The sequence below is a fragment of the Bradyrhizobium sp. UFLA03-84 genome (genome assembly GCF_002289535.1).
GTDB lineage: Bacteria > Pseudomonadota > Alphaproteobacteria > Rhizobiales > Xanthobacteraceae > Bradyrhizobium > Bradyrhizobium viridifuturi.
Map to the genome: position 1 here is coordinate 1 of NZ_NSJY01000009.1, position 115343 is coordinate 115343.

Consider the following 115343-nt stretch of genomic DNA (forward strand, 5'->3'; position numbering starts at 1 on the left):
CGTCCGGGGTGGGCTGGGAGAGGCTGCGGCTCGGGCGGGAGGTGTTGCCTTGATTGAGGGTGGAGAGGCCCTGCTGCAGCAGGTTCCCGATGGTGTCGCCGAGCTGCCCGCCGAGCGGGCTGGTCTGGCCGGCGCCGCCGCCCGGTGGCTGACCGGTGCCGGGCTGTGTACCGGTTCCACCGCCCTGCACGCCGTTGAGCAGGTTGGTGAGCCCGTTGAGGCCCTGGCTCAGCCCCTGGCCGTTCGCCCCGAACAGGCCCTTGCCCATCTCCTTCAGCTTGGCATAGGCGGCCTGGGGATTGTCGAGGATGCCCTGCATCTCCGGATAGATCCGCGGGCTGACCCAGGGCCCCTCGACCATCACGGGAATGCCGAGGCCGACCGGATTGCCGGTGCGGCCCTGGCCCTCGGTGGTCATCACCAGCTGCGGCTCGACGCGGAACCCGATCTGGCGGGTGTTGAGATCGATGGTGCCGACCCCGCTCATCTTCACCAGCGGACCGATCAGGTTGAGATCGGTGGTGACGGCCTGGCCCTTGTCGAGCTTGAACGAGGCCGAGAGCTGGCTGAGATCGGTCGACAGCGCCTCACCCTGCTGCCAGCCGGACAAGGTGCCGGTGGTGAGGTTGCGGATCATCTGCGCGACGTTGAGGCCGAGGATCTTGCCGTCCTGGAACACGACGAAGGTGATGCCGCCGAGATTGCCGACGATGGCGCGCTCGCTATTGCCCTGCGAGGTCAGCGCGAGCTTCGCCTGCATCCTGCCGTCGAGCTTGTCGAACTCGGCGAGGCTGTTCAGCACCGGCAGCGCCCGCACGCCGGCAAGGTCGAGCCGCAACGCGTAGGTCGGTGTCGCGCTTCTCGCGTCGATGGTGACGTCGCCATTGGCGGTGCCCTCATAGGCGCCGAGATTGGTGAGCTTGCCCTTCAGCACGCCGCTGTCGACCGACGCCTCGATCGCAGCCTGCGCGAAGCGGCCGTCGCCGATCACGAGCTCCGCCGCCGAGATGCGCGCCTGCGCGTCGACATAGTTGAGCCCGGCAAGATCGATCGACGCGTTGCTCCAGCTGTTGGTGCCCAGTGGCTGCGTGGTTCCGGACTGGTCCGGCGGCATCGCAATCGAGATGCGCTGGAAGTCGAGATCGAGCTTCACCAGCGGCTTGTTGCTGGCGAAATCGACCGAAGCCCAGCCGGTGAAGCCGCCGTCGCCGAGCGTGCCGGATACGCCGTTGAACATCACAACCGTGCCGTTCAACCGCGCTTCCGCATTGGCCTTGATCGCCGCCGGCAACAGGCCGGGTGCATCGATGGTGATTTCGGCCGGCACGTTCTGGCGCTCGAGCGGCGCCTGCGGCGCGGTCGCGCGGATCTCGAACTTCAGCGGCTTGTCGCCCGTGCGCGCGTCACCGGTGACGACGATCTTGCGGTCGTCGCCGATGGTCGCGTCCAGCTTCAGCGCCTCGACCCGGTTCTCGACCCGGTCGCGCACATTGGAGAACACGATGGTGCCGCCGGTGATGCCGACATGCCGGATCGTGATGCCGCCTTGATCGGACGTGGAGGACTTCGCCGGCGGATTGTGGTCGCGGGTGCGCTCGCGCTGCAACGGCAGATTGACCACCGGCTTCTCGATCACGAGGTCGGTGATGTCGGGCCGGCCCGACCACAGGCTCGCCAGCGTCATCTCGGCTGCGACGCGGCTCGCTGCGAACCGGCTGCCGGCCTCGCGCACCCGCGGGTCCTGCAACACGACGTCGCTGAGCGTCAGATTGACCGTCGGCCAGAGGCTAACCTTGGCGCCGCCATTGATGCTGAGCTTGAAGCCGGTCTCGCGCTCGACCCGCTCGGTAATGGCAGACGTCAGGAAGGAGGACGGGATCCCGACCGCGGCCACCAGGGCGACGATCACGATCACGGCAGCAATGGCGGCCCCGGCGAATTTCAGTGCTCTCATCTCGATATTCCAGGCCGGGCGGACAGGGTTCCACCGCGCAAAGGCACGGCCGGTCGCACGAGATTACCCCGCAAACGAGGCCTCGCTGCAATGACCGCAAAAATAATCCGTTACCAGCATGAACTTATGTGACCTCTCACACACTCTTATGAGGGTGATTTTTGCTAACCGGGCGTCAGGGGACCGCTCGGATGGATTTGGAAGGCAATACAATGAGCAAACAGGCCGAATTTGCGGTCATTCTGAAAATGAACCCGATGTTCGCCGATCTCGGTGCGGACGAGTTGCAGCGGCTTTCGGGCCTCTGCCACACCCAGCAGCTCGCCACCGGCGAGGTGCTGTTCCAGAAAGGCGATCCCGGCGACGCCCTGTTCGGGGTCCGCCGCGGCCAGATGCGCATCGAGACTGGGGCCTCCGACGGCAGCCGGCTCACACTGAACTTCATGGGATCCGGCGATCTGTTCGGCGAAGTCGCCGTCCTCGACGGCCAGGATCGCACCGCGGATGCGACCGCGGGCGAGCCCACCGAGTTGTTCGTCTTGCGGCGGGAGGATTTCCTCGGCTTCCTCGAGCGTGAGCCGAAGGTCGCGGTCAGGCTGATCGCATTGCTGTGCCAGCGCATCCGCTGGCAGAGCGAGCGGATGGAAGAATCCGTGCTGCAGCCATTGCCGGTCCGACTTGCACGCCGGCTCTGTGCGCTGGCCGAGGATTTCGGTTCCGAGGTGCACATCTCGCAGGAACAGCTCGGCATATTCGTCGGCGCCGCGCGCGAGAGCGTCAACCGGCAACTGCAGACCTGGCGCAAGGACGGCATCGTCGACCTGCAGCGCGGCCGGATCATGCTGCACAACATGACCAAGCTGACGGCGGTCGCGCGCAACGATTAGAGCGTTTTCGACCGAAGTAGCCGCCGGCTCGCGTCAAGAAAACGCGTCGACCAAGAAATGATCGCATGCAACGCGCGCGCGAGGATTTGATCCTCTCGCGCGCGTCGCTTGCGAATGCTGACGCACTCCTGCCTAAAAGACGTGCTTGCATGACGAGGCCGGTATCGCTTTCATCGGCCCGCCGGTCCTTGGGGTGACACCCAGCTTTGCTGGCCTCACGCCATCCACCTGCAAACCCCTGCGGTCTCTTTCCCGTTGACCGCAGGGGTTTTGCGTTCCGGGTGTTGCGTTTTTTGGCGCAGCCGAGATCGCCGAGCACATCTTCGTCCCTCAAACGCATCGACAAAGACACCTGCGGCGGAGTCCCTCACGACGCCGCGCTCTCTGCGGGCGCGGCAAATGCGCACCGTGCGGGAGGCATCAATTCAGGGATCGACGTGCTATAGACTGACCAAAAAGGGAGATTCGGCATGGATCAGCAGGGCGCGGGCGGCAAGCCACCGGTCAAGTCGCAGGAGGATCTCCGCGGCCATTTCGGGCAGGTGAGCCCGCTCGCCGAGAAGAAGGTCCTCCACCATCTCGACAAGTTCTGCCGCGACTTCATCGCGCTCTCGCCGTTCCTCGTCATCGCGTCGAGCGATGGCAACGGCCATGCCGATGCCAGTCCGCGCGGCGACGCGCCCGGCTTCGTCTCGGTGATCGACGACAAGACGCTGCTGATCCCGGACCGCCGCGGCAACAACCGGGTCGATACGTTCGGCAATATCATCGCGTCGCCCGGGGTCGGGTTGATCTTCATGGTGCCGGGCATCAACGAGACCCTGCGCATCAACGGGCGGGCGGAGATTTCGCAGGAGCCGGATCTCTTGACCCCGCTGACGGTGCAGAACGTGACGCCGATCATCGGCCTCAAGGTGTATGTCGATGAAGTCTACTTCCATTGCGGCAAGGCGCTGATGCGCTCGAAGCTGTGGAGCCCCGCTGCGCAGGTCGAACGCAACAGCTTCCCGACGCTCGGCCGGATCATCGCCGAGCAGACCGCCGCCATCGAGGTCGAGGTCGCCGAGAAGGCGATGGAAGAGGCCTATCGCACGAGGCTCTACTGACCCGACCGCTAGGGTGACGTGATTTGCCTCAGGAGCGCCGTATCGCCGAACTCGACGAGTTCGGCGATCTTGCCGTTCTCGATCCTAAAGAGGTCGACGACCTCCGTCGTGACGGTGATGTCCTTCGGAATGAAGCGGACCGTGATGGTCGAGTGCACGGCGACGCGGTCACCATCGATGAGGAAGCTCGTGACCTTGCGATCCACGAACTGGAACGCCGTGATGAAATCCGACAGCGCCTGCCGGACATTCGCGTGCCCTTCGACGGCGCCGGTTAGATGAAGAGCCTCTTTGTCACCGACCAGTTCGAAACTCGCGCCGGGGCCAAATGCTTTCATCAGCTCATCGATGTCGTCCTTGTTGCGCGCGGCATATGCCTCAGTGATCAAGCGATGGATTGCTTCGCGGTCTGTCATCGGGAGCCCTCCTCTCCGGTCTGAAGACCGCTACTCTACCACACCGAGAGTGCAGCTGGCTCGCAACTTCTGGAATGCGGACCCTGATTTACTCTGCGGCGGGCGAGATCATGCTCGACGGGCCGCCCTGCCGCTTGGTCTCGTCGGGCTTCGGCTCGCTCGGGGTCAGCTCGTGGTCGGCATGCGAGACCACGAGCCGCTTGCCGAAGCGCCAGATCAGGCCGCCGATGTCGTCCATCACCATGAACATCGCCGGCACGAACACCAGCGACAGCACGGTCGAGAAGATCAGGCCGCCGATCACCGCGAGCGCCATCGGCGAGCGGAATTCGCCGCCGGCGCCGAACGCCAGCGCTGACGGCATCATGCCGGCGGCCATCGCGATCGTGGTCATCACGATCGGCCGGGCGCGCTTCATGCCGGCGTCGATCATGGCCTCTTCGCGCGCCTTGCCGTCGCGGATCGCCTCCACCGCGAACTCCACCAGCATGATGGCGTTCTTGGTGACGATGCCCATCAGCATCAGGATGCCGATCCACACGGGCGTGGTGAGCTGCTTGCCGGTCAGAAGCAGCGCGCCGATCGCGCCGCCGATCGAGAGCGGCAGCGAGAACAGGATGGTGATTGGCTGCAGAAAGGTGCCGAACAGCAGCACCAGCACGGCATAGACCATCATCAGGCCGGCGGTGATCGCGGTGGCGAAGCCGTCGGACAGCTCGGCGAGGCTCTCGGCGTCGCCGGACGGGCTGACCTTGACGCCCTTCGGCAGGCTTTTCATGACCGGCAGGTCGTAGATCAGCTTGGTGGCATCGCCGAGTGCGGCATTGCCGACCAGGTCGGCAGCGACGGTCGCCTGCCGCTCGCGGTCGTAGCGGTTGATGCTGGTCGGGCCCTGGTCGAGCTGGATGTCGGCGACGACGGAGAGCGGCACGCCGCCGCGCTCGCCGCGCTGGCCGAGCGGCACGCGCAGCTGCTCCAGCATCTGCAAATCGCTGCGCGCATTGTCTTCGAGCTGGACGCGGATCGGCACCTGGCGGTCGCCGGCGTCGAACTTGGCGAGCGCCGGGCCGACGTCGCCGATGGTGGCGACGCGGATGGTCTGCGACAGGCTCTCGGTCGAGACGCCGAGCCGCGCCGCGAGCTCGGCGCGCGGACGGATGCGCAGCTCGGGCCGATCGAGCGCGGTCTCCGAGATCACATTGGCGATGATCGGGATCCGCTTCATCTGCGTCGCCAGCTCGCTGGCGACGTTGTTGACGATATTGCTGTCGGTGCCGGTGACGACCAGCGAGATGGCGCGCAGGCCGTTCTCGTCGAGGAACCAGAACCGGATGTCGGGAACGTTATCGAGCTCCTTGCCGATCGACAGTTCCAGCTCGCGCTGGGTGATCTTGCGGTCCGCCTTCGGCGTGTAGTTGATGATCAATGCGGCGCGGCGCACCTCCTGGATGCCTGGCGGCACCCGGCCGCCGTCGACGAACACGCTGCGCACCTCGGGCCGCTTGCGCAGCCGCGCCACGATCTCCTCGGTAACCTTCTCGGTGTAGGCAAGCTGCGAGCCGGGCGGCAGCTCCATCGCGAGCAACGAGCGCGCGGTGTCCTGCGCCGGCAGGAAGCCCTGCGGCAGCAGCGTGATGCTCCAGATCGACGCGGCGAACACCGCAAAGCCGAGCAGCACGGTGATGTAGTGGTGCTTCACCGACCAGGTGACGAGGCTGTGATAGGTGCGCAGGATGCGGCCGGGCGGCGGATCGTCGTGGTCGTGATGCTTGAGGAAGTAGGCCGCCAGCATCGGCGTCACGAAGCGCGCCGCGAGCAGCGAGAAGAACACCTGCACTGACACGGTGATGCCGAACTGCTTGAAGAACTGCCCGGCGATCCCCGACATGAAGCTCGCGGGTGCAAAGATCGCGATGATGGTGAGCGAGATCGCGATCACCGCAAGGCCGATCTCGTCGGCGGCTTCGAGCGCGGCGCGATAAGGCGTCTTGCCCATCCGCATGTGGCGGACGATGTTCTCGATCTCGACGATGGCGTCGTCGACCAGGATGCCGGTCGATAGCGTGATGGCGAGAAACGAGACCAGGTTGAGCGAGAAACCGAGCAGGTCCATCGCCCAGAACGCCGGGAAGATCGACAGCGGCAGCGAGACCGCGGCGATGATGGTGGCCCTGATGTCGCGTAGGAACAGCAGCACGATGATGACGGCGAGGATCGCGCCCTCGAACAGGGTCGAGATCGCGGCCTCGTAATTGCCCTTGGTGAACTCGACCGAGGTGTCGATCAGCTTGAGGTCGACGTCGGGATAGGCCACCTTCAGCGCGTCGATCCGCTTCTGCACCGCGGCCGCGACGACAACGTCGCTGGCGCCCTTGGAGCGCTTGATGCCGAGCGCCACCACGGGCTCGCCATTGAAGCGGGCGAAGGTGCGGCGGTCGGCGATGGTGTCGGTGACGGTGCCGAGATCGTCGAGCCGGATCTCGCCGCCGCCGAACAGCGGGATCATGGTGCCGGCGAGCTCATTCAACGTCTTGGCGCCGGCCAGCGTGCGGATCGCCTGGTCGTTCTTGCCGATCTCGGCACGGCCGCCGGCGACGTCGACATTGGTACCGCGCAGGATCTGGCTGACATTGACCGCGGTGAGGCCCACGGCCTGCAATTTGTCGGGATCGAGCGAGACCAGGATCTCGCGCTCGACACCGCCGATGCGCTCGACCTGGGCGACGCCGCGCACGCCCTGCAGCGCGCGCTTGACCACGTCGTCGACGAAATAAGACAGCTGCTCCGGCGTCTTACCGGGCGAGATCGCGGCATAGGTCACGATCGGCAGGCCGATCACGTCGACGCGCTGGATCAGCGGCTCGGTGACGTTCTGCGGCAGGTTGGCGCGCACGCGGGTTACCGCGTCCTTGACGTCGTTGAGCGCGCGGTCGGTGTTGGTCTCCAGCGCGAACTGGATCGTGGTCACCGACAGGCCGTCGGTGATCGACGATGAGATATGGCGCACGCCCTCGACGCCGGAGACGCCGTCTTCGATCGTCTTGGTGACCTGCGACTCGAGTTCCGAGGGCGCGGCGCCGAACTGCGAGACCGCGACCGAGATCACCGGAATGTCGGCGCTCGGCAGCCGCGTCACCGCAAGCTTGGTGAAGGAGACCCAGCCCAGCACCAGCAGGATGATCGAGAAGACGATCGAGGGAAGCGGGTTCCGGATTGACCATGCCGAGATGTTCAAAGCCATTAGCGTGTCCGAATTAGCGTGATCGCGTGCGATCGAGTTCGTCGGCGAACATGGTCTTGATCTGGTCGCCGTCATGCAGCGAGGTGCCAGCATCGGCCACGACGATTTCGCCGACGTCGAGGCCTTCAAGGATTTCAGTCGAGGTGTCCGAGGTCAGTCCGACGCGCACCCTGCGGGTCTCGACGGTGTTGCCCTTCACCACCTGCAGGGTCAGGCGGTCGATCGCGGTGCGCGGCACCGCGACGCCGCAGGAGCGCTTGGCGTCGATATTGGCGCGCGCGAACATGCCGACCTTCAGCGTCGGATTGCTGTTGATGGTGATGCGGACGTGACCGAGCTGGGTGGCGCGGTCGATCTGCGGCGAGATCTGGCGGACCTTGCCGACGATGTCGGGTGCGTCGTCGCGGCTGATCCGCACATTGGCGCCGGGATTGAGCTTCAGGAGCTGGAAGCCCGGCACCTCGGCGTCGAGCTCGATCTCATTGTTGACCGAGATCTTGAACATCGGCGGAGCCTGCGGCGAGGCCGGCGCGCCGGGCGCGGTGCGCACCTCAGTGATGAGCCCGGCTGCCGGTGCCCGCAGCACGACCGGCTTGGCGTTACCCTGGGCGGCTTGTTGCGGCGGCGGGGTCAATCGCGCCAGTTCCTGGTTCTCGGTCACGGTGTCGCCCTCGCGGACCAGCACGTCGGTGACCTTGGAGCCGTCCTGGTCGACATTCACCTGCGCCTCGCGGCGCGGCACGATGAAGCCGGTGACGCGGACCATGTCGGAGAAGCAGGCATTGGTCGATTTCGTTACCACAACCAGCGCCTGGCCAGGCGTCTCTTTCTCCTCCGGATGGGAGCGGTGCTCGAATGCGTAATAGGCGACAGCCAGCGCGAGGAAAACCACCGTGCCGAGCGCAGGCTTGAGGTACTGGGAAAAATTCATCGCCTGATCAATCCAGAACTTGGCGCGTATCGACAGGGATTGTCTTGGGCGCTCGTCGAAGTCTCATCACGCTCGCCATCGTATTCCTTGAGCCTGCGGAAGGCCGGTGTCCATTGTTCCGGATCAGGCCCTGACGTCGTGTGAGGCGGGTCACCTGTGGGCTGCTCCGGGCTTCTGCCCTCAAGCAAATGCGCCCCGCCGGGGTGCGGGACGCATTGTAACCTCAAAAAGCGGCCACGCCACCGCCGATCGGCTCTGGATCACTTGAACCAGATCACTTGGGCCAGATCACTTGGACGCCGTGTCCTTGTTTTCGACGTTGACGACCTGGACGCGCCGGTTGACCTCCGCCATCGGGTGGCTCGGGTCCTTGAGCTTGCTCTTGCCATAGCCGACGGTGACCAGATCGGTGCCATTGATGCCGTATTTGTCGACCAGATAGCGCTTGATGGCGTCGGCGCGGCGCTCCGAGAGGCCCTGATTGTATTCCTCGCCGCCGGCGGCGTCGGTGTGGCCGGCGACCACGAAGGTCGAGCCCTTCAGGTCCTGGTTGGTCAGGGCGCGGCCGAGCGCCTGCACCGAGGGCAGCGACTTCGCGCTGATGTCGGCGGAGTTGTAGTCGAAGTTGATCTCGAGATCGATCTTCGGCTTGTCCTGGACGATGGTCGCGATTTCATCGCGTTCGGTCGAGGACAGCGAGCGGGTGGCGCGGCCGCGGACGCTCTGCATGAACTTGGCCTGGTCGGCGTTCAATCCCGGCGCGGTGGTCTGCGGGCCGACCGAGAGGCCGCGGGTCAGCGGCTTCTTCTCGGGCGTCAGCGCCTTGATGATCTGGTCTTCGGTGACATCGTCACCGGCGCGGGCGGCCGCCATGCCGAACGACAGCATGGCGCCGGCGGTCACGATTGAAAGGATCGCGGCCTTTGCCGACGGCTTGAACATTTCAGTCCCTCCTGCGCAGGCTGGCGCGGTTCCATGCAACGCTTCAGATCGATTGGCCGGCATTGCTGCCCGGCACGCACCCTCTGATTAGTCGCGTAATTTCATCAGCGGTTCGAGTCGCGGGCCGGCTGCGTTTGATTTGTCATTGCACGCCGTAGTCGGCGAATTCCTTGACGATGTTGGGGTCCATCGCCTTGGCGTTGGCGATGTCGAGATCGCCTTCCGCGACCGCGCCGTTGCGCTTCTTGGCAAGGCCGCGCCCGTACAGCGACGAGGTCAGCCGCGGGTTGATCTTCAGCGCGGCGTCGAAATCGGCGATGGCGTTCTTGTTCTGCCCGCCCTTCAGGTTCATCAGGCCGCGGCTGTCGAGCGCATCGACGAAGTTCGGACGCAGCCGCAGCGCCTCGTTGCAGTCCTTCAGGGCCGCCTGCAGGTCGCCCATCACGGTGCGGACCCAGCAGCGGTTGTTGTAGGCCTCGACGTCCTTCGGGTTCAGCCGCAGCGAATTGGTGAAGTCCTTCACCGCGAGGTCATAGGCACCCTTGCTGGCATAGACCTGGCCGCGGCGATACAGCGCAGCCGCATCATCAGGGTTCTTGTCCAGCTTCTCGCTCAGGCTCTTGATCGTCGGATCGTCGGCGAGCACGGGCGAATTGCTTGGCGCCGGCGTGGGCTGGATCACCACCGGCGGCGGAGGTGCGGGCGGCGGCAGCGCAATCTCCGGCGCCTTCGGCGCGGGCGGCGGAGCCGTCGGTGCTGTCGCGACGGCGGGCTTCGGCGGGGCGGGCGGCGGCGTCGGTGCCGTTGCGGCTGGAGGCGCCGGTGCTGGTGTCGGCGTTGCCGCGGGCGGTGCCGGCGGGGGCGCGACCGGCGGTGCCGTCGCGACCTCGGTTGACGGCGATGCGCTCGGCGCTGGCGCGGCATTCGGCGATCCCGGCGTGCCGCTTTGAGGGGCTGCTCCGCCTGGAATGAACGAGAAATCTTCTGCCAGCGAGGACGAGATCCACGGCACCTGTTCCTGCCGCGAGGCACGGGTGACGCCGACGCGGGTGCGGTTCAGCGTTTCCTCCGCCATCAGGTCCGGGGTGCGGATCTCCTTCAGGAGTTCCCGCACGAACAGGCTGCGGTCGCTGCCATTGTCGGAGACGACCGACGACAGCGCGGCCGAATACATCACCAGCGTGCCGTTGGGGGCGATGACCGGGGCGAGCCCGGCCGAGAAGCTGCGGAAGCGGCGCTCAAACGGGTTGCGCCTGGAGGCGTCGATCAGGGCGATCTTCACCCCGGCGCCGCGGCTGTTGATCTCGCCGAGCACGGTCTCGAGGCTGAAGCCGTCGCGGCGGACGTCGGCCTCGGCCCAGATCTGGGCGTCGACCGGGATCATGTAGCTCTGCCGGTTGGACTGGATGCCGTAACCCGAGAAGAAGATCAGCGCGACCGAGCCCGGCTTGATCTTGCCATAGAGTCGGTCGAAGGCGCGGCGCATGCCGTCACCGGTCAGGTTCTCGCCGACCTCGACGGTGAAGCCGTCGCGTTTGAGCTCGTCGGCGACGTCACGGGCGTCGTTGACCGGCTCCTTCAGCGGCGCGTCGGCGTCGGGATATTTGGCGTTGCCGATGACCAGCGCGAAGCGGTCGCCGGCGGCGAAGGAAGGGAGAGGCGACGCGATTGAAAAAATCAGCGTGGCGAGCAAGGCAAGGCGGATTTTCATAATCGCGGCAAATCCAGATCGCGGCATTCCAATGAAATGGCGCCGCTTCCAGCCTGCGCCTCGGGAACCTTACTCTAGCGAATACCTATTATCAAACCACCGCCAAACCTCCGTCAACGGCTTGCAGCGCCGTCGTTTATTGCGATGACGATCATAAGGCCGCAGTGCAACAGCATGCGGTCATGGCGGCCATCGCCGTCCCGGCATGGTGCTGGTTCCGGCGAGCCGATAATGTGATTGCATTCACAGAGGCTGCGGCCGCCCTGTCATGCACTCGTCGTACCCCGCGCGGTTTGACCTTTGCGCGAGGCGATGGCTTTGTGTCCGGGACGGCAAGCCATTCAAAAAAGATCTGCAAACAAGACCGCAAACAAGAGCGAAACCGATGGGAAACGCCTACGAGATCTACGCCCTGCGCTATGCGACGATGTCGCCGCGCACGCCTCACCTCAACTTCCTGGTCCCCGATCCGCACGACACCACGGCGCAGGATCTCGACTACTTCGTCTGGCTGATCCGCGGCCACGGCCGCGACATCCTGGTCGATACCGGCTTCAACGCCGAGGAAGCCAAGGCGCGGGCCCGCAAGCTGACGCTCAACCCGGTGGATGCGCTGGCCGGCTTCGGCGTCAGCGCCGACGCCATCCGTGACGTCATCGTCACCCATCTGCATTATGACCACGCCGGCAATCTGGATCGCTTCCCGAACGCCAAATTCCATCTGCAGGAACGCGAGATGACCTACGCGACCGGCCGCTGCATGTGCAACGGCATGCTGCGCCATCCGTTCTCCATCGAACATGTCACGCAGATGGTCCGCCACGTCTATGGCGAGCGCGTCACCTTCCATTCCGGCGATGGCGAGATCGCGCCCGGCGTCACCGTGCATCGCGTCGGCGGCCATTCCGACGGCCTGCAGGTGGTGCGGGTCGAGACCGCGCGCGGTCCGGTGGTGTTGGCGTCGGACGCCGCGCACTACTATGCGAACCTGCACAAGAAGAGCCCGTTCCCGATCGTCTACAATGTCGGCGACATGGCGCAGGGCTGGGAGACTGTCGAGCGGCTCGCCGGTCATCCCGATCGCTTCATCCCCGGACACGATCCGATCGTCAGCGAGATCTATCCGCGCGCCAGCGACAAGGTCGATGCGTTCGCGCTGCACCTGGCGCCGTCGCGATCGTTCGCGAAATAGCCTGGTCGCTCGGGCGGCGCATCTCCAACATTCAAGAAACGTCAAGAAGAAGCAGCGATATGACTCAATACGGGACTCTCGGGTTCATCGGCCTCGGCGTGATGGGTGAGCCGATTTGCCGCAACCTCGTCAAGAAGAGCGGCAAGCGCGTCGTAGTGTTCGACCTTGCGGCCGAACCGTTGCAACGGCTCCGCGCCGACGGCGCCGAGGTGGCTGAAACGGTCGCCGACGTCATCAAGCATAGCGACGTGCTGTTCCTCTGCCTGCCGAGCGCCAAGCATGTGCGCGCGGTGTTCGAGGGCGACGGCATTCTGAAGAATGTGCGGAGTGGCCAAATCGTGGTCGATCTCGGCACCTCCTCGGTGAGCCAGACCCGCGACTTTGCCGCGCAGCTCAAGGCCAAGGGGGCAGCCTGGGCCGATGCGCCGATTGCGCGCACGCGGCAGGCGGCGCAGGACGGCACGCTCAGCGTGATGGTCGGCGCGGTGCCCGCGCTCTACGCCGCGATCGAGCCCTTGATCCGCTGTTTCGCCACCGACGTCACCAATTGCGGCGATGTCGGCGCCGGGCAGGTGACAAAAATCCTCAACAACATGGTGCTGTTCGAGACCGTGAATGCGCTGGCTGAGGCGGTCGCGGTGGCCAAGCACAATGGCGTCGATCCGAAGCTGTTGCTCGAAACCTTGTCGAAGGGCTCGGCCGACAGCTTCGCGCTGCGCAATCACGGCATGAAGGCGATCGTGCCCGGCGTGTTTCCCGAGCGCGCCTTCTCGACCGAATATGCGCTGAAGGATCTGTCCTATGCGCTGGAGCTTGCCGCCGACGCCGGCATCACAATCCGCGGTGCCGAGCTGATCGGCGCGGTGCTGCAGGAGGCGATCGACAAGGGATCGAAGGATAATTATTTCCCCGTGATCGCGAAGCATATCGACCGGGCGTAGTCCTCTCCATCGTCATTCCGGCTCGCGCAGCACACGCCCGGAATGAGGGGAGATAGGGCGGGGCGCCCGCCAACCACCAGCGTCGTCCTGGCGAAGGCCAGGACCCATAACCACAAATGTTCGTTGTTGGGCTTCGCTGCAACGACGAGTCCCGTTCACAACTCCGGCTGCGGAGTATGGGTCCTGGCTTTCGCCAGGACGACAGCGGAGACTGAGGCTTTAATACACGTCCTTCGCGTCGGCCTCTTCGCTGGTCTGCACCAGCTCGAGGCTGCTCTCGACCTTGCCGAGCAGGCGGCCGAGGTCGCGGCGCTCCTGCGCCGAGAGGCAGGACAGGATCTCCTGCTCCTTGCGCAACAGGCGCGGGATCAGCTCCTCGTACAGCGCCTGGCCCTTCCTGGTCAGCCGCAGGCGGAATTCGCGGCGGTCGTCGGCGTTCTCGACGCGCTCGACGATCTCGCGCTCCATCAGCGCCGACACCGCGCGGCTGATGGTGGACTTATGCGTGCGGGTGCAATGCGCGATGTATTGCGCGCTGCAGGGATCGCTGCGGAAGCCGAGCGTGGCGAGCACGCGCCACTCGGGAATGTCGAGGCCGTAGCGTGCCTGATACTCGCTCGACAGCGTCGAGGACACTTCGGCCGCCACCCGGTTGAGGCGGAACGGCATGAAATGAAACAGGTCGAGGCGCTTCTTCGCCGGCGCGGCATCGTCGCGCGCGTCCGCTTCCACGGCGCTGCGCGGCCGGGTTGGAGGCTGGCTTGCAGAGGTCCTGGCCAAAAATTCCTCCAATATGAGTTGACGGCGGGCCCGACTGGGAGTTTAAGATAGTTGCAAGTGAGACTAATTTAGCAAGGTCGCGGCCGGCTCGCAAGGTCTTGGTCGTAATCCAGTCACACAAGACGCAGCCAGAAGCCGGCAGCATCAGAGCGTTTTCGAGCGAAGTGGATACCGGTTCGCGTGAAGAAAACGCGTCAAAACAAGAAGCGAGAGCCCCGTTCCGATTAAATCGGAACGGACAAGGCTCAAGGGAACATCCAGGGTCACGCAAGTAGGGTCAAGAAATGGCATCAGCCAGTTCGGCACAGGCCAAAACCCAGTTCGGCTATCGTCGTCACCCCGACCAGGACCGGTCGGGTGCCAATGTGGCGGAGTATCCGGTCGTCGTGGTCGGCGCCGGGCCGGTCGGACTGTCGCTCGCGATCGATCTCGCGCAGCGCGGCCAGCGCGTGGTGCTGCTCGACGACGCCGACCGGATCGGCGAGGGTTCGCGCGCGATCTGCTTCTCGAAGCGCTCGCTGGAGTTCTGGGATCGGCTCGGCGTCGGCGACCGCATGGTCGAGAAGGGCGTGGTGTGGAGCGTCGGCAAGATTTTTCACGGCGCCTCGCAGCTCTATCAGTTCAATTTGCTTCCCGAAGAGGGCCACAAGCGGCCCGCCTTCATCAACCTGCAGCAGTTCTATGCCGAGGCCTACCTGGTCGACCGCGTCGAGCAACTGCCTGAGATCGATCTGCGCTGGCGCAACAAGGTGATCGCGCTGGAGAGCCGCAATGATGGCGTCGCGCTGACCATCGCGACGCCTGAAGGCTCCTACCAGGTGCATGCGTCGTTTGTCGTCGCCTGCGACGGCGCCCGTTCCTCGCTGCGGCAGATGGTCGGCGCCGAGTTCGCGGGCCAGGTGTTCGAGGACCAGTTCCTGATCGCCGACGTCAAGATGACGGCGGCGTTCCCGACCGAGCGTTGGTTCTGGTTCGATCCGCCGTTCCATGCCGGGCGCTCGGCGCTGCTGCACAAGCAGCCGGACGACATCTGGCGCATCGACCTGCAGCTCAATCCGGATGCCGATCCCATCGCCGAGAAGCAGCCGGAGAATGTCCGGCCGCGGATCGAGCGCATGCTGGGGCATGACAAGTTCGAGTTCGAGTGGATCTCGCTGTATAAGTTCCAGTGCCGCCGGATGGCCAGGTTCATCCACGGCCGGGTGATCTTCGCCGGCGATTCCGCGCATCAGGTGTCGCCGTTCGGCGCGCGCGGCGCCAATTCCGGGCTCGAGGACGCGGAGAATTTGGCGTGGAAGCTCGACCGCGTGCTGCGCCGGCTGTCGCCGGAAGGCCTGCTGGAGACGTATCACATCGAGCGCAGCGCGGCGGCGGACGAGAACATCCGCGAGTCCACCCGCTCGACCGATTTCATGGCGCCGGTGACGAAGCAGGAGGCGCGGCTGCGCCAGGCGGTGCTCTCGCTCGCGGAGGATACCGAGTTCGGCAAGCGCATGGTCAATGGCGGGCGGCTGTCGGTGCCGTCGGTCTACGACACGCCGCTGTCGAGCGGCGATCGCGACAATTGGCGCGGCGGCCCGCGGCCGGGCGCCTCGATGCCGGATGCACCGGTGACGGAGCAGGGCGGCGGTTCCAGCTATCTGACCGAGGTTTTCATCAAGCAGGGAACGCGCTTCACGCTGCTGGAGTTTGGCAGTGGCGCGGGTGCTGATGTGCCCGACGGCGTGGGTCGCATCCGGGTCGGCGGCGAGGGTGGGCTGGTCGACACGCAGGGTCTTGCCGGTAAGCGTTACGATGCCGAGCCCGGTACCGCCTATCTGCTGCGGCCGGATGGTTATGTCGCGGCGCGCTTTCGGAATGCAGCGCGGCCTGCGCTCGATGCGGCGCTGGCGCGCGCATCCGGCCTGAATTGAGGTGTAGCTGATGGCGCTGTCGACCAGTTCGAACTTCGCAAAGCCCGATGACGCCTTCCGCGCCATCGTTGAGGCGCATCGCGGCCTCACCGACGCGCAGAGCGCCGATCTCGATGCCGCGTTGGTTCTGGTGCTCGCCAACCATATCGGCGATCTCGACGTGCTGCGCGAGGCGATCGCACTGGCGAAGCGGCGGATGCCGGACGCGAGCCAGCAGCAGCAACAGCAACAACAATAGCACCGATCAAACGAACAGGATTGAACTGATGGCCAAAGGTTTCGCATCGACCACGGATCTCGGGGAGAAGAAGGTCACCTTCTCCGAGATCGGCACTGATCTCTATGCCTTTACCGCCGAAGGCGATCCCAACACCGCGGTGATCGTCGGCGACGATGGCTGCCTGGTGTTCGACGCGCAGGCAACGCCGGCGATGGCCAACAAGGTGATCGAGCGGGTCAAGACCGTCACCGACAAGCCGATCAAATATGTCGTGCTGTCGCATTATCACGCGGTGCGCGTGCTCGGCGCCTCGGCCTATCACGCGCAGGGCATCGTGGCCTCGCAGGAGACCTATCGCCTGATCCAGGAGCGCGGCCAGCAGGACTGGGATTCCGAATACGGACGCTTCCCGCGCCTGTTTCAGGATGCGGCGAGCATTCCCGGCCTGACCTGGCCGACGCTGACCTTCGAGGGCGAGATGTCGATCTATCTCGGCAAGCGCGAGGTGCGGCTGATGCAGCTCGGCGCCGGCCATACCTCGGGCGACATCGTCGCCTGGGTGCCGGATGCCGAGGTGATGTTCTCGGGTGATCTGATCGAATATCACTCGGCCTGCTATTGCGGCGACGCGCATCTGCGCGAATGGCCGATGACCTTGAACGAGATCCGCGCCTTCAATCCGAAGGCGATCGCGCCGGGCCGCGGCGATGCGCTGAAGGGCCTCGAGACCGGCCGCGATGCGATCGCGATGACCCGCGATTTCGTCACCACGCTCTATGGCGCCGCCGAATCGTCGGTCGCCAAGGGCCGCAGCCTGAAAGAATCGATGGCGGCGACGCGCGAGGTGATGGATCCGAAGTTCTCGAGCTTCGCGATCTACGAGCACTGTCTGCCGTTCAACGTTTCGCGTGCCTATGACGAGGCATCCGGAATCGACGATCCCGTGATCTGGACCGACAAGCGCGACCAGGAAATGTGGGCCGCCCTGCAAGGAGGAGGATAGACATGAACATCAATACCTCGCCTGATCAGATCGTGCGCAGCTCGGGGCAAGTCACCCCAGGCTACATGTCCGGCTTCGGCAACAGTTTCGAGACCGAGGCACTGCCCGGCGCGCTGCCGATGGGGCGCAACTCGCCGCAGCGCTGCGCCTATGGGCTCTATGCCGAGCAATTGTCCGGCTCGCCGTTCACGGCGCCGCGCGGTACCAATGAGCGCTCCTGGCTGTATCGCATCCGTCCGTCGGTGCGGCACTCCGGCCGCTTCGCCAAGGCCGATGCCGGGTTGTGGCGCACCGCGCCATGCCACGAATACGACATGCCGATCGCGCAGCTGCGCTGGGATCCGGCGCCGATCCCGAAGGAAGACATGACTTTCCTGCAGGGCGTGCAGACCATGACCACGGCGGGCGATGCGAACACCCAGGCCGGCATGGCGGCGCACGTCTATCTCATCACCAAATCGATGGTCGACCAGCATTTCTACAATGCCGACGGCGAGATGATGTTCGTGCTGCAGCAGGGCAACCTGCGGCTGGTCACCGAGTTCGGCCGCATCGATGCCGAGCCCGGCGAGATCGTGGTGATCCCGCGCGGCGTCAAGTTCCGCGTCGAGATTCCGAATGGTCCGGCGCGCGGCTATCTCTGCGAAAACTACGGCGGCGCCTTCACGCTGCCGGAGCGCGGCCCGATCGGCGCCAATTGCCTGGCCAATTCGCGCGACTTCCTGACGCCGGTCGCCGCCTACGAGGACAAGGACACGCCGACCGAGCTCTTCGTGAAATGGGGCGGCTCGCTGTTCAAGACCACGCTTCCGCATTCGCCGATCGACGTGGTCGCCTGGCACGGCAATTACGCGCCCTATAAATATGATCTGCGTACCTTCTCGCCGGTCGGTGCGATCGCCTTCGATCATCCCGATCCGTCGATCTTCACGGTGCTGACCTCGCCGTCGGAGACCGCCGGCACCGCGAATATCGACTTCGTGATCTTCCCGGAGCGCTGGATGGTGGCCGACAACACCTTCCGCCCGCCGTGGTACCACATGAACATCATGTCCGAGTTCATGGGCCTGATCTACGGCGTCTACGACGCCAAGCCGCAGGGCTTCGTGCCCGGCGGCATCTCGCTGCACAACATGATGCTGCCGCACGGCCCCGATCGCGAAGCCTTCGAGCATGCCAGCAACGGCGAGCTGAAGCCGGTCAAGCTGACTGGCACGATGGCCTTCATGTTCGAGACCCGTTTCCCGCAGCGCGTGACCGAGCACGCGGCGAAGTCGTCGACGCTGCAGGATGATTACTCGGATTGCTGGAAGGGACTTGAGAAGAAGTTCGACCCGACCAAGCCGTAGCCCTTCACCCTCCCCCGCTGGGGGAGGGGCGACGCGAATGAAATGAGCGGCGGGGTGAGGTGACAGTCTCTCCCTTGAGGCGGTCCCCGAGTGGAGGGATCACCTCACCCCGTCTCGCATTTCGCTTCGCTCCATGCGAGCCGACCCTCCCCCTCCAGGGGAGGGTGGCGAAAATGGCATCACCATTACTGCATTGAGAAAATCATGCCGCACCCCAACGACCCCAAGCTCCGCTCCTTTGTCGACGTCGCCCCGACTTCCGACTTCCCGATCCAGAACCTGCCCTACGGCGTGTTCTCCGCGAATGGACTGGCGCCGCGCGTCGGTGTCGCGATCGGCGACTACGTGCTCGACCTCTGGGAGCTCGAGCAGGACTCGCGGCTCGATGTCGGGCCGCTCGGCGTGTTCTCGCAGCCGTCGCTCAACGCATTCATGGCGCTCGGGCCAAAAGTGTGGTCGGCGACGCGGGCGCGGATCAGCGAGCTGTTGCGCTCGGATCATCCGGAGCTGCGCGACAACAAGGAGTTGCGCGCGCGGGCGCTGGTGCCGATGGCCGACGTCAGGCTGCACATGCCGTTCACGGTCTCGGGCTACACCGATTTCTATTCGTCGAAGGAGCACGCCACCAATGTCGGCGTCATGTTCCGCGGCAAGGACAATGCGTTGCAACCGAATTGGCTGCACATGCCGATCGGCTATAACGGTCGCGCCTCGACGGTTGTGGTGAGCGGCACCAAGGTGAAGCGGCCGCGCGGCCAGCTCAAGCCGCCGACGGCCGAGGTGCCGAGCTTCGGCCCCTGCAAGCGGCTCGACTTCGAGCTCGAGATGGGCGTGGTGGTTGGGCAGGCGTCAGCGATGGGCGAGATGCTGACGGAGAAGCAGGCCGAGGAGATGATCTTCGGCTTCGTCATCCTCAACGACTGGAGCGCGCGCGACATCCAGCAGTGGGAATACGTGCCGCTCGGCCCGTTCCAGGCCAAGGCGTTCGCGACCTCGATCAGCCCGTGGGTGGTGACGCGCGAGGCGCTGGAGCCGTTCCGGATGCAGGGCCCGAAGCAAGAGCCGGAACCGCTGGCCTATCTGAAGCAGGCGAGGCCGAACAACTATGATCTCGCGCTCGACGTGAGCTTGCGTGCCGGTGCGATGAACGAGGCGAAGACCATCTGCAGCACCAACTTCAAGTACATGTACTGGTCGTCGGTGCAGCAGCTCGTGCACCACGCCTCCAGCGGCTGCGCGATGAATGTCGGCGATCTGCTCGGCAGCGGCACGATCTCCGGCCCCGAGAAGCACCAGCGTGGCAGTCTCCTGGAGATCAGCTGGAACGGCACCGAGCCGGTCGAGCTTGCCGGCGGCGTCAAGCGTTCATTCCTCGAAGACGGCGATTCGCTTGTCATGCGCGGCTGGTGCCAGGGCGACGGCTATCGCGTCGGGTTCGGTGAAGTCGAGGGCACGATCGTCGCGGCGGAGTAGCTACGTCGTCATGCCGGGGCGATGCGGAGCATCGAACCCGGAATCTCGAGATTCCGGGTCTGGTCGTTCGGACCATCCCGGAATGACGGGCTAACCGAATTACCGATCTTCCGGCCTGATATCCCGTAAGCGCGCGGTATGTGCCGCGCAGTCCTCGCGGCTGTATTTCAGGTGTACGCGCTTGTCCGACGGCGGCTGATTCACGGTGCAGACACCCGCCCGCCACGGCTTGGCCGGGCGGATCGGACGTGGCGCAAAACCGCCACCGCAGTTCGGGCAGACATTGCCGAGCTTGGTCTCGACGCAATCCGCACAGAACGTGCATTCATAGGAGCAGATCCGCGCGTCGAGCGCGCTCGGTGGCAGGTCCTTGTCGCAATATTCGCAGTTCGGTCGCAGCTGCAGCGCCATGGTCGTCTCTCTAACTGGATGTTGGCGGAATGATCGCAGGTCGTGCCGCCGAAGCGAATGACGGAATTCCCTCGATTTGAGCCATCACGCCTGCAGCGATTTCAGCGGCAGCCTGGCGCTTTCCTTCAGGCGGTCGAGCACGATCGATGAGCGCACATGCGCCACGCTCTGGTGCGGCATCAGCACGTTGTTGACGATGTCGGACAGGCTCTTCAGGTCGCGCAGCATCACCTTGAGCACGTAGTCGGCGTCGCCGGTCAGCGCGTAGGCCTCCTGGATGTCGTCGACTCGGTTGACCAGCTCGCGAAACCGCTTGGCGTTGTCGGGCGAATGGGTCGCCAGCGTGATGTGGATGAAGGCGATCAGGCCGAAGCCGAGCGCCTCGCCGGCGAGGTCGGCATGGTAGCCCGCGATCACCTTCTCCTCCTCCAGCCGCATCCGCCGCCGCGAGCATTGCGAGGCTGAGAGACCGACGAGGTCGGCCAGCTGCTGGTTGGTCAGCCGGCCGTCATCCTGCAGCGCGGCGAGCATTTTGAGGTCGAAGGCGTCGACTTCAGGCATGCGTAAAGTATCAAGTTCATGCACGGATCATGCGCGATATTAGCAAATCGAGCCCTATTTTGCACGCACGTTGCGCAATAGATGACGGAAATTGATCTCCAGACAAATCAGGGAGTTACCGCCATGGGTCCGTTTCCGCACGATGCGCCGCCGGCCGAAATCAGCACCGACAATCCGATGGGCACCGACGGCTTCGAGTTCGTCGAATATGCCCATCCCAATCCGGCTGAGCTGCACGCTTTGTTCAAGCTGATGGGGTTTGTCGCGGTCGCCCGGCACAAGACCAAGGCGATCACGGTCTATCGCCAGGGCGACGTCAACTATCTCGTCAACGAGCAGCCTGGCACCCACGGCTTCAACTTCGTCGCCGCGCACGGCCCCTGCGCGCCGTCGATGGCGTTCCGCGTGGTCGATGCCAAGCACGCTTATGAGCGCGCAATCGCGCTCGGCGCGGAGCCGGCGGATGTGTCGTCCGCCGCGAAGACGCTCGATGTGCCCGCGATCAAGGGCATCGGCGGCAGCCTGCTCTATTTCGTCGACCGCTACGGCGCCAAGGGTTCGGCCTATGATGCCGAGTTCGAGTGGTTGGGCGCCGCCAACCCGCGTCCGGCGGGCTCGGGCCTTTATTACATCGATCATCTCACCCACAACGTGCATCGCGGCCGCATGGATGTCTGGACTGGCTTCTACGAAAAACTGTTCAACTTCCGCCAGATCCGCTTCTTCGACATCGAGGGCCGCGCATCTGGCCTGTTCTCCCGCGCGCTGACCAGTCCGGACGGGAAGATCCGGATTCCGATCAACGAGGATGCCGGCGATTCCGGGCAGATCGAGGAATATCTCAACGTCTATCACGGCGAGGGCATCCAGCACATCGCCTGCGGCGCGCGCGATATCCACGCGACGGTCGAGAGGCTGCGCGCGGACGGCCTGCCGTTCATGCCGTCGCCGCCCGACACCTATTTCGAGCGGATCGATGCCCGCCTGCCGAAGCACGGTGAAGACGTTGCGCGGCTTCAGACGAATGGCATTCTGATCGACGGCGAGGGCGTCGTCGACGGCGGCCAGACCAAGGTGCTGCTGCAGATCTTCTCGGCGAACGCGATCGGCCCGATCTTCTTCGAATTCATCCAGCGCAAGGGCGACGACGGCTTCGGCGAAGGCAACTTCAAGGCGCTGTTCGAGTCGATCGAGGAAGACCAGATCCGCCGCGGCGTGCTCAAGGTCGACCACGCCGCGTAAGCGTATCGTAGAGCCAGGCCAGCGCAAAGCAAGGTGTCGTCCCGGCTTTCGCCGGGACGACAGCGCGATCTATTTCGTCGCTTTCCACTCGGCCGTCACGTCGCCGATGCTGGCCAATTCCGGCTCACGGATGGCGGACGGCGTGCGCGAGAAGCGCGGTGCGGGCGCGGGTTGGGTGACGCCGTGGCGTTCGACGAACACCTGGCGGGCCGCCATGTGCGGATGCTTGGGCGCTTCCTCCATGGTGAGGATCGGTGCGAAGCAGATGTCGGTGCCTTCCATGATCTTGCACCAGTCGGCGCGCGACTTGCTCTTGAACACCTTTTCCAGCTTCGCTTTCAGTGCCGGCCAGGCCTTGCGGTCCATCTGGGCGTCGAAGTCGGCATCGGTCAGGTCGGCATGCTTGCGCAGCAGCGCATAGAACTGCGGCTCGATCGAGCCGATCGAGATGAAGTTGCCGCAAGAGCATTCGTAGACGCCGTAGAAATGCGCGCCGCCGTCGAGGAAATTCTGGTCGCGGCCGCCGCTCCAGCGGCCCTGCGCGGCCATGTCGTAGAACATCGACATCAGCGAAGCGGCGCCGTCGCACATCGCGGTATCGACCACCTGGCCCTTGCCGGACTTCTGCGCTTCCAGCAGCGCCGCGAGCACGCCGACCACGAGGTAGAGCGCGCCGCCGCCGAAATCGCCGACCAGATTGAGCGGCGGCACCGGCTTCTCCTTGGTGCCGATCGCAGCGAGTGCGCCGGTGATCGAGATATAGTTGATGTCGTGGCCGGCGGCATTCGCCAGCGGACCTTCCTGGCCCCAGCCGGTCATGCGGCCATAGACCAGCTTCGGATTGCGCGCGAGCACGACATCGGGGCCGAGGCCGAGGCGCTCCATCACGCCAGGACGAAAGCCTTCGATCAGTGCATCGGCATGGCTGAGCAGGTCGAGTACTTCGGCAATGGCCGCCTTGTTCTTGAGATCGAGCTCGATGACCTTGCGGCCGCGGGTTGCCACTGCCTTCAAATTCTTGCCCGCGCCGACCCGGTCCAGCGTGATGACCTCGGCGCCCATGTCGGCGAGCAGCATGCAGGCGAACGGACCGGGACCGATGCCGGCGAATTCGACGATGCGGAAGCCTGTGAGCGGGCCCGAGGTGCGAGCGGCGGTTTGGGAGGCGGGCTTGTCGAGCACGTGATGGTTCCGTTGTTGCTGTGAAGGGGTAGTCGAAGGGTCTTGTCCGCAGAGAGCCGGTGCGTCCGGCGTCAGGCGGGCGCGCTGCCGCCAAGGGTGCGGTCAGGCGATTGGGTGCCGTGGCGATTGGTGCTGCCGAACGTCATGAGTCCACTCCCCGCGACCGTCCGTCTGACGGTATTTTTAATTAGCTGATTAGCTAAATTCTCTCGCCTTATGGGGGATGTGGCAAGCCTTTTCGGCTGGAATGCCAGCAAAACGCGAACGGCGCGCATCGCTGCGCGCCGTCTGCATAGGTTCAGGAGGGATAGCGGCTAGCCGGCGGCGGTCACCGCCCGCTGTCCCATCACCTTCACGAGGTTGGCGCGGTAATCCGCCGAGCCGTGGATGTCGGCGAGCAGGCCGCTCGCCGGGATCGTGACGCTGTCGAGCGCCGACGCGGCCCAGTTCGCCTTGAGCGCCTGTTCGATCGGCGCCACCCGCATCACGCCGCTCTGCGAGGCGCCGGTGGCGGCGACGCGGACGTCGCCCGCCTTGGTCTTGGCGACGAACACGCCGGTCAGCGCGAAACGCGAGGCCGGGTGCCGCATCTTGGCATAGCCTGCCTTGGCGGGGACCGGGAACGACACGGCGGTGATCATCTCGCCATCCTCGAGTACCGTCGTGAACAGGCCCTTGAAGAAGTCTTCCGCCGGGATCGACCGCTTGTTGGTCTTGACCACGGCGCCGAGCGCCAGCACCGCCGCCGGATAGTCCGCCGCCGGGTCGTTGTTGGCGAGCGAGCCGCCGATCGTGCCGCGATGACGCACAGCGGGATCGCCGATCATCGACGCCAGATTGGCGAGCGCCGGGATCGCCTTCTGCACGGCCTCGCTTTGCGCGACGTCGTAATGCGTCGTCGCGGCCTTGATGGTGACGGTGTCGCCGGACACGTCGATGCCGATCATGTCCTTGATCTTGGCGACGTCGATCACGTCGGATGGTGCAGCAAGCCGCTGCTTCATCACGGGGAGCAAGGTCTGTCCGCCGGACAGGAACTTGGAGTCCGTGCCCTTGGCGAACTGCGCCACGGCATCGTCGATCGAGGATGCGCGGTGATAAGTCGTCTCGTACATCGTATCCTCCCTCAACCGTGAATGGCGTGCCAGACGCGATCGGGCGTCGCCGGCATTTCCAGCTTGTTGTTGCCGATGGCGTCCGTGATCGCGTTGATCACGGCAGCAGAGGCGCCGATCGCGCCGGCTTCGCCGCAGCCCTTGACGCCGAGCGGATTGCCCGGACACAGCGTCGTGGTGTGGGAGAGCTGGAACGACGGCAGGTCGTCGGCGCGCGGCATGGTGTAATCCATGAACGACGCGGTCACGAGCTGGCCGGTGTCGTCATAGACGGCACCTTCGAGCAGCGCCTGGCCGATGCCCTGGGCAAGGCCGCCATGGACCTGGCCTTCGACGATCATCGGGTTGATCAGCCGGCCGAAATCGTCCGCCGCCACGAAGTTGACGAAGGAAGTCTTGCCGGTGCCGGGATCGACCTCGAGCTCGCAGATATAGGCGCCGGCCGGGAAGGTGAAGTTGGTCGGGTCGTAGAACGCCGTCTCCTTCAGACCCGGCTCCATGCCGTCGGGCAGGTTGTGCGCGGTGTAGGCGGCGAGCGCGACCATCGGCAGCGCGATCGACTTATCGGTGCCGGTGACCTTGAACTCGCCGTTCTCGATCACGATGTCGCTCTCGGATGCCTCGAGCGCATGTGCCGCGATCTTCTTGGCCTTGGCCTCGACCTTCTCCATCGCCTTCACGATCGCCGTACCGCCAACCGCAAGCGAGCGCGAGCCGTAGGTGCCCATGCCGAACTGCACCTTGTCGGTATCGCCATGGACGATCGAGACCTGGCTGATCGGCACGCCGAGCCGTTCTGCGATGATCTGGCAGAACGTCGTCTCGTGGCCCTGGCCGTGGCTGTGCGAGCCGGTGAGCACCTCGATGGTACCGACCGGGTTGACGCGGATCTCAGCCGATTCCCACAGGCCGACGCCGGCGCCGAGACTGCCGACCGCCTTCGACGGCGCGATGCCGCAGGCCTCGATGTAGCAGGAGACGCCGATGCCGCGCAGCTTGCCACTGGCTTTCGCCTTGGCCTTGCGCGCCGGGAAGCCGGCATAGTCGATCGCCTTCATCGCGGCGTCGATCGAGGCGTGGAAGTCGCCGATGTCATACGCCATGATGACCGGCGTCTGATAGGGGAACGCGGTGATGAAGTTCTTCTTGCGCAGCTCGGCCGGATCGACCTTCAACTGCCGCGCCGCCGTCTCCATCATGCGCTCGATCAGATAGCTCGCCTCGGGGCGGCCGGCGCCGCGATAGGCGTCGACCGGCGTCGTGTTGGTGTAGACGCCGATCACCTCGGCGTAGATCGCCGGGATCACGTACTGGCCCGACAGCAGCGTCGCGTAGAGATAGGTCGGCACCGCCGAGGAGAACAGCGACATATAGGCGCCGAAATTGGCGTGGGTCTTCACCCGCAGACCAAGGATCTTGTTGTCCTTGTCGAACGCCATCTCCGCCTTCGAGACATGGTCACGGCCATGTGCGTCGGTGAGGAAGGCCTCCGAACGGTCACCGGTCCACTTCACCGGGCGGCCCACCTTCTTGGAGGCCCACAGCGCCACCATCTCTTCCGGATAGATGTAGATCTTGGAGCCGAAGCCGCCGCCGACGTCGGGCGCGATCACGCGCAGCTTGTGCTCGGGCGCGATGTTGTAGAACGCCGACAGCACGAGGCGGGCGACGTGCGGATTCTGCGAGGTCGTGTAGAGCGTGTAGTGCTCCTCGGCCTGGTCGTAATGCGCAACCGCTGCGCGCGGCTCCATCGCATTCGGCACCAGGCGGTTGTTGGTGAGGTCGAGCGTCACCACATTGGCGGCCTTGCTGAACGCATCCTTGACCGCGGCTTCGTCGCCGAGATGCCAATCATAGACGATGTTGCCGGGGGCCTCGGGGTGCAGCTGCGGCGCGCCGGGCTTGATCGCGGCCTTGATGTCGGCCGCCGCGGGAAGCTCCTCGTAGTCAACGACCACGGCTTCCGCCGCGTCCTTGGCCTGATTCTTGGTCTCGGCGATCACCACCGCAACCGCCTGTCCGACGAAGCGCACGGTCTCCGGCGCCATCGCCGGCCACGCGCCCATCTTCATCGGCGAACCATCCTTCGAGGTGATTGCCCAGCCGCAGATCAGATTGCCGACCTTGTCGTCGACGATCTGCTGACCGGTCAGCACCGCGATCACGCCGGGCATCTTCATGGCCTCGGCCGAATTGATGCCCTTGACCTTGGCATGGGCATGCGGGCTGCGGATGAAGTGAGCGTAACTCATGCCGACCATTTTGACGTCGTCGACGTAACGTCCTTGTCCGGTGATGAACCGGCGATCTTCCTTGCGCACGACGCGTGCGCCAATTCCTTCAACACCCATGGTCTAGTCCTCCCGACCGGAGATTCGATTTGCCGCCGCTTCCATCGAGACCGGCGGTGATGAGCTTGATCGCGTGCGGAGCGGGGCGCGCTATTCGGCGGCCTGCGCCACCTTCATGCGGCCGGCAGCGTCGAGCACCGCCTTGACGATGTTGTGGTAGCCGGTGCAGCGGCAGATGTTGCCTTCGAGCTCGTGGCGAACCGTTTCCTCGTCGAGCTTGCCGCCATGGCGATGCACGATATCGACCGCGGACATGATCATGCCGGGGGTGCAATAGCCGCACTGCAGGCCATGATTGTCGCGGAACGCCGCCTGCATCGGGTGCAGCTCGTCGCCCTTGGCAAGGCCTTCGATCGTGGTGACGTTGGAGCCCGCCGCCTGGCCGGCCAGCATGGTGCAGGATTTGACCGCCCGTCCATCGACATGGACGACGCAGGCGCCGCACTGGCTGGTATCGCAGCCGACATGGGTGCCGGTGAGGTTCAGGTTTTCGCGCAACAGGTGCACGAGGAGGGTTCGGTCCTCGACGTCGACCGAGACCGCCTTGCCGTTTACCGTCAGTTTGACTGTAGACACGCGTTTCTCCCAATAGCTTCGTTATGGGCCCAGTAGACCACGCTTCTTATGGGTCGTAACCGCGATCAAAGTCGTAGTTACGGCCCTGTCATGAAGGCTCCGGGCTGTGCCCGTAATCCTAGCAGGCGGCCGTTCAATGGGCAATTTGCAAGCGGCCGGCGGCGCCCTCCGGCGTGACGAAAATGCGCTGCGGCGCAAGCGATTTTCGGCAGATGGATGCTGCTTGCGGCACGTCAAAATCGCGGCCGCGATTGCTACTACCTTCCGCCTATAACGACGCGGAGGCGTTGCTGGCATTTTCATCGTCGATGTAGCGACACAAGATCGCTGATCCATGCATTTGGGTAGAGAGACGCGCGCGCGATGCATCCATCGCGGCAACGAAACCATATTGGAGGAAGCCAATGAAGCTGAGGAGCGGGATTTTCTTTGCCGGCGTGTCGCTGGTCGCCATGGTGATGGCGGGTATTACTGCGTCGAAAGCGAATGACTCCGTCACAAAGGCGGCATCTGATCCGAACGGATGGGCGATCGCCGGCCACGACTACGGCAACACGCGCTTCAGCCCGCTGAAGCAGATCAATTCAGAGAACGCCGGCAAGCTGCAGCTCGTCTACTCGATGTCGCTGGCTTCGCTGCGCTCCAACGAGGCTTCGCCGGTCGTGATCGGCAAGAACCTCTATGTGTCGACCTCGTGGGGGCCGAAATACGTCTATGCGATCGACGCCGCGACCGGCGCGCGCAAATGGACCTGGCAGCCCGACATTCCGGATGACGTGCTTCAATACGCCTGCTGCGACGTCAACAGCCGCGGCGTGTCCTATGCCGACGGCAAGATCTTCGTCGGCCGGCTCGACGGCAAGCTCACCGCGCTCGATGCCGAGACCGGCAAGGAGCTCTGGACCTCGACCGTCGTCGACTACAAGCAGGGCTCGGTCATCACCTCGCCGCCGCTCGTCGTCCGCGACAAGGTCATCACCGGCTTCGGCGGCGGCGAATACGGCGTCCGCGGCTCGCTGCAGGCGTTCTCGCTCAAGGACGGCAAGCTGCTCTGGCAGACCTTCACGGTGCCGGCGCCGGGCGAGCCCGGCAGCGATACCTGGAAGGGCGATACCGGGCTGCATGGCGGCGGCGCCGCCTGGCTGGTCGGCTCCTATGACGCCAAGTCCGACACCGTCTACTGGGGCACCAGCAATCCGGGACCGTGGAATACCGCGGTGCGCTCCACCGGCGACGGCAATTTCGGCAAGCTGACCAACCTCTACACCGCCTCGACGCTGGCGATCGATCCGAACACCGGCAAGATCAAGTGGCACATCCAGGGCACGCCGGCCGACGCCTGGGATTATGACGGTGTCAACGAGCTGCTGCTCGCCGACCTGAAGATCAAGGGCGCCGAGACGCCGGTCCTGATGAAGGCGGACCGCAATGGCTTCTTCTTCGTGGCCAACCGCGAGACCGGCAAGGTGATCTCGGCCGAGAAATACGTCTTCGCCAACTGGGCCAAGAAGTGGGACATCAACACGATGCGGGCGGAAGAGGATCCGGACAAGCGTCCCGGCCCGGGCCATCCCGCCAAGGACATCTGCCCGAACCTGATCGGCGGCAAGAACTGGCAGCCGATGTCGTTCAACCCCGGGACCGGCCTGGTCTACATCCCGAGCAACAATGTCTGCATGGACTGGTCGGTCTCCGACGTCAACTACAAGCGCGGCGTGTTCTATCTCGGCGCCGAATTCCCGACCAAGCCCGGCCCCGGCGGCTTCCTCGGCGAACTCGTGGCCTGGGATCCCGTGGCCAACAAGAAGGTGTGGAGCATCAAGGAAGACCTGCCCTTCAACGGCGGCACGCTGACGACCGGCGGCAACCTGGTGTTCTCAGGCAATCTGCACGGTGACTTCCGCGCCATCGATGCCAAGAACGGCAAGGTGCTGTGGAGCAAGAACCTCGGCAGCGGCATCGGTGCCGGTCCGGTGACCTATTCGGTCGACGGCAAGCAGTATGTCGCGATCGTGGTCGGACGTACCGCGGCGCTGCCGGCCTTCCTCGGTGACATCGGCAAGAAGATGGTCGCCGCGGCGCCGGAAGGCGGCTCGCTGTTCGTGTTCGCCCTGCAGTAACCGTCGCGTCATGGAGGCAGCATTGTCCGTGTCCATCAAGTGCAATGAAGTACCCAACCCGGCGCGCAGCGTGCAGTTGGGTAAGGCGATCCGGACCGTGCTGCTGTCAGCCACACTGCTCGCGCCGGCCTTCGCGGCCGGCGCGGACGAAGCAAAACCGCCGCTGCGGCTCTGCGCCGATCCGACCAACCTGCCGTTCTCGAGCGATGAGCCGGGCAAGCCCGGTCTCTATCTCGAGATCGGCCAGGCAGTCGCGCAAAAGCTCGGCCGCACGGTGAGCTATAATTGGTACAAGTCCTATTTCGGCAAGCGCACCGTGCGGGAGACGCTGCTCAGCAAGCAGTGCGACGCCATGGTCGGGCTGCCCTTGATCGACGATTTCATGGGCCCGGCGGTGATCTTCTCGAAGCCGATCGCCCATGAAGGCTACGCGCTGGTCGGCGCCAGGGATCGCAAGCTTGGCGGCATCGATGACCTCAGGGGATTGCGGGTTGCGGTGCAGTATCAGTCGACGCCGCAGAACGTGCTGGCGCTGCGCGACGATATCCAGAAGATCACCGTGCTCAGCCCCGAGGAGGGCATGACAGCTCTCGATCAGGGCAAGGTCGATGTCGCCTTCATCTGGGCGCCGGTGGCCGGTTGGCTCAACAAGACCAGCTATGGTGACAAGTACCAGATCGTCTCGACCGAGGGCGACGGCCTGCTCTGGGCGACTGCGATCGGTTTCGCCAAGACGTCGGGCGCCTTGCGCGATGAAGTCGACGGTGTCCTGCCCTCGCTGCAGGGGGATATTTCCGCGCTGTTCGCCAAATATGGGGTGCCGAACGGCGCCGCGGTGAAGTTCGGCCGGGCAGACCAGGCAACCACGTCGTCCGTCGGCGCGACCGAGCCGGTCACGGTCGGGCAGACGGCCGCAGCCGACAAGCCGGTTCAGACCGCCGCGACTTCAGGGGACGCCAAAGGGGACGCCACGGCAGATGCCAAAGCGGGGCGGGAGGTGTTCAATGGTACCTGCGCCCATTGCCACGGTCCGGACGCGGTGCAGGCCGAACGAAAGATCGACCTCAGGCTGCTCAAGAAGCGCTATGCTGACGACATGGAATCGACATTCTGGAAGACGGTCCATGACGGGCGGCCGGCCAAGGGCATGCCGGCCTGGAAGGACGTCTTCAGCGACGACGAGCTCAGAAACGTATATGCCTATCTGCAGAGCGTGCAGGATACCGGCGGGTCGAACTAGACGAACAGCAGTGCGAGGGTCCTCATGATGGGGTTCCTGATCATCGACGATCACCCCCTGTTCGGGGAGGCGCTTGGCAATGCCATCCGCATCTCGCATCCCGATGCCCGAATCTATGAGGCGACTTCGATCAAAGGGGCGCTCGGCATCCTCGCGAGCGAGCCGAACATCGATCTGGCGCTGCTCGATCTGTTGCTGCCCGACGTCGTGGGCTTCTCCGGCTTCCAGAAGCTCAGGGATCGCTATCCGCGGCTGCCGATCGCCATCGTCTCCAGTGAAGAAGACAAGCACACCATCCGCGAGGCGCTGGAAATGGGCGCGGTCGGCTATCTGCCGAAATCGACCTCGCTCGGCGAACTCTCGCAGGCGATCGCGCGCGTGCTGAGCGGATCGGTCTCGGCGCCGCGCGATTTCGTCGCGGTCGGCGCGCTGGACCAGTCCGAGACGGCGCGAACGCTGCGCGAGCGCATCCAGAAGCTGACGCCGCAGCAGATCCGCGTGCTGCACTTGATCATCCGCGGCCTGCAGAACCGCGAGATCGCCTCCGAACTCAAGCTAGCGGAATCCACCGTCAAGGCGCATGTCACCGAGATCCTGCGCAAGCTGAAGCTGTTCAGCCGCAACAAGGCGATCATCGAACTCGGCAAGATTCCGCTTCCGGTGCTTGAAACCAGCTCGGGCACGAAAGCAGAGAAGGCGCCCTAGACTTGCTGCACTGCGAGGCGGCCGCATTGGATATCCTGCCTATAGGCTGCCGGTCAGCTTTGAGATAACGTCGCGCACATATGGCTTTCATCAGCGACCCGAGGGAGGACGGCGCAGCATTGACCACGACCGCGCCTCTGGCGGACGAGCCGCCGCTCGATAGCGCGGGTGCGCCTCGACTGCTGATCGTCGAGGATCACCCGCTGTTCCGCGCCGCCTTGATCGGCGTGATCGGGGCCGAGTTTCCCGATGCCGAGGTATTGCAGGCAACTTCTATCGATGGCGCGCTTGATGTGATCGCCGCCCGCGACGGTCTCGACTTGATCCTGCTCGATCTGTCGATGCCCGGAACGACGGGCCTGCTCGGCGCCTACCGGGTGCGGGCCGCGTCGCCGCGCAGCGCGCTGGTGATCGTATCCGCGCATGACGATTCCCGGATCATCGGCGGCGCGATCTCGCTCGGCATTTCCGGGTTCATTCCGAAGTCGACGCCGAAGGTCGAGCTGGCGCGCCTGTTGCGCGGCATTCTCGAAGGCGAGGTGTGCCTGCCGACGCGCTTCCGCGATGCCGCCGCTGCGCGCAAGGCGCAGGCCGAAACCAGGGAGCTGGTGCAGCAGCTCGGCCAGTTCACCGCCCAGCAGCTTCGCGTGCTCGACATGATCTGCCGCGGATTGCAGAACAAGCACATCGCCTATGAGCTCGATATCTCGGTCACCACCGTGAAGGTGCATGTCTCGGAAATCCTGCGCAAGCTCGGCGTGCGCAGCCGGACCGAGGCCATCATCGCGCTGTCCAAACTGGATTTCGGCAAGCACGACCATGCCCGGTGACGGCCGCGCCGTCGTCGCGCCTCGTCAGAGCCGCGCGCCCGACTGCTCCGCCGCCAGCAGGAACGACAGCAGCGAGCGCATCTCGGCGGGCTTGATCGGCTTCTTCAGGAGTTCGTGGCCGAAGGCCGAGACGTCGGAGGCAGCCTTGGCCGAGTAGTCGGCGGTGACGATGATCGCCGGGACCTTGGCGTTGATCTCGCCGCGGATCACGTCGACCGCCTGGATTCCGGTCTCGCCATTGTCGAGATGCAGGTCGGCGATGATGGCGTCGGGAACGCCGTCGAGCGCGTGGATGCGCTCGAGCGCCTCGGCCTTCGAGATCGTCACCGCGACGTCGCAACCCCATTTTTCCAGCAGATGGGCGAGGCCCTCGGCGCTGGAGAGGTCGTTCTCGATCAGCAGGATTTTCGCGCCTTCCATGCCGCCATAGCGATAGTCGACGCTGGCCTGCTCGCGCACCGGGATCGCAACCGGATCGAGGGTGCGAGGCACCGTGACCGAGAACACCGAGCCCTTGCCGGCGCGCGAGCTCAGCCTGATGTTGTGGCCGAGCAGGTCCGCGAACCGGCGCACGATCGAAAGGCCGAGCCCGATGCCCGCCTTGTCGGCGGCGCCGGCGTCACCGCGCTGAAACTCGACGAAGATCGCCTCGCGCTGGGCCTCCGGGATGCCCGGCCCGGTGTCGTGCACCTCGATGCAGATATCGTCGCCCCTGGCGCGGCATCCCATCAGCACGGTGCCGCGCTGGGTGTAGCGTAGCGCGTTGGCCAAAAGGTTCTGCAGGATCCGGCGCAGCATCAGCGGGTCGGAGCGGACCACCGCCGACGACGGCATGATGCGAAAGTCGAGATTGCGCTTGGCGGCGGTCGCCACGAATTCCTGCTGCAGCGGCTCGAACAGCGAGGCGATCGCGACCGGACCGAACTCGGGCCTGAGCACGCCGGCATCGAGCTTCGAGATGTCGAGCAGCGTCCGCAGCATGTCCTCGAGCGTCGCGAGCGAACGGTCGATCTGGTCGGTCAGCGCGACACTCTTGGGCTCGGTCGCCGTTTCGGTCAGCGCGGACAGCGTCAGCCGCGCCGCATTCAGCGGCTGCAACAGATCGTGCGTCACCGAAACCAGCACCGACGACTTCAGCGAGCTTGCCGCCTCGGCCTGCTGCTTGGCCTGCAGCAGGCGTCCATTGGTCTTCTCCAGCGATTGCAGGGCCTGCTTGAGCTGCTGGGTGCGGTCACGCACCTGCTGATCGAGCGCAATGGCGGTCTCGAACAGCGAAAAGGCGTTGAGCTGCTGGTCGGTCGAACGTTCGACGCGCGACATCAGCGCTGCGTTGATCTTGCGCAGCTTCTCGGCTTCGCGTTCGAGGGCCGAAATGCGCGTGGTCTTCGTATCAGTCATTGCGGCGCGTTGGTCCGCTTGCCGATGGCGACGCCGGTCAGCGTTTGGTTGACATGCATGGAGCGATACTGCTCGCCATAGGTCTGAAAGCCAATTACTCTGTTGCGGCGATAGAGCTCCGACATCTCGCGCGACTGCTGGCGCTGCTCGACGTCGAGCCGGCGCAGCACGCATTCGAAGCCGATGAACATCGAGACCTCGCCGAGATCCTCGGTCAGCTCCTCGAGCAGGCGGCTCGTCACGTCGATCGGGTCGCGCTCGCGCGCCACCGTCAGCACCATGCCCTCGTCGATGGCGCAGAAGAATTGCAGCGACCCGTCGGGATTGGTGCGCTGGATCGATCGCGCGTAATAGGCACCGCCGACGCGGACCAGCACCGGATGCGCCGCGAACGAGAACAGCTCGAGCTTGTTGTCGCTGAGGCCGACGGCGCGGGAATATTCCAGCGCGGCGGGCTCGGCGTTCAGCTCCTTGACGATGCGGTGCTTGATGTCGGCCTCGGTCACCACCATCTTGGTCGAGGTCGGCTCGAAATGGTCGCACTTGAACAGGCGGAACGGCAGCCGGGTCCGGATCAGGATCAGGACGGCGGCGTCGGTATGGGCCGCGCCGCCGTGGAAGACCCAGGACTTCTCGAAGCGCAGGCCATCGCCGGCTGAGCCGCCGACCACCGGGATGTCGCCGAGCGATGCGTAGATCGCCGACATGATGGTTTCCTCACGCTGGCACATGCCGTCGATGAACAGCAGCCCGAAGGAATCGTCGGTGTGATCGCAATGCTCGGTGCGCTGCGCGAACTCGCTCTGCAACTCGGTGCAGATCGAGCGGCCATGGTCGACCCGAAACGTCGAGAGGTCGAACAGCGGCCGGGCCGCGATGACGAAATCGGCCGCGTCGAAGCCCATCGCGACCACGCTGTCCTCCTCCCAGCCGCCGGGCGATAGTTCGCCCGCCGTGGTGCAACCGAAGATCGGAACGTCGGGCATCCGGCCGGACAGTTCGGCAATGAATTGCTGCGGGTCATAGAACGGCGACACGAACACCACGAGCATGGCGAGATCAACCGCCGCCAGTTGGCGCGCGATCTCGTCGGCGGCCTCCCGCGGCCCGTTGGTCTTTGCCTGCACCACGACAATGCTGTCGGTGGCGCTGCCGTTCTGCTTCGCCAAAGGCGTTCTCCCTAACCAGAATTTCTTGTTTTTCTTGGCGCGGCCGGTGGTCCCCGCGCGGGGTCTCAAGGGCATCCGGGCCATGCCGCGATGGTTCGCGATCCGGCCAGCCTTTATATCCTAGGTCGTGAGGGGGAATGTCATTGGCCGGGCCAATTCGCCGGCAGCTACGCTCGCCGCAAGCGCCAACGGCGCCGCTCGACGCGATGACATGGGACACCTCCCGATGTGTTCTCCTGGCCCGGGCAGGGACAGGTTTGATCGGTTCTAACGTATCGGGCCGGACCCGCGCGTCAATCACCTTGCCCGCCCCCCCGGGCCGACCAAGGTAGTACCGGACCCGGACGGGCGGCGGCTGCTCATTTACCGGGCCTTATTGATTCTGCCTTAGTTTTGCCCTCCGGGGACTGGGGCGGGTTGCCGCCGGACCCCGCGTGGTTTTCAGAATGAAGACGGGGGTTGGAATGCCGGGACTGAAGCGATCGTCGTCGATCAGGCTCCCAACCCTCAGATTCCGCGCCAAGATCATGCTCGGCTTTGCCGTCACCCTGGCGCTTTCGGCAGCCACCATGGGCTTCGCCTATATGGGCTTCGAGCGGGTCTCCGCCGGCGTCGGCTCCTATCGCCAGAGCGTCGCGGAAGCCGATCTCGCCCGCAACATCGATCGCGAACTGATCTCCTATCGTTCGCTGGCGCGCTACTACGTCGCGACCGGCAAGGAGGATGACGCCAAGGCCGCGCTCGCCGCCGAGGCCAGCCTGAAGGACGCCATCGTGGCGTCGATGAAGGGCACCACCAATCCGGCCCGGCTCGAGCAGGTCGCCAAGCTGGAACGCGAATTCCGCGCCTTCACCAAGATCTTTGCCGAAATCGTCCGCATCAAGGACGACAGCGCGCAAGTTGCGCAGAACAAGCTGACCCGCAGCGCGACCTCGATGCGCTACAAGCTCGACGATCTGCCGAGCAATGCCGATGATTCCGAGCTGCAATCGATTCAGTTCGGCGCCAAGAAGGTCGCCGACCAGCTGCAGTCGATCACCGGCGCCGTCAACACCTTCGTCGTCAATGGCGACAAGACCGTCGCCTCCAGCGCGCTCGCCCGGCTGAAATTCGCCGACAATCTGGTGAAGGGCATCACCTCGAAGGACGAGCGGATCACCCAGAGCGTGAAGGACATCACTGCGCTGCTCGAGGAATACCGCGAGGCGCTCGCCAAGCTGATCGCGAATGCCAAGTCGATCGACGAGCTGACCGTCGAAATGACGGAATCGGCGGCTGCCATCAGCCAGGGCGCGGCGGCGATGAAGTCAGATCTGCTCGCCGACCAGAAGCGGCTCGAGACCGAATCGCATTCCATGATCGGCGAGACCGAACAGCTGATCCTGATGCTCGCGGCCGGCGGCTTTGTGCTCGGGCTGGTTTGGGCGTTCCTGCTCGGCAAGGGCATTTCGCGTCCGATCGCGGCGATGTGTGCAGCGATGCGCGAGCTCGCCGCGGGCAATTTCGACGTCGTGCTGCCGGGCCTCGGCCGTCGCGACGAGCTCGGCGAGATGGCCGGTGCCGTGGAAGAGTTCAAGGTCCAGGCGGTCGCCAAGGCCGAGCGCGACGCCGCGACGCAGGAAGCGCAGAACAAGGCGAGCGCGACCGCGCGACGCGCGGAGCTCATCCGCTTCGCCGACGAATTCGAATCCGCCGTCGGCTCGATCGTCTCCAATGTGTCGGCTTCCGCCGTGCAGCTCGAATCCGCAGCCGGGACACTGACCCGGACCGCAGAGACCACGCAGAACCTGTCGAGCCAGGTCGCCGGCGCCTCCGAGGAGGCCTCCAGCAACATGCAGTCGGTTGCGTCTGCGACCGAGGAATTGTCGGCGTCGGTCGACGAGATCGGCCGCCGCGCCAAGGAATCCAGCCAGATCGCCGATTCCGCCGTGCGCCAGGCCGAGCAGACTGATGCGCGGATCGGCAAGCTCTCGCGCGCCGCGCAGGAGATCGGCGACGTCGTCAAGCTGATCACGGCGATCGCCGAGCAGACCAATCTGCTGGCGTTGAACGCCACCATCGAGGCCGCGCGCGCCGGTGATGCGGGCCGCGGCTTTGCGGTGGTCGCCTCCGAAGTGAAGTCGCTCGCAAGCCAGACCGCCAGGGCCACCGACGAGATCTCCACGCACATCACCGGCATGCAGGCCGCGACGCAGGAATCGGTTGCCGCGATCAAGGAGATCGGCGGCACGATCGGGCAGATCTCGGGGATCGCGACCAATATCGCAAGCTCGGTCGAGCAGCAGAGCGCGGCAACGCAGGAGATCGCGCGCAGTGTGCAGAACGTCGCGCAGGGCACCCAGGAGACCGCATCCAGCGTCACGCAGGTCAACCGCGGCGCGACCGAGACGGGCGCTGCCTCCGAGGAAGTGCTGAACTCGGCGCGTTCGCTGTCGGTCGAGAGCTCGCGGCTGCGCGAGGAGCTCGATCGCTTCATGGCGAACATCCGCGCGGCGTAGATTGGTTTGCCGTAACTGACAACCACGGTCGTCCTGGCGAAAGCCAGGACCCATACGCCGTGGCCCTCGAAAGGGGCAAGCGGCGAGTTGTCCTTCACCAATAGACAGTGGTGGTAATGGGTCCTGGCTTTCGCCAGGACGACGGCAGATGAGACGGCGCGACTAATCCCGCCCGAACTGGTGCTTCAACTCGACCTTGGCGCGCTCCAGCCGTGACCGCTCGGTCTTCGGCAGTGTCCTGCCGGCACGGTTGATATAGAAGGTCAGCATCGAGAGCGCGGAGCGGTAGGCGCCGCTCTTGCGGCGCGTGCTGTGCTCGGCGGATTGTTTCAGCGATGATGCGATCTTCTTCGCGCTGGTCTGCTTGAACACGCCGTGCTTGAGGTCGAGCGCGTCGCTCTCCTTGGTCACACGTTGCGACCAGCGCTTCGAGGGCGTTTTTGCGCCGCGCTTGTGACGCGTTGTGCTTGCCGATCGTGCCGTTGATCTTGGCGGCGGCTTTCTTGCTGTCTTGCGCGCGGCCTTCTTGCGTGCGGCCATCGATGCCTCCGTGACTTTTGAGCCGAGAACAGCGCGCAGCGGCGGCGGTTCCTATGCCGCATTGCGGGAACTCTTGCCGGCCTGCGGCGTTAGCGTCGCGTGGCGGGCACTCCGTTTGCCGCAATCCTGGGAAAAAGAACCTTGGAACGCATCGTTCCGGGGATTTTCTCATTGGTCCAATCTGATGAATTTGCAGCGGACACAATTGAGTTCTGCGACAGCGACTGACCGAACGGTGTCGCCGGATGCACAGAGCGACGGGCGCATCATCGAGACCTCGATTCCGCTTCGGCTCGACCATCTCAGCTGGAGCGGCTTCCACACCCGCGTGGTGCTGGCGCTTGGCATCACCTGGATTCTCGACGGGCTCGAGGTGACGCTGGCCGGCGCGCTGTCGGGCGCGCTGAAGAACAGTCCGACCATGAGCTTCTCCAACGCCGATGTCGGCCTTGCCAGCAGCGCCTATCTTGCCGGTGCCGTGCTCGGCGCGCTCGGCTTCGGCTGGCTCACCGACCGGATCGGCCGCAAGAAGTTGTTCTTCATCACGCTCGCGCTCTATCTGTCCGCGACAGCCGCGACCGCGCTGTCATGGAATGTCGCAAGCTACGCGCTGTTTCGCTTTCTCACCGGCGCCGGTATCGGCGGCGAATACACCGCGATCAATTCGACCATCCAGGAGCTGGTGCCGGCGCGCTATCGCGGCTGGACCGATCTCGTCATCAACGGCAGCTTCTGGATCGGGGCTGCGATCGGCGCGGTGAGCGCGATCGTCCTGCTCGATCCCGCGTGGCTTGCGCCCGATCATGGCTGGCGGATCGCCTATTTCACCGGCGCGGCGCTCGGCCTCGTGGTGCTGTTGATGCGGATGTGGATCCCGGAAAGCCCGCGCTGGCTGATGATCCATGGGCGCCCCGATGAGGCTCACAAGATCGTCGCCGGTATCGAGACCTCCGTGCTCGGCCATGAACAGCCGAGTGAAGGTTTCGAGAAGATCAAGCTCAAGATGCGCGATCACACGCCGCTGCGCGAGGTCGCGGTGACGCTGTTCTCGACCTACCGGCAGCGTTCGCTGGTCGGGTTGACGCTGATGGCCGCGCAGGCCTTCTTCTACAATGCGATCTTCTTCACCTTCGCGCTGATCCTGACCGATTTCTTCGGCATCGCCGCCAGCAATGTCGGCTGGTACATCCTTCCCTTTGCCGCCGGCAACTTCCTCGGGCCGCTGCTGCTCGGCCGCCTGTTCGACACGCTCGGCCGCCGCACCATGATCGTGCTGACCTATGCCACCTCGGGCGTGCTGCTTGCGCTGTCCGGCTATCTGTTCTCGATCGGCGTGCTCAGTGCGCAGACCCAGACCATCGCCTGGATGGTGATCTTCTTCTTCGCCTCGCCGGCGGCGAGCGCCGCCTATCTCACCGTCAGCGAGACGTTTCCGCTGGAGGTCCGTGCGCTTGCGATCGCCGTCTTCTATGCCGTCGGCACCGGCATCGGCGGCGTGATCGGGCCGGCGCTGTTCGGCGTGCTGATCGACACCGGATCGCGCAACAGCGTCTTCGCCGGCTACCTCCTGGGGTCGGTACTCATGTTGGTCGCCGCAGCCGTCGCATGGCGCTATGCCGTCGCGGCAGAGCGAAAGTCGCTCGAATCTGTCGCGCGACCATTGGCATTTGTGGAGTAGACTATGACGAAGCATGATGTGGCCGAAATGCCCCTGGATGATGACATCGCCCCTGACGCCAGGGTTGGCGGCGTGCCGACGCCGGCATCGTTGATTCCGGCGCTGGATCGCACCGCGGTGCTGCTCGACATCGACGGCACGCTGCTCGATTTCGCGCCGACGCCGCGCGAGGTCTGGGTGCCCCCGGAGCTCGCGACCACGCTGAAGCAATTGCATGAGCGAACCGGCGGCGCGCTGGCGCTGGTCAGCGGCCGCTCGCTCAACGACATCGACCTGATCTTCGCCCCGGAGGTGTTTCCCGCGATCGGCGGCCATGGCGCCGAGATGCGGCTGCAGCCGGACAGCGAGGCGGTTGCCGCGCACGCGCCGCCGCTCGACAAGGAATTGAAGCGGCGTCTCGCCGCGATCGCAAAGCTCAGCCCCGGCATTCTGCTCGAGGACAAGGGTTACTCGCTGGCGCTGCACTATCGGCTGGCGCCGGCGGCGGAGAAGGCGATCTATGAAGCGGTGTCGCTGATCCGCGCCGAATTGCCGAATGCGCCGATCGAGGTGCTGCCGGGCAAGAGCGTCTGCGAGATCAAGCATTCCGGCTTCACCAAGGCGACCGGCGTGCTCGAGCTGATGACGCATGAGCCATTCAAGGGACGCCGCCCGTTCTTCATCGGCGACGACGTCACCGACGAGACCGTATTCGCGATCATGCCTGAATATGACGGTCTGGCATTTTCCGTCGGGCGTCGCGCGGCCGGTATCGCTGGACATTTCGATGGGCCGGGCGATGTGCGGGCGTTTCTCGCTCGGCTGCTCGACGACGATAGGGACGTGAATCTGTCCTAACCAAATCAACCGCATCGTGGGTTCGAATCGAATGCGGTGCTTTTGCGTCGTGTGAGCGACCTCGCGCGCAATTTTCTTTTCGCGAGTTCCCGCGAGTTCCTTAAGCGTGCGCCAGAATTTGGTTTCAATTGGGAGAAATGTTGATCCGGAACCATCTTGATGAATGGTTGTTAATACGCGAGTTGACCAACAGGAGGGGACCTGGTGAACCTCGTCGTCGTATCGAACCGCGTCTCGCGCGGAAAACCTAATGAACCCATGACGGGGGGGCTTGCAGCGGCCTTGTTGCCGGTGGTGGAAAAGACAGGGGCAATATGGGTTGGTTCCAGCGGACGGGTCCGCGACGGGAACCACAAGGAACCTTTCGCAGAAGTCGAAGCTCTCGGCGCAGGCGCGCTGGCGATGCTCGATCTGCCGGCCGCGCACTACGGCGGCTACTATGAAGGCTTTGCCAATTCGGCGTTGTGGCCCGCGATGCATTCGCGCGCCGATCTGATTCGTGCCTCGCACGAGGACTACACCAGCTATCGCGAAGTGAACGCGTTCATGGCGCGCGCGCTGCTGCGCTTCCGCAAGCCGGACTCCGTGTTCTGGATCCAGGACTATCACTTCCTCGCGCTCGGCGCCGAGCTGCGCGATCTCGGCGTGGCGCAGCCGATCGGCTTCTTCCTGCATACGCCGTGGCCGGCACGCGCGGTGATCGCGGGCGTGCCCAATCATCGCGAGCTGATCGAGGCGATGCTGTCCTATGATCTGATCGGCTTCCAGACCGACGAGGACTGCGAGAACTTCCTGAGCTATGTGCAGAACGATCTCGAATTCGAGGTGCGGGACGGCGTGATCAACTCGTCGTTCGGCCGCACCCGCGCCGCGGTGTTTCCGATCGGCATCGATCCCGGCAAGTTCGCCCAGCAGGCCACCAAGGCGATGACGCATCCCGACGTGACGCGGCTGCGGCGCAGCCTCAACGGCGAGAGGCTCGCGATCGGTGTCGACCGGCTCGACTATTCCAAGGGTCTCGTCAACCGCATCAAGGCGTTCGACAAGATGTGGACGCTGCATCCGGCGCTGAAGCGTTCAGTGTCGCTGCTGCAGATCGCGACGCCCTCGCGCGGCGCGATCGAGGCCTATGGCAATCTTGCCAGCGAGGTGGCGAAGCTCGTCACCGATGTCAACGGTGTGCATGGCGAGGTGGACTGGACGCCGATCCGCTATCTCAACAAGGGCTTTGGCCAGGGCGTGCTCGCGGGGCTCTACCGCACCGCGCAGGTCGGCGTGGTGACGCCGCTGCAGGACGGCATGAACCTCGTCGCCAAGGAGTATGTCGCAGCTCAAAACCCGGCCGATCCCGGCGTGCTGGTGCTGTCGAAATTCGCCGGCGCGGCGAACGAGCTCGACGCCGCGCTGCTGGTCAATCCGCACGATATCGACGGCATGGCGCGCGCCCTGGCAATGGCGCTCGCGATGCCGCTGACCGAGCGGCGGATGCGCTGGGAAGCAATGATGGAGAAGCTCAACGGCGGCACCATCCAGCAATGGTTCGCCGATTTCATCGAGGCGCTGCAGGATACGCACACTACGGCAAACGCGGCGCTGCCCGAGCCGCCATCCCTGTGGCCGCGCCGCACGGCGGATTTTGCCGCGCGATATCACTGAGCGAGCACTGAACGTAGAGGATGGGCAGGGGTGCATGACCCCGTGCCCACCTCGGTGCGGCGTGAGCTCAAGGGCGGTAACGCCGGCAGCCTCGGACGGCACCGATTAAGTAGCCGGCCGCCGCGCGATGGCTTACGGCCTAAGCACTGCGCCACAATGCGCAGTTGCGCACCGAGGATCGCCAGATCGGATTCATCGGCTGATTTGCGCCACGCAGCGACCTGCGATCGGCAAAAATCCCGTGCGGCGCCAGCAAGACGGCGAGGTGTGGCCGTAGTCAGCGCCAGTTTACCCAATATTTTCAATCAATTGGGGAAATTTTGCGCTTCGACCCTGCGCTCCCTTGCAAAATCCGCCTCAGCCCTTCAAGAGAGGCCTCCCGGAGAGATGGCCGAGTGGCTTAAGGCGCACGCTTGGAAAGCGTGTGTGCGGGAAACCGTACCGTGGGTTCGAATCCCACTCTCTCCGCCAGCCGACCTCCGCCGACACTCCGCTCCGACAATGCGAGGCGCAGCTTCGTGGCTCGCCGGCCGGGTTCTCAAATGCGGCCCTCGCGAGCAACGTCAAACCATGAGTTGAGATGGCGGTTCGGTGCCGGCGGCTGCGCCGGCAAAGCCCGCTGCCGCCCGCCTGCGCGGGATCGCGCCGGCGGGTGTGCCGCTCCGGGCCTTGCGGCCCTTCTCACGCACTCGCGGCGCTGTCGCGAATAACCTCGAACGGCAGTGCGGGTACGTTGTATTCGGAGATATCCAGCTTCCAGATGTGCTGCTCGTCCGTGCCGCCGGCCGACGCAAATCCGAGCTTCTTGTACAGGTCGCGCACCATCCCGTTCTTGGCGGTGGGGAGGTAGCTTCCCTCCAGCGTGTCGACGCCGTTCAAACGGCAATGGCGGACGAGTTCGGCGATGATAGCTTCCTCGACCCGTCTGCCGAGAACCCGGCAGCTCATCAACCAGGTGTCGATGTCGAAGGTCGCGTCCTTCTTTCGCGCAATGACGACGCCGATCACCCCGTTGTCGCCGAAGCGGTCGCGCAGCCTGATCTGGAAAGTCAGGCAATCCGGCGAGCGAGACAAGGTCTCGACTTCGGATTGCGTGTAGCGCCGCGTCGTCAGGTTGAACTGATTGGTCTTGTTGATGAGCTGCGCCACCCGTCCCAGATTGACGGCATCGAACGCGTGGAATTCGATGGTCATGCCGAGCGACGTCAGGAATTCATCCATGTCGCGGGACTTCGCCGACAGCTCCGCGCGTTGCGCATTGGCCTGATATTGCTCGCCCCGCTGACGGTCCTCTTCGGAGAACGTGACGGCTTCGAAATAGCCCGCGTTCAACAGCGTGCGCGCGTAGAGCGAAGGGTCGGCGGGCAGCTCGGGCACGGCCACCATCGGCAGCGCCTTGCGCACCTGGCTTCGCTCGGCGGGGTTGTCATCGAGCAGCACGAGGGAATCCAGCCCGATGTTCAGCGTCTTGGCGATCGCCTCGATGTTGGACGCCTTGTCGCTCCAGTTGGCCTGGAAGACCGCAATGTGGTCCAGCTTCAGCGTCATCTCGGGATGTTCGCGGAAGGGCTGTCGGGCGACTTCATCGGTGTTCTTCGACGATACCGCCAGGATGACGCCGCGATCGCGCAGCTGAAGCGCCGTCCGCTGAATCTCGGTGAAGGCTTCTCCGACCCCATCGCCCTGTCCGAGGACGATCCCTTCCAGCCCGTCGTCGCCGATCGTGCCGCCCCAGAGCGTGTTATCGAGATCAAGCACGAGGCATTTGCGGGCGTTGCCGCGGATCGCGCCGAGCAGGCGTCCGACATATTCAACGTAGATCGGCACCATCGTCTGCGCGAATGGCAGCTTGTAGAGATTCCACTGGACCGGATTGTGCCAGTTCTGGGTACCGATCGATTCCGCCAGGGCGGCGACGTCGAGGATGTAGTCGCCGCGCTTCGCTGCGAGCTCGCGAAGCCTGTCGTTGAAATCTTGAATCTGGCGGCGCAGCGACATCGACACTTGCGCGTCCATGCTTCCGAACAGCGGCTGCGGCGGGCAGGCAACGGTCTGAAAAATCACCGGGACCCCGGCGCCGCGCTCAAGACCTTCACGGATCATGCCGACGTAGTCGAGTGCGGACTGGCCCGACGGACTGCCGCCGCCGTTGAAGGGCAGTCCGTGGAAATCGAGCGCGAGCAGAACGGCATCTGGCTTGGACGCGTTGATCGTCGAGGAGGCATCGAGCGCTTCCTGCGCGACCTGATCGTAGTCCGCCTGGGTGACGCGGAGCAGCACGCCATGGCGCGCAGCGCCGGCGGCAAGGGCAGGGGCGAACAGGCAGGTCGTGCCGTTGCCGAGCAATCCCAGGTGAAACCCGCGAAGCGGCGACAGCGCCTTCGTCTTGGTTCGCGCGCGTTCGATGGTCTTCGAAAGGCGCGTGAGCTGATCCGTATTGAGCGCCTTGGTGGCAAGCCCGACGATCTCGGCGCCATCAGGTGCATCGGAGGCATCGAGCGCGTTGCAGAGTGATTTGAAATCCGCGGGCGGCGCTTCTAACCAGGGCAGTTCTTGAAGCTGAAACGTCATGGCGTCTTGACCCAGGATGGTGTCATTCGTCTAGAAGTTTGGATCCGGCGGTACCGCTGGCGATCAGCTTCTCACCCGCATACACCCGAAACTTCAGGCTGACGGTATGGGTGGATTGCGACACGTGAGTGAGCTCGCCGTTGAACGTCGCTTCCTCGTCGATATAGAGCGGCTGATTGAAGTCGATCCGCCAGCTCGTCGCCAGCCCGAGGTCACCCGGCAAGTGCATTCCGACCAGATGCGAAAGCCTGGCGACGGTGAGCGCGCCGTAGACGACGGGGCCGGAGAATCCGCGGCTCCGCGCGAATTCGGCATCGATATGAATGCGGCTCGAGTCGCCCGACAGCTTGCGGAAGGTATCCATCTCACTTTGGCCGATCCGGAACGGAAGCGAGACGGTCATGCCCTCCTTGAGCTCGCTCCAGACCAGCACTCGTGGCTGTTCGCTCAACGCGAAGCCCTTTGACGGATGACGTTGACGAACTCGCCGACGTTCTTCAGGGCGGCAACCTCGCCAGTCGAGAACTGGATCTTGAACTCCACCTCGACGGCGACGACGAGCCGGATGTTGCTGAGGCTGTCCCACGCGGGTACTTCCGCCGCGGTCATTTCCGGATGGGGCGTCAGCGTGTCGTCGTCGAAGACGTCCCGGAAAATCGGCGTGAGGCGGGAATAGATTTCCTCGTCAGTCATCACAATCATCCCACGATTTGGGTAAGCCGGCAGCGCCGAAATGGCCAAGCAAGTGCCGTAAAATTCACGTTTTCGGCGCGAGGACTATCAGATGGCACCGGCATTCACAAGGCTCCCTCAGCGTCTCCCGATCATGGCGTCCAGGCGCGGGCCAAGTTCCGCGCTCAGCTGGCCGTAGCCGGCCTTGTCGAGATGGACGTGATCGAGGAATTCGGATGCCGGGAGGGACGTGAGCGGTCCAACGTAAACTCTGTCCGGAGGCCGCGGCGAGATGATCTGCACGAGCTGAGCCTGCAGCTCGGCAAATTTCTGCTGCGGAAGCAGGTCCGGCAATACCTTCGGATTCTCGGTCGCGTAAAAGATCAGCGTGGGCTGTTTTGCCTCCGACACGCGCCGCAGCGTCCGCTCCAGGGCCTGTCGTTGCGGGTTGTCCGGGGCGAGGTCGATCTTCTCGTACCGTGATCGCGCCCGCATCAGCAGGACAATGTCGTCAAGGTCGTCGCCCTTGGCCTCAGACGAGCCTTTCAGCCATTTGTCTGCGGCATCGCGCAGGCCGACCAGGAAGTTGAAGGGACTGCCGTCGAACCACAGGGCCTGGAGAAAGTCGCGAGACCGGTAGAGAAACCACCAGTTGACCAATGCGTCGTGGCTCCATCTTGCGATCCCGCCAACCTCCTTGCCGGTGGAATAGGTGCCGTTGGCATCCACGGACAGGGTGTCGAGCCATGCGCGGGTTTTGCTTTCGCCTTCCCGGTCGAAGTCGCGCGAGAAGGAGCGCAGGCTCAGATCGAACACGATGACGTCGGGCTTTGTGGGCAGAACGATGCGCACAAGGTTCTCAAGATCGGTCGGAAGCGTCCCGTTCATGCCGAAATTGGCGACATATGCCTTCTGACCGGGGTGCTTTTCGGCCAGCCAGTTCTGCAACTGGTTCGACAGGGTATGCGACTGCCAGGCGGTATCGCCCTTGTCCCGCATCGCGCGACCGAAGATCAGGGAGTCGCCCAGAACGGCGACCTTCAATCCGTCAAACTTCCGAAATTCTTCCAGCTTGGTGTAGAGCGCGGCCGGTGACTGGACGTCGATCGTTGCCCGAAAGATGCCGCTGGCCGGCGCGACGATGCGCAAGGCAATGTCCACACACGCCAGCACCGCGACCAGCACCGCAATCGTCACAGCCAGACGCGAGAGAACGTCGCGCCCCCGGGATCCCCTGGTTTTTTCAGCCTCGACCATCAGCGTTCAGAAGTTCTGGTAAACGAACAGCGCCTGGCCGGTGTTCGACAGGAGCACGATGATGGCGATCTTCGCCGCCAGCCAGACAATCTTGAGAATATCGTCGCGCCCCAATGTCATCGGTATAGCCCCAGCATTTTGCCGTAGATCGCGCCCCACTCCGAGTAGGACTTGAGCCAAAGGATCAGTGTGGTCGACACGAACGCGTAGACGAGAAAGCGACGGAGATAGATCGAGGGCCCGGTGATGGCCGGCCCCTTCTTGACGCCGACATATTTGCGGAAAACCTGGCTTGCGACCAACGCGCCGCCGTGAACCGTGCCGAACGCCAGGAAGCCCCACGTCACCCCGTGCCAAAGCGCGATCAGGATCATCGAGGCGAAGTACACCGCCGATATCAGCGCAAACTGGATGCGGCGCGGCGCCTTCTTGATGACGATGAAGTTGAGCGGCGTGAAGACGTAGTCCCTGACCAGCGTGCTGAGCGAGATATGCCACCGATTCCAGAATTCCTGGATCGTCGTCGAATCGAACGGCCGATTGAAGTTCTCGATCAGCTTGAAGCCCATCAGCGATGCGGTGCCGATCACGATGTCGCAATAGCCGCTGAAATCGAGATAGATGAGGCCGAGCTGGGCCAGCGCACCTACCCACAACATCGGCCCCGACATCTGCGTCGCGTTGTCGAACGAGAAGATGCCGAACGCCGACAGGTTGTCGGCCAGGACGAACTTTTTGATCATCCCGTTGGCGATGCGGTGAAGCGCAGGGATGACCGCCTTGGAATCGAAGACCGGGGACGCCAGCTGCTGCTCGAAGCTCCGATAACGCTCGATCGGGCCGGCCAGCAATGCCGGGAAAAACAGCACGTAGGTGCAAAATCGAAGGAAGCTCGGCCGTTCGATGAATTCCACCTCCATCAGGTAACTGACGCAGCGGAATACCATGTAGGAAATGCCGATGATGTGGACCGGCATGTAGTGGAACGGGTTGGCCGCTCCCAGCAGCCGGGGGTCTCGCGCGAGAAACAGGAAGATCCAGAGCAGCGCGACGACGAGCAGTTGCGCTTCCATGGTAAAGCGCGCACCGCGTTGCTTGCGGTACAGGCCGATCCCGTATGAAACGGCAAGGAAGCCGGCCAGGACGATGATCGACGCCGGATCGAATCCGAAGCTGATGAAGAACGCGAAGCTCAGCAGCAGCAGGGCGACGTTGCGCGCCATCTGCAGGTTGACGGCGCAGCAGATGATGACGGCCGCTGCCGATATGTACAGAAACTCGAAGCTGTTCAGGGAAGGCCCGCCGACGACGGCGGCTGCTGATTGGAAAAGCATCGCATCCCTTCTCGACGCAGCGAGTCCCTAGCCGGGCCGACGTCCAACAGCCACGCAATTGATCGTCAGGCGGTCCTTCAGGCACCGCTCGAGGCCGTACCCCGTCATCGGGAACAGCTCGTTCTTCTCGATCTCGAAACCCGCCGACTTCATCAGGTCGGTCATCTCCGACGGCTTGTCGATGAGGTAGAGGTGATCGGGAGCGGGACTGTTGGCGGGCATGTTCACGAGGATCCGTCCGCCGGGCTTCAGATAGCGGATCAGGGATCGCAGCGCCTTGAGCGGGTCCTCGAGATGCTCCAGCAGCTCACTCACGACGATGCTGTCGAAGCTGTCGCGCTGATCGGGGGCGTCGAACATGTCCTGACGGACCAGCTCGACTTCATCGCTGACGCCGATCACTTCCAGGGTGCGCCGCGTGGCCGCGATGGCGCCTTCGCTGACATCCCACCCGACGATCGAGCCGGATCGGGGATCCGTCGCCGTCAGATAGAGCAGCGCGCCATGGCCGGGCCCCACTTCGAGATGGCGATATCCTTCCGGAAGCATCGGCAGATACTGGCTTCGATAGAAGGTCAGCGCGCAGGCGTGGTTGTGCCAGAACACGCCCGACAGCAGCAGCCCGTTCATGTACTTTTCCATGACGTCGGGCTTCGAGTAGACGTCGCGAACCGCCTCGCTGAACTTGGAACGCTCGTAGCGCCCATGGCGCCGGAAGAACAATTCGGCTTCCAGGATCATGTTCTCGCAGAAATACCGGTAGTCGTGACAAATCTTGTCGATGGTCCCGAAGTGATGGAGCGCGATCTTGGTGACGAGCTCCGACGACGCCTCGGTGTCGCGCATCACCTCGAGCGACCGGTTGCCGAGGCTGGTCGCCAAGGTGGGCTCGTGCTGAGGCCACGCGGCGATCTGTCGCGCAACCAACGCCGACAGGTAGGGGTACGCGGCAATGTCGATCTCTGCAATTTTCGACCGCCGCACGACGTTCGTGGAACCCGTCACCCTGACCATCCTTTGGTTGAAAATATCGCCCTTCTGACACAGCCGGGCTTGGCCGTGCAAGGCCTTGAACAGCGATAATTCTTCCCGGCAACAGGGCGGGGGCATCCGGCGAGGCCAGCGGAGCCGTCGGCCAATTGATAACTTGACGGAGCCAAAAAGCTCAGCCAGATAGCCGCGAGGTCAAGGGCCAGGAACATGAAAAGCCGCCTCCCGAGCGCATTTGGTCTGCTGCGCCAGGCCGTCATGATAGGGACATTGTCGCTGGCAGGAATTTCCTCCGCCTTCGCGGCCGCCGCGCCACTTGTAGTAGAGAAGGACCATCGGGTAGCCGCGGCCAAGGACACCTATCTCATTCTCGTGTTGGACTTGAAGCCGAACCTCGACGATTTGCGAAAATCCGGCGCCGAGGCTTCCGATCTGATCAGAGCGACGGCCGCCCGCTACGCCAAGGATTATCTCGCGCAACCTGAATTCAGCTCGAGCCCAAAAGTTGTCGTCTATTTGATTTCAGTCGAGAGCATGGACGAATACAACCGCGCCAAATTCGACGGCATGAAGCGGTATGGCACCATCGCCTTCGAGAAAAAGGGTGACGAGGTCGTGCTGACCGAAGACAAGCTCTCCTTTAGCCCATAGTCCTTATTGGCCCATAGGCCTTCGGGTCTTTCCCCGGGATATCGCCTGCTCAACATGACGAGTTCGAAGCTTAGAAGGACGGTTGCTGGGATCATCTTGGTCGTCGCGATTTGCGGCGGCATAGCGGCAACGGTCGAGAAGACGCGCAGATACATCAATCAGCGAATTGATCGCATGTTGGCTGAACGCGCCCCGCCGAAGCCGGAAATTCCGCCTCCTCCTCCACCTCCACCCCAGCCTGCTCCAGCGCAATCGTCTCTCGACAAGAGGGCGCAGATCGAGCTCCAGCAACTGTCCGGGCGCGTCGCGACGCTCGAGTCGTTGCTGGCCGGCGCCGGAGGCACGCTCGTCGACCATGCCCCGGTTGCGAGTGATTATCGCGGGCAAGGCGCGCCGGTCTTTGCGATGCTTGATGCCGTGGGGCCCTATCGCAAGAACGGGCTTTTCGAGATTTACGGCGGCAATTTTCGCGAACGGCGCTCCGGCCCGATCAGCGTCAGCGAGGCGGATTTCGAGATCACCCATGGACAGGCATGGCTGATCTGGTCCCCCGACTTCACGCCAGCGAAGGACGCGACCCATCTCCAGATCAAGTTCGCGGCGCCCCCGACGACGGGCAAGTTGACCATCGGGTTTGTCCTCGACGACGGACAGTCCCTGGCCTGGACATTGGACCTAGCCGCCAAGAGCGCGGAGCCGGCAGGACTACTTCCGCCGATCCTTCCCGATGACATCGTTACGCGCGCCAACAACGCGCAGGTGGTCGGAGATATCAAGCTGGCCGGTAATCAGGTGACCGTCCCGTTGCCTCCCAGTCTCCTGCTCAACCTGAGAAGCGGCCGGACCAAGGCGATCTCGCAATGGTTCGTGAAGGTCGATGGTGCGGCTGGGACGACGATGCGCTTCCAGGCGCTTGCGCTGGTTCGGCCGGCGCCGCCGGCGACCAGCACGGGTGTCGCCTTGGCGGGCAAGGTCGTCGGGGGCGACATTGCCCCGAACACGTCGGTCGAATTGCTGGAGGAATCGGGCGCCACGAAGAAAACCGTGCTGGCGACCGACGGCAGCTTCGCCTTCACTGCAGTCGATCCGACCAAGCCGGTATCCCTTCGCCTGCGACGCGAAGAGTTCGAGCATTCCGCAACGCTCGGCCGATGGTTCGTCCCGTTCTATGATCGCGACGATCTCGTCATCGACGTGCGTCCGATCTACGTCAACGAGGACGGCCATGCTCCCGATTCAGCCCGCGCAAAGTTCAATGGCGCCCGCAAGCCGTCTCCCTATGCCGCGTTCTACGAGCCGCATAGCCGGCAATACTGGCCAGGCGCCGGCACGGTGCAGGAGTACGACTCGACCACATTCGTGAACAATATGGGATACGTCGATCGGGACCGCTTTTTCGACAATCCCGACAACTGTGTCCGTCTTGCCAGTACGGGCGGCAGCGACATGGTTGCCCTGCAAGTCCGTCCCTTCGAGAAGGTCAATATTCTTCTCGAGGAAAGTCTCGGCGTCGCCCTGCATCGCTGTGTCGAGGTGATCTCCGCTGCGACCGACAATGGCGACATCGGCACGAACTATCCGAGAATTCGAGATTATACCTCGAAGTTCGGCGTTCAGGCCACTTTGGTATCGATGCTTGCGGGACTGGTCTCCCAGGTCAGTCCGACGATGCTGCACGACGGATTGGGATTCGATCCGGAGAACAGTGCCATTCCGAATTTTCTCCACGACGCCAGCGGCGCCTTGACCTTCAGGACGGCTTCGCCGGTGTTTTCCGTCTTCATGGCCAAGCCGACGTTCCCGGAATACGTCAAAGGAATCCCGTTCGGCGAGACGCTCAGGGTGCCCTTCGACGTCATGCCGCAACCCGGCAAGGAAGCATTCCAGTACTGGACCGAAATTGTCTCCTATATCGAGAAGCACCACCCCGGTCAGAATTTCATATTCCATACCGGAGTGGACCAGGCGCAGTGCCGGAACAATTGTGAGTCCACGCTGACCCTGGCCGACGGCACCAAGGTTGCCGCGGGCGCAAAGGGCTTCGTCAGGAACGTGACCGAGTACTGCGCCAAGAATGGGTACACCTGCGTGAACCCCAACTTCTCCGAGCGATATGGCCAGGTGCCGCGACTGCTGACGTTTCAGTTCGACGGACATTACTCGAAGCTTGGACATCAATGGCTCGCGCAGGAGCTGACGGCGCCATTGGCCAAGATCCTGTCCGATACGCCGAGATGAAAAAGGCTGGCGCCTATCTCCTTGCTCTGCGCGTGATTGTCGCGGTCGGATGCTGCGCGCTTGGCTCGGCGTCGGCGCTTGCTGATGCAGGCAAACCGGATGCTCCGGTTCGCCTGCTGCCGTATCCGTTTTCGCATATCGTCAGTTTTGCTGCGGACACCGACGCGCTTCGCCCCTGGCACGGCGCGGCCATTCATCGTTTTTTCAATGAAGAACTCGGCCTCACGATATCGGATTCGCTTTGGCCGCAAGGTAGCGAGGGGTCTTCGTCCTTTTTTGTTGGACCGGGACAGTTCAATCGGTCTCCTTCGGGCATTGGCTCCGAACCCACTTTTGCCCTGCTCTTGCGGGAGTGGCACCGCGGAAACATCGATCATTTCCATAGCTGGCACGAGGATGGTCCGTTGGCCCTCCGGACCGAGATCCAGCCACCGCTTGCGTTGTCCGCGGCACGATCGCGTCTGGACATGGCAGCGTCTTCTATCGGCCTGCCTCCTCAGCCAAGCCGCAATGTGAGATTTTACTTCTCGGCGGCCCCACCTGCCGATCTTTCAATTATGTTGCACGACAGCAAAGGTGGATTGACCATTTTTGGTCCCGGAGACATCGCTCGCGGACAGGACATTCAGTTTGAAGTGGGATCGCTCGGCTGGATCGTCGAGGTGATTGTCCCGCGACGATCGAACGGGGTTGCGCGTCCTGTAGATGCGATGTCGATCGACAGGATCGAGTTCATCGCACCTTCCTGCGCGGCTGGGTGTTCCGCTTCGCTGACAAGAGTGGAACGTGATCATTTCAGTCGGCAAACGGTGCTATCCGAAATTCCTTGGCTGGCAGCCTGGAACATTCGTCCGGCAATCCTGACGTCCCACGGCGGCAACACGCTCATTCAGGATTTCGGCGTTCCGGGAAAGTTTGCGAAGTTTGTCGCGTTCGACAACCCCGCGCTCGTCGATACGCATGAGGCGCTTGCAGACCAGAAGCAGAGCCATGCCTACCATTCCGATCTTTTGAGGAAGCTTGGTGTGCTCGCGGTCTGGTCCTATTTTGCTGCCGACGCGAAGGACATATTCGCCGCTCCTGACGGACCTGAAGTTCAGCACGGCCTGTTGCCGCTCTCATCGACCTACCAGCAGCTCTATGAACTGCCTCGCGCATCGCCACCGCCGCTGGACACCAGTAGCCAAGACAAGTTTGATGCATCGGCGCGCGTTTTGCTCGCAGATATACCCGAGGCGGAACGGAAAGAACTCTATTGCGGACCGAGCTGCAACCTGTCCCAGGGCAACGCGCTCGCGATGCTGATCGCCTCTCACCTCCAGTCGATCAACCGCGGCAAGAAGGTGAAGGGCCTGATCTACACCCATTTCGGCTCCGAGGAAGGAACTGCGGTTTTTCGATCCTCGCTCGAGCAGCCGGTGACGCCGGCCGTCGCGAAATGGATGCGACGGTTCGCAAACTACGTCTATGACTTCGACGGCTCGATCGGTGTCGACCGACGCATCTGGTCGCCGCCGGCGAATACCTGGGTTCGATACCAGGTGATGCATTCCGGAATCGCTTCGCATCTTGCCGTTGACGGGTCCGCGATCTCGATCACGCCCTGGACTGATCCGGTCACGCAAACGACCTGGCCCGATATGCGCGCCGGGACGCGAGACCTTCACGGGCTCACGGTGTACGTTCCGGATCCCGAACATGCCTCCGTGAAGATCGGCGGGAAAGAAACGCAATCATTCACCCGCAACCCGCCCGATGAAACCGGCAAGACGTCGATCACATTGGTCGACGACCACGCGCCGACCCCGATCATCGGCCAGGTCGCCCTGAAGGATCGCGCAAGCATCGAAGCCATATCGGGACAATTCACCGACGCATCGGCGAGCGATCCCTACATCAGCCTGGGAACCGAGACGTCCGGCGATGCAACCGTCGTCATCAAACCCTGGCGGCTCGAGCTCTGGAACACGAGCCACCTGCAACTCGCTGTTCGCAAGCGCTGCTCCGGCAACGATGCTGAGAGCTGCCTTGGGTCACGCCTCAAGATCGAATTGTTGATGGAGGATGGCGGCACGGTTTCCATTCGGGAAGATCAGCCTGCGGGCGAACATGTGTCGTCCAGCGCATGGTCCGTCCCGCGGCTGAAAAAGCTCGATACGTGGGTATCGCATACGCTCGATGTGGCGCAGTTGATCTGGCCAAAGTTCGTCGACGAGAGCGACGACTGGCGTCGTCCTCCCCTCCCGATCGGGAAGGTCAAGGAGGTGAGGGTATCGCTGACGAACGCGCCTGCGGGCACGACGCTCGATGTACAGAACTTCAAGGCTTTGCGGCCCTCCGGGAACGGGCAGGCTGCTGATGGCACCAAGCTGATCGCCGGCCGTGTCACCCTGGACGGCTCGATGCCGGTGCCAGGCGCGCAAGTTCGCGCGGCGACGGGATCCGGCCACATCGTCTCTACCGCGACCGATCAGGATGGGTACTACTTCTTCCCCGGACAGCCGAACGGGCAGATTGTGGGCATCCGCGCTCAGCTGGGTTCACGGCAATGCTTTCCGAGGCAGGGGCGTCGCATCGAGATCGGCAAGGACGAGGCCGAGCTCGACATCGAGCTCGGGCAAAGCCTGCAGTTGGCGCGGCCTGCATCCGGCAACGCCAGCCTTGCCGAACAGGCTTGCGAAGCGGCGCCGGGCCTTGTGGCGCAAGAACGGTAGCGGCCAATATCGGTTCGGTGGTTGCGAGATCGCCGGCCGTCCAATGAACGACCCGCCGCGCGGCCGTTCGGTCTCCTGTCGTCTCCTGCGGCCGTCGGCCCACACCGTACGCGGCCGTGCCGGTGTGCCGATGGGCGCCTGCGCGTGCCGGCGGAGCGCGAACACTGTCAATGGCTTGATACCGCTCCTGAACGTCGCTTAACGCTTGCTTAGGCGCGGCGAAGCTACCCTGCAAGGCGGGATTGCGGGTAGCAGCGGATGTCAGTCGTCGAGAACTCGCCAGATCAAACGCTGCCCGCGGCGGCGCGTTCCGTCGATGATACGCGCGTACTGCCATTCCTCAGTATGGCGACACTGCTGGTGTCCGCGCTGCTGCTGTTCCTGATTCAACCGATGTTCGCAAAGATGGTGCTGCCGAGGCTCGGTGGCGCGCCTTCGGTCTGGTCGGTGGCGATGGTGTTCTTCCAGGCCGTGCTGCTGGCCGGCTATGCCTATGCCCATCTGCTCGGCCGGTTGTTTGGGCCGCAGCGCGCGGGGCTGGTCCATCTGCTCCTGCTCGCCGTCACGGCGATGACCTTGCCGATCGCGATCGCGCCGAATTGGGGGGCACCGCCGGCGGATGGAACGGCGCTGTGGCTGTTCGGGCTGTTCGCTGCGTCGATCGGCCTGCCGTTCTTCACGTTGTCGGCCAGCGCGCCCTTGCTGCAGAGCTGGTTCGCCGCGAGCGGCCATCGCGAGGCCAGCAATCCCTACGTGCTCTATGCCGCGTCGAATCTCGGCTCGTTCGCGGCCCTGTTTGCCTATCCCACCGTCGTCGAACCGTTGCTGACATTGAAAACGCAGGCGAGCGCCTGGTCGGTCGGATTCGCGGTCCTCACGCTCCTCGTCACGGCGGTCGCCTTCGTGCTCGGACGCGGCAATGGCGTTGCGATTGCGGCGCCGACGCCGCCGACATCGAGCGTCAATGCGGCCGACCGGCTGCGCTGGATCGCGCTTGCGGCCGTTCCATCCGGGCTGGTCATCGCGGTCACCGCGCATCTGACGACGGATGTCGCGGCCGCGCCGTTCCTGTGGGTCATTCCGCTCGCGCTCTATCTGTTCACCTTCGTCGTCGTGTTCCGCGATCGGCCGTGGATCAGCCACGCAACCGTGGTACGGCTCGTGCCGTTCGCCGTGGCTCCGCTTGCGATCAGTCTGGTCGGCGCCAAGGTGTTCTGGCTCACGACGATCGTGCTCCACCTCGTCGTGTTCGCGCTGCTGGCGCTGCTTTGCCACGGCGAGCTCTATGCCAGGCGCCCGCACCCGGAGCGGCTGACGGAGTTCTTCCTGTGCACCTCGTTCGGCGGCGTGCTGGGTGGCGCCTTCGCGGGATTGCTTGCGCCGCAGATCTTTTCCGGCAACTACGAATATCCGATCCTGATCGCGCTCGCATTGCTGGCACTGCCGGGCATGTTCGCCGGCGGCGCGCGCCGGGCGCTGGTGAAGGCCTCGCCATGGCTGGCGGTAGCGATCGCGCTTGCCATGGTCTGGTACGTGACTCAGTTGCGGCTGCCGGCCGCCCTCGAGCTGCCGTTCAGCGCCCTGCTGGTCGTGCTGACGGCCTGCATGCTGTTTCTGCGGCAGCGGCCGGTGGCATTCGCTGGACTGGCAATCACGGGCCTGATGCTGACGACGTTCTGGCGTCCGGGCCTCGCCCCGATCGAGACCGCACGCAGCTTCTTCGGGGTGCATACGGTGGTCGACCTCGCGGACGGCAGCGCGCGGCTGCTGTTCCACGGCAACACGATGCATGGCGCCGAGCGGCTGCGCAACGCGGACGGTACGCCGGTCGAAGGAGCGCCCGAGCCCCAGAGCTATTACTACCCGGGCAGCCCGCTGGCCGACGGGATCGCGGCGGCGCGCGGCGCCGGCGAGCTCCGCAAGGACAGCTTCGAACGGGTTGCGGTGGTCGGTCTCGGGACCGGCTCGCTCGCCTGCTATCTTCGCGGTGGAGAGAGCTGGACCTTTTTCGAGATCGATCCCGAGGTGATCAGGATCGCGAGCAATCCCTCCTTGTTCACGTTCCTCTCGCGCTGCGCGCCGAAGGCGAGGCTCGTGCTCGGCGATGCGCGGCTGACGTTGCAGGCTTCACCCGATCGCTACGACCTGATCGTGCTGGACGCCTTTTCGTCCGACGGCATTCCCGTCCACCTGCTCACGCGTGAAGCGATTGCCGGCTATCTGTCGAAGCTGACGCCGCACGGCAGTATTCTCGTGCATATCTCCAACCGTCATCTCGATCTGGCGCCGATCCTGGCTAATGTCGCGCGCTCCGAGGGGTTGACCGCGCTGTTCAAGGAAGGGCATCCCGCCGGCGACGTCATGACCACGCTCAGGACGGCGTCACGGGTGGTGATGCTGGCGCGCGCGCCCGAGGATACCGGCGAGGCGGCGCGGCACTGGACCGCCATGTCGCCGGATCCGACCAGCGCACTCTGGACGGACGATTACTCGAATCTCCTTGGCCCCATGCTGCGGACGAAGTTCGGCTCCTGAGCGCGCATGGACGGCGCGGCGATCTTTCACCGTCGTTCGCGCTGCGGCACCTCCGGATTGGCTAAAGGAGTGTTAAGCGCCACGCCCGATTTTCGTCGATCGCGCAGAACTGACATTAAACTGTCATGCCGTAGGAATCGGAGGAGCTTGCTACAAGCGGCGTGAGGACAACATGACGGCCTTCAGCATTTGGAAGGCGGAAGTTGGAATATCCTCGCAAATGAGGCCGGCACCGGATGAGTGCCGAGTTCGCCAGGACGGTCTCCTGAAGCGCTTTGCGCGCGACCGATCCGGCAGTTACGCGATCATCATCGCCTTGCTGATGCCAGTCCTGGTCGGGACCGCAGGGCTCGGCACCGAGGTCGCGTGGTGGTTCTACAAGCACAAGAACATGATGAGCGCGGCCGACTCGGCGGCCGTCAGTGCAGCCACCGCCGGCACCAATCTCGTCACCGAGGCCAACGCCGTCACGACATTCTACGGCTATGCGAACGGGATCGGCAACGTCACCGTCACTGTGAACCAGCCGCCGACCTCGGGCAGCTTCGCCTCCAGCCCGCAGGCGGTCGAGGTGATCATCAGCCAGCCGCAAGCGCGGCTGTTGTCGGCGTTGTTCGGCTCCGGGGCGGTACCGGTCACGGCCCGCGCCGTTGCACTCGGTAATGTCGGAACGGGCTGCGTGCTGGCGCTCGATCCGACCGCCAATCCTGCGGCGACCGTGAAGGGCAACACCCAGCTCAACCTGATCAACTGCAACCTCTATGACGATTCCAACGGCAGCTCGGCGCTCAATGTCAGCGGGACGGCAACGATATCTGCGGCCATGGTTGGCGTGGTCGGCGGAGTTTCCGGCACCAGCAGCATCACGGCGACCAACGGCATTCGGACCGGCATCAGGGCGATCGCCGATCCCTATGCCAACGTCACGCCCACGATGCCGACATGGTGTGACTACTCGAACAAGTTCAATGTGAAGGGAACGACGACCCTCAGCCCGGGCAGCTATTGCGGCGACATCTCCGTCGCCGCGGGCGCGACGTTGACGTTCAATCCCGGGGTCTACTATTTCAACGGCGCCAACCTGTCGGTGGCCGGCAACGCCACGATCACAGGAACGGGCGTCACCCTGGTGTTTACCGGCTCGAGCGGCAACTGGGGCTCGGCGACGATCGGAAGCAACGCCAATGTCAGCCTCACGGCGCCGACGAGCGGAACGACAGCCGGAATTGCAATCTATGGCGACCGCAGGATGCCGGTCGGAAGCAGCTTCAACCTGACGGGCGGCGGCACGCAAAATCTGCAGGGCGCGATCTACCTGCCGAAGGCGGCGCTGAGCTTCAGTGGCGGCAACGGCACAAGCGCGAATTGTACGCAAATCATTGCAGATACGATCTCGATCGTCGGAAATTCCAATGTCCAGGTCAATTGCGCTGCGATGGGCGGCAATGCCATCGGTACGGCGACAGCGCAGCTTGTCGAGTAAGCTGGAGCGATACGATGAAAACGGGCAGGACAGGTGGTGAGCGCCGTTCTCAACGGCGTGGCTTATTTCTCCGTCGCAGGTTCGCACATGACTCACGCGGCGTGGCGGCGATCGAATTCGGCGTGCTGGTTCCGCTGCTCTCGCTGATGGTGGTTTCGGTGACCGATATCGGCCTTGCGATCTACCGCAAGATGCAGGTGGAGGGCTCGTCGCAGGCGGGCCTCGAATATGCCATCGCGCATGGGTTCGACGCCAATGCGATCTCGACGGCCGTGGCGGCTGCGACGAACTCCAGTGTGATCAGCGCCTCGCCTGTTCCGATCAAATTCTGCGGCTGCGCGACCAACTCGGGCGTCAGCAGCATGACTTGCGGCGGAACGTGTCCCGGAGGCGGAACGGCGGGTACATACACCATCGTCTCCGCGCAAGGCAGCTACTCGACCATCATCAACTATCAGATCGTTCCAAACAGCTATGTGATCAGCACGCAGTCGACGGCGAGGTTGCAGTGAAACGCGCATTCTGGCGTGACCGGAGCGGGGCGTCGGCACTGGAATTCGGCCTGATCGCGCCGCTCTTCTTCGCGTTCCTGTTCGGTGTGATCGAGTTCGGGCTATTGATGTGGACGCAGGTGGGAATGCAGCACGCTGTGGCGGTCACGGCGCGATGCGCCAGCGTCAACCCCGCGCTTTGTCCGACCGGCAACCCGAGCGCAATCGCCGCTTACGCAACCCAGCAGGCGTTTGGACTGAGCTTGCCGTCGTCGACGTTCAGCTACAGCGCCGCGGCGTGCGGCAGCCAGGTGAGCGCAAATTATCAATTCCAGTTTCCCCAGATCCTCAATCTGGCTCCGTTCACGCTGACGGCGGCAGCCTGCTTTCCTGCCTAGAGCAGGATCCAAGAAAATCGGCGCCCCTGCTCGGGGCGCCGATAAGTAGGGGGGCCGGACCGTCCGGCCAGCCCGGTCATGATGGGCCGGGGCAGGCCTCGGGTACGGCTGCGCCGTGGCGGTCAGAACCGCTCTGCGTCTTCATTCAGCTTCAGGGCCTCGACGCCCTCTTCGCGAACCGCCTGGAGGCTGCGCGGGTCGAGGTCGAGCGCACGCAGGATCGTCGGAGCGATCTGGGTGGTGAAGGTAGTCTCCTCGTTCGTCCTCGCATGCTTGATGCGATACGAGGAGACCAGCAGCAGGACATTGCGATCGTCCTTGGAGAAGCCGCCATGCTCGGCGAGCTTGCTGCCGCCCGTGCAGATGACGCCATGGTCGGTGATGGCGATGAAGTCCGGCACCCGGCTGTTGTGGAACGGATCTTCGTAGAGCTTGGTCAACTCGTCGCGGTCGAGCAGCTTCTGGATATGCAGATCGGCGGCGTGAGCCAGAATATAGGCCTTGGCGTCGGCATAATAGGGATTGCCGGTCGCCGGGTTGGTCGCCTGTTGCAGCTCCGGCGACAACCAGACCAGCGCTTCGTCATCGCAGATCTCGAAGCCGTTGGCGCCGAAACCGGGCGCCTTGCTGTACAGGGCATCCGAGATCGCCACGCGATCCGCGAGGTTGATCGGCGACTGGCCATGCTTGGCGCTGACGATGATCAGCGTCGAATCGTAGAGGTTTTGCGCCTTGAGCTCGTTGACGAACTTACCGAGTGCGTCGTCCACGAATTGGAACTGCAGCGTGAGCGCATTGCCCGGCGTCGCGTTGGCGTCGGCGTATCCGCCGACCAGCGACTTGTCGCTGTCCGCGTGGCCGGCCTTGGCGAGCTTCTGGCCGACGCTGACCGCCTGGAAGTTCATGCCGAAGATCGCCGGGACCGGCTGACGCTGCGTTCGCGTGCCGTCGTAGCCGTCGATCCAGTTCAGTACCGCCTTCACCTTCAGCGAATCGTATGAACGAACGCCGGTGTAGCTGGTGGTGTAGTCGTCGCCGGGCTGGGCGCCTGTGTCGATCGTGTCCTGCGAATTGATCTCCGGCGTGAAGAGCTCGTCGAGGCCCTTGCCCGACGGGCCGGCGAGGTCCTCATAGGCCGGATGCTTGTCGGACCACGCCGTGCGCCTTCCGGCCTGCTTGATGACCTCGAAGATCGTGTTGGTGCGCACGTAGTCGTGCGGAAAGGCCGGGACGCACTGGCCATTCACCAGCTTGCGCTGCATGTGGTCGGGATCGAGCTGCGTATAGACCTGACCGAGCGTGCCGCCGGCGGTGTAGTCGGCGACCAGTCCGCTGGAATAATCAAAGGTCTTGTCGAGCGCCTCGAAGTTGGTCAGCTCGGTTCCTGCCGGGCTCACGCAACCGGGGTCGTTGAGGCCCTGGCTGGTGTAGAAGGCCTTGGCCGGATACTCGGTGCGATCATAGCTGTCGTCATAGAACAGGTCGCCGCCCTTCGGCGTGGCGCCGGTGACCTGCGCGAGCATGCCCGGATAGCTGTCGGACGGAGCGGTGGTGTAGGCGTTCGGATAGACGACGCCCTTGCCGGTGAGTTGAGCGAAGTTGCCGCCGGGACGGCTTTCGACCCAACGCTTCAAGTCGACGGCGTGCATGCCGTCGACGCTGATCAGCAGGACATGCTTGTAGCCGTGTCGCTGCGAATGCCCGTCGTCATCATCGGCATGCGCGACAGCGACGCCGCAAGCGAGCATGGCCGCCGCGATCGCGGCAGTCGACGAGAAATAGTCACGAAAACCACTCATGAGTTCGCCCCTCTCTGTTTCCGGTAGGATTGGATTCGCCTGCGCTGGCCGCGACAACTTGTCGCGGCCAGTTGACGGAGGGATGACGCTTTCGTGCGAGTTCGATGACCGTGGCCGGGGCCGACCACTATCCAATGTTCGCGGAATTTGATCGCGGCGGCTGCCGGCTCCTTTGCATGGGGTTGTTTTCGATATTTTTGCCGGGAGCCGGCGGACGAGGTCACCCGGACCGAGCGGCTTCGCGCAAATGCCGCTCGATCGTGGCGTCGACCTCGTCGGGATGGTCCACTTGGGGCAGGTGGCCGGCGCCGGCAATGATGGCCAGCCGGCAATCGAGCAACGCCGCGAGATCCGTCATCGGCTGCACCAGCAGCTGGTCGTTTGCGCCTACGATCATCGTCAGCGGCACCTGCAGCGTCCTCACGCCGTCGAGATAGGCGAGCGACTGGATGGCACGGGCGCAGCCGACGAAGCCTTGCGGATTGGTCTCGTTGATGCAGTCGAGCAGTGCGGTCGCGATCGCCGGATGCGCATCGAGAAAGGCGCCTCCGAACCAGCGCTCCGCAGTCGGCGCCGCCAGCGGCGCAATGCCCCGCGCTTGCACCAGCGCGATGCGGTCGTCCCATGCGGCGGCGAACGGCGGCGGCGCATCGGCCCTTGCTGCGATCACGCACAGGCTGAGGAGACGGCCCGGATAGCGCACGCCGAGGCCGAACGCCGTCATGCCGCCCTGCGAGACGCCGATCACGTGCGTCCGCGCGATGCTGAAATGATCAAGCACGGCGATCGCATCCGCGACCAGATCATCCATGGCATAGGGCCCGCGCGGCGCCCCGGATTGTCCGTGACCCCGGCTGTCGAGCGCGAGCACGCGATGGCCGCGAGCGGCAAGCGCGAGGGCCTGGCTGTGCCAGATCGCGCTGCTGCTCAGGATCGAATGGCACAGCAGCGCCGGCGCGCCGTGCTCCGCTCCGCCGACACGGACGCTAAGCCGTCCGTGCGGCCCCTGCACATCGTGCCGGACAAAGCCCTGCCATGCGGCGGTTACGATCGGGGCCACCTCAGTCGACAAGGCCCATCTCCGCGAACACGTCCTTGGCGATGCGGAAGCTGTCGAGCCCGGCGGGCATGCCGCAATAGACCGCGATCTGCAGGAACACCTCGCGCAGCTCGGTCTTGCTCAGCCCGTTGTTGAGCGCGCCGCGGATATGCACCTTCAGTTCGTGCGGCCGGTTGAGTGCCGCGATCATGCCGAGGTTGAGCAGGCTGCGGCTGCGCTTGTCGAGGTCGGGGCGATTCCAGATCTCGTCCCAGCAATATTCGGTGGCGAGCTTCTGGATCGGCCAGTTGAAATCGTCGGCCGCCTTCAGCGAGCGCTCGACATAGGCGTCGCCGAGCACGGTGCGGCGGGTCTGCAGGCCGCGTTCGAACTTCTCGCCGCGGGGGTTTGCGTCGGTCATCATTGTCTCCATTTCGACTTGTGGTTACGCCAGTGCCGGCTCGGCGAGCGGCGTGGTCCAAGCGTCGTAGCCGTAGACCCAGTCCGGATCGGTCGGGTTCTTGAGCCAGGTGTTGGTGCGCGAGCTCGCCTGCACGCGCGAGGTTCTGGGCTTGCGGGTCGCCTCGAAGCGGCGGAAGGCGTCGGTGACGCCGTCGCGTTCGACGCCACTGAGGCAGCGCGACAGCACCGCTGCGTCCTCGATCGCCATTGCCGCGCCCTGCGCCATGTAGGGCGTCATCGGATGGCAGGCGTCGCCGAGCAGCGTGATATTGCCCTCGCTCCAGCGCGGCAGCGGGTCGCGATCGACCAGCGCCCATTTGTGCACCGACGGGCAAGCCTCCAGCACCTTGCGGACCTGGGGATGGAAGCCCTCGAACGCCTTTCGCAGTTCGTTGATGTCGCCGGTCGCCGACCAGGATTCCACGGTGAAGCCGGGCTCCGGCTGGCTGGTGACGAAGTAGACCTCGCTGCGGTCGGGCTTGACGTAATAGATGACGATGTGGCGATCCGGCCCCCACCATTTGGTGCAGTCGTCGATCGGATAGCCGTTGAGCAGCGATGCCGAGAACACGGTGCGGTAGGCGATGCGACCGGTGAAGTTCGGCTCATCGCGGCCGAACAGTCGCTCCTTGACGAAGGAATGCACGCCGTCGGCGGCGACCACGGCATCCACAGTCGTGGTGTGGCCGTTGGCGAAGGTCAGCGCTACCGCGCGGTCGGCGCGATTTTCGATTGCGGTCAGCTTGTGATCGAGGCGGATGAGGTTGCCGGGCACGGCGCTGGCGAGTGCCGCATGCAGGTCGCCGCGATGTCCGAGCAGATAGGGCGCGCCATAGCGCTCCTCGGCGGACGGACCGAACACCATGTCGAAGCGCACCTCGCCGGTGTCGTATTCCTTGTTGTTCCAGGATCGCGGATAGAACGCCTCGCGGCGCAGCACCGGCTCGAGGTCCCACGCCCGCATCACCTTCATGGCGTTGCAGCCGATCTGGATGCCGGCGCCGAGCCGGGTGAAGCGCTGGGCCTGTTCGTACACCGTCACATCGATGCCTGCGCGGCTCAGCGCCGCGGCCGAGGCCAGTCCGCCCATGCCGGCGCCGATCACCGCCACCGAAAGTCTGCTCATTGTCGTTCCTCACAGCTAGCGCCGGTTGACGGACCGGCTTCCCCGTCCTTGTCGGCCAAAGGGGGAGGCGCCCGCAAACGAGTAATGCTGACGGAGCGTGAGGTGGGCTCACGCGGCCGGCACCGGCCTGTGAGCTGAGGTCACGCTGCCTGAGCTTAACTCGTTTGCGCTTCGCGCCATCGCCCGCCAACGTCTCGCCGCTGCTGCAACGGCGCGTCTGCCGACGCTGCCTGCTGCGCGGCCAACATCAAGACTCCCGAGGATCGCCGCCCATGTCCACGATCACCAATGACGGTGCTGCCCGTCTCGACGTCGCAGCAGCCCCCTGGCATACGCGTCTCTATGTCCAGGTGCTGATCGGCATCGCGCTCGGCGTGCTGGTCGGCTATCTCTGGCCGGATGCTGGCGCGGCGCTGAAGCCGCTCGGCGACGCGCTGATCAAGATGATCAAGATGGCGATCGCGCCGATCGTCTTCCTCACCGTGGTGCACGGCATTGCGAGCCTCGGCGACATGCGCAAGGCCGGACGGATCGGCGTCAAGACCCTGATCTATTTCGAGGTGGCCACCACGGCGGCGCTGATCCTCGGCCTGATCGTGATCAATCTGGCACGGCCCGGCGCCGGCATGCACGTCTCGCCGGAATCGCTGGATTCCCGGCTTGTCGCTTCCTACGTCACGCAATCGCACGAGCAGACCGTGGTCGGCTTCCTGATCAACGTGATCCCGTCGACGATCGGTGGTGCGTTCACCAGCGGCGACACGCTGCAGGTGCTGTTCTTTGCGGTGCTGTTCGGCATCGCCCTGCAACGCTATGGCGAGAACGGCAAGCCGGTGCTGGTGGCGATCGAGAAGCTGTCGAAGATCCTGTTCATCCTGATCGGCATGATCATGCGGATCGCGCCGATTGGCGCATTCGGCGCCATGGCCTTCACCATCGGCAAATATGGCGTCGGCTCGATCGTCGCGCTGTCGCACTTCATGCTGGTGTTCTATCTCACCTGTGTGCTGTTCGTGGTCCTCGGGCTCGGCATCGTGTCGCGTCTTGCGGGTTTCAGCATCTTCAAGCTGATCCGTTATCTCCGCGAAGAGCTGCTGCTGGTGCTCGGGCTGTCGGGTTCGGAATCGGTGATGCCGCGCTTCATCGACAAGATGAAGGCCGCCGGCTGCGCCGAATCGACCGTCGGCCTCGTGATCCCGACCGGCTACACCTTCAATCTCGACGGCACCTGCATCTATCTGACCATGGCTGCCGTATTCCTCGCCCAGGCCACCGACACGCCGATGTCGCTTATGCAGCAGATCGGTCTCGTCGTGGTGTGCCTGCTGACGTCGAAGGGCGCGGCTGCAGTGCCGGGCAGCGGCTTCATCGTGCTCGCTGCGACGCTGGGGTCGATCGGCCATGTGCCGGTGGCAAGCATCGCGCTGCTGCTCGGCATCGACCGCTTCATGTCGGAGGCGCGTGCGCTGACCAACTTCATCGGAACCGCGGTCGCGACCGTGGTGGTGGCGCGCTGGGAAGGTGACCTCGACCGCGCCCAATTCGTCCGCGCCCTCGACAATCCGGACGCCGCGACGCTATCCTCCTGAGCCTTCCGGAGAGGCGACAGGATCATGAGAAAGTTGCCACCGCTCAACGCGGTGCGAACATTCGAGGCGGCCGCACGGCATGTGAGCTTCACCAAGGCCGCCGAAGAGCTGCTCGTGACCCATGGCGCCGTCAGCCGCCAGGTCGCGCTTCTGGAGGACTGGTTCGGCGTCAAGCTGTTTCGCCGCGCGCCTTCGCAACTGACGCTGACCGCGGCCGGGCAGATCTATTATCGCGAGGTCACGGCGATTCTCGATCGCCTCGCGCTCGCCTCGATGGACATGAAGCAGTACGGCTCGCCGTCGGTGCTGCGCGTCAGTGCGCCGCCGACCTTTGCGATGCGCTGGCTGATCCGCCGCATCGCCTCGTTTCAGCGCATGCGCGCCGATGTCGAGCTGCGGCTATTGACCTCGATCGGGCCGCTCAACGTCAACGACCGTTCGTTCGACGTCGCGATCCGCGGCAATGTCGGCGAGCCGGTCGGCTGGATGTCGCAGCACTTCATGACCGAGCTGATCGCGCCGGTCTGCCATGTCGACCTGCTGACGCGCGGGCGGCTCGCTACCCCGGATGACCTGCGGCATCACACCCTCATCACCTATCTGACCGAGCCCTATGATTGGCCGCGCTGGCTGGTGCAGGCCGGCGGCGAGATGAGCGCGGATCAGGAGACGCTGCGGTTCGAGCAGATGTTCTTCGCGCTGCAGGCAACGATCGAGCGCATCGGCATCGGGCTGTTTCCGCTGTTCCTGGTGATCGACGAATTGATGGCCGGCCAGCTCTGCCTGCCGTTCGGCGATCTCGGATTGCGCAAGCGCGAGTACCGCTCGTTCTATCTCGCCGACAATGAAAGCGCCGGCGCGATCGCCGACTTCACCGCATGGCTCGCCGACGCCGGGCGCGAGACCGAGCAATTCATGATGGATTGGGGCGCGTCGAAGGGCTGGAGCTTCTAGCCAGGCGGCTCTATGACAGCATCAGGGGGAACGCGCATGCCCAACATGTCTCGCCGGCCATTCCTGCAATTCGCGCTCGGTGCCGCGACGCTGCCGCTGGCTTTGCGCGGCGCGGGCGCCGAAACCATGGCGCGCCCGATCACCATGATCGTGCCGTTCGCCGCCGGCGGGCCGACCGATGTGCTGGCGCGGATCCTCGCCGAATACATGCGCAACGCGGTCGGCCATCCCGTCATCATCGAAAATATCACCGGCGCTTCCGGCACCGTGGCGGGGCTGCGCGCCTCGCGTGCGGCGCCAGACGGATCAACGATCACGATCGGACATTGGGGCACGCATTGCCTCAATGGCGCGGTCTATCAGCTGCAGTATGACGTGCGCGAGTTCGCGCCGGTCGCGCTGATCGCGAGCGGGCCGCAGCTCATCATCGGCCGCCCGGATCTGCCCGCGAAGAATCTCAAGGAGCTGATCGCCTGGCTCAAGGCGAATGGCGACAAGGCGACGGCAGGCACCGCAGGTCCCGGATCGGGCGCGCATGTCGCCGGCGTGTTCTTTCAGCAGTTGACGAACACGAACTTCTCTTTCGTGCCTTATCGCGGCGCCGGTCCCGCGCTGAACGATCTGATGGCCGGGCATATCGACATCATGTTCGATCAGGCCTCCAACTCGCTGCCGCAAGTGGGCAGCGGAACCGTGAAGGCCTTCGCGGTGACGGCGCCGTCACGGCTTGCATCGGCTCCCGATATTCCAACCGTTGATGAGGCCGGATTGCCGGGGCTCTACATCGCCTATTGGCACGGCATCTGGGCACCGAAGGGCACACCCGCCGATATCGTGTCGACGCTGTCGAAGGCTGTCATGTCGGCGCTCGCCGAACCCGCCGTCAGGCAACGTTTCGCCGAACTCGGGCAGGAGATCCCGCCGCCGGACAAACAGGCCCCCGCCGCGCTGCGCGACCATCAGGCCGCCGAGATCGAGAAATGGTGGCCGATCGTCAAGTCGGCCAACATCAAGGCGGAATAGATTCCGCCACGACGTTCCGCAAGCTCGAAAGCGGACCGGGATCAGCGGTATCCCCTGCCGTTTCAAACTTTTGGCGTAGGTCGAAGGTCAGGCGTCTCTGTCATCCCATCGTCATCGGCGTTCGGAAAAACGGTGCCGCCGTTAACGAGTGCATCGAGTGCGCGAGACCTCTCGCCTTTCCACGGAGATCAACATGAAATTCATCAAGTCGATCGTGGCCGCCGGTCTGGTGGTCATGGCTACGCCCAGCTTCGCAGCCGACATCACCGGTGCCGGCTCGACCTTCATCTTCCCTGTGCTGTCCAAGTGGGCTGACGCCTACAAGAAGGATGCCGGCAGCAGCGTGAACTACCAGTCGATCGGCTCGGGTGCCGGCATCAAGCAGATCGAAGCCAATACCGTGACCTTCGGTGCAACCGACGCGCCGCTGAAGTCCGGCCAGCTGCAGAAGGACGGTCTTGCGCAGTGGCCGATGATCATGGGCGCGATCGTGGCGGTGGTGAACCTCGAAGGCGTGAAGGCCGGCGATCTGGTGCTCGACGGTCCGACGCTTGCCAACATCTTCCTCGGCAAGATCACCAAATGGGATGATGCGGCGATCAAGAAGCTTAACCCGAAGGCCAAGCTGCCGTCCGAAGCGATCGCGGTCGTGCATCGCGCCGACGGTTCGGGAACGACCTTCAACTTCACTGACTATCTGAGCAAGGTCAGCCCGGACTGGAAGAGCAAGGTCGGTTCCGGCACCGCCGTCGAGTGGCCGGTCGGCGTCGGCGCCAAGGGCAACGAAGGCGTCGCGGGCAACATCGCGCAGGCCAAGAACTCGATCGGTTACGTCGAATATGCCTATGCCAAGCAGAACAAGCTGACCTACACCGCCTTGATCAACAAGGCCGGCAAGACCATCCAGCCGACCAACGAAGCGTTCCAGGCGGCTGCGTCGAATGCCGACTGGACCAACGCGCCCGGCTACTACCTGATCCTGACCGACCAGCCGGGCGACAAGTCCTGGCCGATCGTCGCATCGACCTTCATCCTGTTGCACAAGGACGGGAGCGACAAGGTGGCCTCGAAGGAAGCGCTCAAGTTCTTCAAGTTCGCCTTCGAGAAGGGTGCCAAGAGCGCCGAGGAGCTCGACTACATCCCGATGCCCGACAGCGTCGTGAAGCAGATCGAGAAGACCTGGGCTGCCGACGTGAAGAGCTGAGACGCTCCTGCAGGCACGCGCAATCGCAAGAGCCGGCGTCGATCGACGCCGGCTCTTTTGTTTGGCCAGCGTGACCTCACGCGGGCGCGCGGAATGCAAATTTGCTCCGGGTTTCGCGTAATGGGCTGAGATAAAAGGGTTTTCTGCCGGAGATTCGTTGCGCGTGTCCCCTTGAATAGTCAGATCTTGTCCATATATGTACAGCTGAACATATATGAGCAAGATGGCCGAGACGAGCAAAACACCGACCGCGCCGGTCGCCCGGCCCAAGGGGCGCCGCAGCAAGGACATGCCTGACGGCCGTCAGGCGCTGCTGATTGCGGCGACCGAGGCCTTTGCCGCCCAAGGCTTCGACGGCGCCGACCTGCGCAGCGTCGCTGCGGCGGCCGGGGTCGCGCCGAATCTCGTGCGCGTCCATTTCGGCAACAAGGCCACGCTGTGGGAGGCCTGCCTCGACCGCATCGTCGTGCTTGCGATGCCGGTGATGGCCGAGGTGCATGCGATCGCGACCGACACGAGCCGGTCGCTCGGCGACCGGCTGCGCGATCTCATCGTCAAGGTCGCGACGTTCTATGCCGCGCATCCGCAGGTGAGGAATTTCGTGGTTCGCCATGGCGCGGAAGCGCCCGAGCGCTCCACGCTGGTGACCGAAAAGCTGCTGCGTCCGGCCTATGAGAGCGCGCGCGAGCTTTTCCAGGCCGGCATCGCGGCAGGCATCATCCGCAGCAGCCATCCGGCGCTGTTCTTTGCCTTGCTCAATGCGGCGCTCAACCAGCCGCCGGCCTTTCCGATGCTGCTCAGCCGGTTCGCGCCCGAGATCGATCCCGCGACGGCCTGGACCGAGCTGCTCGACACCACGATCGCAACGCTTCTGCACCTTCCGCCGTCGCAAGCCGACGGCGAATCCGCCGCCGGCGACGGCCGCAAACCGCAGTCGTGACATTCGGTCTCGACGACACTTCAACTGCCAGTGAGAAAGTGATCCATGAAACTTCGCCTTGCCCTCGTGTTTGCCGCCGCAACGATCGCGTCAGCCATGACGCCCGCCCTGGCTCAGTCTGGACCGGACGAATCGATGCAGCGTCAGGCGTGCATGGGCGACGCCGTCCGCCTGTGCGGCGCCTACATTCCGAACCGCAGCAGAATCAGGGATTGCATGGCCGCCCAGGTCGAGCAGCTCAGCCCGTCATGCCGCGCGGTGTTCGATGCATCCATGCAGGCCGAGCGAGCGCCGTCAGCCCGGCGTTGATCGGCATCGCTCGACCGAAAGTCGGCCCCGAATGCCGAAACGGCGGATGCCAGCCAAGGCATCCGCCGTCATGGCAGGGCTGGCAATTTGCAAAACTTGCATTGGAAATCATTGCCCCGTTCGTCGGTGCGAATCTCGAAATCCTCCGAGACCCGCACGATTCGATTGCGGAAGGGACCGATCTCGCACAGCTCGGCGTACCCCGTGCGCGGGCACTTCGGGCAGCGCAAAATCTCGGTCCAGCGGGACTTGGCCATGAAATGATCCTGCGAACGCGGGGCGTCATTGTCCGTGATCCGGCCCGATGAAAATTTGATTCAGCTCAAATTGGGCTCGCGGATCCCCGGGTCTTCTCGAGCCTCCACCTGCTCGAGCTTCGGCGGCACACATTTGCAGTTGTGTTCGTCGGCGCTTCGCAGCCTGGGGGAGCGTTGCCAATCGGCCACCTGTTTCAAATCCGTGAAAACACCCCCTTCCGTTAACCTTTGGTTAACCATGCGGGCCGATTGTTAACCATTCGACAAGACAACCGAGTCAGGGGCGATGGACGCAACTCAACAGGTCGCACGTCAGCAGGTCCGCATGCGCGGGCGCTCCTATGTTGCGTTCGTTTTCTCGCCGGTGGTGCCTGTCGTGTCCTGGCTCGCCGAGATCGACGCGACGCTGGAGAAGTCTCCGGGCTTCTTCACCGGTAAACCTGTCGTGCTCGACCTCTCGGCGGTCGACCTCAGCCAGGCCGCGATCGCGCATCTGATCGGCAGCCTCGGTGAACGCAATATCCGGATTCTCGGTATCGAGGGCGTCGACGAATCGAAGCTCGGGGCCAACATGCCGCCGCTTCTGACCGGCGGCCGCGCCTGCGCGATCACCCATGTCGAGCCGAAGGCGCCGCTGGCGCAGGAAAAAAACAAGGACAAGAGCAAGCTGCCGTCGCTGCTGCTGGAGAGCCCGGTGCGCTCTGGCCAGTCGATCGTGTTCGCCGAGGGCGATGTCACCGTGCTCGGCTCGGTCGGCTCCGGCGCCGAGATCGTCGCCGGTGGTTCGATCCATGTCTACGGCACGCTGCGCGGCCGTGCGATGGCCGGCATCAACGGCAACTCGGCGGCGCGGATCTTCTGCCAGAGGATCGAGGCCGAGCTGCTCGCCATCGACGGCTACTACCAGACCGCGGATGACATTTCCGACAGCCTGCGCAACCGGCCCGCCCAGGCGTGGCTCGAGGGCGAAATGCTGCGCATTACACCATTGAACTGACCGACTGACTACAAGGAGAGAGAGAATGGCCAAGGTTTTGGTCGTGACGTCTGGGAAGGGCGGGGTCGGCAAGACGACCTCAACCGCCGCGCTCGGCGCGGCGCTCGCGCAAATGGGCCAGAACGTCGTCGTCATCGATTTTGACGTCGGCCTGCGCAACCTCGATCTGGTGATGGGCGCAGAACGGCGGGTCGTGTTCGATCTGATCAACGTGGTGCAGGGCGTCGCCAAGCTGCCGCAGGCCCTGATCCGCGACAAGCGGCTGGAAAACCTCTGGCTGCTGCCGGCGTCGCAGACCCGCGACAAGGATGCGCTGACGGAGGAGGGCATCAAGCGCGTGATCGCCGACCTCAAGACCAAGTTCGACTGGATCCTGTGCGACAGCCCGGCCGGCATCGAACGCGGCGCCACGCTGGCGATGCGTTACGCCGACGAGGCCATCATCGTCACCAATCCGGAAGTGTCGTCGGTGCGCGACTCCGACCGCATCATCGGCATGCTGGACTCCAAGACGGTCCGCGCCGAGCGCGGCGAGCGGGTCGAGAAGCATCTGCTGGTCACCCGGTATGATGCCGGCCGCGCCGCGCGCGGCGAGATGCTGTCGATCGACGATATCCTGGAGATCCTCGCGACGCCGCTGCTCGGCATCGTCCCGGAAAGCCAGGACGTGCTGCGCGCCTCCAATGTCGGCTGCCCGGTCACGCTGAACGCTGCCAACAGCGCGCCGGCGCGGGCCTATACCGACGCGGTGCGCCGCCTGATGGGCGAGGCGGTCGAGATGGTGGTGCCGGTCGAACGCAAGGGGCTGATGGACAGGCTGCTGCGACGGAGGGCGGCATGATGAACGTAATGCGGCTGTTCGGCGGCCGCGCTGCATCGGCGCCCGTCGCGCGGGAGCGGTTGCAGATCCTGCTGTCGCATGAGCGCGGCCGGAGCGGTGCGCCCGATCTTCTGGAGACGCTTCGCTCGGAAATCCTGAGCGTGGTGTCCAAGCATATCGACGTCGATCCCGACAAGGTCGTGGTCCGGATGGATCGCGGCAAGTTCGTCTCGATGCTCGAGGTCGACATCGAGGTTCCCAACGGCGTGCAACGATCAAAGATGGTGGCAGCCACATGACGGCAGACAGCAACAGTCACATTGCCTGGCAACGCGCGCAGCTGAAGAAGCTGCGCGCGGCGCTGAAGCAGATCGAGGTCGATCAGCTCGGCAAGGCCAATTGCGGCCGCGCGACGCAGATGACGATCGACGAATTGCAGCGCAAGATCGGCGAGTCCGGTCGCTGCATCGCCGAGTACGAGCGCCGCACCCGCCGCCCGCTGGCGACGGATCTCGGCAGCCTCGCCAGCGTCAGCTGGACGCACTGGAACGCCAATTTGCCGATGGCCAAGTCGCCGCGCCATCGCGCGTGAGCTGACCATCCAGCCCGTCGTCATTGCGAGGAGCGACAGCGACGAAGCAATCCATGCTTCAACGTGTGCGGCACGATGGATTGCTTCGCGGAGCCTGTCATCGGGCGCGCGTTCGCGCGGCCCGTTGGCTCGCAATGACGTGGAGAGGTCGGCTGCTTACAGCAAGAATGCTAGCGCGCTTTCGCACTGGTCCTCGACCTTGAGCGTGAGCAGCTCGTCGGCGCGGGTGCGGCCGAGGTTGACGGCGGCGATCGGCAAGCCGCGCTGCTCCGCCATCCGGACGAAGCGAAAGCCGGAATAGACCATCAGCGAGGAGCCGACGACGAGCAAGGCGTCGGCCTGCTCGAGATGCGCCTGCGCGGACGCAACGGTATCGCGCGGCACGTTCTCGCCGAAGAACACCACATCGGGTTTCAGCACGCCGCCGCAGGCCTCGCAGGCCGGCACCACGAATGACGAAAAATCCTGTTCGAGATCGGCATCGCCATCGGGCGCGTCAGTGGCATCGAGCGCGAGCCAGGCAGGGTTCAGCCGCGCCAGCTCGCCCTGAAACTGCTCACGCGGCGTCGTGGCGCCGCAGCCGAGGCAGCGCACCACGTCGAGCCGGCCGTGCAGGTCGATCACGCGCTCGCTGCCGGCGGCCTGGTGCAAGCGGTCGACGTTCTGGGTCAACAGCAGCTCGCAGCGGCCTTGCTGTTCGAGTTTCGCCAGAGCGCGATGCGCCCCGTTCGGCATCGCGCGACCGAACCGTCGCCAACCGACCATGCTGCGCGCCCAGTAGCGCTGCCGCGTTACCGCCTCGCCCAGAAATGCCTGGATGGTGACCGGCCGGGTCCGCTTCCAGTTGCCGTCGCTGTCGCGATAATCGGGAATGCCGGAATTGGTGCTGCAGCCGGCCCCGGTCAGGACAAACAGGCGCTGGTGGCCGGCGACGAAATCCTCAAGGGCGGGGTGTTGCATGCGAGCACATCTAGTGCGGCGCGCCGGCTTGCGCCAGATGTCGGGCCTGCCGCGCGCGGGACGTTCACGCGGCCCCTGCAATTGCGGCATGGCATCGGTGAAATGGTGTTGCGGCGCTTGCCCGGCGGTGTTCCGGCCTACCGTGCCGGCAGGATGAACACCTGGCCGGGATAGATCAAATTGGGATTGCGGATCTGCTGCGAGTTGGCCCGATAGATCACCGCGTAGCGCTGGCCGGCGCCAAATGCGCGTTGGCTGATCCGCCACAGGCTGTCGCCGCGGCTCACGGTGGTCGTCGTGATCTTCGGCACGATCACCGCTGAGGGGGAGCTCACATCAGATGCGGTGGCAGCCGCCGCGGCCGCGAGCTGTGGCGTGGCCACGCCCGCACGCGTCGACGACGCTGCCGGCGCCGGGATCGATGCCGTGGTCGTCGTGTCCTGAACGTTGAACGGCACCTCGGCTCGCGCGCGGACCTTGCCGGATCCGGGGTCGACCTCGTCGAGCCGGATCTGGTAGTCGCCCGCCGTCACGCCCTTGTTGATCGTGACCGAGAGGTGTCCTGCCTGGTCGGCCGCAGCCGACGTGATCAAGCTGCCGTTCAGATAGAGCCGGACGGTCGCACCGGGAGCTGCCTGGCCGCTCACATGGAGCTTGCCACCCGGTTCTGCCTCGACCGCCTCGATCGCCACCTTCCCGGCAACAGACGCTGCGGCCGGGGGTTGCGACAGCACCTTGACCGGCTTGTCGGGCGCCATCAGCGCCACCATCGGCCGCTCCCTTGCCGCAGCCTCGAGCGCCACCGCGACACTCTGCTTCGAGGTGACCTGCTTGCCGTCACGCGTCATGCGCAGCGTCAGGTCGTGGTTTCCTGGTGGGAGCGGGCGCGGCACCATGACGAACTGGCCGGACTTGTCCGCCACGGCGCGATCGTGCACCTCGCCATTGCGCAGCAATTCCACCGTTGCGCCCGGTGCTGCCCTGCCGGCGACCACGGTCTCGCCGGTCGGCTCGACATTGACGACGTCGAACTGCGGCAGCGCATCGCCGCCCGGTGCCGGCGACGGACCAGCGAGCGCGTCGGTCAGGGCCGCTGTCTCGGTTTGTGCCTTCGCCAGCGCAGTCTGGCGCTGGTCTTGTGCGGAAGCGGCCGGCGCTGTCGCCATCAGAGGCGTGTTCGCGCCCAGAATCTGCTGGGTTCGGTGGATGCCGAACACGAATGCCGCCGTGCCGCCGGCGGCTAGTGCCAGCAACGGTACAACCAGTTTCATCGCCGTGGCGTTCATGACCGTCATCCGCGGATCAACGTCCCCGCGCGTCCGCGCGCGCCACCCCGCAGCCGGTGAAGGGTTAAGAGAGACTGCGCCCGTTTGCGCACGCCATCAAGTCGGATGAAAGGATTACTCACCTCGGGCAACGGGGCCGACCGGGCAGTTCACCGCCATTCCACGAAATTGACGGCAAGTGCTGCAGCGCCCACAAGGACCAGGCTGACCGCCCAGACCGTCTCCAGATTGAACCAGCTCCGCGCGACGAATTTGACGCCGAGGTAGCGATAGACCAGCCATGCCAGCAGGCCGCCGGCAGCGAGCATAGCGGCGGTGTGGACGAGCGCGACCAGAAGCGCCATCCCGAGATTCTGATCAACCACGCGTTGCGCCGCCGCGTGGCCATCATGCGCTGATGACGTCGCACAGAGGCCGAGATAGATCGGCAGCAGCATCAGCCCTGCGCCATGCGCAATCGCCACCGCGAACGACCAGAGCGCCAATCTGGTTGGCGGTATCCGCGCCAGCGCGCGCGGGTGACGGCGAATGACGAGACGCGTGAGGCCGAAGCCGATGATGATGATCGCGGCTGCGATCTGGATCGGGCGCTGCCATTCCGCCAGCGCGATCAGCAGCGCAAACGGCAGCAGCACGAGCAGCATCGCCGCAAGGTGGCCGGTCGACAGCGGCAGCAGCGCGCCGACGACGGCGCGCGGGGATTTGTCCATCAGCCCCGCGGAGACCGCGAGCGGCCAGCCCATGCCCGGGTTGATCCCGTGATAGAGGCCGCTTGCGATGATCGCGAGCCACAGCCAGATCGCCGTCGTATCGACGTCACTCATACCGACGGATAGCAGAACGAATCCGTCGAACAGTCACCGCCCTCGAGGCGGATCTGATGCGGGCGATAGCCCTCCGGGAAATCGACGAAATAGTCCTTGGCGAGCTCCAGCCCGCCGTTGGCGCCGACATTGGCCATGACCTCGGCGCCCGGCATTCCGTCGGGATAGAACTGGTCGTCCCAGGTCGAATACAGCGAGTTGGTCCAGTACACCCGCTTGCCGTCGCGGCTGATCTCGACCATCTGCGGGCCGCCGGCAAACGCCTTGCCGTTCGGATGCGGCGTGCGGCGCGCGATGCCGCCGATATGCACCGAACCGGCAAGCTTCGGCTTCCTTGGATCGCGGACGTCGTATTGGCGCATTTCGCCGGTGCCCCAGCAGGAGACGTAGAGGAATCGGTCGTCCATCGACAGGTCGATATCGGTCACCAGCGGCGGCACGGCGCCGAAGCCCTGCAACAGCGGCGGCAGCTTCTCCTTCGGAGCCGGCTCGGGCGGGATGGTCGCGGTCTTCTCGGCGTGGAATTTTCCGCTGTCGCGCCACCAGGTCCAGATCGAGGCTTCGAGGTTGGTGGTGTCGACGACGACGCCGACAAAGCCGTATTCGCGGATCGGATCGTGCGCAGGCCTGACCTCGAGCGCCATCTGGTGATTGGCGCCGAGGTCGATGGTCTGCACGTTGCGCCGCGCGCGCAGATCCCAGAAGTGCAGCCGGTGACCGTATTTGTTCGACAGCAGGTCCTCAGGCACGATGCCGTTCTCGAATTGCGGCGGCAGCGCCCACTCGCTCGACACCATGTAGTCGCGCGGCAGGTTCCACCAGAAATCATAGTGCAGCGTCTGCGGTCCGCGGTCGATCTCCCAGCGGCCGAGCACGTCGAAGGTCTCGCAATCCATGATGAAGATGCCGGGCGGGCCTTGCGTGCCGTCCTTGCCGCCGCCGCCGAGGGTGGAGACGTAAATGCCGTCCGGGCCGCAATGGATCGTGTGCGGCCGCGAGTAGCCGGTCTTCTTGAACACTTCCTCCGGCTCGATGATCTTGTGGATCTTGGCCTCGAGCGGCGAGGGCTTGGTGTCGATGATGTAGATGCGCGACGATCGCAGGCCGGGAATGATGAGATAGCGCCGCTCGATGAACGCATGCCCGGTGAGCGGTGACAATGCGGAGGAGCAGGCGTTCCAGCCGAAGTGATGGAATTCGTCGCCCTTGTTCGGCATCGTCACGGTATGGACGATCTTGCCATAGGTCTTCGAGCCGGGCTTGACGTCGATCACCGCGAGCGCATCCGGCTTCTTGAAGTCGGGACTGAGCAGCAGCGTATAGGCGTACTGCTCGGGCGGCGCCTCCATCGCAAGCTTGGGCGAGGCGTGAAAGGTGGGGTCGGGTCGCATCGTCATGACGTACTCCCGGTTTTGTCGGCTTGTTACCAACGTCGGGCCGTTCGCAGCGTTGCAATGGTCTGAATGGAGCGGCCTGGCACTCCGCTGGACGCGAGGTTGGCTACGGACAGTCTACGGCATCATGCGCCGCCCGGAAACACGCGCGCACGCCTATGGGCTGTGGCGTTCTGCCACGAATTCGTGAGCCGTATCACACATGGAATTGCGGGGGGCCCGGCTCTCGCTGCGCGGTCATCCGGTGCCCGCAAGTTGTGAGACAAGACCGCTGCCGCTCGTGGTATATGCCTTGCGCGAGTTGGTCACTGGCAGGGGCGGACCATGCAGGCAGTTGATCGCGTCGTTGGGTTTTCGTCACCGATCGTGGCTGCGGCGCTGGGCGCGCTCATCCTGCTCGCATCTGCTTATTCCGGCGCGGCAAACGGGCAGAGCGCCGAGCCGGTCTGGCCGACGGAACAATGGCAAGCCTCGACGCCGGAGCAGCAGGGTATGGATTCGGCTGTCTTGGCCAAGCTGGTGGCGGCCGGCACCGCGCGCAGCTTCGACAGCCTGCTGGTGACGCGCCATGGCCGCATCGTGCTCGATGTGTATTACGCGCCCTTCACCGCCGACATGCCGCACGTCATCAACTCCTCCACCAAGGCGGTGGTGTCGACGCTGCTGGCGATGGCCTACAAGGATGGTCTGCTGGACCGTCTCGACCATCCGATGCTGGATTTCTTTTCCGATCGCAGCGGCATCGCCAATGTCGACGAGCGCAAGAAGGCTATCACGGTCCAGCATCTGCTCAACATGACGTCGGGCCTCGACTGGGACGAGGGGTTCGAGGGCGGCCGCGAGCAGTCGCTTCGCGATATGGGAAAGAGCCCGGACTGGGTCCAGTTCATTCTGGACCGCCCGATGGCGCATGCTCCCGGAGAGATCTTCTATTACAACAGCGGCGGCTCGCATCTGCTGTCCGCGATCGTCAGCAAGCTCACCGGCAAGAACACCGCCGACTATGCCGAGGAGCGGCTGTTCGGCCCACTCGGCATCACCAAGCCGTTCTGGCGGCGGGATCCGCAAAGGCTCCCGATTGGCGGGTTCGGCCTGATGATGCGGCCGCGCGACATGGCGAAGATCGGCTATCTCTATCTGCGCAACGGCGAGTGGGCCGGCAAGCAGCTGCTGCCCGCGGATTTCCTCGATGCCGTCAACCATGCCACCGTGAACATGAATGCCCGGTTTGATCCGCGGCTGCGCTATGCCAACCAGTTCTGGACCATTCCCGACAGGCACATCTTCATGACGGTTGGCTATCATTGCCAGGTGATCATGGTCCTGCCGGAGCGCGATATCGTTGCGGTCATGACGGCGAGCAATTTCTGCCCGTTCGGCAAGCTGGCCGAAGAGATTTCCGGCACTGTCAAATCCGACCAGGCCCTGCCGGTCGATGCGGCCACGGCCGAGCAATTGGCAAAGGCGATCGCCGACGTTGCCACGGAGAAGCCGACACAGGTCGGTGCGACGCCCGCGATCGCATCCACGATCTCGGGCCGCACCTACAGATTCCCCGACAACAACCTCGGTATCAAGACGCTGACGCTGTTCCTTGCCGACGAGAACCCGCGCTACGTCGTGGAGACCAACGCCGGCGATCCCGCACGGCGTCACTTCGACGGACCGATCGGCCTCGACGGCCTCTATCGCAAGAGCGCTCCGACCTTCCTCGGTGTGCGCGCCGTCAAGGGCGCGTGGACGGACGAGCGAACCCTCGTCGTCGATCTCCAATATGTCGGGCTCGGCGACGCCTGGACCTGGACGCTCACCTATGACGGCGACAAGGTCGCGCTGCGCGGCAAGGCGAGGGATGGGCGCGAGGGGGCGGCGGAAGGGACGGCGGGTGGTTGACGCGCGATGCGAAACCTCCGCTCGCTTGCGTCGGCTCAAAACTCCAGCGCCGCATTGTCCACCACCTCCTTCATGACGAAGAAGGTGCGGGTCTGCCGCACGCCGGGCAGCGCGATCAGCTGGTCGCCATGGATGCGATTGAAATCCTCCATGTCGCCGGCGCGGATCTTGAGGAAGTAGTCGAAGTCGCCGGCAACGAGGTGACAGTCGAGCACGCATTTCAGCTTCGCCACCGCCTGCTCGAAGCTCGCAAAGCTTTCCGGCGTCGAGCGGTCGAGCACGACGCCGACCATGACCAGCGTGCCCTTGCCGAGCTTGCGCGGCGCCACCATGGCGCGGACACTACTGACATAACCCTCGTCGAACAGCGCCTGGGTCCGGCGATGGCAGGTCGCAGGGCTGACGCCGACCTGATCGGCCAGCTCGGCATTGCTGAGCCGGCCGTTCTTTTGCAGCAATCTCAACATCTTGAGGTCGATGCGGTCGAGCCGGGATGACATGGAAGAATCTTTCGTCATTAGCCAATTTAGCGAGAGAAACCATAACACCTGAAGCAAACCAAGCAAATTTAGATAATCTGATAGACCAAATTAGAGAGCACCTTTCGCGCGGGTAGTGATAGGTGTGGCGCCGTTCCAGACACCAAGTTTCAAGACACGAGGATGCCAGAATGCTGGAGAAATTCGCGCGCTATCCGCTCACCTTCGGCCCGACCGCCATCGAGAAGCTCGATCGGCTGTCAAAGCATCTCGGCGGCAAGGTCGAGCTCTATGCCAAGCGCGAGGATTGCAACTCCGGACTCGCCTACGGCGGCAACAAGCTGCGCAAGCTCGAATACATCATCCCCGACGCGATCGCCTCCAACGCGGACACGCTGGTCTCGATCGGCGGCGTGCAGTCGAATCACACCCGCATGGTTGCGGCGGTCGCGGCCAAGATCGGCATGAAGTGCCGGCTGGTGCAGGAAAGCTGGGTGCCGCATGAGGACGCAGTCTACGACCGCGTCGGCAACATCCTGCTGTCGCGGGTGATGGGCGCCGACGTGCGCCTGGTCGACGAAGGCTTCGATATCGGCATCCGCAAGAGCTGGGAGCAGGCGATCGAGGAGGTGAAGGCCGCCGGCGGCAAGCCTTACGCCATTCCCGCCGGCGCCTCCGTGCACAAATATGGCGGCCTCGGCTATGTCGGCTTTGCCGAAGAGGTGCGGGCGCAGGAGCGTCAGCTCGGCGTCAAGTTCGACTACATCGTGGTCTGCACGGTGACCGGCTCGACCCATGCGGGCATGCTGGTAGGCTTCGCCGCCGATGGGCGCGCGCGCAACGTGATCGGCATCGACGGTTCGTTCACGCCTGAGCAGACCAAGGCGCAGGTGCTGTCGATCGCGCAGAACACGGCCAAGCTGGTCGAGCTCGGCCGCGACATCGTCGAGGATGACGTCGTGCTGATCGAGGACTACGCTTATCCCGCCTACGGCGTGCCGTCGGAGGAGACCAAGGAGGCGATCCGTCTCAGCGCGCGGCTGGAAGGCATGATCACCGACCCCGTCTATGAGGGGAAGTCGATGCAGGGCATGATCGATCTGGTGCAGAAGGGCTATTTCCCGGCCGGATCCAAGGTGCTCTACGCCCATCTCGGCGGCGCGCCAGCCCTCAACGGCTACGCCTACGCGTTCCGCAACGGCTGAGGGCCGGCCAAGGGATCTCCAAGGGCTCCTGCGGGCTGCCGCGTCAGGTCCGCGTCAGTTTCGTCCGGTATTTTCATCGCGCCGGGCGAGTCGGGAGACCTTCGGGTGAAGATGATGAATGCGGCCGGCCGGGCCTTCGCCGCGCTCGGCGTTGGCATCGTCGCCGTGGGGCATTGGTTCTGGGCCTATCCGGGCCAGGGCGCCGTGCTGCGCGCCCGTCTGCTGGCGATGAATCACGCAGTCGAGCTGTATGCCGGCATCTTCCTGATCGGCGTCGGCGTCCATGCCCTCGCATCCCACTACTGGTTCCGCGAACCAAACCCGCCCGCGCAGTCTTCGGCTCGGGAGCCGCAATAGCGCCCGCCTTGCGCGGCCGATTATGTCTGAGTTGACATTCTAGGAACAAAATAGGAACATGCCGCCTGTAACCTGAGGGTGTGGCGATTGCCTCATCCGCGGCGGTATTGCGCGGCCGCAGGACCGAAGGCCAAGCCGCGCACCACTTGCGGATGAATTTCTCCGCCTCCTATGATGGGTTGTGGTTGGGGAGTACGCGTCATGAAAGTTGTGGTCTGGGCGGTCGTTGCGGCCGCATGGTTGCTTGTGTCTGCAACTCCATCAAGCGCCCGCGGTCCCTACGGCTCGATCACGGTCGGCAATTGGAAGGGTGGCGCCTTCACCAACGACAAGGACGGCGCGTTCACGCATTGCTCGGCGGGGACGGTTTATCAGAGCGGCATCTACTTCGTGGTGGCGATTACCGCGAATGGCAGCTGGCGGCTGGGCTTTGCCCATGAGAGCTGGCATCTGACTCCGGGCGAGGCCTTTCCGCTTGCGCTGACCTTCGACGGCCAGCCTGCGATCAATGTCTACGGCATGCCGTTCGGCACCCAGCTCGTCAATGTCGAGATGCCGGTGACTTCCAACCTGATCAATCAGTTCCGCAAGGCGCACCAGATGACGGCGTTCGCGCAGGGACAGTTGTTTCAGTTCAACCTCAATCAGACTGCCCAGCTACTGCCGGCGTTGCTCAATTGCGTGGTCTCGGTGAAGAAGAACGGCGTTGCCAATGCCGGTGAATTCGCGGTCGCGGCGAAGCCCGCGGCAGCGCCGCCGCAGCAGGCTGCTCCGAGCTCGCCGCAGAAGCAGGCGAAGTCCGGGACCGGGACCGGCTTTGTGGTCAGCAGCAGCGGGCACATCGTCACCAACCATCATGTCATCAATGGTTGCAGCGAGATCACCGGCAATCTGAGCGGCGAGGCGCCGGTGAAATTGCGGCTGGTGTCCGGCGACGAAACCAACGACCTCGCGCTGCTGCAGGCGCCGGCGCCGTTCAAGGATGTCGCCAAGATCAGGCAAAATCCGATTCCGGTCGGCAATGCTGTGGTGGCGATCGGCTACCCCTATCACGGGCTGCTGACGTCCGATTTCACCGTCACCACGGGCATCGTCTCGTCGCTGAGCGGTATTCTCAACGACACCCGTTTCCTGCAGATCAGTGCCGCGGTGCAGCCGGGCAACAGCGGCGGCCCGCTGTTCGATCTCGGCGGCAGCGTGGTCGGCGTCGTGGCGGCCAAGCTCGATGCTGTCACGGTCGCGCGGGCAACGGGAACCATCCCGGAGAACATCAATTTCGCGATCAAGACCGGGGCGTTGCGCGACTTCCTCGACAACAGCGCGGTGCAGTACCAGACCGCCGAGTGGCGTGACTCTACAAAGCGCGAGACGCCGGAGATCGCCAAGGACGCGCGCGGCTACACGCTCCTGATCGCTTGCAAGGTGAATGAACAAGCCGCGGGCAAGCGCGGCGACACGAAGTAGTGGCGCGTAGGATGGGTAGAGCACAGCGAAACCCATCATCGTTCCGCGCATGAGAACGATGGGTTTTGCTGCGCTCTACCCATCCTGCGCATCTTTCTTGCCCGGGCAGCTTGCCAGTTACGTCAGCCGCCGCAGCGTGTGCACCGTGATTTCGGCCGGACAATTCAGCCGCACCGGCGCGAGGCTGGTGCCGGCGCCGGTTGACGTGTAGCCGGCGAGCTCGCCGAAGCGCCAGGCGCCCCTGCCCATGCGCCGCGGCAGCCGCGCCTCCAGCTTGATCGCGATGCCGCCGGGCAGGCAGAGCTGGCCGCCATGGGTATGGCCGCTCAGCATCAGGTCGAAGTCGGCCGCTGCCGCCTCGCGATAGGATTCCGGCGTGTGCGCAAGCAGGATCGAAAACGCCTCGCGCGGGATCACCGCGGCGGCCTTTGCGATGTCGTCGGTGCGGTAGAAATGCGCGTCGTCGATTCCGGCGAGGTGGATCGTTGCGCCATCGCGCGTGATCGGCTCCTGCTCGTTGAACAGCATCCTGATCCCCATTGCTTCGAGCGCCGGAGTCATGCGGATGCTGTCGTGATTGCCGAGGACGCCGTAGAGCGGCAGCTTGATGCGCGCGCAGAGATCCTTCATCAGCGTGAGGCTGGTCTCGAACGGGCCGAACGTCCTGCCGCGATAGTCGCCGGTCAGGACGCAGATGTCGCAGGCGACATGGCGCACGACATCAGCCAGATGCCGCATCGCGCCCTGGCTGATGTCGGCGTGGAGATCGCTGAGATGCAGGATGGTGAAGCCGTCGAAGGCCGCAGGCAGGCGCGTCGACGTCACCAGATTGCGCCGCACCTCGACCCGGTCGGCGTTGCGCCGCGCCCGGCCATGGAGGCCGGTCAGCTTGAGCGCGGTCGTGACGATCCACGGCGCGAGGCGCCAGTTCTCGACGTTGAACACCAGCGTACCCTGGCCGATCAGCTGCTTCTCGTGCGCGGACTCGATCCCAAGCCGGCGCACGACGTGATCTGCGCCGATCCGCTCGACCAGTCCCTGCAATGCCGTGTCGGCCATCGTCCCCCGTGCGGCCCGCGATACGACGCGGACCGGCGCGACACTATCATGCGCGATCCCGATGCGGATACCGCTGATGCCAAAGCATGATCCGGAAAAGCGCGCAGCGGTTTTCCCTCGCGACAAACGCGGGACGCGTTTGCGCGGAGATCATGCTCAAGCAAGAAGCTAAAGCGCGATAACAATTCGACCCAATCTCATCGCGGCTCAGACCACGGGGACGCGCCTTGCGGCAACGGCAGCCGGCGAGATCACCTCGATGTCGAGCGGAACCTGCCAGCGTCCGGTGAAGCGGACCTGTGGCGGTGCATTGCCGTTGCGTCCGCCCTGCAGCACGAAGCCGTCATAGCCCGAATTCATCACTTCATTGCACTTCTGCACATAGATCGGGAAGCCGCCGATATAGGGCATGAACACGCGGGGACGGCCCGGGATATTGGCGCCGACATACCAGGAGCTGCAGGTCGAGCGCAGCGAGACCGTGGAGACGTCGTTGACATGGGCGACCCAGGCATCCTCGTCGTCGCGGACCGCCTCGATCGTGCCGGCGCCGATGTCGCGCATGTGGCCAAGGCAATCCGCCAGCCAGTCGACATGCTGCTCGATCGCCTGGATCATGCTCGCGAGCACTGATGGGCTACCGGGCCCGGTGATCATGAACAGGTTCGGAAATCCTTCCGAGGCGAGACCGAGATAGGCGCGCGGGCCTGCCCGCCATTTCTCGGCGAGCGTCTGCCCGCCGCGGCCGGTGATCGCGATCTTGTCGAACGAGCCGGTCATGGCGGCAAAGCCGGTGGCGGAAACGATGGCGTCGAATTTGTATTCGGTGCCGTCGACCACGATGCCGTCTCGCGTGAAGCGTTCGATCGGCGTCTTTGAGACGTCGACCAGCTTCACATGCGGCAGATTGTAGGTCTCGAAATAATTGGTATCGACGCAGAGCCGCTTGCAGCCGAACACGTTCTGCGGGCACAGCAGTTCGGCGGTGGCGGGATCCCTGACGATGCCGCGGATCTTCTCGCGCGCGAAATCGGCGATGGTGTCGTTGGCCGCCTTCTCGAACAGGAGGTCGCCGAACGCGCCGAGGAAGGGTAGGCCGCCGCGCTGCCAGGCTTCCTCATACAGCCGCTCGCGTTCATCCTCGCTCGCCTGCAGCGCGGGCTGGGCGTTGAACTGGAAATAGAAGCCGGTCGGGCGCGCGCGCGCTTTCGCGCGCAGCTCCGGATAATGCGCCTTGGCTTCCCTGAGATACTCCGCTGACAGCCGCTCGTTCCACGCCGGTACTGACCAGGTCGCGGTGCGCTGGAATACGGTGAGCTCGGAGGCCTGCTGGGCGATGATCGGGATCGACTGGATCGCCGACGAGCCGGTGCCGATGACGCCGACGCGCAGGCCCGTGAAATCGACACCCTCGTGCGGCCATTCGCCGGTGTGATAGATCGGCCCGCGGAAATCCGCCATGCCGGTGAAGGCCGGACGGTTCGGCGCCGAAAGGCAGCCGACCGCCATGATGCAGAATTTCGCGGTGACCTTGTCGCCACGGTCGGTTTCGATCGACCATGTTCCTGCCTGCTCGTCGAAGGTCGCCGCGGTGACGCGGGTGTCGAACACGATCTGGCTGCGCAGGTCGAAGCGGTCGGCGACATGGTTGGCGTAAGCGAGAATTTCGGGCTGCGGAGAATATTTCTCCGACCAGCTCCAGTCTTGATCGAGTTCCTCAGAGAACGAGAAGGAATATTGCAGGCTCTCGACGTCGCAGCGCGCGCCGGGATAGCGATTCCAGTACCAGGTGCCGCCGACCCCGCCACCGGCCTCATAGACCCGCGCAGTGAAGCCGAGCCCGCGCAGCCGGTGCAGCATGTACATGCCGGCGAATCCAGCGCCGATCACCACGGCATCGAACGTTCCATTTTCCGCAGGGCGCGCAGTCGTGCGCGCGGTGCTCTCCTGAGCCATGGTCCGTCTCTTCCCTATATCGTTATGCCTTGGCCGCGCCTCGTTGGACGCAGCGGCAAAAGATTAGGGCTGTTGCGGCGCGGCCCGCAAGCGCATGCGGTGCCGCGCGGGGTATGGCTCCTATGCTGTGGCGATCACTGCGGTATCCGGGCGCTGCCTCACTCCAGCCGCCGAGCGGATCGGACGCGTTGTGCTACGCTTCGGCCAGGCTGGTTGCAGCCTCGTCGATGAAGGCACTCACCTCGTTCGGCTTCGAGGCCAGCGAGGCGTGGCCGGCAGCGAGCGTGATGATCTTCCGGGGCTTCATCCGTTCCGACATCCGCCTCTGGTTGTCGGGGTTGATCATCCGGTCTTCACTGGAGATCTGATACCAGACCGGCTTCTTTCGCCACGCCGGCGCGGTGATATTGTCGCCGAATGTGCTGGCAAGCGGCGCCTTCTGGGTGACCGCCATCACCAGCGCTTCGTCGGCAGGCAGGTCCTGGCAGAAGCTTTCGTGAAACTTGTCAGGCTTGATCCAGAGATGCCCGTCGCTATCAGGTGCGACATTGGCAATCGCCGCTGGCGGGAGTCCCGCGGTGATGCCGCCAGGGCTCTCGCCGGCGTCGGGCGCAAAGGCCGCGATGTAAACGAGGCCGGCCACGTTCGGAAGATCGCCGGCCTCGGTGATCACAGCGCCGCCATAGGAATGGCCGACCAGCAGGGTCGGGCCGGCCTGCTGCTTGACCATCTTGCGCAGCCGTTCGGCGTCGTCAGCGAGCGAGGTCAGCGGCATCTCGACCGCTTGCAGGCCGGTGTGCCCCCTGCGCGAGAGCGCGACGATCACCTTGCTCCAGTGCGCCGCGCCTCCCCAGAATCCGTGAACCAGAATGATCGTCGGCTTGCTCATGCTCGGCTCCTCCGGTGGATGATCTAAGGAAACGCGGTCAGGATGAGCGGGCACACGGCAGCCGTCAACGAGACAAAGCGTGGCTACGTCGCGCCGGTGTCACGATGGCGTCACCAGGATGGGCAGTGGCCGGGCCTGATCGTTCAGCCGTCGTTCGCCTTCACGATCCGGATCAACTCGTCGCCATAGTGCTCGAGCTTCTTGTCGCCGATCCCGGCGATGTTGCGCAGATCATTCAACGTATCCGGCCGCATCGCGGCGATGCCGTCGATGGTCGAATCGTGCAGCACCACATAGGCCGGCACGCCACGCGCTCGCGCCACGTCCGAGCGCCAGGCGCGCAGCGCCGCATGCAGCGCGGGGCTGGCGACCCCGCCGGGGCTCTCGGCTGCGGGTGCGAGGTCGCCACGGCGCGATTTGCTGCGGACTGCGCGGTTGCGCGCGCCCTCCGGCTGTTCGCGCAGCATCACCGCGGTCTCGCCCTTCAGCACGCCGCGGGCGCTGTCGGTCAGCTTCAGGGCGCCAAAAGCGTCGCTGTCGGCGCGCAGATGACCCATCGCCACCAGTTGGCGCAGCACTGCGCGCCATTGCTTCTCGTTGAGCTCGCGGCCGATGCCGAACACCGACAATTGGTCGTGGCTGAACTGCTTGACCCGCTCGGTCAGCCGTCCGACCAGCACGTCGATCAGGTGCATGGCGCCAAATCGCTGCCCGGTGCGATAGACGCACGACAGCAGTTTCTGTGCGAGTACCTTGCCGTCGCGGACGCGCGGCGGCGTCAGGCAGTTGTCGCAATTGCCGCAGCTTTCATCGCTGCGGGTCTCGCCGAAATAGCCGAGCAGGCGCTGCCGCCGGCAATGCACAGTTTCAGCTAAAGCGACCAGCGCGTCGAGCTTACCTATCGACACGCGCTTGAAGGCATCTGAACCGGTCGATTCGTCGATCATGCGGCGCTGCTGCACGATGTCGGAGAGGCCGTAGGCCATCCACGCCGCCGACGGCTTGCCGTCGCGGCCGGCGCGTCCGGTTTCCTGATAATAGGCCTCGATGCTCTTCGGCAGATCGAGATGCGCGACGAAGCGCACATCGGGCTTGTCGATGCCCATGCCGAACGCGATCGTGGCGACGATCACGATTCCGTCCTCATTGAGGAAACGGTCCTGATGCCGGGCACGCACGCCGGCATCGAGCCCGGCATGATAGGGCAGCGCGGGAATGCCGGCCTCGCTGAGCGCCGCCGCGACGTCTTCGACCTTGGCGCGGGACAGGCAATAGACCACGCCGGCGTCGCCGGCATGGCGCTCCCTGATGAAGTTCTTCAGCTGCGTCGTCGCATTCTGCTTGTCGACGATCTCGTAGCGGATGTTGGGCCGGTCGAAGCTAGCGACGAACTCCGGCGCGTCGGTGAGGGACAGCCGCTCGGCGATCTCCTTGCGCGTCAATGCATCCGCGGTTGCGGTCAGCGCGATGCGCGGCACCTTGGGGAAGCGCTCGGCGAGTGCGGACAGGCCGATATATTCCGGGCGGAAGTCATGGCCCCATTGCGAGACGCAATGCGCCTCGTCGATCGCAAACAGCGCGATCTGCGCCTGGCTGAGCAGGTTGAGGCAGCGCGGTGTGAGCAGCCGCTCCGGCGCGACATAGAGCAGATCGAGATCGCCGGCGAGCAGCCGCCGCTCGACCTCGGAAGCCTCCTCATAGGACAGCGTCGAGTTCAGCACGGCGGCGTTGACGCCGGCCTCGGTGAGGCCCGCGACCTGGTCGCGCATCAGTGCGATCAGGGGCGACACCACGATGCCGCAACCGTCGCGCAGCAGCGACGGCAGCTGGTAGCACAGCGACTTGCCGCCGCCGGTCGGCATCAGCACCAGGCAATTGCCGCCCTCGGTGACGTGGCGGACGATCTTTTCCTGCGCGCCGCGGAATCCCGACAGGCCGAACACGGAACTGAGCACGGATCGCGCGTCGCGGCGCGGAGCGGATGCGTGATCGAGGGCGGGCTGGGCGGTCATGATCCCTTGCTTGATCCCTTGTTTGATCCCTTGGGATTTCCCCGGATGTCCTTGGGGTCAACAGGCGGTGATCGAGGTCGTCTGGGCGAACGATACCGGAACGAAACGTGTTAATACACGTCCCAACAACAAACTCAATTGACGCATGGCCGGTCAACTGCGGATCATCACAGGCATTGCGGCGATCGTGCTGGTCGCGGGGGCGGCGGTGGGCTTTGCGGTCGCCTGGCGGCCGCAGATTGCGGCCATGGCGCCGCCGCGGCCCGATACGTTCGATCCCGAGATCGTCAAACGCGGCCGCGATCTCGCGGCGATCGGCAATTGCAACACCTGCCATACCGTGCAGGGCGGTGGAAATTACGCCGGCGGGCTTCCGGTTCCGACGCCTTTCGGCACCATCTTCTCGTCGAACATCACGCCGGACGCCGAGACCGGCATCGGCAGCTGGCCTGAGGAGGCGTTCGTCCGCGCGATGCGCGCGGGCGTCGGCCGCGACGGCCGGCACCTCTATCCAACCTTTCCCTATGACCATTTCACCAATGTATCTGACGCGGACGACCGGGCCCTCTATGCGTTCCTGATGACGCGGCAGCCGGTGCATGCGTCATCGCCGGCGAATCAGCTGTCGTTCCCGTTGAACTACCGGCCGCTGATTGCAGGCTGGAAGCTGCTGTATCTTCGCAGCGGCGACGTTCCTTCCAACGCCGCGAAGGGGGCGGAATGGAACCGCGGCGCCTATCTGGTCGAGGGGCTCGCGCATTGCGGAGCCTGCCACACGCCGCGCAATGCGCTCGGCGCCGAGCAGGTCAATGCGCAGTTCTCCGGCGGCGACGTCGACAATTGGCACGCCTACGCGCTGAACGACACCTCGCACGCCCCGGTGCGCTGGACCGCCGATGCGCTGTACGCCTATCTGCGCCGCGGCTGGCACGCCGATCACGGCACCGCGCGCGGACCGATGGCTGAGGTGGTCGGTAACCTCGCGACGGTGCCCGACCGCGACGTGCGCGCCATCGCAGCGTACATGGCCGATGTCTCGGGCGCGCCCACGCCGGATCGCAAGTCGCCCAATGATGCAGCGGCGCAATCGGCCGCGGCGGATGCAACGCAAGCCAACGCCGCAGGCGCCGCGATCTATACCGCGGCCTGCGCGAGCTGCCATGAGGGCGGCCGTGCACTGCCATACGGTGGTGTCAACCTCGCGCTCAGCACGGCGATCGCAGGCTCCGATCCGCGCAACCTTCTCAACATCGTGCTATCGGGCGTCGGCGCCGTCGCCGGCGAGCGCAGTCCAATCATGCCGGGCTTCGCCGCCAGCATCGATGACGCGCAGATGGTTGCGCTCGCGGCCTATCTCCGCGCCCGCTTCGGCAAGCGGCCGGCATGGAGCGATCTCGACAAGGCGGTGCGCGATGCGCGCGCCGTGCAGGCCGCTTCGCTTGCGGCGGCCGACGCGCCTGCGGACTCCAGACAACGAGGCAAGCCATGATGGCATTGAAGGTCAATGGCCGGGATCATCAGGTCGACGCCGATCCGGATACGCCGCTGCTCTATGTGCTGCGCGATGATCTTGCGCTCAATGCCGCCAAGTTCGGCTGCGGGCTCGGCCAATGCGGTGCCTGCACCGTCATCGTCGACAACAAGGCGGTGCTGTCCTGCGTCACGCCGCTGCTGCTCGTCGAGGGCAAGCAGGTGACGACGCTGGAAGGGCTCGGCACGGTGGCGGCTCCGGCGCCGATCCAGCGCGCCTTCATGGAGGAGCAGGCGGCGCAATGCGGCTATTGCATCGCCGGGATGATGATGCGAGCGCAGGCGCTGTTGATGCGTAATCCGAAGCCGTCGGATGCGCAGATACGCGCCGAGCTCGAGCCGCATCTGTGCCGCTGCGGCACACACATGCGCATCCTGCGCGCGGTGCATCGCGCCGCCCGGCTGATGGATACGGCCGACGCAAGTGACAGGAGCGTCCGATGACCGCACCCGTAGTGCTCGATCGCCGCAGCGTGCTGGCCGGTGGCGGCGCGCTGATCGTCAGCTTCTCGCTGCGCCGCGCGGGGGCACAGGAGAAGGCTGCGCAGGGTCCGAAACTGCCGGGCAGCCTTGCGACCTCGCCCAATCTGGATTCCTGGATCCGCATCGATGCCGACGGCCAGATCACGGCCTTCACGGGCAAGGCCGAGCTTGGCCAGGGCTTCCGGACCGCGTTCCAGCAGATCGCGGCCGAGCAGCTCGACATTCCCTTCGATGCGCTAAAGGTGATCACTGCCGATACAAAGCTCACGGCGAATGAGGGCTACACCTCCGGCAGCCACTCGATGCAGGACAGCGGCACCGCGATCCTGCACGCCGCGGCGCAGGCGCGCGCGCTGCTGGTCGCGGAGGCGGCGCGGCGGTTCGACCTGCCGCCCGACGGGTTGCGAACCGAGAGCGCAGTCGTCATCGCCCCTGATGGCCGCCGCCTGAGCTACGGCGAGCTCGTCGCCTCGGACTTGCTGCATGTCGAGGCGCAGCCGACGTCGCACCTCAAGGATCCCGCGAGCTTCAAAGTGATGGGACAGCCGGTGCCGCGCGTCGATATTCCGGCCAAGGTCACCGGCGGCGCGGCCTATGTGCAGGACATGCGGCTGCCCGGCATGGTGCATGCACGCGTGGTGCGCCCGCCGAGCTACGGCGCGCAGCTCTCCGAATGCGACACCGCCGCGATCGAGAAGATGCCCGGCGTGATCGGAATCGTGCGCGACGGCAATTTCCTCGCCGTGGTGGCGGAGAAGGAGTTTTCCGCGGTCAAGGCGATGAAGGCGCTATCAGCCGCGGCGAAGTGGCGGGAGAGCGCGAAGCTGCCGAACCAGCAGGATCTGGCAAATGCGTTGACGGCACTGCCTTCGCAGGATTTCGCGATTTTCGAGCGCAGCGATCCCGCGGTGAACGGAGCGAGATCGCTCGAAGCCACCTACACGCGGCCCTATCAGTCGCATGGCTCGATCGGGCCATCCTGCGCTGTCGCGCAGTTCGTCGATGGCGCGATGACGGTGTGGACGCATACGCAAGGCGTCTATCCGGACCGGCAGGCGATTGCCGAGATGCTTGGCATGGCGCAGTCGAGCGTTCGCCTGATCCATGTCGAAGGCTCCGGCTGCTACGGCCATAACGGCGCCGACGATGCCGCGGCCGATGCCGCGCTGATTGCCCGTGCGCTGCCCGGTCGCCCAATTCGGGTGCAGTGGATGCGCGAGCAGGAGCACGGCTGGGAGCCGTATGGTCCGGCGATGGTGACCAAGCTGAGCGCGTCGCTGACCGAGGACGGAAGGATCGCTGACTGGAATTTTGCGGTATGGAGCAATACGCATTCGATGCGGCCGGGCGGCGCCGGCTCGTTGCTCGCGGCCCAGCACATGGCGCGGTCGTTCGCGGTGCCCGCGCCAAAGCCGCTGCCGTTGCCGGAGGGCGGCGGCGACCGCAACGCGATCCCGATCTACAACTTCCCGAATGCGCATGTGATGCATCACTTCATCCCGACGATGCCGCTGCGGATTTCCGCGATGCGCGCGCTCGGCGCCTATCACAACGTATTCTCGATCGAGAGCTTCATGGATGAGCTGGCCGGTCTCGCCGGCGATGATCCGGTCGCGTTTCGCTTGAAGCATCTCGACGATGCGCGCGGCCGCGCGGTGGTGGAGACCGCTGCCCGGGAGTTCGGCTGGACGCGCGGGCAAAAGCCGCCGCAGAATCGCGGCTATGGCTTTGCGTTCGCGCGCTACAAGAACCTTGCCGCCTATTGCGCCATTGCGACAGAGGTGGAGGTCGATCGCGAAACCGGCCGGGCCCGTCTGGTGCGCGCGGTCGCTGCCGTCGACGCCGGCCAGGTCGTCAATCCCGACGGCATCACCAACCAGATCGAGGGCGCGATCGTGCAGTCGACGAGTTGGACACTCTATGAGAGCGTCACGTTCGACGACACCAGGATCACCAGCATCGACTGGCAGACTTATCCGATCCTGCGCTTTGACGCCGTGCCCGACAGCATCGCCGTCCACATCATCAACCGCCCGGGCCAGCCGTTCCTCGGCAGCGGCGAGACCGGGCAGGGTCCGGCGGCGGCATCGCTCGCCAATGCCATCGCGGACGCGACCGGCAAGCGGCTGCGCGACCTGCCGCTCAGCCGCAAGCGGATCAAGGATGCGATCGACGCGTAAATCTCAAACCGTCGGCGCGGGTGGCGCAGGCGGCGTCGGCATCGGCTCGACCGTGTAGGTCCTGGGCATGTTGATCGGCTTGTAGGCCGGATCGTTCTGCATCCGCTCCAGCACCGAGGCATGGATGGTCGCGCCTTCCGGTATCGGCCGTGGCTCGCCGCGCGGCAGGTAGAAGCCGAGGAAGGATTTCCGTTCCGGCCATTCCTTCCACTTGTCGCTCTTGGGAATCCACTCCAGGATTTCCCAGGCGGCGGTCAGCGAATTGTGCAGCGGGTCCGTCGCGCTCGGCGGCGCATATTCGTGGGTGTGCGGCGGCAACGGTGTGCCCCAGGCGAGATGATCGATCAGTGCCTGGTCCATCTGCAGCCCGGCGGCCCCGGCCTGTCCGAGCATCCAGATCAGCGGAAATTTCGACGGCCCGCTCTGGTCCTCCGGATAGCCGCCGCCGACGTCGGAGTGTACGCCGGCGAACCAGACCTGGCGGATGTCCTGCGGCACCTCGGTCGCCGGGTCGAACGGATTCGACCGGTAAAGCTGCCCCTCCTTCCACTGGTTGAGGCGGAACATGCGCCTGCGCTCGTCGATCGAGATCGCCTGGCGGAAGCGCTTCACACTCGAATTGGTGCGCGTGAACAGCAGCGTCTGTATGTCGAACAGGAAATTGTCCTGCCGCGGCACGATGATCGAGGCCACCGTATCCCACACGCCGACGAACTCGATGTCGATGTTGCGGCCGCCGGCGATCTGGCTGAAGTGCCAGGCTTCCTTCAGCGGCGCATCGTCGAACGTGCCATCGGACTTTTGGGCGTCGGAGCTCGCCTTCTTGTAGGTGCCGAAGGCATAGCCGGCGAGGTCGAGCTGGTCGACCGGCAATAGGCCCATCACATGGACAAAGGCGGCGAGCACGCGGACCGTGTAGGCGCCGCGGCTGAAGCCGAATATCCAGACCCGGTCGCCGGGCTCCCAGAGCCGGCAGAGAAACTGGTAGGCGTCGAGCGTATCCTTGTCGAGGCCGGCGCCGAAGGCCAGTCCGAACAAGCCCCACGCCTCCTGCTTGAACCGCCCCCAGCTGTTCTGCAGGCCGATGGTACCGAGCCCCGGATGATAGTAGATCCGCTGCCGGTCGTCCTTGTCGGAGACGCGAAACAGCTTCAGGACGTTGGAAATATTGGCGCCGATCTCGTTGCCGGTGCCGTCGCACAAGATCAAAATATCCTTCGGCATCCGTGGCCCCTGCGGTCGCCGTGAAATTCGTGGCCTCAATGTATGGCAGGATGCGAGGAAGATTCAATCTCCAATTGAAGACGATTTGGTGTACGCGGTGCGAGCGCCGGCGACGCCGTGCCTTCCCCGATCCCATCGCCGCCATTGGCATCGGCTGCATACTCGCTCCCTGGCGCTCGGTAGAATTCAATTGCAACACCAGGGAAAAGATGGGAATCTGAAGATCAATTATTGCTGCGGTACGTTGACATTTTCTCCCGTTCGGGGACTTCGCCGGTGCGCGCGATCATTTTGCCTGCGGGTTGCCGCAGTTTTCTCATCATCAGGAATGGATCGGCATGAGCACTCAAGCTCTCGTGACGATCATTCTCGCGGGACTTGTGGTGAGTGCGTTCGGACTTTTCCGGTGGGTCGGCAGCTATTCCGATCGCGTTTTTGCCAACCGATTCCGCACCCGCTTTCCGGAGAAGACGCTGAGCTACAGCGGCGACCAGCTCGGCGCGCTGGTGCAGTCCGATCTGCGGCTGAAGTATGTGTTCCCGATCCTGTTCCCGCTCGATCTCGTCGTCATGCTGGCGCTGGCGGGCGCGATGGGCGCAGCGTCATCGCACTGGCTCACCCATACCTATCCGTCGGCGGCGTGGCTCGGCCTGGTCGTGCCGGCGGTGTATCTGCTCAGCGATCTGATCGAGGATTGCCTGCTGGCATGGCTGTTGCTGCGCGGCGACCCGGACGCGGCGGCGCGATCCGTCTCGGCTTTGAAGGCGATCACGACGATCAAGCTCGTCAGTGTCTCTGCGTCGATCGCGCTGACACTGATCGCATTCGTCGGATGGCTGTTCCACAGCGAATCGCTCGCGCTATAGGGCAGCTCGGCCGACTGGCCTATTGATAGGTCGCCACGATGTCGGAGACGGCGCGCTCGAGCTGCTGGGCGGTCGCGCACTGGCGCACCACGGTGCAAAAGGTCGCGTAGCGCGGCATCTCGGAATCGCCAAAACCCCAGACCATGCGGCCCTCGGGGTTGAGCCACACGAGGCGCTTGGAGCGCTCGCCGATGCGGCGCAGGATGTCGGCGCGCGGATCGAGATTGTTGCTGCGGGCGTCGCCGAGCACGATCACCGTGGTCTGCGGCGTGATCGCGCTCATCCAATTGTCCTCGAAATCGGCGAAGGAATTGCCGTAGTCGGAGGAGCCGAAGCCGACCTTGGACATGATCTCCTTCATCGCCTCTTCCGGCGACATCGATTCCAGGATGTCGCTGACCTCGATCAAATGGCCCGAGAAGGCGAAGGAGCGGACGTCGTCGACGACCTCGTGCAGGCTGTGGATCAGGAGCAGGAAGAAATCCGAGACGCGCGCGACCGAGCCCGAGACATCGCACAGCGCCACGATTTTCGGCCGGTCGCGATGCTTGCGCTTCCACGCGGTGAGGAACGGCACGCCGCCCCAGGCCGCGTTTCGGCGCAGTGTGCGGCGGACATCGAGATGGCCGCGGCGCTGGCGCTTGCGCGGCTTGGAATAGCGCTCGCGCAGCCGCCGTGCGATCTGGCGGATCAGGGCGCGCATCTGCTCGACCTGCCTCGGCTCGATCCGCGCCAGCGGCGCGTTGCGCAGGATCTCGTTGCGCAGGTTTTCGGCCTCTTCGCGGCCGTAGAGCAGCAGGGCCTGCGAGACGGCGTCGCGAACGGTGCCGCGCAGGCCGTTGAGCGCCTCCTGCAGCCGCTCGGCAAGAGCCGGATTGCGCGTGGTCTGTTCGTCGATGTCGTCGCGCAGGCGCTGGATGCCCATCGCGTCGAGGATGCGGGTCTGGAAGATGCCGCGCTGGGTGAAGTAGCGGATATCCGGCAACGAGGCGGCGCCGGAGGCGTTGGCGATCGCGGTCGATATCGCAGAGCGATCCTGCGACAGCAGCATCTGCGCCAGTGGCCCGACATTCTCGTTGGCGGCGCCGCCCGCGTTATCGCCGTGCTCATCCGCCGACGGATTGGCACCGGACGCGCTGTTGTCGTCGGTCTTGTTCTGCTCGGCATTCTCCTGCTGCGGCTCGGGCTGGCTGAAGAACAGGTCGAAGCATTCGCCGAGCGCGCGCTTCTCGTCCTGGGTCTTGGCAAGCGTCAGCAGGAAGGTGTTGCGCAGGATGTCGCGGTCGTTGAAGCCGACCTGCGCGACCGCCCGCATCGCGTCAATGCTTTCGGCGGGCGAGACCCGGACCCCGGCTCCCCGCGCCGCACGAAAGAAGCGATGCAGGTTCTCGCGCATGTTGGTCTAGCTGAACACGCCCTGGCGCGACGCCTTGGCGATGAAGGACGAGATCTGCGGCGTCGCGGCCTCGATATCGGCCTCGTATTTCAGGAGCACGTTGAGCGTGTCCTTGACGATCTCATGGTCGAGCTCACTGGCTTGCAGCAGCACCAGCACGCGCGCCCAGTCGATCGCCTCGCTGACCGACGGCAGCTTCTTCAGATCCAGCGAGCGGATCTCGTGGATGAAGCCGACCATCTGCTTGCGCAGCGTCTGCGAGATGCCGGGCACCCGGCTCTCGACAATGCGCTCCTCCAGCTTCTGCTCGGGGAAGCCGATGTGCAGATGCAGGCAGCGCCGCTTCAAGGCATCGCCGAGATCGCGTTCGCTGTTCGAGGTCAGGATCACGGTCGGGGGCGCCACCGCGGAGACGGTGCCGAGTTCGGGGATCGTGACCTGGAAGTCGGAGAGGATCTCCAGGAGCAGCGATTCGAATTCGGCGTCCGACTTGTCGATCTCGTCGATCAGCAGCACGCAGCCGGCGGACTGCTCCAACGCCTGCAGCAGCGGCCGCGGTTCGACGAATTCCTTGGAGAAGAACACGTCACCGAAGGTGTGAAGCTGGTCGAGCGCTGCGGCCAATGACTGCGCGCCGCCGAGCACCTCGCCGAGCTTGTCCTTCAGGATCTGGGTGTAGAGCAACTGCTTGGCGTATTTCCACTCATACAGCGCCTTGGCCTCGTCGAGGCCCTCATAGCACTGCAGGCGGATCATCTTCATGCCGCGCCAGGCGGCGATCGCCTTTGCCAGCTCGGTCTTGCCAACGCCGGCGGGGCCTTCGACCAGGATCGGCTTCTCGATCTGTTGCGACAGATAGACCGCCGTCGCGATCTGCCGGCTCGCAATATAGCCTTGTGCGGCGAGGCCGCTTTCCACGGCCTCGATCGAGGCGGTGGGCCTGGTGTCAGCCACGAGGATCAGCTCCGAATTTGCCTTGAACTCGGACCTGTTCTGCGCTCGTTGCGGCCAAAGCACAAGGCTCGTTTGGCCTGCAACGGCACAGCTTCAAGGCTGGGGTTAGCGCATGGTTCCGGGGTATTCCGCCGAGCGCAATACCCCGGACGCGCCTGCCGTCAGCCCGCGCAGCTCTTGACGAAATCCTTGCGCTGCGGGCCGACGATCTTCTGGTCGATAGCCTGCTTCAGGCAGTCGAGATGCGCCTGCGCCATGCAGAGCTGCATCTGGTCGTGCCGTTCCTGCCCCTTCAGCGCCTTCGCCGCGCTCTGGCAGGCTGCGCGCTTCGCACCGGGCACGGGCGCTGCCGCCGTACTTTCTTGCGCGGGAGCCGCCGTCGGCGCCGCTGCGGGGGTTGAGGTTGACTGCGCGAATGCTGCGGCCGAGACCAGCAACGAGGTGGCCGAGACAAGGGCGACGACAAGACGTTTCATGGGATGTGCCTCCGCAGGCATGATCCGGAGAAACGGGCGTCGGTTTTCCGGAACGTCATGCTCAGACCAGGAAAGGATCATGATGCGATCTTGCGATCGCGCTGTGATCCACGGGGAGGCCGACAATTAGAAGCCGCCGCCTGAATGCGGCGTGAATAGGCGCGTGAACCGCTTCACCTCAGCGTGAGGCCGGTTGCGGCCTCAAGCTCGCCGATCGCCTGCGCGGCATTCGCGACCTTGATCGTGGTCATGCCCATCTCGCGTGCCGGCTTCAAATTGACGCCGAGATCGTCGAGATAGACGCAGTTCGCAGGATTCACCTCGAGCGTCTCCACCATCATTTGGTAGATGCGCGGGTCGGGCTTGCGCAGGCCGATCTTGGCGGACTCGATGACGTGATCGAACAGCGCCATCACCTCGGCGACGTAGAGCGTGCGTCCGCTGTGGCTACCGATTGCGTTCGACGGCAGATTGTTGGTGATGCAGCCGGTCTTGAACTGGGCCTTGATACGCTTCAGCGTCTCGACCATCTCGGGGCGCAGGTCACCGGAGAGCAGCGGCAGCACGTCCTTTCCGCGCACCTCGGCGCCGAGCGCCTTCGACTCAGTCGCGAACAGCTCGTCGAACGCGTCGATCCCGATCTCGGCGCGCTCGAACTTGGCCCAGGCGTTTTCGAGATGGTTGGCGGCGTTGGTGCGGCGGATGATATCGATCGGCAGGCCGCGCTCGGTCTCATAGCGTGCGAATGCCTCGAACGGCGAGGTGGTCAAGACGCCGCCGAAATCCCAGATCACTGCCTCGATCATCATAATCCTGCCCGTTGCAAAGCGGCGGCTTCGCCTCGGGTCGTCCGGCCGCTTGACCGAAGACAGGGAAACGCGCGTCACGCCTTCTTTATTGGAATTGCCGCCGATCAGGCAAGCCGCCAGTTCGCGGCAAACTCCGCCGCGCGGAACGGGCTCACCAGACCATCGGAACCAGGCGATAGCGCACACGCCCGAGATATTCGGCGTAACCGTCGAGCTCGGCGGCGAGCATCCGCTCCTCCATCATCGACCTCAGGCCGAGCAACGCCGCCATCACCGGCACGATGGCAAGGCCATACCAGGATCCGAGCAGCAACGGGGTGCCGACATAGGTCAACAGGCCGCTGGCATAGATCGGGTGTCGCACGTAGGCATATGGCCCCGTGGTCACCGCGGCATGTCCGCGCTCGCGCTGGATCTTCACCACCGGCGCGGCGTAGCTGTTTTCGCGATAGGTCCGGTAGACGATGTAGAACGATGCGGCGATCATCAGCGCGCCGGCGCATTGCAGCCAGAACGGGACGAGCGATGCCTGGTACCGCACCGCGTCGAGCGCCATCAGCGGCAGCCATGTCAGCCACAACAGCGGCATGATCGTCGTGATGACGCGATCCCATTCGGCCTGGCCGCGCACGCTGCGCCGCTCCGCCAGCAGCCCCGGATCATGTCTGGCGAGCCAGGCCTCAGTGATCAGTCCACCGATCGTGATCTCGAGCAGGAACAGCCAGGCGCCGGTCCAGCGCATGGTGCCGGCCGTGAGAAACAGGAGCGTTCCGAGGCCCACGCACGTGAAGACGGCGCCGCGCAAATTGATGGTCGGATGATTACCGTTCTCGTCCATCTCCCTCTCCGGCGAACGGCAACGGCCGCGCCACCGGATCGGGCGGGCCGTTGCGTTGGTAACGAATCGAAGCGAGCACTCAGCGTGCAAAACCGGTCACGATCGGCGGGTCCAATTTCGCGCCTGTCCGGAATAGACCTTGCTCGGCAGCGCACGCGCCGCCGGATCGAGCAGGATCTTCATCGCGGTGTTGAGTCTCTCCTCCGAACTCGGCGAGCCGTCATGGCGCATCTGCTGGGGGGCGCCGGGGCCCTGCGGCGGTGCCATGTAGGCCGACGTTGTCGGCGGAGCAGGCGTGGTGGCGATCTTCGGACGGGCGACAACAGCCGCTTCCAGCGGGCGCCGTGCGTCGGCAACGGCTGAGGCTGAGGCTGCTGCTTCCGCCGGCGGCGGGGCGGCATTGCCGGATCCGGATTGGCGGGGCGTTCTTGCCATGGCATCGGCTCCATAGGTTGGGTGATGACGATGATCTCAGGACTTGGACATCAGGAATTGTCCTCGTCGGATGTGCTGCGTTTGGCGATGATCGGGTTGCGGTCGCTGATCGCGGCGAGCAGCGAGGCGTGAGTCACGACTGACGACACGACGATCTTCCCGGAGGGCTCGATCCGGCGACCGTTCTGCTGCTGTTGCTGCGGGCTCCTGGCTGTGGACTTCTGCATCATATCGGCCTCCTCGAGGATGGGGTGGGGCCCGACAGCGCCGGGCCCCGAGTTTGGCGATCAGATGCCGAGGACGCCGCTGAGGGCGGGGATCGCGACCTTTGCGATCCCGCCGAGGATGTCGCCCCAGCCCTGCGGGTTGACGGACCCGTTGACCGCAACTTCGGCAATCCGCTTCGGACCGCGCTCGATGCCCTCACACTGGATCGGGCTACGCACGCTGCCGAAGGTCTCAAAGTCGTTCCTTGCGTACATGTTCAGCTCCTTCTTTCGGTTTGAATTGACGGCGGCTACGGGAGGTAGGCACCGACCGGAGCAGCCGTCGCTGGACGTCGCCCAGGGGCACGCTCATCGCGTCGATCCCCTGGACCACGTGACGCTCATTCGCGCCACGTTCTGATCTCCTCCGGACGCGGAGGAGCAATCGCGTCAATAGACCTGCCAGTACCGCAGCGGCCCGACTGCCACCGGCACCACGTCGCTGACGTCGATCGTGTACTGATAGACTTCGCGCGCCTGGGTCAGGACCTGCGTCGGGTTGAAGAAGCGGTAGGTCACGTCATGGCAGTCCGAGTCCGGCCGGCAGATGACGCTCTGGTCGACCTCGACTGTGTCGAGCCGCAGACCCTTCTTGGCGGCATCAATGAAGATCTTCCGCGTGTTGTAGGCATTCATCGCGGAATAATTCAGCGCGCGGTCCTGCGGCGAGATACCGACGTTGCGGAACTCGTTGTAGATCCGCTCGAGGAAGCCTTCCGCGCCGTCTGGCCAGGGGAGTGGTCCGAACAGCGTGAACAAATCCCATTGGTAGAAGCCGCGCCAATCGGTCACCAGCGTTGGCACGACGGTGCCGTTGAGCAACTTGGTCGTGCTGCTGCTGTCGACCCAGCCGGCCATTGAGACCCGCGCGACGCCGCCGGGCGGCGGGAATGGCGGGTTTGCCGTCGGTCGTGCGTCGGCGTCGGCCAGGGCCGCTGTCGCCTTCACCACAGTACGGGCCGTCGCGGGGTCGTCGCGCGAGACCTCCTGGTGCCACAGCGCCAGGATCAGCGCGGCGAAGAACCCGAGCCCGAACACATCGAGCGGCTTGATCGCGTAGATCGGGATCGAATCGATCGTCATCGTCCAGGTGATGGCGTCGGCGTCGGGGAAGTTGTTGCCCGCGCCGGCCGGTGTCGCGGTCTCGCCCTCGGCCTGGTTCAGCAGATAGCGCGCCATGATCGCCGGATTGTACGGCGCCGAAGTATCGCCGGACCGGTCGCGATCTGTTCCGAACGCCGGATCGCCGCGTCCGATCAGGCTGTCGCGCCAGTTGGCGATCGCCTGCACGAAGTAGTCGAGGCGAGCTTCCTTACCGAAATCGTAGAACAGCCGGCCGATCGGGAAGGCGAGTTGACTGGTGGGCTCGGCCGCAGCGCCTCGCGGACGCATGCCGCCGCGACAACCGCAGCTCTTCTCGCTGGTCCGGACTGCGGGGGCCTCGAACACCGGTAGCGCCTGGGGCATTGCGACCGGAAGCGCGTTGCTCGGCATCAGCGCCGGCATCTGCTGCGGCTGCAGCCAAGTTTGCGGCATCATGCCGACGGCTGGCATCGCCATCTGCGGCATGACCATTTGCGGAGCAGGCGCCGGCATCCAGACCATGTCGCCGCCCGGATGGGGAGCGTGGTACGGATACGGGGCGGGCGCTGCGATCGGCGCGGCAACGACGCCGTGATCAACGGCAACGGCCATGGCCGCAGGTGCTGCCGGCGCGGCGGGCTGCGCCTCGCTTGGCATGATTCCGGCGCTGTTTCGCAGGACCGAGCCGTCCGGCCCGAAGATGCGCGGAGCCGATGGTGCAGACATTGCTGATAGATCTCCCATGGAATCCTCTCTGGTTGCAGTTGGCTGAGCGGCGGATGACGGTTGGAGGAAAGGGCGCGCGGACACTCCCCAGAAGCGGGGAGGCGCGGCCGTGGCACCCGACGGCATGACGGAGTCCGCCTGCTCGCCAAGCAGGGCGGCGACAGCCGCGGGAATATCGAGCCGACCGGCGAGACAGCGCGAGGCGCTGCCGTCGCTGCTGCAGGGCTCCGCGCTCTCGAGCAGCGCGGCACGAACGGCTTGCGGATCGGCCTTGCGTCCGTTCTGGCGCAGGTATGAGAGCAACAATGCGACGACACCTGTGACGATCGGTGCAGCGAAGCTCGTTCCGGACCGGAGAATGACGTTGCGGACCGGTGAGGCACCCGCGACGTTCTCGCCCGGCGCCAGGATGCCGTTCTCGAGATAGGCGTCGCCGAAATTGCTGAACGGCAGCGGATTGCCGGCCAGGTCGCACGCGCCGACCGCCAGCACCGAAGCGAGACTGCCCGGCACCTGGACGCAGCGACAGCCGTCATTGCCGGCCGCGGCGACGATCAGCTTGCCGGCGCGCTCGCAGGCGCGGACCGCGTCGACGAGGATGCGGTCGGCCTGTCCTGTCGCGGATTGCTGGCCGCTGCTGATGTTGATGACGTCGGCGCCAACGGCGAGCGCCTGGTTGATCGCGAGCGCCAGGGTGCTCTGCGAGGACGACTCTATCTGCCCCGCGGCATTCTCGCGATAGATCGAGAACACGGTGGCGCTGCAATTCGGCGCGACGCCGAGCACCGGGCTGCCGGGCGTGCCCATCAGCACGCTTGTGACATGGGTGCCGTGCTCGGACTGGATTATCGGCGAGGACGGTGCGACGAACTGGCCGCCCATGGCGACGCGGGCCTGTCGGAGCGAGGGATGATTGAGATCGACGGGACCGTCGATGATCGCGATCTTCACCGCGGGGTCGCCCCCCGACGTTTTCTGCCACAAGGCAGTCAGACCAGCGATGTCGGCAACTGGATTCATGAAATCAGTCCTGACCGATCAGCCGCGAACTCACGCAGCCGATCCGTCTTCCACGGCAATTTGCTTTTTCACGCAGCGCACGAAACGGGCGGTCTGTCGCTGCGTTGGTGCTGTTGTGACAGGCGTGCGGCGAAAGGCCTATTCGCCGCGGTGGCTCAAAAAGGATCGAGCCGATGATGCGGATCGACCGATCCAGGAGATCGACCCTGCGCGTCGAAAGATCGATCAAAGGATTTAGTCGGGATCGGCCTGACGGCGTGATGCGCACGCGTGCGCGGAAAATCGTGCCGCATGCGCACACCAACGCATGCGCGTGCTGCTTTCAGTCGAATACGGAATTCAGGTGATTTGTGTCAGTCGAGTTCGCGGCGACGGTCGGGAGCCGGCGCAGATGATGCGATCCACGGCGCCTCGCGTACTCGCCGCATCGCCTGAGCCCGGCGCGGCAGGCCGAGCTTCTGCAGCACGTGATGGACGTGGTGCTTGACGGTCGCAAGGCTGAGGTTGAGATCGCGCGCGATCTCCTTGTTCGACATGCCCTGTCCGATGAGCCTGAGGACCTCGCTTTCGCGGCGCGTCAGTCCCTGGTCCGCGTCGATCGTATCGCTCTGACGCTCCATGCAAAACAGCGCGCGCAGCAGGCCGCCGGAAATCTCGGCGCTGCAAGCTAGTCGCCCCGATGCGACGTCCGACAGCGCGCGGCAGAGCTCGTCGAAGCTGGCATTGCGGGAAATGTAGCCGCTGAACCCGGCCCGGCCGCAGCGAACCACGTCACGCCGATCCTCGTTGAGGCCGAGCGCGACCAGGGCGATGTCGACATGCTCGCTCGCAATCACGCGCACCTCATCGAGATCGATGCCCTGAGTGACGTCGATCAGGATGACGTTCACACGGCCGGTCGCGAGCGCCGCACGCAGACCGGCAAGATCGGAAACCGCCGCCTCGACGGCAAACTCGGCATGATTCTGGAAACTCGAGGTAAGCCCCTCGCTGAACAGCCTGATCGGTGTAACGACCGCGATCCTCATCATTATCCTCGAACTCAACGAAATGGCGGATGAAAAGCCGTCTGGTGGTCGACGGCACCGGCATCCAGAAAGTCATGAAGGTAAGTATGCGGTGTGCTGCCAGAGGTTGTATTATTATCACGTTGAAATTACGGCCCCCATCCACGCAGGATCAAGAGATGCAGTTCACATTCGGACGTCGTGCCGACAGCGCGATGCACGGTACGATGTCCCGGATATCGCGGCAGAACTGCGCCAGGAAGCGTGAGCGCAGCACGGCGCTGCAGGAAAATCTGGCGGTGACTTCAACGCCGTAGTCAGCGACGGCTAGATATTTAGATAAACGGCTAGATATTTAGATAATTGACGCGTGCTGGCGCGGATGCTCTGTACAAGATTGCGTGTTCTCCGAGGCCGGGTGCGAGCGACGCAATGCCGCGCCTCGGATGTGCTCAATCCCAATGCAGACCGACGGGGTTCTATGACGAGCTTGATTCGAGCGGCAGCCTTTCTGACCCTGTTGATGGCAACACCGGCCCTGGCCATCGTCGGTGGCGGCGCGCCGTCGACCGATGGTGTCGCGCGCTCCGTGGTCACCATCGTCGGTTCGCGCGGCAATTTCTGCACCGGTGCGCTGATCGCGCCGAAGGTGGTGCTGACCGCAGCGCATTGCGTGCAGCCCGGCGCCGATTACAAGATTGTCGATTACGGCGCGGACCGGCAGCCGAAGCTGCAGGACGTCAGGACGGTCGCGATCCATCCCGGCTTCCGGATGCAGGCGATGACCAACCATGTCGCGACCGCCGATGTCGCGCTCCTGCAACTCGCGGCGCCCGCCGCAGGCAAGGCGCCGGCCGTGCTCGGCATGCCCAACATTCCGATCCAGGTCGGCGGCCGCTTCACCGTGGCGGGCGTCGGCGTCACCGTGCGCGGCGACGGCAAGAGCGGCGGCAGCATTCGCGTCGCCGGGCTGATCGCAAGCGGCAAGCCCGGCACGCTGCAGATCCGTCTCGTCGACCCGGTCGGGCAGGGCGTGCGCGACGGGCTCGGCGCCTGCACCGGCGATTCCGGCGCGCCGGTGTTCGAGGACAAGCCAGGCGGGCCGGTCATCGTCGGCGTGGTGAGCTGGTCCACCGGCCCGAACGGCAGTGCCGGCTGTGGCGGCATCACCGGCGTGACGCCGCTCACGCTCTATCGCGACTGGGTGATGCAGACCGCGCTGCAGTGGGGCGCGAGCTTCTAGATTACAGCGCGTTTCGAGCCGGCCTTACGCTCGCAATCCGTCATCCTGAGGCGCGCGCTCTTGCGCGCCTCGAAGGATGAGCGGCCACCAGCCGGCCTGTCGCCCTTCGAGGGCCGCTGAAGAAGATGCATTGGCTGCGCCGTAACCTAATGCCCCGCCGCCTTGTTCGCGGCGGCGTTGTTCAGCACGATCAGGCCGTCGACGGCGACGCCGAGCTTGCTGTTGATCAGGAACGGGTTGACGTCGATCGAGGCGATGCGGCCGTTGGCGTCGGCCATCAGGTTGGAGAGCCCGACCAGCGCCTTCACCGCCGACGGCTCGTGCAGCGCGGGCTTGCCGCGATAGCCCTTCATCTTGACGCCGGCCTTGGTCTTGCCGATCAGCTGCTTTGCCTCGGCGGCATCGAGCGGTGCGCCGGCCAGCGCGACGTCCTTCATCAGCTCGATATCGACGCCGCCGGTGCCGAACAGCACCACCGGGCCCATCTCGGCATCGAGCGAGGCGCCGACCACGAGCTCGAGGTCGGCCTTGACCTGTTGCGCAATCAGGATGCCTTCGAGCTTCGGCTTGCCCTTCAGCTTCTTCACCCGCGCCGTGATGTCGTTGAATGCCTTCTTCACCTCGGCCGCGGTGGCAAGGTTCAGCACGACGCCGCCGATGTCGGATTTGTGCAGGATGTCGGGGCTGACCACCTTGGCGACCACCGGGAATCCGATCTGCTTGGCGATCTTCACGGCCTCGGCCGCGGTCTGCGCAACCGCTTCTTTCGAGATCGGGATGCCGTAGGCCTTGAGCAGCTGCTTGGAGGCGACCTCGTCGAGCGCGGCGGCGCCGTCGGCGGCCTTCAGCGTCTTCTCCAGCACGGCGCGCGCTGACGCCTTCGAGCTCGACGTGATGTCGGGCACTTCCTTGCGCAGGCCGGCATATTCGATCAGCGACTTGATCGCGCCGACCGCGCGGTCGAGGCCTTGCATGACTGCGATATTGGGCAGGGACTTGCGCAGTCCCTTGGTGAATTCGGTGAAGCCGATCGACATTGCGCTGATATAGATCACCGGCTTGTTGGCCTGGCCGGCCATCTCGTCGACGATACGCAGATTGCGCTCGCGCAGCTCGTGCGGCGCCTTCGGCAGCTCGGCATCGATGATGACGACGTCGGTGTCGGGATCGTCGATCATGATCTTGATCGACTTCATGTAGACGGAGGGATCGACCACCGCGGCGAAGCCGGCGTCGAGCGGATTACCGACGATGCTGCCGGGGCCGAGCATCTTCGCCAGCTGCTCGGACGCGTTCGGGCTCAGCGGCGCGAAGTTCAGCCCGGCAGAATAGAATGCGTCGATCAGCAGCCCACGCTTGCCGCCCGATAGCGACACTGCCGCCAGCCGATTGCCCTTCGGCGGATCGGCATGGACGAAACACTCGGTGGTTTCGATCAATTCATCCAGTCCGCGCACCCGGATCACGCCCTCGCGGGTCGAGATCGCATCGAATGTCTCGATCGAGCCGGCGAGTGCGCCGGTATGCGCCATCGCCGCGGCGCGGCCGCCTTCGGAGGCGCCGAGCTTGAGCGCGATGACCGGCTTGCCCGCCGCGCGCGCGGCCTTGCAGGCATCGCGGAACACCTTCGTGTTCCTGACGCCTTCGAGATAGACCACGATGACGCGGATGCTCGGATCGGCGGCGAAATAGCTCATCAGGTCCGGGGTCTCGAGACCGGACTCGTTGCCGGTCGTGACCATGTACCCGACGCCGACGCCGCGATCCTCCAGTGCCTGGCGGATCGCCATCACGATCGCGCCGGACTGGCCGGCGATCGCGACCGCGCCCGGCTCCATGGTGACGATTCGGTCGTCGATATTGGTGAACAGGTTCTCGCCGGCGCTGAGATTGCCGAGACAATTCGGGCCGGTGACGGCGAGCCCGGTCTCCTTGATCGCCTGCTTCAGCTCGACCGCGAGTCGCTGGCTTTCCTCGTCCTGCAGCTCACTGAAACCCGAGGTGACGATGGTTGCGGAGCGCGCGCCGGCGGCCGCCGCGTCGCGGATTACCTGCACGGCAAAGCGGGCCGGCACCAGCACCAGCACGTGATCGGGCTTTTCGGGGAGGCTGGCGAAATCCTTGTAGCAGGTGACGCCCCAGATGGCCTCGCGCTTGGCGTTGATCGGATAAAGGCCGCCGGCATATTTGTACTTGACCAGGTTGTTCCAGATCCGCTCGGCGTAGTTGCCGGGCTTGTCGGTGGCGCCGACCAGCACGATGTTGCGCGGGTGCAGCATCGCATGGATGCTCTTGACGATGTCACCGGCGTCAGCGGGCGGCGCCCATTTGTGGGACACATGAGACGCGGTGCTTGCGAAAGCTTCCATGGAGCCTGCCCTTTATCCTTGTTCTGCTTGTTTCCTCTGGCCCACGGCGCATCACCGCAGGAGATGATTTTTCATTGTTTTTATGGCGAGGGAAAGGGGGTAGCAACTCACGCTGGCGCAAGTCAGGGCGTCGCTTGCAATATCCCGGCAGGCGCAAAATCGATGCGCGTCAGGAACCCGATTCGGGGACCCGCGAATCCGGTTCGATCATGGTCGCGTGCAACACATAGCGCTCGGGACCCGATGTCAGCGCGTCGAACGGCCAGCAGGTCGACAGCACGAGCTCATACCGGCCGGTCAGCGGGTCGATACCGGACTGATCGAAGCGGACGACCGCGCTGCGATCGGCCCGGTAGCGAAACATCCTGCCGTCGCTCCTCGTGACGTCGATCTCGTCGCCGATTGTGACATCTTTCAGAAACCGGAAATGCGTGTCGCGATGCGCTGAATAGACCGCGACGCCCCGCTCGCCGGCATCGACGCTCTGCTCGACATGGCCCGGGCCGAACGCCAGCGCCTGGCCGCTGCTGCCGGCGAGCACGATCGCGGACGCGTGCAGGCGCTTGATCTCGATCCGGGCCACCGGCCAGGTATCGGCCCAGCGCCATGGTTTCACGGGCTGGCCGGTTGCGATGCTCTTTGCAAACGCGCGCTCCAGCAGCACCTGCGCGAGCAGTGCCTTGGCGTGGATGTAGGCGCCCTGGCCGAACAGGATCAGGCCGATGAGGGCGAAGGCGAGCAGGATGAAGCGACGCATCTTCATTTTTCCTCGTCATTGCTCGTGCGCTCGCGATGACGGCTGAGGAAGAAGTGACGCGCGCGGCCCCTGGGGGACGGGTGGGAAGGCCGCGCGCGCTCTTGGAAAGGAGAAGGTCGGGGGGCACCTTCTCCTCTCATCCGACGTCATTGGGGCGACGTCTGACGCCGGTTGAACACCAGAAGCAGCAGGCTGACCGTGAGCAGGATCACACCCGCGATCATCTTCAGTTCCGCATCGGTCGCGGTCTTCGGCAGCTGGATGGTGCCGGGACCTTGCGTTGCGACCGGTGAGCGCTTCAGCGCAGCGAGCTGCATCTTGCCGTTGCCTGCGTCGGCGCGGCGTTCGGTCGGCGTGGCCGGCAGGCCCGGGCGCTCGCCGAACACCTTTGCAAAGTCCCAGCCGGCGGGCAGGTTGAGCGGCAGTTCGGAGAGCTTCAGCGGCTCGCCTTCCGGGCGGCTCGGCGTCTTGTCGACCGCGACGAGGCTGGTCAGCCGCGTAACGAGCTGATGCTCCAGCGCCAGCGCCAGGATGGTCTTGTCGGCGTCTTCGGGACTTTGCTGCCGCGTGGTGCGTGCGACTTCGGCATCGGCGATCTTGCGGCGAGCCCACAGTTTCGACAGGCCCTTGCCTTCGGCGGCATTCGCGAGCGGCAGCGTCACGCTCCACGGGCGGTCGCCGATGCGGCCCTTGATTTCGACCGAGCCGGCGAGCTTGTCGAGTTTTGCGGCCAACACCATCGGCTCGTCGCGATAGATGTCGGGCAGCGCCGACGGCGTCAGGTCGGCCGCGGCCTCGGAGAACTTTGCGGAGAGCGTGGTCACCGCGGGATTCTCCAGCTTGGCGAACAGGTCGCGCATCCGCTCGTCGACCTGCTCGACCGAGCCGATATGGGTGAAGGTGCCGCGGCCGAGCTCGGCGGCGCGCGTCATCAGATAGGTGTTCGGCGCCGAACCGATGCCGACCATGAAGATCCGCGAGCGGCCGCGCAGCGCGCTGATGGTCTCGAACAATTGCTGCTCGTTGCCGATCGCGCCGTCGGTCAGGAATACGACCTGGCGGACATGGTCAGCGTCGTCGTGGTTGGTGTCGGAGAGCGCGGCCCGCATTGCCGGCACCATCTCGGTGCCGCCGCGCGCTTGTATCGCGCTGACGAACGCCATCGCATTGCCGATATTGGCGTTGTTGGCCGCGACCGGTGACGGAAACAGGGTGTCCATGGTGTCGTCGAAGCGGATCACGTTGAAGCGATCGCCGGGCTGCAGGCGGCCGAGCGCGTAAGTGAGGCTCGCCTTGGCCTGGATGATCGAGGTGCCGCCCATCGAGCCGGAATTGTCGATCACGAAGATCACCTCGCGCGGCAACGGCTTCTGTTGCGCCTGCTCCACCGATGGCGGGGTGACGAAGGCGAGCAAATAGTCGGAATTGCCGACATGCTCGCGGAATAGCCCGACCGACGGCGCCTTCTCGGCGGCCGGCTTCCAGGTCAGCTCAAAGTCGCGATCGGCCGGCACTGGGCCTTCGGCAAGCTTGACGACGCGCGTGGTGCTGTCGGGGCTGTCGATCCTGACCTGATGGAAATGGCTCTTCACCTCGCCGAGCGGGAAGCCGGCGTTGAGATGCACCGTGATGTTGGTCGGGTTGATCGGCGCATTTGCGGCTGGATCGAGCACCTCAGACGTGATGCGGTTGCGATCCGGCACCGGATCGGTCGTGGTGGCGCCCCAGCCGTTGCCGTCGGCACGGAGGTCGACGCTCTGCACGACGGGACGCGGATTGTAGCGCGGGCCGACCACCATCGGCACCCGCAGTGAGAATTCGTTGCCGTTCTGCTGCACCGGCTCCTGATATTCGATCTGCACCAGCACGGTTTCGCCGGGGCCGATATTGGCGACGGAGTTGGTGAAGATGTTGGGCCGCTCCTGCTCGGTGAGCGCGGCCTTCTGGCCGTTCTGCTTGGCCTGCTCATAGATGGCGCGGGCCTGCTGCCGCTCCTTGATGTCGCCGACCACGATGCGATCGCCGACCACCATCTTCAGCGTGTCGACCGCGCCGCCGGCCGGCAGCGGATAGACGTAGGTTGCTTCTACCCAGTCCTTGGTCGGGTTGCGGAAGATCTGGGTGACGCGAGCGCGGACGGTCGGACCCGACACGGTAAGGTCGACATCGACGCCGAGCCTCAATGCTTCCCTATAGCCGTCGTCGGTCTTGAACAGCAGCGAGCCGGAGCGCGCATCACTCGGCCGCAACAGCGTCTGCTGCTGCAGTTCGGCCGACCACACCGGATCGAAACTCAGGAACAGCGCCGCAAAGCCGATCACCAGCGCGGCGACACCTTCCACCAGGAAGAACAGCACGATCCGCATCCTGCGCGACATGCGTATCTGCGGACTGCTCTCACATGCATCGTAAATCGTCATTGTCGTCACTCCCGAGCGAGCCTTTCGCTGCTTCGCAATCATGGAGAGCGGCGGTTTTGGCGCGAGCAGAATGATCGGCAATGATTGGCCGCCGTCCGGCGCCGCCCGCCGCCGGCCAAGGCGGGTTTGTGCGGTTTTGTGATGGATTGTCCGGTCTGCTAGACTGCGCGGAATCAAGGGGAACCGGGCAGGAATCAGAATGCCGACGCCGGACAAGCAGCTTTCCGCCGAGCAGAGCCAGCAGGTCGCGGAGACCATCCGCGAGGAGATCGCACGCCGCCGAATCTCGCGGCAGACGCTGGCGGAGCAGGCCAAGCTCAGCCTGTCGACATTGGAGAAGGTGCTCGGCGGCCGCCGCCCGTTCACGCTGGCAACCACCGTGCGGCTGGAACAGGCGCTCGGCGTTTCCTTGCGCAAGCTGCCGGAGGCGATCACGGTGACGGCACCCGCCAATGGCGGGATCGCGCCCGACAGCCTCGGATCCTACTCGCGCCGGTCGGTGGCGCGGATCGAGGGCACCTACATCACGGTGCGTCCATCGTTCGGCGAGCAGGGCGCGCTCTATGCCTACCGCACCGAGATCACTTGGGACGAGGCGACGTCATCGCTCGGCTTCCGCGAAGGCGAGCGACAGGATTCCGACTACACCCAGTATGGCGAGGTGGCGGTGCCCAATGAATCGGGCTTCGTCTATCTCGTGACCAACCGGCACGGCCAGCATCGCGTCATCACGGTCTCGCGCCCGCGCAATTCCGGCGAAATGTACGGCATCATCACGACCTTGCTCGCTGGTCGCGGCTCGCTGCTGACCCCGGTCGCCGCGCCGATCGCATTCCTGCCGGTGAAGAACGTGGCCAAGCCGAGCCTTGGCCGGGTATCGGCAGACGATGCCAACTTCGCCGTCTATCGCGAGCATCTGCGCCGCACGATCGACGAGCCGTTCGCGATCTTCCTGCCGGGATAAGTCCCGACAGGATTACGCCGGTCTCGGACGCGGCGGCGCGGCTACGCCGGCGATCAGCACGGCTAGAATGCCGGTCAGGAAAATGCCGTCGAACGTGCCGGCACCACCAATCGATGCGATCGGCGCGCCAAGGCTGCCGATCTTGTCGAGGTTGAGCAGGTCGGCACCGAGAAGCGTTCCCATCGAGCCGCCGATATAGGCGAGCGGTGCCGCATATTCGCGGGACAGCAGCAGCGCGAGGATGGCGGTCGCCACGACCGGAACGAACACGGGAACAGCGATCCCCATTCCCTGCACAGGCGTGGCGCTGGCATGGACGATGGCGGCGATGACCACCGTCGCGATCATGGCTCTCAGCCAGAGCTGGTAGCGCAGCATCAAATAAGCGGACATCAGGGCCGGGATCACCGCGCCGCCGACATTCACGGCAAGGATCGTGCTCGGCGATGCGAGATAGGGCACGACGTAGCGCATGCCGAAAAAGTCGACGATCTGCCCGGATCGCACTGGCGCTCCGGGCAGCACGGTGATCGGGATGTTGAAATAGCTGCCAATCAACGAACCGAACAGCAGCAGCAACGCGACGCCGGGACCGATGCCGAGCCGCATATAGGCGTAGCGCAGGATGCGAAGCTGGATCAGGACCACCAGCGCCACGGCCGCGAATACCAGGATCGAGAAAAATCCCGGCGTCAGCGGCAGATAATGAACGCTGGAATGCATCGGTTCGGCAGTCCGGTTCGGCGCGGCCCCTCTGATCAGGTAGGAATTTTGGATGGGATCACAAGCAGGAGTCCGGTCACCCCTGCACAACGGCGAAACCGTTGCGCGGGAATGACGGTGAGAGAGCCACATACACGCCAAAAAGCGAAGCCGCCCGGGTGGGCGGCTTCGCGGTACTCGTTACCCGTCGAGCGGCTGGCGCTAGCCGCCGGTCTCGGCGCTGATGATGTCGCCGAACAGCTCCCACTGTCCGTTCTTGAACTGCATCATCTTGAGCTGCTCGACCGGAGCGAAGTCGGTCGCGCTGGTGTTGATCCGGATGCCGGGGATCAGCGTGTCGGGCGTGAAGTCCTTCAGGCTGGCGGCCTGCTTCATCACGTTCTCACGGGTCAGGTTGTCACCGGCCTGCTTCAGCACCTGCACCATGGTCTGCGCCGCGGCGTAGCCATAGACCAGGTTGGCGTCGGACAGGTTGGCGCCCGGCAGGTACTTCTCGGCGAAGGCCATGAACTTCTTCATGCCCTCGTCATTCTTCCACTGCGGATCGGAGGCGTCCTTGAGGTAGCCGGCCGACAGCACGCCTTCGGAGGCCTCGAGGCCGGCGGGCTTCATCACGGCGCCGATCGAGATCGAGACGTCGGTCATCACCTGCATCGGCTTCCAGCCGAGTTCGGCGATCTTCTTGATCGCCTGCGCGGCGAATTTCGGCGTCGAGATGTTGACGAATACATCGGCGCCGGTGTCCTTCAGCTTGACGATGTGGGAATCGATCGACGGCTCCGTGGTCTCGTAGCTTTCCTCGGCGACGATCTTGACGCTCGATTTGTCGAGCACCTCCTTCAGCCCGATCAGGTAGTCCTTGCCGAAATCGTCATTGGCATAGAAGATCGCGACCTTGGCATCCGGCTTGGCCTTGAGGATGTACTTGCCGAAGATCCGCGCCTCGACGCGGTAGCTCGGCTGGAAGCCCATCGTCCACGGGAATTCCTTCGGATCATTCCACTTGCTGGCGCCGGTGGCGAGGAACAGCTGCGGCACTTTCTTGGCGTTGTGATACTTCTGCACCGCGGTCTGGGTCGGCGTGCCCAGCGCGTTGAACACCAAAAAGACTTCATCGCTCTCGATCAGCTTGCGGATCTGCTCCACGGTCTTCGGCGGCGAGTAGCCGTCGTCATAGGAGATCCAGTTGATCTTGCGGCCGTTGATGCCGCCCTGATCGTTGATCATCTTGAAATAGGCTTCCTCGGTCTTGCCGATGACGCCATAGGCGGATGCGGGGCCGCTATAGGCCTCGACGTTGCCGATCTTGATCTCGGTGTCGGAGGCGCCGGTGTCATACTTCTTTTGGGCAAAGGCGGCCTGGGTGGAGAGCAGGCAGAGCGCCGTGGCGGCGGCCAGCAGCGACAATTTTGTAGTTTTCATAAAGGCAATTTCCTCGATTGATTCTGGTTGGGGACTACGCAACGAACCCGCGGCCGGTCCCGGCAGACGGTCGCGGGCAACTCTCGGCATGACCAGGAGACGCGACGTGCGTGCCCGGGATCATGCGGCAGTATCGGTTGGCTTCGGCTGGCTGAATTGCTGCCGGAGCGTCGGCTTATGAATTTTGCCCGTCGCATTCCGCGGCAGGGCATCGATGAATTCGATCAGACGCGGGCATTTAAACCGCGCCAGATTGGCCTGGCAATGTGCGTGGATCTCGGTCGGCGTCAGCGAATGGCCCGGCTTCACCGCGATCACGGCCATCCCGACCTCGCCCCATTGCTCGTTCGGGATGCCGATGACGGCGGCTTCGGCTACGGCCGCGAGTTGATGCAGCACGCTCTCGACCTCGGCCGGATAGACGTTTTCGCCACCGGAAATGTACATGTCCTTCCAGCGGTCGACGATGTAGTAGAAGCCCTCCTCGTCGATCCGCGTGGCGTCGCCGGTATGCAGCCAGCCGTCGGTGAACGAGGAGGCATTGGCATCCGGCCGGTTCCAGTAGCCCGGCGTGATGTTCGGGCCCTTAACCCAGAGTTCGCCGAGTTCGCCGACCGCGGCATCGCTGCCGTCGGGGCGCACGATGCGAACTTCCGTGTGCAGCACGGGCTTGCCGGATGAGCCGGCCTTGCGCGCGGCGTCCTCGCGGTCGAGCACCATCACCGCCGGCGAAGTCTCGGTCATGCCGTAGCCCTGTTGCAGCGCGACGCCGCGCGCCTCCCAGGTCTTGAGCAACGGCACCGGCATCGGTGCGCCGCCGACGCCGCCAATCATCAGGCGGCTGAAACCCGCCGTTGCGAACGAAGGATGCTGCGCCATGAATTGGTAGATCGCGGGCACGCCGAAGAACACGTTGATGCCCTGTGCGGGATCGCCGATCAGTTTCAGTGCCTCGCCGGGATCGAACGTGCGCATAATCAGCACGGTGCCGCCGGCATGCAGCACCGGGTTGGTGTAGCAATTCAGCCCGCCGGTGTGGAACAGCGGCAGCACCGTCAGCAGCACCGAGGCCGGCGAGATGTAGGCGGGGCCGCCGAGATTGACGCAATTCCAGAACGTCATCCCATGCGTGATGATCGCGCCCTTGGGCTGTCCCGTGGTGCCCGAGGTGTACATGATGGTCGAGATGTCATCGAGCGTGACCTCCTCGAACCGTTCGAGCGGCTTCGCCGCCGCGATGCCGGCTTCATAGGCGCCGCCGGGGCCGAGCCTCACGGTCGACGCGACATCGCAGAGCTTGGCGACCGCAAGCGCGGTCTCGGCGAGGTCGTCGTCATGGATCATCACCTTGGGCGAGGCGTCGCCGGTGATGTAGCGCAGCTCGGGAACGGTGAGGCGGGTGTTGAGCGGCAGGAAGACCGCGCCGATCCGGAAGCAGGCGAACTGTGCCTCCAGCGTATCCGTCGTGTTCAGGGCCAGCACCGCGACGCGGTCACCGCGCGCAACCTTCAGGCCGTCGCGCAAATAGGCGGCGAGCCGCGACACGCGGGCATCGAGTTCCGCATAGCCAAAACGGCGTCCGCTTGCGAGATCGACAAGCGCCATCTTGTCCGGCGTGCGCCGGCGATGATGCGCGATCCAGTCGTAGTAACGAACCGGCACATGTCCCTCCTCTGGAACGGCAGTCTTGCGCCGCCTGTTCCTGGCTCGATTGATGCCATGGATTGGCAGTGGAGGGGGCGTATCGGGATACTGTCTTGC

General features: G+C 64.5%; 99 protein-coding genes and 1 tRNA gene. 47 read left to right on the plus strand and 53 right to left on the minus strand.

Going from position 1 to position 115343, the window contains the following annotated elements; all coding sequences use genetic code 11:
- A partial coding sequence (locus CK489_RS10195) for an AsmA family protein (RefSeq protein WP_143278115.1) occupies positions 1-1954 on the minus strand: 1954 nt, incomplete at its 3' end.
- Positions 1955-2166: 212 nt separating this feature from the next.
- Here CK489_RS10195 and CK489_RS10200 point away from each other — a divergent pair.
- On the plus strand, positions 2167-2841 hold the full coding sequence (locus tag CK489_RS10200; RefSeq protein ID WP_050631133.1) for a Crp/Fnr family transcriptional regulator: 675 nt from the start codon (positions 2167-2169) through the stop codon (positions 2839-2841).
- Positions 2842-3311: 470 nt separating this feature from the next.
- A complete protein-coding gene (locus tag CK489_RS10205) occupies positions 3312-3947 on the plus strand; it encodes a pyridoxamine 5'-phosphate oxidase family protein (RefSeq protein ID WP_095732219.1) in 636 nt (211 codons plus the stop codon).
- 8 nt (positions 3948-3955) lie between these two features.
- On the opposite strand, the gene CK489_RS10210 is transcribed toward CK489_RS10205, so the two are convergent.
- From CK489_RS10210 to CK489_RS10230, 5 genes are all read right to left on the minus strand, one after another.
- The gene (locus CK489_RS10210) at positions 3956-4363 is read right to left on the minus strand and encodes a nuclear transport factor 2 family protein (protein ID WP_095732220.1); all 408 of its coding nucleotides are present in this window, start codon (positions 4361-4363) and stop codon (positions 3956-3958) included.
- An 88-nt stretch (positions 4364-4451) separates the two neighbouring features.
- Positions 4452-7604, minus strand: a complete 3153-nt coding sequence (locus CK489_RS10215; RefSeq protein WP_095732221.1) for an efflux RND transporter permease subunit — start codon at positions 7602-7604, stop codon at positions 4452-4454.
- 13 nt (positions 7605-7617) lie between these two features.
- Positions 7618-8535, minus strand: coding sequence for an efflux RND transporter periplasmic adaptor subunit (locus CK489_RS10220; protein ID WP_095732222.1), 918 nt, complete (start codon positions 8533-8535; stop codon positions 7618-7620).
- 288 nt (positions 8536-8823) lie between these two features.
- Positions 8824-9477 (minus strand): OmpA family protein, encoded by a 654-nt coding sequence (locus tag CK489_RS10225; protein WP_095732223.1) that lies wholly within the window; start codon positions 9475-9477, stop codon positions 8824-8826.
- A 142-nt stretch (positions 9478-9619) separates the two neighbouring features.
- Entirely contained in the window at positions 9620-11188 is a 1569-nt protein-coding gene (locus CK489_RS10230) for a caspase family protein (RefSeq protein ID WP_095732224.1), read from the minus strand.
- A 385-nt stretch (positions 11189-11573) separates the two neighbouring features.
- On the opposite strand from CK489_RS10230, the gene CK489_RS10235 reads away from it, so the two are divergent.
- Positions 11574-12380, plus strand: a complete 807-nt coding sequence (locus CK489_RS10235; protein WP_095732225.1) for an N-acyl homoserine lactonase family protein — start codon at positions 11574-11576, stop codon at positions 12378-12380.
- A gap of 29 nt (positions 12381-12409) precedes the next feature.
- On the plus strand, positions 12410-13321 hold the full coding sequence (locus tag CK489_RS10240; protein ID WP_283807262.1) for an NAD(P)-dependent oxidoreductase: 912 nt from the start codon (positions 12410-12412) through the stop codon (positions 13319-13321).
- A gap of 219 nt (positions 13322-13540) precedes the next feature.
- On the opposite strand, the gene CK489_RS10245 is transcribed toward CK489_RS10240, so the two are convergent.
- On the minus strand, positions 13541-14101 hold the full coding sequence (locus CK489_RS10245; protein WP_502694114.1) for a MarR family winged helix-turn-helix transcriptional regulator: 561 nt from the start codon (positions 14099-14101) through the stop codon (positions 13541-13543).
- Positions 14102-14385: 284 nt separating this feature from the next.
- Here CK489_RS10245 and CK489_RS10255 point away from each other — a divergent pair, with 284 nt between their 5' ends.
- From CK489_RS10255 to fahA, 5 genes are all read left to right on the plus strand, one after another.
- Positions 14386-16014 carry an FAD-dependent oxidoreductase gene (locus tag CK489_RS10255; RefSeq protein WP_095732228.1) on the plus strand — a complete coding sequence of 543 codons (1629 nt, stop codon included), beginning with the start codon at positions 14386-14388 and terminating at the stop codon, positions 16012-16014.
- Positions 16015-16024: 10 nt separating this feature from the next.
- Positions 16025-16252 (plus strand): DUF2783 domain-containing protein, encoded by a 228-nt coding sequence (locus tag CK489_RS10260; RefSeq protein ID WP_050631105.1) that lies wholly within the window; start codon positions 16025-16027, stop codon positions 16250-16252.
- A 28-nt stretch (positions 16253-16280) separates the two neighbouring features.
- Positions 16281-17237: an MBL fold metallo-hydrolase gene (locus CK489_RS10265; RefSeq protein ID WP_095732229.1), complete on the plus strand. Its 957-nt coding sequence runs from the start codon at positions 16281-16283 to the stop codon at positions 17235-17237.
- 2 nt (positions 17238-17239) lie between these two features.
- The gene (gene hmgA / locus CK489_RS10270) at positions 17240-18586 is read left to right on the plus strand and encodes a homogentisate 1,2-dioxygenase (protein ID WP_198960891.1); all 1347 of its coding nucleotides are present in this window, start codon (positions 17240-17242) and stop codon (positions 18584-18586) included.
- A gap of 204 nt (positions 18587-18790) precedes the next feature.
- Positions 18791-20059 carry a fumarylacetoacetase gene (fahA, locus tag CK489_RS10275; RefSeq protein WP_095732231.1) on the plus strand — a complete coding sequence of 423 codons (1269 nt, stop codon included), beginning with the start codon at positions 18791-18793 and terminating at the stop codon, positions 20057-20059.
- Between the two features lie 99 nt (positions 20060-20158).
- Here fahA and CK489_RS10280 read toward each other — a convergent pair whose 3' ends face one another.
- Positions 20159-20470, minus strand: a complete 312-nt coding sequence (locus tag CK489_RS10280) for a DUF1272 domain-containing protein (protein ID WP_050631108.1) — start codon at positions 20468-20470, stop codon at positions 20159-20161.
- A gap of 84 nt (positions 20471-20554) precedes the next feature.
- The gene (locus CK489_RS10285) at positions 20555-21031 is read right to left on the minus strand and encodes an Lrp/AsnC family transcriptional regulator (RefSeq protein WP_198960892.1); all 477 of its coding nucleotides are present in this window, start codon (positions 21029-21031) and stop codon (positions 20555-20557) included.
- Between the two features lie 123 nt (positions 21032-21154).
- Here CK489_RS10285 and hppD point away from each other — a divergent pair, with 123 nt between their 5' ends.
- Positions 21155-22273, plus strand: coding sequence for a 4-hydroxyphenylpyruvate dioxygenase (hppD, locus tag CK489_RS10290; RefSeq protein ID WP_095732233.1), 1119 nt, complete (start codon positions 21155-21157; stop codon positions 22271-22273).
- Positions 22274-22342: 69 nt separating this feature from the next.
- On the opposite strand, the gene CK489_RS10295 is transcribed toward hppD, so the two are convergent.
- The 4 genes from CK489_RS10295 to CK489_RS10310 all read right to left on the minus strand — a co-directional run bounded on the left by CK489_RS10295 (position 22343) and on the right by CK489_RS10310 (position 27497).
- Positions 22343-23455 (minus strand): CaiB/BaiF CoA transferase family protein, encoded by a 1113-nt coding sequence (locus CK489_RS10295; protein ID WP_095732234.1) that lies wholly within the window; start codon positions 23453-23455, stop codon positions 22343-22345.
- Positions 23456-23769: 314 nt separating this feature from the next.
- Positions 23770-24570, minus strand: a complete 801-nt coding sequence (locus tag CK489_RS10300) for an FAD binding domain-containing protein (protein ID WP_095732235.1) — start codon at positions 24568-24570, stop codon at positions 23770-23772.
- A gap of 11 nt (positions 24571-24581) precedes the next feature.
- Positions 24582-26921 (minus strand): xanthine dehydrogenase family protein molybdopterin-binding subunit, encoded by a 2340-nt coding sequence (locus CK489_RS10305; protein WP_095732236.1) that lies wholly within the window; start codon positions 26919-26921, stop codon positions 24582-24584.
- 90 nt (positions 26922-27011) lie between these two features.
- Positions 27012-27497 (minus strand): (2Fe-2S)-binding protein, encoded by a 486-nt coding sequence (locus CK489_RS10310; RefSeq protein ID WP_024583646.1) that lies wholly within the window; start codon positions 27495-27497, stop codon positions 27012-27014.
- Positions 27498-27901: 404 nt separating this feature from the next.
- Between CK489_RS10310 and CK489_RS10320 the strand changes: the two genes are divergently transcribed.
- From CK489_RS10320 to CK489_RS10335, 4 genes are all read left to right on the plus strand, one after another.
- Entirely contained in the window at positions 27902-29617 is a 1716-nt protein-coding gene (locus CK489_RS10320) for a PQQ-dependent dehydrogenase, methanol/ethanol family (RefSeq protein ID WP_050631112.1), read from the plus strand.
- A gap of 28 nt (positions 29618-29645) precedes the next feature.
- Positions 29646-30857 carry a c-type cytochrome gene (locus CK489_RS10325; protein ID WP_095732422.1) on the plus strand — a complete coding sequence of 404 codons (1212 nt, stop codon included), beginning with the start codon at positions 29646-29648 and terminating at the stop codon, positions 30855-30857.
- A gap of 24 nt (positions 30858-30881) precedes the next feature.
- The gene (locus CK489_RS10330) at positions 30882-31562 is read left to right on the plus strand and encodes a response regulator (protein WP_050631114.1); all 681 of its coding nucleotides are present in this window, start codon (positions 30882-30884) and stop codon (positions 31560-31562) included.
- Between the two features lie 119 nt (positions 31563-31681).
- Entirely contained in the window at positions 31682-32392 is a 711-nt protein-coding gene (locus CK489_RS10335) for a LuxR C-terminal-related transcriptional regulator (protein ID WP_245350310.1), read from the plus strand.
- A gap of 24 nt (positions 32393-32416) precedes the next feature.
- On the opposite strand, the gene CK489_RS10340 is transcribed toward CK489_RS10335, so the two are convergent.
- Both CK489_RS10340 and CK489_RS10345 read right to left on the minus strand, forming a co-directional pair.
- On the minus strand, positions 32417-33790 hold the full coding sequence (locus tag CK489_RS10340; RefSeq protein WP_050631115.1) for an ATP-binding response regulator: 1374 nt from the start codon (positions 33788-33790) through the stop codon (positions 32417-32419).
- Positions 33787-34959, minus strand: coding sequence for an FIST N-terminal domain-containing protein (locus CK489_RS10345; protein WP_095732238.1), 1173 nt, complete (start codon positions 34957-34959; stop codon positions 33787-33789). Before CK489_RS10345 ends, CK489_RS10340 begins: the two co-directional genes overlap by 4 nt.
- Before the next feature lie 464 nt (positions 34960-35423).
- On the opposite strand from CK489_RS10345, the gene CK489_RS10350 reads away from it, so the two are divergent.
- Positions 35424-37457 carry a methyl-accepting chemotaxis protein gene (locus CK489_RS10350; protein WP_095732239.1) on the plus strand — a complete coding sequence of 678 codons (2034 nt, stop codon included), beginning with the start codon at positions 35424-35426 and terminating at the stop codon, positions 37455-37457.
- 162 nt (positions 37458-37619) lie between these two features.
- Here CK489_RS10350 and CK489_RS10355 read toward each other — a convergent pair whose 3' ends face one another.
- A complete protein-coding gene (locus CK489_RS10355) occupies positions 37620-37997 on the minus strand; it encodes a DUF3175 domain-containing protein (protein WP_095732240.1) in 378 nt (125 codons plus the stop codon).
- 184 nt (positions 37998-38181) lie between these two features.
- On the opposite strand from CK489_RS10355, the gene CK489_RS10360 reads away from it, so the two are divergent.
- From CK489_RS10360 to CK489_RS10375, 4 genes are all read left to right on the plus strand, one after another.
- Positions 38182-39675, plus strand: coding sequence for an MFS transporter (locus CK489_RS10360; protein ID WP_095732241.1), 1494 nt, complete (start codon positions 38182-38184; stop codon positions 39673-39675).
- A 27-nt stretch (positions 39676-39702) separates the two neighbouring features.
- Positions 39703-40512: a trehalose-phosphatase gene (gene otsB, locus CK489_RS10365; protein WP_502694116.1), complete on the plus strand. Its 810-nt coding sequence runs from the start codon at positions 39703-39705 to the stop codon at positions 40510-40512.
- Positions 40513-40716: 204 nt separating this feature from the next.
- The gene (locus tag CK489_RS10370; RefSeq protein WP_095732243.1) at positions 40717-42168 is read left to right on the plus strand and encodes a trehalose-6-phosphate synthase; all 1452 of its coding nucleotides are present in this window, start codon (positions 40717-40719) and stop codon (positions 42166-42168) included.
- A 381-nt stretch (positions 42169-42549) separates the two neighbouring features.
- A tRNA-Ser gene (locus CK489_RS10375) sits at positions 42550-42639 on the plus strand.
- A gap of 210 nt (positions 42640-42849) precedes the next feature.
- Here the strand turns inward: CK489_RS10375 and CK489_RS10380 are convergent.
- From CK489_RS10380 to CK489_RS10405, 6 genes are all read right to left on the minus strand, one after another.
- Positions 42850-44739 (minus strand): HAD-IIIC family phosphatase, encoded by a 1890-nt coding sequence (locus CK489_RS10380; RefSeq protein ID WP_095732244.1) that lies wholly within the window; start codon positions 44737-44739, stop codon positions 42850-42852.
- A gap of 22 nt (positions 44740-44761) precedes the next feature.
- Positions 44762-45190: a MaoC/PaaZ C-terminal domain-containing protein gene (locus CK489_RS10385; RefSeq protein ID WP_143278116.1), complete on the minus strand. Its 429-nt coding sequence runs from the start codon at positions 45188-45190 to the stop codon at positions 44762-44764.
- Positions 45187-45432: an acyl carrier protein gene (locus CK489_RS10390; protein WP_050630179.1), complete on the minus strand. Its 246-nt coding sequence runs from the start codon at positions 45430-45432 to the stop codon at positions 45187-45189. The genes CK489_RS10385 and CK489_RS10390 overlap by 4 nt, the downstream gene beginning before the upstream one ends.
- A 117-nt stretch (positions 45433-45549) precedes the next feature.
- Positions 45550-46668, minus strand: coding sequence for an SGNH/GDSL hydrolase family protein (locus CK489_RS10395; RefSeq protein WP_143278117.1), 1119 nt, complete (start codon positions 46666-46668; stop codon positions 45550-45552).
- A 116-nt stretch (positions 46669-46784) separates the two neighbouring features.
- Complete coding sequence (locus CK489_RS10400) at positions 46785-48002, minus strand: MBOAT family O-acyltransferase (protein ID WP_095732246.1); 1218 nt, start codon at positions 48000-48002, stop codon at positions 46785-46787.
- A 27-nt stretch (positions 48003-48029) separates the two neighbouring features.
- On the minus strand, positions 48030-49007 hold the full coding sequence (locus CK489_RS10405) for a class I SAM-dependent methyltransferase (RefSeq protein ID WP_158226426.1): 978 nt from the start codon (positions 49005-49007) through the stop codon (positions 48030-48032).
- Between the two features lie 195 nt (positions 49008-49202).
- On the opposite strand from CK489_RS10405, the gene CK489_RS10410 reads away from it, so the two are divergent.
- The 7 genes from CK489_RS10410 (at position 49203) to CK489_RS10440 (ending at position 59502) form a co-directional block, all read left to right on the plus strand.
- On the plus strand, positions 49203-49643 hold the full coding sequence (locus CK489_RS10410; RefSeq protein WP_128089609.1) for a hypothetical protein: 441 nt from the start codon (positions 49203-49205) through the stop codon (positions 49641-49643).
- Positions 49644-49817: 174 nt separating this feature from the next.
- Positions 49818-51881, plus strand: coding sequence for a hypothetical protein (locus CK489_RS10415; RefSeq protein WP_143278118.1), 2064 nt, complete (start codon positions 49818-49820; stop codon positions 51879-51881).
- Positions 51878-54595 (plus strand): carboxypeptidase-like regulatory domain-containing protein, encoded by a 2718-nt coding sequence (locus tag CK489_RS10420; RefSeq protein WP_158226427.1) that lies wholly within the window; start codon positions 51878-51880, stop codon positions 54593-54595. Before CK489_RS10415 ends, CK489_RS10420 begins: the two co-directional genes overlap by 4 nt.
- 258 nt (positions 54596-54853) lie before the next feature.
- The gene (locus CK489_RS10425) at positions 54854-57130 is read left to right on the plus strand and encodes a fused MFS/spermidine synthase (RefSeq protein WP_095732250.1); all 2277 of its coding nucleotides are present in this window, start codon (positions 54854-54856) and stop codon (positions 57128-57130) included.
- 220 nt (positions 57131-57350) lie between these two features.
- Positions 57351-58613: a TadE/TadG family type IV pilus assembly protein gene (locus CK489_RS10430; RefSeq protein WP_095732251.1), complete on the plus strand. Its 1263-nt coding sequence runs from the start codon at positions 57351-57353 to the stop codon at positions 58611-58613.
- 101 nt (positions 58614-58714) lie between these two features.
- Positions 58715-59125: a TadE/TadG family type IV pilus assembly protein gene (locus tag CK489_RS10435; RefSeq protein WP_050630129.1), complete on the plus strand. Its 411-nt coding sequence runs from the start codon at positions 58715-58717 to the stop codon at positions 59123-59125.
- Positions 59122-59502 (plus strand): TadE/TadG family type IV pilus assembly protein, encoded by a 381-nt coding sequence (locus CK489_RS10440; protein ID WP_198960894.1) that lies wholly within the window; start codon positions 59122-59124, stop codon positions 59500-59502. Before CK489_RS10435 ends, CK489_RS10440 begins: the two co-directional genes overlap by 4 nt.
- 122 nt (positions 59503-59624) lie before the next feature.
- On the opposite strand, the gene CK489_RS10445 is transcribed toward CK489_RS10440, so the two are convergent.
- The 4 genes from CK489_RS10445 to CK489_RS10460 form a co-directional block, all read right to left on the minus strand.
- Positions 59625-61301: an alkaline phosphatase family protein gene (locus CK489_RS10445; protein ID WP_095732252.1), complete on the minus strand. Its 1677-nt coding sequence runs from the start codon at positions 61299-61301 to the stop codon at positions 59625-59627.
- A gap of 220 nt (positions 61302-61521) precedes the next feature.
- Positions 61522-62373 (minus strand): alpha/beta fold hydrolase, encoded by an 852-nt coding sequence (locus CK489_RS10450; protein WP_158226428.1) that lies wholly within the window; start codon positions 62371-62373, stop codon positions 61522-61524.
- Positions 62363-62761: a carboxymuconolactone decarboxylase family protein gene (locus CK489_RS10455; RefSeq protein ID WP_198960895.1), complete on the minus strand. Its 399-nt coding sequence runs from the start codon at positions 62759-62761 to the stop codon at positions 62363-62365. Before CK489_RS10455 ends, CK489_RS10450 begins: the two co-directional genes overlap by 11 nt.
- 24 nt (positions 62762-62785) lie before the next feature.
- A complete protein-coding gene (locus tag CK489_RS10460; protein WP_095732255.1) occupies positions 62786-63928 on the minus strand; it encodes an FAD-dependent monooxygenase in 1143 nt (380 codons plus the stop codon).
- A gap of 272 nt (positions 63929-64200) precedes the next feature.
- Between CK489_RS10460 and dctA the strand changes: the two genes are divergently transcribed.
- The 6 genes from dctA (at position 64201) to CK489_RS40665 (ending at position 69947) form a co-directional block, all read left to right on the plus strand.
- Entirely contained in the window at positions 64201-65517 is a 1317-nt protein-coding gene (dctA, locus tag CK489_RS10465) for a C4-dicarboxylate transporter DctA (RefSeq protein ID WP_095732256.1), read from the plus strand.
- Between the two features lie 24 nt (positions 65518-65541).
- Positions 65542-66471 (plus strand): LysR substrate-binding domain-containing protein, encoded by a 930-nt coding sequence (locus CK489_RS10470; protein WP_095732257.1) that lies wholly within the window; start codon positions 65542-65544, stop codon positions 66469-66471.
- 36 nt (positions 66472-66507) lie between these two features.
- Complete coding sequence (locus CK489_RS10475; protein WP_095732258.1) at positions 66508-67494, plus strand: tripartite tricarboxylate transporter substrate-binding protein; 987 nt, start codon at positions 66508-66510, stop codon at positions 67492-67494.
- A 193-nt stretch (positions 67495-67687) separates the two neighbouring features.
- Positions 67688-68698 carry a phosphate ABC transporter substrate-binding protein PstS gene (pstS, locus tag CK489_RS10480; protein WP_095732259.1) on the plus strand — a complete coding sequence of 337 codons (1011 nt, stop codon included), beginning with the start codon at positions 67688-67690 and terminating at the stop codon, positions 68696-68698.
- Between the two features lie 223 nt (positions 68699-68921).
- Complete coding sequence (locus tag CK489_RS10485; protein WP_245350311.1) at positions 68922-69638, plus strand: TetR/AcrR family transcriptional regulator; 717 nt, start codon at positions 68922-68924, stop codon at positions 69636-69638.
- A gap of 45 nt (positions 69639-69683) precedes the next feature.
- Positions 69684-69947 (plus strand): hypothetical protein, encoded by a 264-nt coding sequence (locus tag CK489_RS40665; RefSeq protein WP_143278120.1) that lies wholly within the window; start codon positions 69684-69686, stop codon positions 69945-69947.
- Positions 69948-70015: 68 nt separating this feature from the next.
- Here CK489_RS40665 and CK489_RS10495 read toward each other — a convergent pair whose 3' ends face one another.
- Positions 70016-70204 (minus strand): hypothetical protein, encoded by a 189-nt coding sequence (locus CK489_RS10495; RefSeq protein WP_050630136.1) that lies wholly within the window; start codon positions 70202-70204, stop codon positions 70016-70018.
- Between the two features lie 286 nt (positions 70205-70490).
- On the opposite strand from CK489_RS10495, the gene minC reads away from it, so the two are divergent.
- The 4 genes from minC to CK489_RS10515 are packed head-to-tail and all read left to right on the plus strand — an operon-like array spanning position 70491 to position 72613.
- Positions 70491-71201, plus strand: a complete 711-nt coding sequence (gene minC, locus CK489_RS10500) for a septum site-determining protein MinC (protein ID WP_095732261.1) — start codon at positions 70491-70493, stop codon at positions 71199-71201.
- A gap of 25 nt (positions 71202-71226) precedes the next feature.
- A complete protein-coding gene (minD, locus tag CK489_RS10505) occupies positions 71227-72042 on the plus strand; it encodes a septum site-determining protein MinD (protein ID WP_095732262.1) in 816 nt (271 codons plus the stop codon).
- Positions 72042-72320 (plus strand): cell division topological specificity factor MinE, encoded by a 279-nt coding sequence (minE, locus tag CK489_RS10510; RefSeq protein ID WP_035650796.1) that lies wholly within the window; start codon positions 72042-72044, stop codon positions 72318-72320. Before minD ends, minE begins: the two co-directional genes overlap by 1 nt.
- Positions 72317-72613: a hypothetical protein gene (locus CK489_RS10515; RefSeq protein ID WP_050630139.1), complete on the plus strand. Its 297-nt coding sequence runs from the start codon at positions 72317-72319 to the stop codon at positions 72611-72613. The genes minE and CK489_RS10515 overlap by 4 nt, the downstream gene beginning before the upstream one ends.
- A gap of 156 nt (positions 72614-72769) precedes the next feature.
- Here CK489_RS10515 and CK489_RS10520 read toward each other — a convergent pair whose 3' ends face one another.
- From CK489_RS10520 to CK489_RS10535, 4 genes are all read right to left on the minus strand, one after another.
- The gene (locus CK489_RS10520; protein ID WP_095732263.1) at positions 72770-73573 is read right to left on the minus strand and encodes an NAD-dependent protein deacetylase; all 804 of its coding nucleotides are present in this window, start codon (positions 73571-73573) and stop codon (positions 72770-72772) included.
- A gap of 137 nt (positions 73574-73710) precedes the next feature.
- Complete coding sequence (locus CK489_RS10525) at positions 73711-74859, minus strand: LysM peptidoglycan-binding domain-containing protein (protein ID WP_245350312.1); 1149 nt, start codon at positions 74857-74859, stop codon at positions 73711-73713.
- A 149-nt stretch (positions 74860-75008) separates the two neighbouring features.
- The gene (locus CK489_RS10530) at positions 75009-75683 is read right to left on the minus strand and encodes a hypothetical protein (protein ID WP_095732265.1); all 675 of its coding nucleotides are present in this window, start codon (positions 75681-75683) and stop codon (positions 75009-75011) included.
- A complete protein-coding gene (locus tag CK489_RS10535; RefSeq protein WP_095732266.1) occupies positions 75680-77080 on the minus strand; it encodes a selenium-binding protein SBP56-related protein in 1401 nt (466 codons plus the stop codon). The genes CK489_RS10530 and CK489_RS10535 overlap by 4 nt, the downstream gene beginning before the upstream one ends.
- 321 nt (positions 77081-77401) lie before the next feature.
- Here CK489_RS10535 and CK489_RS10540 point away from each other — a divergent pair, with 321 nt between their 5' ends.
- Positions 77402-78970: a serine hydrolase domain-containing protein gene (locus CK489_RS10540; RefSeq protein WP_095732267.1), complete on the plus strand. Its 1569-nt coding sequence runs from the start codon at positions 77402-77404 to the stop codon at positions 78968-78970.
- Positions 78971-79005: 35 nt separating this feature from the next.
- Here the strand turns inward: CK489_RS10540 and CK489_RS10545 are convergent, their stop codons facing one another.
- Positions 79006-79470 carry an Lrp/AsnC family transcriptional regulator gene (locus CK489_RS10545; RefSeq protein ID WP_050630145.1) on the minus strand — a complete coding sequence of 155 codons (465 nt, stop codon included), beginning with the start codon at positions 79468-79470 and terminating at the stop codon, positions 79006-79008.
- Between the two features lie 170 nt (positions 79471-79640).
- Here CK489_RS10545 and CK489_RS10550 point away from each other — a divergent pair, with 170 nt between their 5' ends.
- From CK489_RS10550 to CK489_RS10560, 3 genes are all read left to right on the plus strand, one after another.
- Complete coding sequence (locus tag CK489_RS10550; protein ID WP_095732268.1) at positions 79641-80654, plus strand: 1-aminocyclopropane-1-carboxylate deaminase; 1014 nt, start codon at positions 79641-79643, stop codon at positions 80652-80654.
- A gap of 111 nt (positions 80655-80765) precedes the next feature.
- On the plus strand, positions 80766-81011 hold the full coding sequence (locus CK489_RS10555) for a hypothetical protein (protein ID WP_245350327.1): 246 nt from the start codon (positions 80766-80768) through the stop codon (positions 81009-81011).
- Between the two features lie 201 nt (positions 81012-81212).
- Positions 81213-82475 carry a S1C family serine protease gene (locus CK489_RS10560; RefSeq protein WP_095732269.1) on the plus strand — a complete coding sequence of 421 codons (1263 nt, stop codon included), beginning with the start codon at positions 81213-81215 and terminating at the stop codon, positions 82473-82475.
- Between the two features lie 117 nt (positions 82476-82592).
- On the opposite strand, the gene CK489_RS10565 is transcribed toward CK489_RS10560, so the two are convergent.
- The 4 genes from CK489_RS10565 to recQ all read right to left on the minus strand — a co-directional run bounded on the left by CK489_RS10565 (position 82593) and on the right by recQ (position 88391).
- Complete coding sequence (locus CK489_RS10565) at positions 82593-83534, minus strand: metallophosphoesterase (RefSeq protein ID WP_095732270.1); 942 nt, start codon at positions 83532-83534, stop codon at positions 82593-82595.
- A 207-nt stretch (positions 83535-83741) separates the two neighbouring features.
- Positions 83742-85490, minus strand: coding sequence for a flavin-containing monooxygenase (locus CK489_RS10570; protein WP_095732271.1), 1749 nt, complete (start codon positions 85488-85490; stop codon positions 83742-83744).
- A 193-nt stretch (positions 85491-85683) separates the two neighbouring features.
- A complete protein-coding gene (locus tag CK489_RS10575) occupies positions 85684-86379 on the minus strand; it encodes an alpha/beta hydrolase (RefSeq protein ID WP_095732272.1) in 696 nt (231 codons plus the stop codon).
- 143 nt (positions 86380-86522) lie between these two features.
- Positions 86523-88391 carry a DNA helicase RecQ gene (gene recQ / locus CK489_RS10580; RefSeq protein WP_095732273.1) on the minus strand — a complete coding sequence of 623 codons (1869 nt, stop codon included), beginning with the start codon at positions 88389-88391 and terminating at the stop codon, positions 86523-86525.
- 145 nt (positions 88392-88536) lie between these two features.
- Here recQ and CK489_RS10585 point away from each other — a divergent pair, with 145 nt between their 5' ends.
- From CK489_RS10585 to CK489_RS10595, 3 genes are read left to right on the plus strand one after another with little or no spacing between them, the layout of a single operon-like run.
- Positions 88537-89880, plus strand: a complete 1344-nt coding sequence (locus CK489_RS10585; protein ID WP_050630151.1) for a cytochrome c — start codon at positions 88537-88539, stop codon at positions 89878-89880.
- Positions 89877-90365 carry a (2Fe-2S)-binding protein gene (locus tag CK489_RS10590; protein ID WP_050630152.1) on the plus strand — a complete coding sequence of 163 codons (489 nt, stop codon included), beginning with the start codon at positions 89877-89879 and terminating at the stop codon, positions 90363-90365. Before CK489_RS10585 ends, CK489_RS10590 begins: the two co-directional genes overlap by 4 nt.
- Positions 90362-92584 carry a xanthine dehydrogenase family protein molybdopterin-binding subunit gene (locus CK489_RS10595; protein WP_095732274.1) on the plus strand — a complete coding sequence of 741 codons (2223 nt, stop codon included), beginning with the start codon at positions 90362-90364 and terminating at the stop codon, positions 92582-92584. Before CK489_RS10590 ends, CK489_RS10595 begins: the two co-directional genes overlap by 4 nt.
- 3 nt (positions 92585-92587) lie before the next feature.
- On the opposite strand, the gene CK489_RS10600 is transcribed toward CK489_RS10595, so the two are convergent.
- Positions 92588-93808 (minus strand): T6SS phospholipase effector Tle1-like catalytic domain-containing protein, encoded by a 1221-nt coding sequence (locus CK489_RS10600; RefSeq protein WP_095732275.1) that lies wholly within the window; start codon positions 93806-93808, stop codon positions 92588-92590.
- Between the two features lie 338 nt (positions 93809-94146).
- Here CK489_RS10600 and CK489_RS10605 point away from each other — a divergent pair, with 338 nt between their 5' ends.
- A complete protein-coding gene (locus tag CK489_RS10605) occupies positions 94147-94674 on the plus strand; it encodes a hypothetical protein (RefSeq protein WP_245350313.1) in 528 nt (175 codons plus the stop codon).
- A 19-nt stretch (positions 94675-94693) separates the two neighbouring features.
- Here CK489_RS10605 and CK489_RS10610 read toward each other — a convergent pair whose 3' ends face one another.
- The 10 genes from CK489_RS10610 to CK489_RS10650 all read right to left on the minus strand — a co-directional run bounded on the left by CK489_RS10610 (position 94694) and on the right by CK489_RS10650 (position 103708).
- On the minus strand, positions 94694-96070 hold the full coding sequence (locus CK489_RS10610) for a vWA domain-containing protein (protein ID WP_095732276.1): 1377 nt from the start codon (positions 96068-96070) through the stop codon (positions 94694-94696).
- A 6-nt stretch (positions 96071-96076) separates the two neighbouring features.
- A complete protein-coding gene (locus CK489_RS10615) occupies positions 96077-97024 on the minus strand; it encodes an AAA family ATPase (protein ID WP_095732427.1) in 948 nt (315 codons plus the stop codon).
- A gap of 161 nt (positions 97025-97185) precedes the next feature.
- Positions 97186-97500, minus strand: coding sequence for a hypothetical protein (locus tag CK489_RS10620; RefSeq protein ID WP_095732277.1), 315 nt, complete (start codon positions 97498-97500; stop codon positions 97186-97188).
- Positions 97501-97673: 173 nt separating this feature from the next.
- Positions 97674-98309: an HAD-IA family hydrolase gene (locus tag CK489_RS10625; RefSeq protein ID WP_050630156.1), complete on the minus strand. Its 636-nt coding sequence runs from the start codon at positions 98307-98309 to the stop codon at positions 97674-97676.
- 151 nt (positions 98310-98460) lie between these two features.
- Positions 98461-99147: a methyltransferase family protein gene (locus tag CK489_RS10630; RefSeq protein WP_095732278.1), complete on the minus strand. Its 687-nt coding sequence runs from the start codon at positions 99145-99147 to the stop codon at positions 98461-98463.
- A 96-nt stretch (positions 99148-99243) separates the two neighbouring features.
- Positions 99244-99582 carry a hypothetical protein gene (locus CK489_RS40670; protein ID WP_143278121.1) on the minus strand — a complete coding sequence of 113 codons (339 nt, stop codon included), beginning with the start codon at positions 99580-99582 and terminating at the stop codon, positions 99244-99246.
- Between the two features lie 50 nt (positions 99583-99632).
- Entirely contained in the window at positions 99633-99812 is a 180-nt protein-coding gene (locus tag CK489_RS10635) for a hypothetical protein (protein WP_095732279.1), read from the minus strand.
- A gap of 57 nt (positions 99813-99869) precedes the next feature.
- On the minus strand, positions 99870-100064 hold the full coding sequence (locus tag CK489_RS10640) for a hypothetical protein (RefSeq protein WP_050419847.1): 195 nt from the start codon (positions 100062-100064) through the stop codon (positions 99870-99872).
- Positions 100065-100238: 174 nt separating this feature from the next.
- Positions 100239-102677: a S8 family serine peptidase gene (locus tag CK489_RS10645; protein WP_095732280.1), complete on the minus strand. Its 2439-nt coding sequence runs from the start codon at positions 102675-102677 to the stop codon at positions 100239-100241.
- Between the two features lie 353 nt (positions 102678-103030).
- Positions 103031-103708 (minus strand): LuxR C-terminal-related transcriptional regulator, encoded by a 678-nt coding sequence (locus tag CK489_RS10650; RefSeq protein WP_245350314.1) that lies wholly within the window; start codon positions 103706-103708, stop codon positions 103031-103033.
- A 26-nt stretch (positions 103709-103734) separates the two neighbouring features.
- On the opposite strand from CK489_RS10650, the gene CK489_RS10655 reads away from it, so the two are divergent.
- Both CK489_RS10655 and CK489_RS10660 read left to right on the plus strand, forming a co-directional pair.
- Positions 103735-104001 (plus strand): hypothetical protein, encoded by a 267-nt coding sequence (locus CK489_RS10655; RefSeq protein WP_050630161.1) that lies wholly within the window; start codon positions 103735-103737, stop codon positions 103999-104001.
- 206 nt (positions 104002-104207) lie between these two features.
- Positions 104208-104927 (plus strand): S1 family peptidase, encoded by a 720-nt coding sequence (locus tag CK489_RS10660; protein ID WP_430649200.1) that lies wholly within the window; start codon positions 104208-104210, stop codon positions 104925-104927.
- Between the two features lie 146 nt (positions 104928-105073).
- Here CK489_RS10660 and CK489_RS10665 read toward each other — a convergent pair whose 3' ends face one another.
- The 3 genes from CK489_RS10665 to CK489_RS10675 form a co-directional block, all read right to left on the minus strand.
- Positions 105074-107296 carry an acetate--CoA ligase family protein gene (locus CK489_RS10665; protein WP_095732281.1) on the minus strand — a complete coding sequence of 741 codons (2223 nt, stop codon included), beginning with the start codon at positions 107294-107296 and terminating at the stop codon, positions 105074-105076.
- A gap of 169 nt (positions 107297-107465) precedes the next feature.
- The gene (locus tag CK489_RS10670; protein ID WP_095732429.1) at positions 107466-108053 is read right to left on the minus strand and encodes a class GN sortase; all 588 of its coding nucleotides are present in this window, start codon (positions 108051-108053) and stop codon (positions 107466-107468) included.
- A 146-nt stretch (positions 108054-108199) separates the two neighbouring features.
- Positions 108200-110419 carry a marine proteobacterial sortase target protein gene (locus CK489_RS10675; RefSeq protein ID WP_502694117.1) on the minus strand — a complete coding sequence of 740 codons (2220 nt, stop codon included), beginning with the start codon at positions 110417-110419 and terminating at the stop codon, positions 108200-108202.
- Between the two features lie 253 nt (positions 110420-110672).
- Between CK489_RS10675 and CK489_RS10680 the strand changes: the two genes are divergently transcribed.
- The gene (locus tag CK489_RS10680; protein ID WP_050630164.1) at positions 110673-111437 is read left to right on the plus strand and encodes a helix-turn-helix domain-containing protein; all 765 of its coding nucleotides are present in this window, start codon (positions 110673-110675) and stop codon (positions 111435-111437) included.
- A gap of 12 nt (positions 111438-111449) precedes the next feature.
- On the opposite strand, the gene CK489_RS10685 is transcribed toward CK489_RS10680, so the two are convergent.
- From CK489_RS10685 to CK489_RS10695, 3 genes are all read right to left on the minus strand, one after another.
- The gene (locus CK489_RS10685) at positions 111450-112160 is read right to left on the minus strand and encodes a DUF1614 domain-containing protein (RefSeq protein WP_095732283.1); all 711 of its coding nucleotides are present in this window, start codon (positions 112158-112160) and stop codon (positions 111450-111452) included.
- A gap of 201 nt (positions 112161-112361) precedes the next feature.
- Positions 112362-113582 (minus strand): ABC transporter substrate-binding protein, encoded by a 1221-nt coding sequence (locus tag CK489_RS10690; RefSeq protein ID WP_095732284.1) that lies wholly within the window; start codon positions 113580-113582, stop codon positions 112362-112364.
- 120 nt (positions 113583-113702) lie between these two features.
- Positions 113703-115244 (minus strand): acyl-CoA synthetase, encoded by a 1542-nt coding sequence (locus CK489_RS10695; RefSeq protein WP_095732285.1) that lies wholly within the window; start codon positions 115242-115244, stop codon positions 113703-113705.
- Between the last annotated feature and the right edge of the window lie 99 nt (positions 115245-115343).

Coding starts and splice junctions, on each gene's coding strand:
- CK489_RS10200 (WP_050631133.1), top strand. CDS start 2,167: ATGAGCAAACAGGCCGAATTTGCGGTCATTCTGAAAATGAACCCGATG.
- CK489_RS10205 (WP_095732219.1), top strand. CDS start 3,312: ATGGATCAGCAGGGCGCGGGCGGCAAGCCACCGGTCAAGTCGCAGGAG.
- CK489_RS10210 (WP_095732220.1), bottom strand. CDS start 4,363: ATGACAGACCGCGAAGCAATCCATCGCTTGATCACTGAGGCATATGCC.
- CK489_RS10215 (WP_095732221.1), bottom strand. CDS start 7,604: ATGGCTTTGAACATCTCGGCATGGTCAATCCGGAACCCGCTTCCCTCG.
- CK489_RS10220 (WP_095732222.1), bottom strand. CDS start 8,535: ATGAATTTTTCCCAGTACCTCAAGCCTGCGCTCGGCACGGTGGTTTTC.
- CK489_RS10225 (WP_095732223.1), bottom strand. CDS start 9,477: ATGTTCAAGCCGTCGGCAAAGGCCGCGATCCTTTCAATCGTGACCGCC.
- CK489_RS10230 (WP_095732224.1), bottom strand. CDS start 11,188: ATGAAAATCCGCCTTGCCTTGCTCGCCACGCTGATTTTTTCAATCGCG.
- CK489_RS10235 (WP_095732225.1), top strand. CDS start 11,574: ATGGGAAACGCCTACGAGATCTACGCCCTGCGCTATGCGACGATGTCG.
- CK489_RS10255 (WP_095732228.1), top strand. CDS start 14,386: ATGGCATCAGCCAGTTCGGCACAGGCCAAAACCCAGTTCGGCTATCGT.
- CK489_RS10260 (WP_050631105.1), top strand. CDS start 16,025: ATGGCGCTGTCGACCAGTTCGAACTTCGCAAAGCCCGATGACGCCTTC.
- CK489_RS10265 (WP_095732229.1), top strand. CDS start 16,281: ATGGCCAAAGGTTTCGCATCGACCACGGATCTCGGGGAGAAGAAGGTC.
- hmgA (WP_198960891.1), top strand. CDS start 17,240: ATGAACATCAATACCTCGCCTGATCAGATCGTGCGCAGCTCGGGGCAA.
- fahA (WP_095732231.1), top strand. CDS start 18,791: ATGCCGCACCCCAACGACCCCAAGCTCCGCTCCTTTGTCGACGTCGCC.
- CK489_RS10280 (WP_050631108.1), bottom strand. CDS start 20,470: ATGGCGCTGCAGCTGCGACCGAACTGCGAATATTGCGACAAGGACCTG.
- CK489_RS10285 (WP_198960892.1), bottom strand. CDS start 21,031: ATGCCTGAAGTCGACGCCTTCGACCTCAAAATGCTCGCCGCGCTGCAG.
- hppD (WP_095732233.1), top strand. CDS start 21,155: ATGGGTCCGTTTCCGCACGATGCGCCGCCGGCCGAAATCAGCACCGAC.
- CK489_RS10300 (WP_095732235.1), bottom strand. CDS start 24,570: ATGTACGAGACGACTTATCACCGCGCATCCTCGATCGACGATGCCGTG.
- CK489_RS10305 (WP_095732236.1), bottom strand. CDS start 26,921: ATGGGTGTTGAAGGAATTGGCGCACGCGTCGTGCGCAAGGAAGATCGC.
- CK489_RS10320 (WP_050631112.1), top strand. CDS start 27,902: ATGAAGCTGAGGAGCGGGATTTTCTTTGCCGGCGTGTCGCTGGTCGCC.
- CK489_RS10330 (WP_050631114.1), top strand. CDS start 30,882: ATGATGGGGTTCCTGATCATCGACGATCACCCCCTGTTCGGGGAGGCG.
- CK489_RS10340 (WP_050631115.1), bottom strand. CDS start 33,790: ATGACTGATACGAAGACCACGCGCATTTCGGCCCTCGAACGCGAAGCC.
- CK489_RS10350 (WP_095732239.1), top strand. CDS start 35,424: ATGCCGGGACTGAAGCGATCGTCGTCGATCAGGCTCCCAACCCTCAGA.
- CK489_RS10355 (WP_095732240.1), bottom strand. CDS start 37,997: ATGGCCGCACGCAAGAAGGCCGCGCGCAAGACAGCAAGAAAGCCGCCG.
- CK489_RS10360 (WP_095732241.1), top strand. CDS start 38,182: ATGAATTTGCAGCGGACACAATTGAGTTCTGCGACAGCGACTGACCGA.
- otsB (WP_502694116.1), top strand. CDS start 39,703: ATGCCCCTGGATGATGACATCGCCCCTGACGCCAGGGTTGGCGGCGTG.
- CK489_RS10380 (WP_095732244.1), bottom strand. CDS start 44,739: ATGACGTTTCAGCTTCAAGAACTGCCCTGGTTAGAAGCGCCGCCCGCG.
- CK489_RS10390 (WP_050630179.1), bottom strand. CDS start 45,432: ATGACTGACGAGGAAATCTATTCCCGCCTCACGCCGATTTTCCGGGAC.
- CK489_RS10395 (WP_143278117.1), bottom strand. CDS start 46,668: ATGGTCGAGGCTGAAAAAACCAGGGGATCCCGGGGGCGCGACGTTCTC.
- CK489_RS10400 (WP_095732246.1), bottom strand. CDS start 48,002: ATGCTTTTCCAATCAGCAGCCGCCGTCGTCGGCGGGCCTTCCCTGAAC.
- CK489_RS10410 (WP_128089609.1), top strand. CDS start 49,203: ATGAAAAGCCGCCTCCCGAGCGCATTTGGTCTGCTGCGCCAGGCCGTC.
- CK489_RS10415 (WP_143278118.1), top strand. CDS start 49,818: ATGTTGGCTGAACGCGCCCCGCCGAAGCCGGAAATTCCGCCTCCTCCT.
- CK489_RS10420 (WP_158226427.1), top strand. CDS start 51,878: ATGAAAAAGGCTGGCGCCTATCTCCTTGCTCTGCGCGTGATTGTCGCG.
- CK489_RS10425 (WP_095732250.1), top strand. CDS start 54,854: ATGTCAGTCGTCGAGAACTCGCCAGATCAAACGCTGCCCGCGGCGGCG.
- CK489_RS10430 (WP_095732251.1), top strand. CDS start 57,351: ATGAGGCCGGCACCGGATGAGTGCCGAGTTCGCCAGGACGGTCTCCTG.
- CK489_RS10445 (WP_095732252.1), bottom strand. CDS start 61,301: ATGAGTGGTTTTCGTGACTATTTCTCGTCGACTGCCGCGATCGCGGCG.
- CK489_RS10455 (WP_198960895.1), bottom strand. CDS start 62,761: ATGACCGACGCAAACCCCCGCGGCGAGAAGTTCGAACGCGGCCTGCAG.
- CK489_RS10460 (WP_095732255.1), bottom strand. CDS start 63,928: ATGAGCAGACTTTCGGTGGCGGTGATCGGCGCCGGCATGGGCGGACTG.
- dctA (WP_095732256.1), top strand. CDS start 64,201: ATGTCCACGATCACCAATGACGGTGCTGCCCGTCTCGACGTCGCAGCA.
- CK489_RS10470 (WP_095732257.1), top strand. CDS start 65,542: ATGAGAAAGTTGCCACCGCTCAACGCGGTGCGAACATTCGAGGCGGCC.
- CK489_RS10475 (WP_095732258.1), top strand. CDS start 66,508: ATGCCCAACATGTCTCGCCGGCCATTCCTGCAATTCGCGCTCGGTGCC.
- pstS (WP_095732259.1), top strand. CDS start 67,688: ATGAAATTCATCAAGTCGATCGTGGCCGCCGGTCTGGTGGTCATGGCT.
- CK489_RS10485 (WP_245350311.1), top strand. CDS start 68,922: ATGGCCGAGACGAGCAAAACACCGACCGCGCCGGTCGCCCGGCCCAAG.
- CK489_RS40665 (WP_143278120.1), top strand. CDS start 69,684: ATGAAACTTCGCCTTGCCCTCGTGTTTGCCGCCGCAACGATCGCGTCA.
- CK489_RS10495 (WP_050630136.1), bottom strand. CDS start 70,204: ATGGCCAAGTCCCGCTGGACCGAGATTTTGCGCTGCCCGAAGTGCCCG.
- minC (WP_095732261.1), top strand. CDS start 70,491: ATGGACGCAACTCAACAGGTCGCACGTCAGCAGGTCCGCATGCGCGGG.
- minD (WP_095732262.1), top strand. CDS start 71,227: ATGGCCAAGGTTTTGGTCGTGACGTCTGGGAAGGGCGGGGTCGGCAAG.
- minE (WP_035650796.1), top strand. CDS start 72,042: ATGAACGTAATGCGGCTGTTCGGCGGCCGCGCTGCATCGGCGCCCGTC.
- CK489_RS10515 (WP_050630139.1), top strand. CDS start 72,317: ATGACGGCAGACAGCAACAGTCACATTGCCTGGCAACGCGCGCAGCTG.
- CK489_RS10520 (WP_095732263.1), bottom strand. CDS start 73,573: ATGCAACACCCCGCCCTTGAGGATTTCGTCGCCGGCCACCAGCGCCTG.
- CK489_RS10525 (WP_245350312.1), bottom strand. CDS start 74,859: ATGAACGCCACGGCGATGAAACTGGTTGTACCGTTGCTGGCACTAGCC.
- CK489_RS10530 (WP_095732265.1), bottom strand. CDS start 75,683: ATGAGTGACGTCGATACGACGGCGATCTGGCTGTGGCTCGCGATCATC.
- CK489_RS10535 (WP_095732266.1), bottom strand. CDS start 77,080: ATGACGATGCGACCCGACCCCACCTTTCACGCCTCGCCCAAGCTTGCG.
- CK489_RS10540 (WP_095732267.1), top strand. CDS start 77,402: ATGCAGGCAGTTGATCGCGTCGTTGGGTTTTCGTCACCGATCGTGGCT.
- CK489_RS10545 (WP_050630145.1), bottom strand. CDS start 79,470: ATGTCATCCCGGCTCGACCGCATCGACCTCAAGATGTTGAGATTGCTG.
- CK489_RS10550 (WP_095732268.1), top strand. CDS start 79,641: ATGCTGGAGAAATTCGCGCGCTATCCGCTCACCTTCGGCCCGACCGCC.
- CK489_RS10555 (WP_245350327.1), top strand. CDS start 80,766: ATGATGAATGCGGCCGGCCGGGCCTTCGCCGCGCTCGGCGTTGGCATC.
- CK489_RS10560 (WP_095732269.1), top strand. CDS start 81,213: ATGAAAGTTGTGGTCTGGGCGGTCGTTGCGGCCGCATGGTTGCTTGTG.
- CK489_RS10565 (WP_095732270.1), bottom strand. CDS start 83,534: ATGGCCGACACGGCATTGCAGGGACTGGTCGAGCGGATCGGCGCAGAT.
- CK489_RS10570 (WP_095732271.1), bottom strand. CDS start 85,490: ATGGCTCAGGAGAGCACCGCGCGCACGACTGCGCGCCCTGCGGAAAAT.
- CK489_RS10575 (WP_095732272.1), bottom strand. CDS start 86,379: ATGAGCAAGCCGACGATCATTCTGGTTCACGGATTCTGGGGAGGCGCG.
- recQ (WP_095732273.1), bottom strand. CDS start 88,391: ATGACCGCCCAGCCCGCCCTCGATCACGCATCCGCTCCGCGCCGCGAC.
- CK489_RS10585 (WP_050630151.1), top strand. CDS start 88,537: ATGGCCGGTCAACTGCGGATCATCACAGGCATTGCGGCGATCGTGCTG.
- CK489_RS10590 (WP_050630152.1), top strand. CDS start 89,877: ATGATGGCATTGAAGGTCAATGGCCGGGATCATCAGGTCGACGCCGAT.
- CK489_RS10595 (WP_095732274.1), top strand. CDS start 90,362: ATGACCGCACCCGTAGTGCTCGATCGCCGCAGCGTGCTGGCCGGTGGC.
- CK489_RS10600 (WP_095732275.1), bottom strand. CDS start 93,808: ATGCCGAAGGATATTTTGATCTTGTGCGACGGCACCGGCAACGAGATC.
- CK489_RS10605 (WP_245350313.1), top strand. CDS start 94,147: ATGAGCACTCAAGCTCTCGTGACGATCATTCTCGCGGGACTTGTGGTG.
- CK489_RS10610 (WP_095732276.1), bottom strand. CDS start 96,070: ATGCGCGAGAACCTGCATCGCTTCTTTCGTGCGGCGCGGGGAGCCGGG.
- CK489_RS10620 (WP_095732277.1), bottom strand. CDS start 97,500: ATGAAACGTCTTGTCGTCGCCCTTGTCTCGGCCACCTCGTTGCTGGTC.
- CK489_RS10625 (WP_050630156.1), bottom strand. CDS start 98,309: ATGATGATCGAGGCAGTGATCTGGGATTTCGGCGGCGTCTTGACCACC.
- CK489_RS10630 (WP_095732278.1), bottom strand. CDS start 99,147: ATGGACGAGAACGGTAATCATCCGACCATCAATTTGCGCGGCGCCGTC.
- CK489_RS40670 (WP_143278121.1), bottom strand. CDS start 99,582: ATGGCAAGAACGCCCCGCCAATCCGGATCCGGCAATGCCGCCCCGCCG.
- CK489_RS10635 (WP_095732279.1), bottom strand. CDS start 99,812: ATGATGCAGAAGTCCACAGCCAGGAGCCCGCAGCAACAGCAGCAGAAC.
- CK489_RS10640 (WP_050419847.1), bottom strand. CDS start 100,064: ATGTACGCAAGGAACGACTTTGAGACCTTCGGCAGCGTGCGTAGCCCG.
- CK489_RS10645 (WP_095732280.1), bottom strand. CDS start 102,677: ATGAATCCAGTTGCCGACATCGCTGGTCTGACTGCCTTGTGGCAGAAA.
- CK489_RS10650 (WP_245350314.1), bottom strand. CDS start 103,708: ATGATGAGGATCGCGGTCGTTACACCGATCAGGCTGTTCAGCGAGGGG.
- CK489_RS10655 (WP_050630161.1), top strand. CDS start 103,735: ATGAAAAGCCGTCTGGTGGTCGACGGCACCGGCATCCAGAAAGTCATG.
- CK489_RS10660 (WP_430649200.1), top strand. CDS start 104,208: ATGGCAACACCGGCCCTGGCCATCGTCGGTGGCGGCGCGCCGTCGACC.
- CK489_RS10665 (WP_095732281.1), bottom strand. CDS start 107,296: ATGGAAGCTTTCGCAAGCACCGCGTCTCATGTGTCCCACAAATGGGCG.
- CK489_RS10670 (WP_095732429.1), bottom strand. CDS start 108,053: ATGCGTCGCTTCATCCTGCTCGCCTTCGCCCTCATCGGCCTGATCCTG.
- CK489_RS10675 (WP_502694117.1), bottom strand. CDS start 110,419: ATGCGGATCGTGCTGTTCTTCCTGGTGGAAGGTGTCGCCGCGCTGGTG.
- CK489_RS10680 (WP_050630164.1), top strand. CDS start 110,673: ATGCCGACGCCGGACAAGCAGCTTTCCGCCGAGCAGAGCCAGCAGGTC.
- CK489_RS10685 (WP_095732283.1), bottom strand. CDS start 112,160: ATGCATTCCAGCGTTCATTATCTGCCGCTGACGCCGGGATTTTTCTCG.
- CK489_RS10690 (WP_095732284.1), bottom strand. CDS start 113,582: ATGAAAACTACAAAATTGTCGCTGCTGGCCGCCGCCACGGCGCTCTGC.